The 115,343-nt window shown below is 48.1% G+C and carries 99 protein-coding genes, 1 tRNA gene and 1 pseudogene (1 of these 101 running past the window's edge); 46 read left to right on the top strand and 55 right to left on the bottom strand.

The genetic code is table 11. The features are described 5' to 3' along the window. Together J3L11_RS00505 and J3L11_RS00500 are read left to right on the top strand one after the other, a co-directional pair. Positions 1–439, top strand: partial view of a Glu/Leu/Phe/Val dehydrogenase gene (locus J3L11_RS00505; RefSeq protein ID WP_207569675.1) — the 3' portion only. 599 nt of this gene lie to the left of the window's left edge; 439 of the gene's 1,038 nt are visible here — the last part of the coding sequence; its start codon lies off the left edge, out of view; the stop codon is at positions 437–439. Positions 440–618: 179 nt separating this feature from the next. Further along, positions 619–954 carry a hypothetical protein gene (locus tag J3L11_RS00500; protein ID WP_207569674.1) on the top strand — a complete coding sequence of 112 codons (336 nt, stop codon included), beginning with the start codon at positions 619–621 and terminating at the stop codon, positions 952–954. Positions 955–995: 41 nt separating this feature from the next. On the opposite strand, the gene J3L11_RS00495 is transcribed toward J3L11_RS00500, so the two are convergent. From J3L11_RS00495 to ppsA, 3 genes are all read right to left on the bottom strand, one after another. Then, positions 996–1,412, bottom strand: coding sequence for a MarR family transcriptional regulator (locus tag J3L11_RS00495; RefSeq protein ID WP_133038762.1), 417 nt, complete (start codon positions 1,410–1,412; stop codon positions 996–998). A gap of 206 nt (positions 1,413–1,618) precedes the next feature. Then, positions 1,619–4,663 carry an FAD-binding and (Fe-S)-binding domain-containing protein gene (locus J3L11_RS00490; RefSeq protein ID WP_207569673.1) on the bottom strand — a complete coding sequence of 1,015 codons (3,045 nt, stop codon included), beginning with the start codon at positions 4,661–4,663 and terminating at the stop codon, positions 1,619–1,621. Between the two features lie 98 nt (positions 4,664–4,761). After that, complete coding sequence (gene ppsA, locus J3L11_RS00485) at positions 4,762–7,131, bottom strand: phosphoenolpyruvate synthase (protein WP_207569672.1); 2,370 nt, start codon at positions 7,129–7,131, stop codon at positions 4,762–4,764. Positions 7,132–7,254: 123 nt separating this feature from the next. Between ppsA and J3L11_RS00480 the strand changes: the two genes are divergently transcribed. The 5 genes from J3L11_RS00480 (at position 7,255) to J3L11_RS00460 (ending at position 11,205) form a co-directional block, all read left to right on the top strand. Then, entirely contained in the window at positions 7,255–8,067 is an 813-nt protein-coding gene (locus J3L11_RS00480; protein ID WP_189615374.1) for a pyruvate, water dikinase regulatory protein, read from the top strand. A gap of 169 nt (positions 8,068–8,236) precedes the next feature. Further along, the gene (locus tag J3L11_RS00475; RefSeq protein ID WP_189615376.1) at positions 8,237–9,301 is read left to right on the top strand and encodes a 3-deoxy-7-phosphoheptulonate synthase; all 1,065 of its coding nucleotides are present in this window, start codon (positions 8,237–8,239) and stop codon (positions 9,299–9,301) included. Between the two features lie 274 nt (positions 9,302–9,575). Beyond that, entirely contained in the window at positions 9,576–9,980 is a 405-nt protein-coding gene (locus J3L11_RS00470) for an acyl-CoA thioesterase (protein WP_133038800.1), read from the top strand. 164 nt (positions 9,981–10,144) lie between these two features. After that, positions 10,145–10,810: a response regulator transcription factor gene (locus tag J3L11_RS00465; protein ID WP_133038757.1), complete on the top strand. Its 666-nt coding sequence runs from the start codon at positions 10,145–10,147 to the stop codon at positions 10,808–10,810. Positions 10,811–10,857: 47 nt separating this feature from the next. Next, complete coding sequence (locus tag J3L11_RS00460) at positions 10,858–11,205, top strand: hypothetical protein (RefSeq protein WP_133038799.1); 348 nt, start codon at positions 10,858–10,860, stop codon at positions 11,203–11,205. Between the two features lie 80 nt (positions 11,206–11,285). On the opposite strand, the gene fghA is transcribed toward J3L11_RS00460, so the two are convergent. After that, positions 11,286–12,122 carry an S-formylglutathione hydrolase gene (gene fghA / locus J3L11_RS00455; protein ID WP_278250699.1) on the bottom strand — a complete coding sequence of 279 codons (837 nt, stop codon included), beginning with the start codon at positions 12,120–12,122 and terminating at the stop codon, positions 11,286–11,288. A gap of 11 nt (positions 12,123–12,133) precedes the next feature. Next, on the bottom strand, positions 12,134–13,258 hold the full coding sequence (locus J3L11_RS00450; protein WP_207569671.1) for an S-(hydroxymethyl)glutathione dehydrogenase/class III alcohol dehydrogenase: 1,125 nt from the start codon (positions 13,256–13,258) through the stop codon (positions 12,134–12,136). Between the two features lie 122 nt (positions 13,259–13,380). Between J3L11_RS00450 and J3L11_RS00445 the strand changes: the two genes are divergently transcribed. Both J3L11_RS00445 and J3L11_RS00440 read left to right on the top strand, forming a co-directional pair. Beyond that, positions 13,381–14,274: a LysR family transcriptional regulator gene (locus J3L11_RS00445; protein WP_207569670.1), complete on the top strand. Its 894-nt coding sequence runs from the start codon at positions 13,381–13,383 to the stop codon at positions 14,272–14,274. Between the two features lie 109 nt (positions 14,275–14,383). Continuing rightward, positions 14,384–16,396, top strand: a complete 2,013-nt coding sequence (locus tag J3L11_RS00440) for a methyl-accepting chemotaxis protein (RefSeq protein ID WP_207569669.1) — start codon at positions 14,384–14,386, stop codon at positions 16,394–16,396. A gap of 9 nt (positions 16,397–16,405) precedes the next feature. On the opposite strand, the gene J3L11_RS00435 is transcribed toward J3L11_RS00440, so the two are convergent. Beyond that, a complete protein-coding gene (locus tag J3L11_RS00435; RefSeq protein WP_207569668.1) occupies positions 16,406–18,298 on the bottom strand; it encodes a HAMP domain-containing sensor histidine kinase in 1,893 nt (630 codons plus the stop codon). After that, the gene (locus J3L11_RS00430) at positions 18,295–20,547 is read right to left on the bottom strand and encodes an EAL domain-containing protein (protein ID WP_207569667.1); all 2,253 of its coding nucleotides are present in this window, start codon (positions 20,545–20,547) and stop codon (positions 18,295–18,297) included. The genes J3L11_RS00435 and J3L11_RS00430 overlap by 4 nt, the downstream gene beginning before the upstream one ends. Before the next feature lie 292 nt (positions 20,548–20,839). Between J3L11_RS00430 and J3L11_RS00425 the strand changes: the two genes are divergently transcribed. Continuing rightward, entirely contained in the window at positions 20,840–21,592 is a 753-nt protein-coding gene (locus J3L11_RS00425) for a phosphatase PAP2 family protein (protein ID WP_207569666.1), read from the top strand. Here the strand turns inward: J3L11_RS00425 and J3L11_RS00420 are convergent. After that, complete coding sequence (locus tag J3L11_RS00420; RefSeq protein WP_207569665.1) at positions 21,579–25,007, bottom strand: PAS domain-containing hybrid sensor histidine kinase/response regulator; 3,429 nt, start codon at positions 25,005–25,007, stop codon at positions 21,579–21,581. The genes J3L11_RS00425 and J3L11_RS00420 overlap by 14 nt on opposite strands. Before the next feature lie 301 nt (positions 25,008–25,308). On the opposite strand from J3L11_RS00420, the gene acs reads away from it, so the two are divergent. Continuing rightward, positions 25,309–27,264: an acetate--CoA ligase gene (gene acs, locus J3L11_RS00415; RefSeq protein WP_133038748.1), complete on the top strand. Its 1,956-nt coding sequence runs from the start codon at positions 25,309–25,311 to the stop codon at positions 27,262–27,264. A gap of 138 nt (positions 27,265–27,402) precedes the next feature. Next, positions 27,403–29,991, top strand: coding sequence for a PAS domain-containing protein (locus J3L11_RS00410; RefSeq protein ID WP_207569664.1), 2,589 nt, complete (start codon positions 27,403–27,405; stop codon positions 29,989–29,991). Positions 29,992–29,997: 6 nt separating this feature from the next. On the opposite strand, the gene J3L11_RS00405 is transcribed toward J3L11_RS00410, so the two are convergent. From J3L11_RS00405 to J3L11_RS00380, 6 genes are all read right to left on the bottom strand, one after another. Continuing rightward, on the bottom strand, positions 29,998–30,348 hold the full coding sequence (locus tag J3L11_RS00405) for a DUF3802 family protein (protein ID WP_133038746.1): 351 nt from the start codon (positions 30,346–30,348) through the stop codon (positions 29,998–30,000). Between the two features lie 159 nt (positions 30,349–30,507). Further along, positions 30,508–31,146, bottom strand: coding sequence for a pyridoxamine 5'-phosphate oxidase (pdxH, locus tag J3L11_RS00400; RefSeq protein WP_207569663.1), 639 nt, complete (start codon positions 31,144–31,146; stop codon positions 30,508–30,510). An 11-nt stretch (positions 31,147–31,157) separates the two neighbouring features. Continuing rightward, a complete protein-coding gene (locus J3L11_RS00395) occupies positions 31,158–32,087 on the bottom strand; it encodes an adenosylmethionine decarboxylase (RefSeq protein ID WP_207569792.1) in 930 nt (309 codons plus the stop codon). A 48-nt stretch (positions 32,088–32,135) separates the two neighbouring features. Beyond that, on the bottom strand, positions 32,136–34,046 hold the full coding sequence (gene speA, locus J3L11_RS00390) for a biosynthetic arginine decarboxylase (RefSeq protein ID WP_133038744.1): 1,911 nt from the start codon (positions 34,044–34,046) through the stop codon (positions 32,136–32,138). A 25-nt stretch (positions 34,047–34,071) separates the two neighbouring features. Continuing rightward, positions 34,072–34,947 carry a polyamine aminopropyltransferase gene (gene speE / locus J3L11_RS00385; RefSeq protein ID WP_189615396.1) on the bottom strand — a complete coding sequence of 292 codons (876 nt, stop codon included), beginning with the start codon at positions 34,945–34,947 and terminating at the stop codon, positions 34,072–34,074. 102 nt (positions 34,948–35,049) lie between these two features. Then, positions 35,050–35,196: a hypothetical protein gene (locus J3L11_RS00380; RefSeq protein WP_165900099.1), complete on the bottom strand. Its 147-nt coding sequence runs from the start codon at positions 35,194–35,196 to the stop codon at positions 35,050–35,052. Positions 35,197–35,608: 412 nt separating this feature from the next. Here J3L11_RS00380 and J3L11_RS00375 point away from each other — a divergent pair, with 412 nt between their 5' ends. Genes J3L11_RS00375 through J3L11_RS00360 form a run of 4 tightly spaced genes read left to right on the top strand, consistent with a single transcriptional unit; the run spans position 35,609 to position 38,864 of the window. Beyond that, complete coding sequence (locus J3L11_RS00375) at positions 35,609–36,439, top strand: S1-like domain-containing RNA-binding protein (RefSeq protein ID WP_207569662.1); 831 nt, start codon at positions 35,609–35,611, stop codon at positions 36,437–36,439. A 20-nt stretch (positions 36,440–36,459) separates the two neighbouring features. Next, on the top strand, positions 36,460–37,086 hold the full coding sequence (locus tag J3L11_RS00370; protein WP_207569661.1) for a DUF480 domain-containing protein: 627 nt from the start codon (positions 36,460–36,462) through the stop codon (positions 37,084–37,086). Positions 37,087–37,128: 42 nt separating this feature from the next. After that, positions 37,129–37,968, top strand: coding sequence for an ABC transporter permease subunit (locus J3L11_RS00365; RefSeq protein WP_207569660.1), 840 nt, complete (start codon positions 37,129–37,131; stop codon positions 37,966–37,968). Beyond that, positions 37,965–38,864, top strand: coding sequence for an ABC transporter ATP-binding protein (locus tag J3L11_RS00360; RefSeq protein ID WP_207569659.1), 900 nt, complete (start codon positions 37,965–37,967; stop codon positions 38,862–38,864). The genes J3L11_RS00365 and J3L11_RS00360 overlap by 4 nt, the downstream gene beginning before the upstream one ends. A 4-nt stretch (positions 38,865–38,868) precedes the next feature. Here J3L11_RS00360 and J3L11_RS00355 read toward each other — a convergent pair whose 3' ends face one another. After that, positions 38,869–40,284 (bottom strand): MATE family efflux transporter, encoded by a 1,416-nt coding sequence (locus J3L11_RS00355; protein WP_242695022.1) that lies wholly within the window; start codon positions 40,282–40,284, stop codon positions 38,869–38,871. A gap of 64 nt (positions 40,285–40,348) precedes the next feature. Continuing rightward, on the bottom strand, positions 40,349–41,209 hold the full coding sequence (locus J3L11_RS00350; protein ID WP_133038737.1) for an ion transporter: 861 nt from the start codon (positions 41,207–41,209) through the stop codon (positions 40,349–40,351). A gap of 136 nt (positions 41,210–41,345) precedes the next feature. Here J3L11_RS00350 and J3L11_RS00345 point away from each other — a divergent pair, with 136 nt between their 5' ends. After that, the gene (locus J3L11_RS00345) at positions 41,346–41,840 is read left to right on the top strand and encodes a L,D-transpeptidase family protein (protein WP_207569658.1); all 495 of its coding nucleotides are present in this window, start codon (positions 41,346–41,348) and stop codon (positions 41,838–41,840) included. Continuing rightward, entirely contained in the window at positions 41,837–42,406 is a 570-nt protein-coding gene (locus tag J3L11_RS00340) for a VOC family protein (protein WP_207569657.1), read from the top strand. Before J3L11_RS00345 ends, J3L11_RS00340 begins: the two co-directional genes overlap by 4 nt. 52 nt (positions 42,407–42,458) lie before the next feature. Here J3L11_RS00340 and J3L11_RS00335 read toward each other — a convergent pair whose 3' ends face one another. Continuing rightward, positions 42,459–43,013, bottom strand: a complete 555-nt coding sequence (locus J3L11_RS00335) for a BON domain-containing protein (protein WP_133038734.1) — start codon at positions 43,011–43,013, stop codon at positions 42,459–42,461. A 247-nt stretch (positions 43,014–43,260) separates the two neighbouring features. Then, positions 43,261–43,803 (bottom strand): hypothetical protein, encoded by a 543-nt coding sequence (locus J3L11_RS00330; RefSeq protein ID WP_207569656.1) that lies wholly within the window; start codon positions 43,801–43,803, stop codon positions 43,261–43,263. A gap of 168 nt (positions 43,804–43,971) precedes the next feature. On the opposite strand from J3L11_RS00330, the gene J3L11_RS00325 reads away from it, so the two are divergent. Together J3L11_RS00325 and J3L11_RS00320 are read left to right on the top strand one after the other, a co-directional pair. Next, entirely contained in the window at positions 43,972–45,342 is a 1,371-nt protein-coding gene (locus J3L11_RS00325) for a sigma-54 dependent transcriptional regulator (RefSeq protein ID WP_207569655.1), read from the top strand. Positions 45,343–45,529: 187 nt separating this feature from the next. Continuing rightward, positions 45,530–46,810 (top strand): FAD/NAD(P)-binding oxidoreductase, encoded by a 1,281-nt coding sequence (locus tag J3L11_RS00320; RefSeq protein ID WP_207569654.1) that lies wholly within the window; start codon positions 45,530–45,532, stop codon positions 46,808–46,810. 19 nt (positions 46,811–46,829) lie between these two features. On the opposite strand, the gene J3L11_RS00315 is transcribed toward J3L11_RS00320, so the two are convergent. Genes J3L11_RS00315 through J3L11_RS00305 form a run of 3 tightly spaced genes read right to left on the bottom strand, consistent with a single transcriptional unit; the run spans position 46,830 to position 50,288 of the window. Then, positions 46,830–48,467: a diacylglycerol kinase family protein gene (locus J3L11_RS00315; protein ID WP_207569653.1), complete on the bottom strand. Its 1,638-nt coding sequence runs from the start codon at positions 48,465–48,467 to the stop codon at positions 46,830–46,832. A gap of 44 nt (positions 48,468–48,511) precedes the next feature. Further along, entirely contained in the window at positions 48,512–49,375 is an 864-nt protein-coding gene (locus J3L11_RS00310; RefSeq protein ID WP_189615420.1) for a M23 family metallopeptidase, read from the bottom strand. 31 nt (positions 49,376–49,406) lie between these two features. Beyond that, entirely contained in the window at positions 49,407–50,288 is an 882-nt protein-coding gene (locus J3L11_RS00305) for a 6-carboxytetrahydropterin synthase (RefSeq protein ID WP_189615422.1), read from the bottom strand. Positions 50,289–50,479: 191 nt separating this feature from the next. Between J3L11_RS00305 and J3L11_RS00300 the strand changes: the two genes are divergently transcribed. Beyond that, positions 50,480–51,832 (top strand): dihydroorotase, encoded by a 1,353-nt coding sequence (locus tag J3L11_RS00300; protein ID WP_189615424.1) that lies wholly within the window; start codon positions 50,480–50,482, stop codon positions 51,830–51,832. Between the two features lie 58 nt (positions 51,833–51,890). On the opposite strand, the gene yejK is transcribed toward J3L11_RS00300, so the two are convergent. Continuing rightward, positions 51,891–52,919: a nucleoid-associated protein YejK gene (yejK, locus tag J3L11_RS00295; RefSeq protein ID WP_189615426.1), complete on the bottom strand. Its 1,029-nt coding sequence runs from the start codon at positions 52,917–52,919 to the stop codon at positions 51,891–51,893. A gap of 77 nt (positions 52,920–52,996) precedes the next feature. On the opposite strand from yejK, the gene J3L11_RS00290 reads away from it, so the two are divergent. The 3 genes from J3L11_RS00290 to J3L11_RS00280 all read left to right on the top strand — a co-directional run bounded on the left by J3L11_RS00290 (position 52,997) and on the right by J3L11_RS00280 (position 55,300). Next, positions 52,997–53,209 (top strand): YejL family protein, encoded by a 213-nt coding sequence (locus tag J3L11_RS00290; protein ID WP_189615428.1) that lies wholly within the window; start codon positions 52,997–52,999, stop codon positions 53,207–53,209. A 75-nt stretch (positions 53,210–53,284) separates the two neighbouring features. Next, on the top strand, positions 53,285–55,066 hold the full coding sequence (locus J3L11_RS00285) for a DUF3413 domain-containing protein (RefSeq protein WP_207569652.1): 1,782 nt from the start codon (positions 53,285–53,287) through the stop codon (positions 55,064–55,066). 157 nt (positions 55,067–55,223) lie between these two features. Further along, positions 55,224–55,300 (top strand) — tRNA-Pro (locus tag J3L11_RS00280). Between the two features lie 135 nt (positions 55,301–55,435). Here J3L11_RS00280 and J3L11_RS00275 read toward each other — a convergent pair. Further along, a complete protein-coding gene (locus J3L11_RS00275; RefSeq protein WP_189615432.1) occupies positions 55,436–55,936 on the bottom strand; it encodes a DUF4124 domain-containing protein in 501 nt (166 codons plus the stop codon). 1,055 nt (positions 55,937–56,991) lie between these two features. On the opposite strand from J3L11_RS00275, the gene sbcB reads away from it, so the two are divergent. Both sbcB and cdd read left to right on the top strand, forming a co-directional pair. Then, entirely contained in the window at positions 56,992–58,404 is a 1,413-nt protein-coding gene (sbcB, locus tag J3L11_RS00270; RefSeq protein WP_207569651.1) for an exodeoxyribonuclease I, read from the top strand. A gap of 39 nt (positions 58,405–58,443) precedes the next feature. After that, a complete protein-coding gene (gene cdd, locus J3L11_RS00265) occupies positions 58,444–59,334 on the top strand; it encodes a cytidine deaminase (RefSeq protein ID WP_189615592.1) in 891 nt (296 codons plus the stop codon). A gap of 59 nt (positions 59,335–59,393) precedes the next feature. On the opposite strand, the gene J3L11_RS00260 is transcribed toward cdd, so the two are convergent. The 10 genes from J3L11_RS00260 to yceD all read right to left on the bottom strand — a co-directional run bounded on the left by J3L11_RS00260 (position 59,394) and on the right by yceD (position 67,362). Next, positions 59,394–60,272 (bottom strand): NAD(P)-dependent oxidoreductase, encoded by an 879-nt coding sequence (locus J3L11_RS00260; RefSeq protein ID WP_207569650.1) that lies wholly within the window; start codon positions 60,270–60,272, stop codon positions 59,394–59,396. A gap of 133 nt (positions 60,273–60,405) precedes the next feature. Further along, a complete protein-coding gene (locus J3L11_RS00255) occupies positions 60,406–60,885 on the bottom strand; it encodes an acyl-CoA thioesterase (RefSeq protein WP_133037539.1) in 480 nt (159 codons plus the stop codon). Between the two features lie 176 nt (positions 60,886–61,061). Continuing rightward, entirely contained in the window at positions 61,062–62,300 is a 1,239-nt protein-coding gene (fabF, locus tag J3L11_RS00250) for a beta-ketoacyl-ACP synthase II (protein ID WP_133037540.1), read from the bottom strand. Between the two features lie 167 nt (positions 62,301–62,467). Next, entirely contained in the window at positions 62,468–62,701 is a 234-nt protein-coding gene (gene acpP, locus J3L11_RS00245; protein WP_006081231.1) for an acyl carrier protein, read from the bottom strand. Between the two features lie 161 nt (positions 62,702–62,862). After that, entirely contained in the window at positions 62,863–63,609 is a 747-nt protein-coding gene (gene fabG / locus J3L11_RS00240) for a 3-oxoacyl-ACP reductase FabG (protein WP_189615594.1), read from the bottom strand. Positions 63,610–63,619: 10 nt separating this feature from the next. Continuing rightward, entirely contained in the window at positions 63,620–64,546 is a 927-nt protein-coding gene (gene fabD / locus J3L11_RS00235; RefSeq protein WP_207569649.1) for an ACP S-malonyltransferase, read from the bottom strand. Positions 64,547–64,638: 92 nt separating this feature from the next. Next, a complete protein-coding gene (locus J3L11_RS00230) occupies positions 64,639–65,598 on the bottom strand; it encodes a beta-ketoacyl-ACP synthase III (RefSeq protein WP_189615598.1) in 960 nt (319 codons plus the stop codon). Between the two features lie 8 nt (positions 65,599–65,606). Then, positions 65,607–66,635, bottom strand: a complete 1,029-nt coding sequence (plsX, locus tag J3L11_RS00225; protein WP_189615600.1) for a phosphate acyltransferase PlsX — start codon at positions 66,633–66,635, stop codon at positions 65,607–65,609. A gap of 15 nt (positions 66,636–66,650) precedes the next feature. After that, on the bottom strand, positions 66,651–66,821 hold the full coding sequence (rpmF, locus tag J3L11_RS00220; protein ID WP_189615602.1) for a 50S ribosomal protein L32: 171 nt from the start codon (positions 66,819–66,821) through the stop codon (positions 66,651–66,653). A 16-nt stretch (positions 66,822–66,837) separates the two neighbouring features. Next, positions 66,838–67,362 carry a 23S rRNA accumulation protein YceD gene (gene yceD, locus J3L11_RS00215; RefSeq protein WP_189615604.1) on the bottom strand — a complete coding sequence of 175 codons (525 nt, stop codon included), beginning with the start codon at positions 67,360–67,362 and terminating at the stop codon, positions 66,838–66,840. Positions 67,363–67,645: 283 nt separating this feature from the next. Here yceD and J3L11_RS00210 point away from each other — a divergent pair, with 283 nt between their 5' ends. Continuing rightward, the gene (locus tag J3L11_RS00210; protein ID WP_347566485.1) at positions 67,646–68,254 is read left to right on the top strand and encodes a Maf family protein; all 609 of its coding nucleotides are present in this window, start codon (positions 67,646–67,648) and stop codon (positions 68,252–68,254) included. A gap of 4 nt (positions 68,255–68,258) precedes the next feature. Here the strand turns inward: J3L11_RS00210 and J3L11_RS00205 are convergent, their stop codons facing one another. Continuing rightward, positions 68,259–68,909, bottom strand: coding sequence for an HAD-IA family hydrolase (locus tag J3L11_RS00205; protein WP_207569648.1), 651 nt, complete (start codon positions 68,907–68,909; stop codon positions 68,259–68,261). A gap of 36 nt (positions 68,910–68,945) precedes the next feature. Next, the gene (gene rluC / locus J3L11_RS00200) at positions 68,946–69,908 is read right to left on the bottom strand and encodes a 23S rRNA pseudouridine(955/2504/2580) synthase RluC (protein WP_207569647.1); all 963 of its coding nucleotides are present in this window, start codon (positions 69,906–69,908) and stop codon (positions 68,946–68,948) included. Between the two features lie 585 nt (positions 69,909–70,493). On the opposite strand from rluC, the gene rne reads away from it, so the two are divergent. Next, positions 70,494–73,895: a ribonuclease E gene (rne, locus tag J3L11_RS00195; protein WP_207569646.1), complete on the top strand. Its 3,402-nt coding sequence runs from the start codon at positions 70,494–70,496 to the stop codon at positions 73,893–73,895. A gap of 214 nt (positions 73,896–74,109) precedes the next feature. On the opposite strand, the gene J3L11_RS00190 is transcribed toward rne, so the two are convergent. Further along, the gene (locus J3L11_RS00190) at positions 74,110–75,030 is read right to left on the bottom strand and encodes a bifunctional methionine sulfoxide reductase B/A protein (protein ID WP_207569790.1); all 921 of its coding nucleotides are present in this window, start codon (positions 75,028–75,030) and stop codon (positions 74,110–74,112) included. Positions 75,031–75,265: 235 nt separating this feature from the next. Between J3L11_RS00190 and J3L11_RS00185 the strand changes: the two genes are divergently transcribed. The 3 genes from J3L11_RS00185 (at position 75,266) to J3L11_RS00175 (ending at position 77,517) form a co-directional block, all read left to right on the top strand. After that, positions 75,266–76,105 (top strand): isopenicillin N synthase family oxygenase, encoded by an 840-nt coding sequence (locus J3L11_RS00185; protein ID WP_189615613.1) that lies wholly within the window; start codon positions 75,266–75,268, stop codon positions 76,103–76,105. A gap of 82 nt (positions 76,106–76,187) precedes the next feature. Then, positions 76,188–77,126, top strand: coding sequence for a ribosome biogenesis GTPase YlqF (gene ylqF, locus J3L11_RS00180; RefSeq protein ID WP_189615615.1), 939 nt, complete (start codon positions 76,188–76,190; stop codon positions 77,124–77,126). 175 nt (positions 77,127–77,301) lie between these two features. Continuing rightward, the gene (locus tag J3L11_RS00175) at positions 77,302–77,517 is read left to right on the top strand and encodes a hypothetical protein (protein WP_189615618.1); all 216 of its coding nucleotides are present in this window, start codon (positions 77,302–77,304) and stop codon (positions 77,515–77,517) included. A 352-nt stretch (positions 77,518–77,869) separates the two neighbouring features. Here the strand turns inward: J3L11_RS00175 and J3L11_RS00170 are convergent, their stop codons facing one another. Continuing rightward, entirely contained in the window at positions 77,870–78,805 is a 936-nt protein-coding gene (locus tag J3L11_RS00170) for a DNA ligase (RefSeq protein WP_207569645.1), read from the bottom strand. Positions 78,806–78,989: 184 nt separating this feature from the next. Here J3L11_RS00170 and J3L11_RS00165 point away from each other — a divergent pair, with 184 nt between their 5' ends. Beyond that, entirely contained in the window at positions 78,990–79,370 is a 381-nt protein-coding gene (locus J3L11_RS00165) for a diacylglycerol kinase (protein ID WP_189615622.1), read from the top strand. Positions 79,371–79,382: 12 nt separating this feature from the next. Here J3L11_RS00165 and hdfR read toward each other — a convergent pair whose 3' ends face one another. Next, positions 79,383–80,228, bottom strand: coding sequence for an HTH-type transcriptional regulator HdfR (hdfR, locus tag J3L11_RS00160; RefSeq protein WP_133037554.1), 846 nt, complete (start codon positions 80,226–80,228; stop codon positions 79,383–79,385). Between the two features lie 109 nt (positions 80,229–80,337). Here hdfR and J3L11_RS00155 point away from each other — a divergent pair, with 109 nt between their 5' ends. Continuing rightward, positions 80,338–80,772: a DUF413 domain-containing protein gene (locus J3L11_RS00155; RefSeq protein ID WP_242695007.1), complete on the top strand. Its 435-nt coding sequence runs from the start codon at positions 80,338–80,340 to the stop codon at positions 80,770–80,772. A 66-nt stretch (positions 80,773–80,838) separates the two neighbouring features. On the opposite strand, the gene J3L11_RS00150 is transcribed toward J3L11_RS00155, so the two are convergent. Continuing rightward, on the bottom strand, positions 80,839–82,398 hold the full coding sequence (locus J3L11_RS00150) for a M28 family metallopeptidase (protein WP_242695018.1): 1,560 nt from the start codon (positions 82,396–82,398) through the stop codon (positions 80,839–80,841). Between the two features lie 182 nt (positions 82,399–82,580). On the opposite strand from J3L11_RS00150, the gene J3L11_RS00145 reads away from it, so the two are divergent. Continuing rightward, positions 82,581–83,606 (top strand): diguanylate cyclase, encoded by a 1,026-nt coding sequence (locus tag J3L11_RS00145; protein WP_207569642.1) that lies wholly within the window; start codon positions 82,581–82,583, stop codon positions 83,604–83,606. 19 nt (positions 83,607–83,625) lie between these two features. Here J3L11_RS00145 and J3L11_RS00140 read toward each other — a convergent pair whose 3' ends face one another. From J3L11_RS00140 to pdsO, 4 genes are all read right to left on the bottom strand, one after another. Further along, positions 83,626–84,828, bottom strand: coding sequence for a 1-acyl-sn-glycerol-3-phosphate acyltransferase (locus J3L11_RS00140; RefSeq protein WP_189615628.1), 1,203 nt, complete (start codon positions 84,826–84,828; stop codon positions 83,626–83,628). A 439-nt stretch (positions 84,829–85,267) separates the two neighbouring features. Next, positions 85,268–85,909: a class GN sortase gene (locus J3L11_RS00135; RefSeq protein ID WP_133037558.1), complete on the bottom strand. Its 642-nt coding sequence runs from the start codon at positions 85,907–85,909 to the stop codon at positions 85,268–85,270. Then, a complete protein-coding gene (locus J3L11_RS00130) occupies positions 85,909–88,110 on the bottom strand; it encodes a marine proteobacterial sortase target protein (RefSeq protein WP_207569641.1) in 2,202 nt (733 codons plus the stop codon). The genes J3L11_RS00135 and J3L11_RS00130 overlap by 1 nt, the downstream gene beginning before the upstream one ends. 15 nt (positions 88,111–88,125) lie before the next feature. Then, positions 88,126–88,860, bottom strand: coding sequence for a sortase-associated OmpA-like protein PdsO (pdsO, locus tag J3L11_RS00125; RefSeq protein ID WP_189615632.1), 735 nt, complete (start codon positions 88,858–88,860; stop codon positions 88,126–88,128). A gap of 207 nt (positions 88,861–89,067) precedes the next feature. On the opposite strand from pdsO, the gene pdsR reads away from it, so the two are divergent. The 4 genes from pdsR to J3L11_RS00105 all read left to right on the top strand — a co-directional run bounded on the left by pdsR (position 89,068) and on the right by J3L11_RS00105 (position 93,689). Then, positions 89,068–89,760, top strand: coding sequence for a proteobacterial dedicated sortase system response regulator (pdsR, locus tag J3L11_RS00120; protein WP_189615634.1), 693 nt, complete (start codon positions 89,068–89,070; stop codon positions 89,758–89,760). Beyond that, a complete protein-coding gene (pdsS, locus tag J3L11_RS00115; RefSeq protein ID WP_347566484.1) occupies positions 89,757–91,922 on the top strand; it encodes a proteobacterial dedicated sortase system histidine kinase in 2,166 nt (721 codons plus the stop codon). Before pdsR ends, pdsS begins: the two co-directional genes overlap by 4 nt. Before the next feature lie 123 nt (positions 91,923–92,045). Continuing rightward, a complete protein-coding gene (locus J3L11_RS00110; protein ID WP_207569640.1) occupies positions 92,046–93,224 on the top strand; it encodes a cystathionine beta-lyase in 1,179 nt (392 codons plus the stop codon). Positions 93,225–93,419: 195 nt separating this feature from the next. Then, positions 93,420–93,689: a YihD family protein gene (locus J3L11_RS00105; protein WP_133037563.1), complete on the top strand. Its 270-nt coding sequence runs from the start codon at positions 93,420–93,422 to the stop codon at positions 93,687–93,689. Between the two features lie 172 nt (positions 93,690–93,861). On the opposite strand, the gene J3L11_RS00100 is transcribed toward J3L11_RS00105, so the two are convergent. The 4 genes from J3L11_RS00100 to J3L11_RS00085 are packed head-to-tail and all read right to left on the bottom strand — an operon-like array spanning position 93,862 to position 100,826. After that, positions 93,862–95,502 (bottom strand): type I restriction-modification system subunit M, encoded by a 1,641-nt coding sequence (locus J3L11_RS00100; protein WP_207569639.1) that lies wholly within the window; start codon positions 95,500–95,502, stop codon positions 93,862–93,864. A gap of 11 nt (positions 95,503–95,513) precedes the next feature. Further along, on the bottom strand, positions 95,514–96,584 hold the full coding sequence (locus J3L11_RS00095; protein ID WP_207569638.1) for an AAA family ATPase: 1,071 nt from the start codon (positions 96,582–96,584) through the stop codon (positions 95,514–95,516). Then, positions 96,581–97,744, bottom strand: a complete 1,164-nt coding sequence (locus tag J3L11_RS00090; protein WP_207569637.1) for a restriction endonuclease subunit S — start codon at positions 97,742–97,744, stop codon at positions 96,581–96,583. The genes J3L11_RS00095 and J3L11_RS00090 overlap by 4 nt, the downstream gene beginning before the upstream one ends. Then, a complete protein-coding gene (locus J3L11_RS00085) occupies positions 97,737–100,826 on the bottom strand; it encodes a type I restriction endonuclease subunit R (protein ID WP_207569636.1) in 3,090 nt (1,029 codons plus the stop codon). Before J3L11_RS00085 ends, J3L11_RS00090 begins: the two co-directional genes overlap by 8 nt. A gap of 246 nt (positions 100,827–101,072) precedes the next feature. Here J3L11_RS00085 and J3L11_RS00080 point away from each other — a divergent pair, with 246 nt between their 5' ends. Further along, on the top strand, positions 101,073–101,660 hold the full coding sequence (locus tag J3L11_RS00080) for a DUF6151 family protein (protein ID WP_242695006.1): 588 nt from the start codon (positions 101,073–101,075) through the stop codon (positions 101,658–101,660). Between the two features lie 531 nt (positions 101,661–102,191). After that, a complete protein-coding gene (locus J3L11_RS00075; RefSeq protein ID WP_207569634.1) occupies positions 102,192–102,389 on the top strand; it encodes a hypothetical protein in 198 nt (65 codons plus the stop codon). Here the strand turns inward: J3L11_RS00075 and J3L11_RS00070 are convergent, their stop codons facing one another. Both J3L11_RS00070 and J3L11_RS00065 read right to left on the bottom strand, forming a co-directional pair. Next, the gene (locus tag J3L11_RS00070) at positions 102,390–104,183 is read right to left on the bottom strand and encodes a SulP family inorganic anion transporter (protein WP_189615669.1); all 1,794 of its coding nucleotides are present in this window, start codon (positions 104,181–104,183) and stop codon (positions 102,390–102,392) included. A gap of 179 nt (positions 104,184–104,362) precedes the next feature. Then, complete coding sequence (locus J3L11_RS00065; RefSeq protein ID WP_207569633.1) at positions 104,363–106,234, bottom strand: choice-of-anchor I family protein; 1,872 nt, start codon at positions 106,232–106,234, stop codon at positions 104,363–104,365. 260 nt (positions 106,235–106,494) lie between these two features. On the opposite strand from J3L11_RS00065, the gene J3L11_RS00060 reads away from it, so the two are divergent. Next, a complete protein-coding gene (locus J3L11_RS00060) occupies positions 106,495–107,670 on the top strand; it encodes a multidrug effflux MFS transporter (protein ID WP_242695016.1) in 1,176 nt (391 codons plus the stop codon). Between the two features lie 75 nt (positions 107,671–107,745). Here J3L11_RS00060 and J3L11_RS00055 read toward each other — a convergent pair whose 3' ends face one another. The 3 genes from J3L11_RS00055 to J3L11_RS00045 all read right to left on the bottom strand — a co-directional run bounded on the left by J3L11_RS00055 (position 107,746) and on the right by J3L11_RS00045 (position 110,397). Then, positions 107,746–108,228 (bottom strand): peptidylprolyl isomerase, encoded by a 483-nt coding sequence (locus J3L11_RS00055; RefSeq protein ID WP_207569631.1) that lies wholly within the window; start codon positions 108,226–108,228, stop codon positions 107,746–107,748. A gap of 78 nt (positions 108,229–108,306) precedes the next feature. Beyond that, a complete protein-coding gene (locus J3L11_RS00050; RefSeq protein ID WP_207569630.1) occupies positions 108,307–109,179 on the bottom strand; it encodes a WYL domain-containing protein in 873 nt (290 codons plus the stop codon). A 78-nt stretch (positions 109,180–109,257) separates the two neighbouring features. Then, positions 109,258–110,397: a lytic murein transglycosylase gene (locus tag J3L11_RS00045; RefSeq protein ID WP_347566487.1), complete on the bottom strand. Its 1,140-nt coding sequence runs from the start codon at positions 110,395–110,397 to the stop codon at positions 109,258–109,260. 264 nt (positions 110,398–110,661) lie between these two features. Here J3L11_RS00045 and J3L11_RS00040 point away from each other — a divergent pair, with 264 nt between their 5' ends. Next, the gene (locus J3L11_RS00040; RefSeq protein ID WP_207569629.1) at positions 110,662–111,027 is read left to right on the top strand and encodes a DUF2750 domain-containing protein; all 366 of its coding nucleotides are present in this window, start codon (positions 110,662–110,664) and stop codon (positions 111,025–111,027) included. Continuing rightward, positions 111,024–111,671 carry a hypothetical protein gene (locus J3L11_RS00035; protein WP_207569787.1) on the top strand — a complete coding sequence of 216 codons (648 nt, stop codon included), beginning with the start codon at positions 111,024–111,026 and terminating at the stop codon, positions 111,669–111,671. The genes J3L11_RS00040 and J3L11_RS00035 overlap by 4 nt, the downstream gene beginning before the upstream one ends. Here the strand turns inward: J3L11_RS00035 and J3L11_RS00030 are convergent. Continuing rightward, positions 111,653–112,597, bottom strand: coding sequence for a chemotaxis protein CheV (locus tag J3L11_RS00030; protein WP_189615679.1), 945 nt, complete (start codon positions 112,595–112,597; stop codon positions 111,653–111,655). The genes J3L11_RS00035 and J3L11_RS00030 overlap by 19 nt on opposite strands. Positions 112,598–112,757: 160 nt before the next feature. Here J3L11_RS00030 and J3L11_RS00025 point away from each other — a divergent pair, with 160 nt between their 5' ends. Beyond that, complete coding sequence (locus J3L11_RS00025) at positions 112,758–113,315, top strand: lipocalin family protein (RefSeq protein WP_207569628.1); 558 nt, start codon at positions 112,758–112,760, stop codon at positions 113,313–113,315. Here J3L11_RS00025 and J3L11_RS00020 read toward each other — a convergent pair. Next, positions 113,285–113,929: a class I SAM-dependent methyltransferase gene (locus J3L11_RS00020; protein WP_207569627.1), complete on the bottom strand. Its 645-nt coding sequence runs from the start codon at positions 113,927–113,929 to the stop codon at positions 113,285–113,287. The two genes, J3L11_RS00025 and J3L11_RS00020, sit on opposite strands and share 31 nt — an antisense overlap. 366 nt (positions 113,930–114,295) lie before the next feature. Between J3L11_RS00020 and J3L11_RS00015 the strand changes: the two genes are divergently transcribed. Then, complete coding sequence (locus J3L11_RS00015) at positions 114,296–114,469, top strand: hypothetical protein (protein WP_133037585.1); 174 nt, start codon at positions 114,296–114,298, stop codon at positions 114,467–114,469. 234 nt (positions 114,470–114,703) lie between these two features. Further along, positions 114,704–114,973 carry a hypothetical protein gene (locus tag J3L11_RS00010; protein WP_242695005.1) on the top strand — a complete coding sequence of 90 codons (270 nt, stop codon included), beginning with the start codon at positions 114,704–114,706 and terminating at the stop codon, positions 114,971–114,973. A 2-nt stretch (positions 114,974–114,975) separates the two neighbouring features. Here J3L11_RS00010 and J3L11_RS00005 read toward each other — a convergent pair. Next, positions 114,976–115,343, bottom strand: a pseudogene (locus J3L11_RS00005) (1-aminocyclopropane-1-carboxylate deaminase/D-cysteine desulfhydrase); the annotation flags it as partial.

Below are 115,343 nucleotides of genomic sequence, written 5' to 3'. Positions count from 1 at the left end.
CGATATTCACCCACAATCACTGGCACAGGTCGCAAGCGAGTTTAACGCCATTACAGTAGCACCGCAGGCGATCTATAGTCAGGATGTGGATGTCTACGCCCCATGTGCGTTAGGGGCCACACTTAACGACACCACATTGCCGCTGTTGAAAGCGGCTATTGTTGCGGGTTGCGCGAATAATCAACTGGCAGAAGCTCGCCATGGAGAACAGCTGAAACAGATGGGCGTACTATACGCGCCAGATTATGTGATCAATGCGGGCGGTATCATCAACGTATCATTCGAGACTGATTACGACATGGCGAAAGCGACCGCTAAAGTCGAACAGATCTATCAGACGCTGTTGACAATTTTCCGCGAGGCAGACGCACAGAATCGCCCTACGGCTGAAATAGCTGACGAAATGGCGCGAAAAATTATTAATGGTCAGAAGCGTTAAGCAATCACTTTTGATGACTCAGGTAACTAACCTCTGAATCTCATCGCTGGTTAGACCAGAAAAATTTCCTATCAACGCCAATCAGATAGTCAGATGCAACAGAAAGTTCATCTGACCCTGATGGCGATCGATGTTGGCTTCTGCTTCACTTAAACTTATCGTCCCCTGACGGAGCGCAGATGATGGTACGTTTCAGCTATGATGTGAATCAACATTTGGTGGAACTGCAAGCCAGTGACTGGACCGGCATGGAGCAGTTATACGTCAACGGTCAGGTGGTTTCCCGCAAGTTTAGTTTTTCGCCGCAAAGTGAGCACCGCTTCCGCCTCAGCAACGGCGAATATTGTCGTTGCCAGTTGATTTCTGATGCTACAGGTGGACAGACGTTATGCCGCATTTATCGACAGGACAAACTGATCGCCAGTCTAAAGCATGTTGAAGCCAATAAATTTTACTATGGCTACCAGCTACTGCTGTTGGCAGGCTTATCTTGTTTATTGCTAGCGTATATTTGATTTTTACGAGGTTATACATGCACCGGGTTAATGAACACTGTTCATTCCCGGTGGTTGATTTTATTGAGCAGCGCCATCAACACGTCACGCTCTTGTTCATCCAGTTTACCGAGAAACCCTTCATTGACTCGCTCTGCTTCTCGCACCAAATCCTGTTCCATGGCTTTGGCCTGATCAGTCAGATAGATCAAAAAAGTACGCCGATTATCTTCTTCCTGATGACGCACTATTAGCCCCAAACTCTGCAGTTGATCGAGCAGACGGGTCATAGTGTAATTGGCAACATCGCAGCGGCGCGACAGTTCTGTCTGGCTAACGCCCTCTTCCTGCCACAGCGCAAACAACACAGGCCAGAGCTTAATGTCTATCTGGTAATGTTTCAGGCGGCTATCCAGTTCGTTCTGCAAATCCAGGTTCAGGTGAGATACCAGATAGGCCAGGCTTTCATTGCGGTTCAAACAACACCTCCTGTACTTCGGGGCCGGATTGTTTATTAATACTACCATCCGCACCATATTTCACTAGGGGTGTAGATTAATTCCTGTCAATGAAAGCACAAGCTGCTTGATTTTTAAAACAAAGAAATATCCAGCCATGACCTAGCAGTGATAGCCGAAGCAATAGCGTGTCTCCGTGTTTCATCGGCTTCAACTACATGAGTAACTTAAACTTTCGAGTGGATCACCAATTCCAGCAACGCCTCCACCGGATGTTTTGCACGGAACCCCGATAAGCGCTTTACCTGACTGCGACAGGAGTAACCAGAAATCAGGATCTGTTCCTGAGGAATACGATTAATCGCGTCCTCCCATGACATTTCATAGAGTGCCTTGGAACGTTCAAGGTTTTCGATTTCATGTCCATAGGTGCCCGCCATGCCACAGCATCCTAAATTAATGCTGTCCAGCTTAGCACCGAATTTGGCAAAAATAGTTTGCCAGTCTTTTGGCGTGCCGGGTCTAGCACTAGACTCAGTACAGTGGCTGAACCAGGTATAACTTTTGCCTATATCAGGCAGCGCTGGCAGCTGCGGTAGCTGTTGCAACAACCACTCATTGGATAACAACACCTGAAAATCTCCTCGCTGCTGACCCAATGCCACTTTATATTCGTCACGATAAACCAATACCAACGCCGGATCGACGCCTACCATTGGAATACCCAATGATGCTAATTGGTTTAAAAAATCGGCTGCAGTCTGGGCTGTTTTGGCAAACTTATCAAGGAAGCCTTTGATATGGGCCGGCTTGCCATTCGGTTTGAACGGCAGCAAGACTGGCGTGAACCCCAACAGCTCGACTAAACGAATAAAGTGATAAACCAGCTCGGCATCGTAAAATGAAGTAAAAGGGTCCTGCACCACTAGCAGATATTTCTGCCGTTCATCACGGGCAATGGCTGATAAGGCGTTGAGGTCATAACCACGGCATGAATGAGCATCCAGCAGCTCTTTAAGCGTAGGGACCGACAAAGCAGGCGCATCAACATAGCCCAACGCCTTCTTGATGACCCATTTGCTCAGCGGGTTCTGTGCCGCAAAATTCGCCAGTTTTGGTGCCTTGGCCATTAGCTGCACCGAATCTTCAATGCTGCCGACCAGATAGTCTTTAGCCGGACGCATATAACGCTGATAATAAATGCTAAAAAATTGTGCGCGGAACTTAGGCACGTCGACTTTTACCGGACATTGACCTGAGCAGGCTTTACAAGCCAAGCAGCCCTTCATCGACGCCATCACTTCATGGGAATAATCATATTCACGGTCTTTAGTGAGAGTGTTTTGCAGTCGCTGTAATAGGCTCTGTGGTTTGGCTTTTACCAAGGCCGGAATATCGACACCTTCTGCTTCCAGTAATCTCAGCCACTCACGCATCAGACTGGAGCGGCCTTTAGGTGAATGAATTCGATCTCCGGTCACTTTAAATGACGGGCACATGGGCGAGAAACGACTGTAATTAAAACACAGACCATTACCGTTACAATCCATCACATCGGGAAAGGCATCGCGGACATTGACGGGGATCTGCCGATCAAAACTGCCGCGTTTGGTGCTGTCAACGTTATACAGCATTGGACCGCTGTCTTTGGGGGCCACTAATTTGCCAGGATTTAGGCGATTATGTGGGTCAAACAGCCCTTTTATCTGTTGCAACTCGGCGTACAGCTCTTCGCCAAAGACCGCCGGACCATATTCACCGCGTACGCCTTTACCATGCTCGCCCCACATCAACCCGCCATATTTGCGGGTCAGTGCGGCGACTTCGTCAGATACCTGCCTTAACAGCCGTTCGTCATGAGGATCGCACATATCTAACGCTGGTCGCACGTGCAGTACCCCGGCATCCACGTGACCAAACATGCCGTACTGCAGTTGATGGCTATCGAGCAAGGCGCGAAAGTCCATAATATAATCCGCCAGTTTTTCTGGCGGCACTGCGGTGTCTTCGGCAAAGGCAATAGGCTTACGGCGGCCTTTAGTGGCGCCTAACAAACCCACCGCTTTCTTGCGCATGGCGTAAATCTTATTGATTGACGGCAAATCGGTAGTCAGTTGGAAACCCACCACACCTTTTTCAGATGCGGCTATCTGCTGTTCGAGCACGTTAACCAAGGCGCTGGCCCGTTGCTGCACTTCCGCCTCATCGCCCGCAAATTCCACCATATTGAGGCCATCGATCACCTTGCCCGGCACGTCTTGGATCAGCGCAGAAACCGAGTGCCAGATGATATCCTCACGGGCCAGATTCAACACCTTGGAATCGACAGTTTCTACAACGGTCGCGTTAGCCTTCACCAAATCAGGAGCATGCCGCAATGCAGACTGAAAACTGTCATATTTCACGTTGACCAACAGGCGGCTAGCGGGCAAAGGGGTAACATCCAGCTTGGCCTCAGTGACCACCGCCAAGGTTCCTTCAGCACCGGTAAGAATGCGCGAAAGATTGAACTCTGTTAGGTCATCATTCCACACGTGTTTTAGATCGTACCCTGTCAGGAAACGATTTAATTTAGGAAATTGCGCTTCAATCAACGCGCGTTTGTCGCGGCAACGACGCGCAACTTCCGCAATAATCTTCTGTCCCAACGGCAAACTGTCGTCATAACTTGGCAGCTCGGCTGCAGCAATCACATCGGTTTCCAGCAGGCTACCGTCTATCAGTACACTTTTCAGCGCCAGCACATGATCGGAGGTTTTACCATATATCAAAGAACCTGCGCCGGAAGCATCGGTGTTGATCATCCCGCCCAAGGTTGCGCGGTTTGACGTAGAAAGATCAGGGCTGAAAAATAAGCCGTGGGGCCGCAGTGCGTCATTTAACGCATCTTTAATGACGCCAGCCTCAACCCGCACCCAGCCTTCAGCGGCGTTAATCTCTAGGATACGGTTCATATAGCGTGACAAATCCATCACAATGCCGTGCGTCAACGCCTGGCCGTTGGTGCCGGTGCCACCACCGCGAGCACTGAATACCACCGCTTGAAACTCTGGCCGCGCAGCGATTTTCAGCGCCAACTGCACATCCACGCTATGCCGAGGGTAAATCACTGCCTGCGGTAAAAATTGGTAGACGGAATTATCGGTCGCCTGCGCCAGGCGGGCACTGTAACGTTTATCGATATCACCGGAGAAACCGGCTTGTTCCAGTGCGGCCAGATAATCCAGATAAACCGGTTCCAGTGCTTGCTGGTGGGATAGCAAGGGCAACATTGCTTCACTCACTTCATTGTGTGTTTTGGAGCCATTATAAACAAAAAGAAGCCGCTAAAAAGCGGCTTCTTCCGAGGTGTTAGAGAATTGTGAAGCGCTTAACCCTGTGCTTCCGCCAGATACAGCCAAGTATCAATGACGGTATCAGGGTTCAAGGATACAGAATCAATTCCCTGCTCTACCAACCAGGCGGCAAAATCAGCATGGTCTGAAGGGCCCTGACCACAGATACCAACATAAGCCCCTTTCTTTTTGGCCGCTTTGATAGCCAGCGCCAACAGTGCTTTGACGGCTTCATTACGCTCATCAAACAGGTGGCTGATGATACCGGAATCGCGATCCAGCCCCAGCGTCAACTGAGTCAAGTCGTTAGACCCAATGGAGAAACCATCAAAAATCTCTAGGAATTGATCCGCCAGAATAGCGTTAGACGGCACTTCGCACATCATAATGACGCGCAAGCCATCTTTGCCACGTTCCAAGCCCTGCTCTTTCAGCAATTCCACCACTTTACGGCCTTCTTCCAAGGTACGCACAAAGGGGATCATCACTTCAACGTTCTTCAGCCCCATGTCGTTGCGCACGCGCTTGATTGCATCACATTCCAACGCGAAACAATCACGGAAGGATTCAGACACATAACGGCTGGCACCACGGAAACCCAGCATTGGGTTTTCTTCGTCAGGTTCATAACGATCGCCACCGATCAGATTGGCGTATTCGTTAGACTTAAAGTCAGACATACGCACAATCACTTTCTTCGGATGGAACGCGGCAGCGATAGAAGCGATACCCTCGGTCAGACGCGCTACATAGTATTCAACTGGAGAAGCGTAACCGGCAATCATCTCTTCGATTTCGGCTTTCAGCGCATCGTCCTGTTGGTCAAATTCCAGCAGCGCTTTCGGGTGAATACCAATCATGCGGTTGATGATGAATTCCAAACGCGCCAGACCGACACCCGCGTTTGGCAGGCGGGCAAAGTCAAAGGCACGATCAGGATTACCCACGTTCATCATGATCTTCATCGGCAGTTCTGGCATGGCATCCACGCGGCTGGAGATCATGTCGAACTCCAATTTACCTTTGTAGATATAGCCAGTATCACCTTCAGCACAGGAGACAGTGACTTCTTCACCGTTCTTGATACGGTCAGTCACATCACCACAACCCACCACGGCAGGAACCCCCAGTTCACGGGCAATAATTGCCGCATGACAGGTACGTCCACCGCGATTGGTCACAATAGCGCTGGCACGCTTCATGATAGGTTCCCAATCAGGGTCAGTCATGTCAGTCACTAGGACATCACCGGGTTGGATCTTGTCCATTTCATCCAGAGAATGCAGCACCTTGGCGACACCAGCACCCACTTTGTGACCGATAGCGCGACCTTCACAGATCACTTCACCGCGGGACTTCAGATGATAGCGTTCGATGGTCTGCACGTCTTCGCGTGAGCGTACAGTTTCAGGACGAGCCTGTACAATATACAGTTTGCCATCATTGCCATCTTTGGCCCATTCGATATCCATCGGACGGCCGTAATGTTTTTCAATGATCAGCGCCTGTTTAGCTAGCGACATGACTTCTTCATCGGTGATGGAAAACTGACGACGTTTTTGTTGGACTACGTCTTCAATTTTCACCTGTTTGCCATGTGATTTATCGTCAGAATAAACCATCTGGATCAGCTTGCTGCCAATGTTGCGGCGCACGACAGCCTGATGACCCGCTACGAGGGTGGGTTTATGCACATAAAATTCATCAGGGTTCACAGCGCCCTGCACGACCATTTCGCCCAGTCCGTATGCGGATGTCACAAACACTACGTCATCGTTACCAGATTCAGTATCGATGGTGAACATCACCCCGGAAGCGGCTTTATCTGAACGAACCATCCGCTGTACACCGGCAGACAGCGCCACACCTCGATGGTCATACCCTTGGTGGACACGGTAAGAAATAGCGCGATCGTTAAACAGAGAAGCAAAAACGTGTTTAATTGCCACCAAAACTGCATCAAAACCTTTGACGTTCAGGAAGGTTTCCTGCTGTCCGGCAAAGGAGGCATCTGGCATGTCTTCTGCTGTTGCTGAAGAGCGTACGGCAAAAGAGGCATCGGTCGTTTCTGCAGACAATTTCTCATAGGCGGTACGAATTGCCTGTTCCAGCTCTGGCTGGAATGGCGTTTCTACGACCCATTGTCTTATCTGTGCACCAACTTTTGCCAATGCATTGACATCATCAACGTCCAATGTGTCCAGAATGTCATATATCTTTTGGTTGACTCCGCTTTGCTCGAGAAATTGATTAAAAGCATAGGAAGTGGTCGCAAAGCCGCCGGGTACCTGAACGCCGGCGTTGGCCAGGTTGCTGATCATTTCACCAAGGGAAGCGTTTTTACCGCCAACCTTGCTGACATCCTCCATGCCTAATTCCTGATACCAGAGTACATATTGCTGCACAGTTCTATCTCCGCAAGTTTATTTAAGTGGCCCTTCAAACTGGGGCGCAAGCATTTTACACTTCACAGAAAAGAGCGTAAATGTATAATTTTGTTTGTAATTTAATTACTACATGAGGTTGGTATGGCACCAAAAGTGTTTTATATTTCCGATGGTACAGCGATCACTGCTGAGGTGTTTGGGCACGCGGTGCTTTCTCAATTTCCCCTTAAATTTGATTCAGTTACAATTCCATTCGTGGAAACCATCGCCAAAGCTGAGTCTGTAAAGAAGCTTATAAATGATAGTTTTATTACAACAGGACAGCGGCCTTTGGTGTTTCATTCCATCGTTAAATCCGAGATCCGCGACATCATCTATTCCAGCGAAGGGCTGGATTATGATTTCCTGAACACCTTTGTGGCCCCCCTCGAACAACAATTGGGGGTGCAAGCCATGCCCAGCATGCATCGCACTCACAGTATGCTCAATGCCAGCTATGATGCCCGCATCGAAGCCATTAATTTCGCGATGGAAAACGACGATGGTCAGACGCTGAAGCACATGGATGAAGCCGATATCATTCTGGTGGGCGTTTCCCGCTGTGGCAAAACTCCCTCAAGTTTGTACCTGTCCATGCAGTTCGGAGTGAAGGCTGCTAATTATCCTTTCATTCAAGAGGATATGGATAACCTGAAGCTGCCGGAAGTATTGAAACGCAATAAACATAAATTGTTCGGACTGACAATTGATGCCGCACGCCTACATGAGATTCGTGAAAGCCGCCTGGAAAACAGTCGTTACGCCTCATTACGCCAATGCCGTATGGAAGTAAAAGAGGTAGAAATGTTGTTCAAGAAAGAAAAAATTCCATACATCGACACGACGCACCAATCGGTGGAGGAAATTGCCACCAAAATCCTAGATACCATTGGGCTAGAGCGTCATATGTTTTGAGGTGACTGGGCGCTTTAGTGTTAACTGCACTAAATCGCCTTACCTTAACTGTTATTTAGTTACAACTATGGCTTTATCTGTCATTATCGCTTTGCTGGCTCGCCTGATTAGTTATAATCCCGAGCATGCCAGCTGATTAGCTATGTCTTTTAGTCCTCCGGTAGTATGAATGACCATTAAAACAGACGAATTACGTTCCTCACTATTATGTAAAGTGATCTCACCTGCCCAACTCGCATCTGAGTATCCCCTAACCCAGGAAGCTGCCGACTATTTAGTGCAGCAACGCGATCAAGTGGCCGCCATTATTGAGGGTGAAGATCCGCGTTTGCTGGTAATTATTGGTCCTTGTTCCATCCATGATCCACAAGCTGCCATGGATTATGCCAAGCGTCTGGCCAAACTCCACCATGAATTGAAAGATGAACTGTGCATTCTGATGCGGGTCTATTTTGAAAAACCCCGCACCATTGTCGGCTGGAAAGGACTGATTTCCGATCCAGATCTTGATGGCAGCTTTAGCCCTAATAAAGGTCTGCGTTTAGCGCGGCAACTGTTACAGCAGATCACCGAACTGAAATTACCTATTGCCACTGAATTTCTGGATATGGTGAATGGTCAGTACATTGCCGATTTAATTACTTGGGGCGCTATTGGTGCTCGTACCACAGAAAGTCAGATCCATCGAGAAATGGCCTCAGCGTTATCCTGCCCTGTCGGCTTTAAAAATGGCACTGATGGTAATGTGAAAATTGCGGTGGATGCAGTACGCGCAGCACGTGTTCAACACATTTTTTACTCCCCCGATAAAGACGGCTTTATGTCGGTTTACCGGACGCACGGTAATCCCTATGGTCATCTGATCCTGCGTGGTGGTAAAACACCCAACTACAGCGCTGAGCATATCGCTGAAGCAAAATCACAACTTGAAGCCGTAGGCATCCGCAGTGGCATTGTCATCGATTTTAGTCACGGCAACAGTCAGAAACAGCATCGTAAACAGCTCGAAGTAGCTGACGACATTATCAAGCAGTTATGTTCTGGCTCTAGCGCGATTGCCGGGGTGATGGCAGAAAGCTTTATTGAAGAAGGAAGCCAGCAGGTCATCCCAGGACAGGCACTGGTTTATGGAAAAAGTATTACCGATGCTTGTCTGAACTGGGACGATTCTGAACAGCTACTTCTAGCATTGGCAGAAGCAGCCCGCTCACGCCGTTTACGTCTAGCCAAATAAAACAACATTGCAGTGTATGAAAAGACGCCCGGCAGTCGCTGGGTGTTTTTTATACACGGCAAGATAATACCGATTAAACGATAAAATCCCTGTAATTTACTTTCATCGTGTACTTAAAATTCCCCTAACCCACCATTATTAGACTTTAGTATAATGTCGCGACTAAATTAACAGGATCAACCTTATGTCCGACATCGAACTAAACAATCAACAAACGCTACTGTTTTCCAGTGCCATCACATCAGAGCAAAGACAGCGGATAATAAAGACACGCATGGCAATGGCTGAGTCCAGAGTTATTAAAGCGGTATTTCCCAGTGTCACCAACCACCACAATACCCTGTTTGGTGGCGAGGCATTAGCGTGGATGGATGAAACCGCATTTATTGCCGCCACCCGTTTTTGCCGCAAGCCGATAGTCACCGTGAGTTCGGATCGCATCGACTTTAAAAAGCCAATTCCGGCGGGGACCATGGCGGAATTAATTGCCTCAGTGATCCATGTGGGCAATACCTCATTAAAAGTTGAGGTCAACATCTACATAGAAGCAATGGATAGAGATCAGCGCGAACACGCAATTCGCGGAGTTTTCACTATGGTTGCCATCGACAGCGACCGTAAACCAACTGCTGTACTCACAGAAGATCTGTTCGATCTCTGCCCCGCCTGTCAACTTTGACAATTGTGTTGCCATAAAGAGCTTTCATTGGCTGACAAACTCAACTAAAGTCTAAGTTGTTGTTGCCAAGGATGCTTACTGCTTGATTAAAGCAATAGGATTTAATTTAGGAATTCTGTTACAGTGTGCGCACTTACATGTGCGTACATCGAAGAACAACTGCCATGAAGCCAGAAAATCTCAACATCATTATTGCCGATGATCACCCGCTGTTCCGTAATGCTTTGCGTCAAGCGCTGACACCGGGATTCAGTGAAACTCAGTGGTTTGAAGCCGACAGTGCGGATGCATTGCAACAGCTATTGGATGCCGAACAGCAAAATTACGATTTGGTATTACTAGACTTACAAATGCCCGGTTCTCATGGCTATTCCACGTTAATTCATTTGCGTTCTCATTATCCTGAATTGCCAGTGATCATTATCTCTGCCCATGAAGATGCGGCCACCATCAGCCGAGCATTACATTATGGCAGTGCCGGATTTATTCCTAAGTCCGCATCGATGGAAACCTTCACCCAAGCCATTACGGATGTGATGATGGGCGATATCTGGCTACCTGCAGGTATCGAATTAATGGAAATCAACGATGACAATGACTCGGAAAAAATGGCCGGGAAATTGTCAGAGCTGACGCCACAGCAATATCGTGTGTTACAGATGTTTGCTGAAGGTCTGTTAAATAAGCAGATTGCATATGATTTGGGTGTGTCAGAAGCGACTATTAAGGCTCATGCCACCGCAATTTTCCGTAAGTTAGGCGTTCGTAACCGGACGCAGGCCGTTATCGCCCTGCAGCAACTGGACATGGAAAAAGTCGATTTATCTTAAACTAACATAATAATTGGAGAGCTAGCGTTTTGATTACTCATGCCGAAATGGTTAGCTCGCTATCTGAACTTGAATGCCGCACTAATTTCTGTCAAGGCAAGATTACCGAATACATGTTGTCTGGCAGCAAAGAAGCTTTTTATATGCAGACGGAACAAAAGTCGCCGCAATTGGTGATACGTCCTGCTTATGAGTTGTTTCAGAACGAGTTATCACAACTTGAAGGCACTCATGCCAAGCCAGGTTATTTTCACAGTGCCCAGATGGTGCGTTTCCCCAAGCGCATATACAAAAGCCTTACACCGGTGCACTACGGTTTGGCATTTGGCTTTGACAATCAACAGGCATTGAAAGCGTTTATCCTGTTACTGCAGAAAATCTGTCAGAACAAGTAACACCAATGCCGCTCACTCAAAAGTATTGAAAGTATTGAGTGAGCAACATTGGTATTGTTTTGTAGACGTTTGAATAATGGTTATTGAAAGTGCTGCTGATGAAACCGCAGATGAGTCTCGATGAAACTGGCAATAAAATAGTAGCTGTGATCGTAACCAGCATGAAGCTGATAATCGAGGTCAAACTGCATCTGCTTAGCGGCCGAAATCAATGTCTCAGGCAACAACTGCTCTGCTAAAAACGGATCGCTTTCGCCCTGATCCACTTTCATGGGTAAAGGCGCTGCGCCACTTTTAATAAGCTCCACGGCATCATATTGTTTCCACTGTTCCCGGTCATCACCAAGATACGCGGTAAACGCTTTTTGCCCCCAAGGACATGCTAGCGGATGGCAAATAGGTGAAAATGCACTGGCACTGACATAACGCCCAGGATTTTTTAGCGCAATCGTCAGTGCGCCATGCCCCCCCATTGAATGGCCCGCTATCGCCCGTTGTTCATTCACCGGGAAATGCTGCTCTATTAACGCTGGCAACTCAGATACCACATAATCATACATCCGGTAATGGCTGCTCCAAGGTGCCTGGGTGGCATTGAGATAAAAACCAGCACCTAAACCTAAATCGTAAGCACCATCTTCGGCATCGGCAACACCCTCTCCACGTGGGCTGGTATCGGGACAGACAAGCGCCATTCCCAGTTCCGCCGCTATTCGCAGGGCCCCCGCTTTCTGCATGAAATTCTCATCGGTGCAGGTTAGTCCTGACAGCCAGTACAATACCGGCACCGACTGCGAATTGGCCAATGGCGGCAAGTAGATGGCAAAGCGCATATCACAATTAAGGACTGTTGAGCGATGCCGATATTGCTTATGCCAACCACCAAATACCTTATTACTACTGATATTTTCCAGCATAGTGCCCTCGCTTAGTAGTGGATCACACTGCGAATACTTTTGCCTTCATGCATCAACTCAAACGCATCGTTAATCTGCTCCAGTGGCATGGTATGCGTAATAAAATCGTCGAGCTTAAATTCTCCTGCTAGATAGCGCTCCACAATCCCTGGCAGTTCTGAACGACCTTTTACACCACCAAATGCTGAACCTTTCCAGACACGACCAGTGACTAACTGGAATGGGCGTGTTGAAATTTCCTGACCAGCACCGGCAACGCCAATAATCACCGATTGTCCCCATCCTTTATGACAACATTCTAAAGCAGAGCGCATCACATTCACGTTGCCAATACATTCGAAAGAGTAATCCACACCGCCGTCAGTCAGTTCTACAATCACTTGCTGAATGGGCTTGTCATAATGCTTCGGATTGATGCAGTCGGTTGCTCCCAATTTTTTTGCTAGTTCAAATTTACCTTCATTGATATCGATGCCGATAATTCGACCGGCTTTTGCTATGGTCGCGCCAATGATAGCGGATAAGCCAATGCCCCCCAGACCAAAAATTGCCACCGTTGCCCCCGCTTCGACTTTAGCGGTATTCATCACAGCCCCCATACCAGTGGTGACGCCACAACCAAGCAGACAAATCTCTTCCAAGGGTGCGCTCTTATTGACTTTTGCCAAGGAAATTTCCGGTAGTACGGTGTATTCAGAAAAAGTCGAACATCCCATGTAGTGATATATGGGCTGGCCATCTTTATAGAAACGCGTGGTGCCATCGGGCATCAACCCCTTGCCTTGAGTTTCACGCACCGCCTGACACAGGTTAGTTTTACCCGATTTACAGAACTTACACTCGCCGCACTCTGCCGTATAAAGTGGGATAACGTGATCGCCCACCGCCACACTGGTCACGCCCTCGCCGACCATTTCCACAATCCCACCACCTTCATGCCCCAGAATCGCCGGAAAAACGCCCTCAGGATCATCGCCACTCAACGTAAAAGCATCGGTATGGCAAACGCCGGTTGCGACTATCCGCACCAGAACTTCTCCTTTTCTGGGCAACATGACATCCACTTCTTCAATCGTTAATGGTTTACCAGGCTCCCAGGCTACGGCAGCTTTGGATTTAATAAATTTGTCGCTCATGAAGTTCTCCTTGATTACGCAAAAATCGTTGCGCGGCATAATAGTACAGTTTTAGATTTTATTTATTTCAGATATAGAGATAATCTAAGCCATTAACAAATGACTTTTACATATAGGTAATAATGAATCACTGGGAAGGCATCTGCGAATTCATCGCGGTCGCAGAAAGTCAGAGTTTTACCAAGGCATCTCACCGTCTGAACATCTCCACCGCCCAGGTAAGCCGCCAGATCACCGCACTAGAGCAACGACTGAACACCAAACTGTTTTACCGCACCACACGTAAAGTCACCCTTAGTGACGAAGGATTACTTTATTACCGCCACTGCCGAGCATTGCAAGACGGCATAGAAGAAGCGGAGCGCACGCTTGGCAGCTTAAAACTGGAACCGCAAGGTCTCTTGAGGATCACGGCGCCGGTAACCTATGGAGAACAGTTCATTTTACCATTGTTGAATGATTTTCTATTAACATACAGTAAATTACAGCTTGAACTGGAGCTGACTAATAAAACGTTAGATCTGATTGAAGGGGGTTTTGATCTGGCTATCCGCCTTGGGAAACTGACGGACTCCAGTCTCATGGCCAGAAAACTCGCCACTCGTAGTAATTACGTCTGCGCCAGCCCCTTATACCTGCAACATTACGGTATTCCTCACAGTTTGTCGGAACTCCAGCACCATCAATGTCTTGTCGGAAATCATCCATACTGGCGCTTCAACGAACAAGGTCAGGAACGTACTTGGCGAGTTAACGGACGATTACAGTGCAATTCTGGGATAGGGTTACGTGATGCCGCCAGAAAAGGGCTCGGTTTAGTACAACTACCTGACTATTATGTGCAGCAGGACCTACAACAGGGCACGCTTGTGGCCGTGTTGGAACATTACCGCGCGGCGGCTGAAGGGGTTTGGGGGTTATATCCGCAAAACCGTCATCTTTCACCCAAAGTCAGTTTGCTGCTTGAGTGGCTGCAACAGGGCTTAAACACACCAACTATACGCATATCACTTTAGCCTAACTCCACTTTTGCACTACACTAACTATAGTCATATGGTCGGTTCTGAAGCCATATCTATCAAACAGTTAGAGGCATGCGTCGGTCATGCTATCAGGGGGTCTTTTATGTGGTTTAACCGCTTCTCCGTTGATAAAAAACATGCAGCTAACGATGCACCGCTTTCAGTTACGCAAACTCTCAATGCCAGCAATATCACTGCTGACCAGTGCCATATTTTTGAGTTGCAGGGCGGCACCGCCTTAGTGCTGGCTTATGTGTCCCCCCACTGTGATTTTGCGGCAGTCAATCGCCAGCTCAAACAGGCCATGCCGTTTGCCGAACACATTATTGCGCTGATGACCGCCGGTGAATTAGGTGGTAATCAACAGTTGTATCATGCCACTCCCAGCAGATGGGACGGTATTGTCATCCACGCTTTTTCCAAACGCTTACTCAGTGCCACTTCGGTCCATTGCATTAACCTCTTCAGTGCCGACATTAAAAGCGGTACAGCAAAACAGCAGCCGGAAGACCGCATCAAGCGCATTATGGACGAGATCCAGCGTATTTCCGTACCATTTGATATCGGCAGTAAAAGCACTCTGGCGTTGACTTACTTTGACGGGCTTTCGGCGAGCGAAGATTTTTTTACCCAGGCGTTGTACAAGAGCAGACGTTTTCCTTGTTACTTCGTTGGGGGGAGCGCAGGCGGGAAACTGGATTTTTCCCAGGCCGATATTGCACTTGATGGTGAGATCAAAACCAACAGCGCCGTGATCTGTTTTTGCAAAATCGCCGAAGGCTACCGCTTTGGCATCTTAAAGAGCCACAATTTTGTCAAGACTGGCAATGGCTTTGACATTGTTAACTTCGATCCGCTGACACGTACATTAAAAACCGTGCTGGATGAACAGATGCAGTTACAAACGCCGGTGGCTGTGCTGACCCGCTACTTTAATTGCAGTGAACAACAACTGGAGCAAAAGCTGCAACAGCACTCTTTTGGTATCGAAATCGATGGCAATATTTATGTGCGCTCCGTAGCCGCCATCAATGCTGACGGCAGTATTCGCTTCTTCTGTAATTTAAATTTTGGTGAACACCTGTTACTGGTTAAAGCCAAAAACTTTGCCCAGTCCACTGCCGACGATTTCCAGCGTTTTATGCGCAATAAACCTGGAAAACCCGTGGCCATGATTGCCAATGATTGCATCTTAAGGCGGCTTAACAACGCTGATCAGCTTGATCAAGTCAACGCCTTTGAGGACATCTGCCTCTCTGGATTTTCAACCTTCGGAGAGTTTTTAGGGTTACACCAGAATCAAACGGTCACAGCAGTTGCTTTCTTTAACGTGCCAGCGGGCACTCGGTTCCAGGATGAATATGCCGAAAATTACCCGTTCTACTTAGCCGCATTTTCTAGTCATTATCTGCGTGCAATGACAATCAGCACCAATAAAATTAACACATTACAGGCTGACACCATTCAGCACATGGCGAAGATCCACCCCTTAATCCAGTCATCTGCGCAACAGTTACAACACATTGCCGCAGAAGCTAGTGATTCATCACAACGGCAGGTAACCATTGCTGAACAGTTTGAACTGTTCATGACCCAAATTGCCCGCCAACAAACACAGCGCCACTATCTGACTGATGGGATGACACAATTAAGATCAAGTGCCGACAGGATTGTCAGTATCATTCAGTCCATCAGTGGAATTGCCGAGCAGACGAACCTGCTGGCGTTAAATGCTGCCATTGAAGCGGCCCGCGCAGGCGAAGCGGGCAGAGGTTTTGCCGTCGTCGCGGATGAGGTCCGGGCATTATCACAACGCACGCAGAACAGCGTGAAAGAGACTGGTCAAACGGTAGAGGAAGTTTCCACGGCGATTAACGGCATTGCGGTAGCGATTGACAGCATTAACAAAGTGCTCGGTGATATTGAAGCTGAGTCACAGACGCTCAGCCACGACTTGAAAAATTTGTCCGAAAGTTCCAGAGACGCGGCCGCAATGGCACAACAGGATATTGCCCGAGCAGAAGAAACCCATCAGCAGATCCAGTTCATTGAGCAGGAAATCCAACTTATTGAGACCTTGTCCGAATACGCCAAGGAACACCATTATGATCTGTAATCATCGCGTTCACAGTGAAGCTTCCGGCTCGCTGATGGGCAACTTCACCACAAAAGCAGCACCATCCTGACGGGGCAACGAATAGACTTGCCCCATCAGACACTGAGTGACCCACTGATGCACCAGATGTAACCCCAGACCAGTATGCTGCTTCGCACGGCTGCTGGTGACAAACGGGTCAAAAATAGTGTCCATCAATTCGGGGGCGATGCCTTTGCCATTGTCAGACACCACCAGCTCAATATGCTCCGCATCGGGCCTGCGGCTGCTCACAACAACACGGCCATCCGCGGTATGCTCATCAAACCCATGTTCCACCGCGTTCAGCACTAGATTTTGCAGCACTTGCGATAATATGCCCGGTTGTGTCCAGATTTTTAACTGGGGCTCTACCTGATTAAGTAAACGAATGCCGCGTTTCTTAATGAGCGGCGTTAATCCATTAATCAAATCTGTCACAATTTCTGCTGGGCAACATTCCAAGACCTCATCGCCTGTGCGTGCCAGCGTCAAGCGCCGGAAACTTTTAATGATGACATTGGCCTGTTCAAGATTTTTCTCTGCCAACTGTAATCCCGCCTGAGTATGTTGCAGAAATTGCACCAAGGCCGATTTGGTCAGTCCTCGTTCAAGGGCAGATTGTAGCTGCTGTAATTGCTCTTCGACGCCGGTAACCGCCAACAAGGCACCGCCGATGGGAGTATTCATTTCGTGCGAGACCCCGGCCACCATCATCCCTAACGATGACAACCGCTTAGACTCAGCTAAATCGTCTTTTAGCATCTGCTGCTGCTTTAGGGTGCTATCCAGTAAGCGATTTACCCGCTTAAGTTCCGCCATTTCCTGCTGCAATCGCGCCGCTATGGCATGCACGGAAGCGCGAGATTGATAATCACGTAATACAAACCCTGTTCCTAGAAATACAATCACTATCGCTACGGCAGTGGCCGGGATCATGGCGTCACGGCGCATCATCGACACTATGCTATCTGGTGTAACTGCCAGCATGATAAATTCCCTGTCAGGCACCATATAGCCCGATTTACTTATCTGAATCTGTTGAAAACTAATCAGTTGCCCCTGATATTTCTGACCAATCAGGTTGTGCTGTTGACTGATTGAAGACCACAATGCTGACGCCTGTTTTATCAGATTCATTTGGGGTTTCTGCAAATCCCGTCCCCAACACATTGCTGGGTCAGGGTGAACTATCCAGAACCCCTCTTTGTCAATCAGTTGCAACTGCGCGTTTTCCTTGCTGAGCTTGTTCATTTGCTGTAGCGCTGGACCCAAGTTGTAATTAATAATCAGCAAACCTTTGCGCAACCCATCCTGGTCACCGGTACGAAGGGAGATACGGATGGTAGGTTCATAGGGCACCACGATACGATGATGTTCAATATTGAGATCTAACGGTGAAATATAGAGTTGCGGCGGGGTTACTTGGATACCATCAATGAAATAATAGCGATCACCTTTGAACTGCAGTGTTTCCGAAGGAACGATAAACGGCCTACCGGCCTGCACGTTGACCCTAACTTTTTCAGTACCGCTTTCGTCAAGCCAGCGCAGTTGCAGGATGTTGTTAATCACTTTGCCATAGCGTACAAATACATCAGCAACCATGGCGCTATTAAGGGTTTTATCCTGACGCAGACCTTCAATAAATTGCGCGTTGGACTCAATCAACCGCATAACATCTTCAAGCTCAGCCAGTTCTTGATACAACAGCAGGCTGGCATGATTCAGAAGCTCGCTGTGTTCAGAAACCAACGCCCGGTTTTTTCCTAAAGCTTGCAGATTGTAGGCAATAACACCAGAGAGAAACGCTAGGATCAGCACCATCACGAAGAAAAATACGCTCTTTAAACGCAACTTCATCAGGGTGGCAGCACTGTTCATATCTCTCGCTCGTCCGTTCCTGTTGTCCTACTTTTAAGATATGCCAATAAATCTTTTAATTCCATTGGCTTAGCAAACCAGAAGCCTTGGCCGAATTCACACCCTAATGCCGATAATTTCTGGACTTGCGCTGGTTTTTCAATCCCTTCCGCGATCACTGAATAATTAAAACGTTGGCCAAGTTTAATCACCATGTCAACAATCGCTTCACCCGATTTGTCCCGTTCCATGGCATCAACGAATGTCTTATCAATTTTCAGTTCGGTGGCTGATAGCTCGGTAATATGTTGCAACGACGAGTAACCCGTACCGAAATCGTCAATGCTCACGCCGATTCCTTTATTGATAAGATTCTGTAACAAGGGTCTGACATGTTGGTAGTCCTGCATTGTTTGGGATTCAGTAATTTCGATCTCCAACCACTGCGAAATCTGCGGGTTTTCTTGACAGATCTGATCCAATGACGCCATAAAAAACAGGTCATCCAGGTCACTACTGGTTACATTAAAGGAAACCGGTAACGGAAACCCGGCATCAAGCAACTGTTTAATGGCGGTGACGGTCAGTTGCATCACATATAAGTCCAGCTTGTTTATCAGCCCAGACATCTCCGCTACTGGTACAAACTTGCTAGGAGGAACGTAACTGCCATCAGGCTCACGCCAACGAGCTAACGCCTCAACGCCAACGATACTGCCATCATCCAGCCTCACTTTAGGTTGGAACATCAGTAACACATGACCTTGATCAATAGCGTTATTTAATCCCTGCATCAATTGGTGACGTTCGAGAATACTACTGCGAAACTGCGGGTTGTAACGAATGAGCGGCAAATGCTCCCGCTGCGATTGTAATAAGGTGGAGTCCATCATATGTAGCAGTTCGCGGCCACTGATAGTCGTCAGTTCACACAAGTTCATCAGCGCTACACTGACCTCGACATGTAGCTGCACATTGTCGGTCATCACCTTAAAGTGATTCAGTGCCGCTAATACCTGGGAAGTGGGCAGATCTTCGACGTTCAACAACACGATAAAACAGCTGTCAGTGGTTCTGGCAATCACTCGCTGGGCTTTAAATCGCTGTTGTAACTTGTGATAGAACTGCCGCAAAAATCCACTCAGAAATTCACTATCCACGCTGAGTACCAATTCCGCAAAATCTTTAATATTCAGTGCAACCAAGGCACTCTGACAACGTTCACTTACTGGTAGATTATCCAGAAATCGCGCCAGCCAAGCACGATTGGCAATATTTAGTTGAGGGTCAAAATAAGCCAGCTCAGACAAACGGTTACACAACACGATATTGTTAAAGCCGTTGTTAACGTTCTCGCTGAACACCTGTAAAAGATTAATATGATACTGTGTCAATGGTTTCTCAGACTCAACCACCATGACATATCGATGCTCGCCCTCGCTTGAAGTCTCGAAGTAAAGAGCACTGAAACGGCCAGAAAAATGGTGAGTTTTATTAGCAACAGCTTGGGAAATCAGTGGTATCAACACCGCTTGCAGGTGCTCCGGGAGCTGTTTCAACAATGGCGTAGTATCTGTTTGGGCTAAGGTAAAAATTCCGGCGCTACTGACGATGCGATATTCAGCAGCACTTTCTTCATCACCACTACGAACACAGATAATACCACCTCTGGAAACACCTATGAGTTGCCCTATTTCGCTTAACATGGTTTGGCAGAATTCATCAATATTGGTAATCCGCGACAATTGTCTGGACGCATCCACCAGCACACTTAACCCACGGCGGGCCTTGTCCAACTCGTTGTAAGCATTCCAAGTGCGAATATTGGACGCGACAACCGTGCGCAATCTCTCTGATGACAGATCAGCTTTGTTCCAGTACTCGTCAATATCATAGCGTTTCATCACATCTTTAAACGGTGCCATTCCCGGCTGACCAGTCAGTAATACGATACGCAATGCGCTGTTTCCCAATACCTGCCGAATAGTATCAACAAGACGCAGACCAGCATCATCGTCTTCCATAACAACATCGAGTAATACCACGCTCAGGTCATCGTGGTTTGCCAGTAATTCTGCGGCAGCCGCTGCCGTGGGAGCCGTAAGCATTTCTATCGGACGACTTTTGACGGCATAGCCATGCAGGGCATGAGCCAGACTGGCCTGATAATTGGCGTCATCTTCAACGCTCAATACCTTCCATGACTGAGACTCCATCGCTAAGTCAAGAGGGGACTCGTCGGGTGCAAACAGGAACAGCTCTTCTTCCATGATTATTTTCCAGATCATCCAGCGGGTTTACACCTTTTGCTCAATGGCAATGCAAACCCTGAGTTACATCAGAGGGTTTGCATTAAACATAGTCAAAATATGGCGTTCAGCCAGTGAAAATGTGTATGTAATGACGCATCGCTGCCAGAAACAACTAACCGCGTATGGTTTATGCGCTGTAACGGCAGCACATCAGCCCGATATTGTTCTTTTTATAAGCTACGCTTAAGCGATTGTTAAGTTATCGCAACAATAATTGTCAGCGTCAGATGAACGTCCATTTCGGAAAAATATGTCACAACACCTCTTGTCCTTTAATAGTTGGTTACACCGGCACCTGCTATTGCCGTTGATTACTGGGCTACTATTGCTGATAGTGCTACATCTGACACAAGTCGATCTGATCCTGGCACAGTGGTTATTTCATCAGGAAGGTAACGCGCCAGGTTGGTCACTACGCCATAATTATTTCTTGGAACATATTCTGCACAATGGTGGGCGGCACTTAGTGACACTGCTGTCACTGACATTGCTAGTGACATTAACCCTCAGCTTTTTCAAGCCATCATTAAAGCCCTGGCGTAAAGATCTGCTGTTGTTGCTGGCAAATGTGGCGATATCTATCTTGCTAGTACGTTTTGGCAAAGAGTACACCAATGTAAGCTGTCCTTGGGACGTTATACAATTTGGCGGCAGCAAGCCTTGGATCCCCTTTCCCAACAGTCTGTTTTCTTCAATGGATCTTGGTCAATGTTTTCCTGGTGGCCACAGCAGTGGCGCGTTTGCCTGGGTAGCACTGTATTACTTTGCACTGCCGCATATGCCCACCAGGCGCTTTAAGTTTCTTAGTTTTGCCATCATTTTAGGTTCCGCGTTTGCGGTATGTCAGGAACTGCGCGGTGCCCACTTCCTGACGCACGATCTTACCAGTCTGTTACTCTGTTGGGTGGTAGCGACATTAGGTTATGGCATTGTTTATCGCCCTTGGTGTCAACGCCAGAGCGCGACGATTGATTTGCCAAACGCGGCGTCTATGCGCGTTTAACCAGCCCGGAAATCAACGCCCGCAACGCCGCCGGTTTAATCATCTTTGACATATAGTGATATCCACGGCGTTCCACATCCTCAATCAACGCCTTATTGGTATTGGCAGTGATCAGGATCCCCGGTAATTTATCACCATAAAGCGCGCGGATTTCATCCATTGCATCAACACCATTACGATCATTATCCAGATGATAATCTGCCAGCACGATATCCGGCGCCACGCCTTTTAGACCCAGTTTGATACGAGCATCGTTAATATCGCTGGCACATACCACCTCACATTGCCAACGAGTTAACAAACTCTCCAATCCCGCCAGAATGCTCTCTTCATTGTCGATACACAGCACCTTTACTCCGGTTAAGGTTCTAAAGGTACTGGAGATACTGCGGGGTTTGGGCACTGCGCGACTGTTTCCTAACGGCACAATGATGGAAAATACCGAGCCTTTACCTTGAATAGACGATACTTTGATTTCGTGCTCTAACACCTTACTCATACGATCAGCGATCGCTAACCCCAGTCCCAGACCATTAACACTTTTACTCTGCGGATTATTCAGCCGTTTAAATTCGTGAAATATTTCCCGCAGTTGACTGCTCTCAATGCCACAGCCGGTATCCAGCACTTGGATCTCTAAGTGATGTGGCCGATGACGACACCCCAGCAGCACTTTTCCTCCTTTGGCATAGCGAAAAGCATTGGTCAGAAAGTTCTGAATAATACGTCTTAATAGTGCCGGATCGGAATTCACCGTCATGTTGCAGGCAACCGCCGCAAAGCGGATCTGACTGTCTTTGGACATCGCTTCAAACTCAACCGCTAATCCGTTAAGAATTTCTGAAATAGCGAAATCCCTGCGATTCACATCGACTTTGCCGGAATCCAGCCTTGAGATATCCAAAAGGTCAGTCAGCAACTCGCCAGCAATCTTCAATGAGCTGTTAATATGCTCTAGCGTCAAGCTCACATCCTGCTCCAGTTGTGGATGCTGGCTCAAGGAGGCGGTAAACAGCCTAGCAGCATTTAACGGCTGCATCAGGTCATGCCCCACTGCTGCCAAAAAGCGACTCTTGGAGGCGTTTGCCATCTCTTCATGGGCTTTGGCTTCTAACAACTGGCTATTGAGCAACGCCAGTTCATAGGTGCGCTCTCTGACTCGCGCTTCCAGATTTTCATTGGCTTCCTGCAGTGCCCGCTGTTGCTGGCGATATTGAGTGATATCGGTAAAGGTCATCACAAAACCGCCGTCTGGCATCGGGTTGCCCTGGATCTTGATCACCTTGCCGTCTTTGCGTTGTCGCTCCGAAGAGTGAGCGGTTCCGTTGCGCATATGCTGCATACGCCGATTGACATGGTCATCAATATTACCGGGGCCACAATACCCACGAGCAGCATTAAAGCGGATCACTTTTGCAATAGACATTCCTGGCTGCAAAAAGTCCGGCGGATAACGGTACAGTTCTTCATAGCGGTGATTCCAGGCAACGAGGTTGAGGTCTTTGTCCACTACACTCATACCTTCGTTGGCGTGCTCGATGGCGGCTCGCAACATATCTTGACTCAGCAGCACCTGTGAGGAGGCGTCATCCACCAGACTGAATACTTCGTCAAGGGCCAGATCTCGCCCCTCCAGCACCGAATCCATCACCACCGCGGCACTGGACGCACCGAGCACACCGGCAAGTAGATGTTCCGTATGGTTAATCAGAGCCGTAGATGCCGATTTATTCCAGCTGTCGGAACGTACGGCGTCGGGCGAGAAGCGCGAGAAACTTTCATACGCCCGCGTTGGGCTGACAAAACGGCTAGCGAGGATCAGCAAATCTTGCTGGCTGATCTGCACCGCCCGCCGATTACCGCTACTACGCATCAAACCAGGAGTGACAAACATACTGGCCTGGATGCGTTCCACCACCCCGGCGCGGAACCACATGGAGCCCAGAATATAACCCGCCAAGTTGGCCGAAAGTGCCGTCAGAATATCCACCACATCCGGCGATACATCGGTAAACGCATGCATGCCGGTGGTAAACAGATCGCCAGTAATGGCCGCATCACGGAATAACAATACCGCCCAAACCGCAAATCCTATTGCTAACCCCAACATCACCCCGGCGCGATTACCGCGTTTCCAGTAAAGTCCACCCACCAACGCAGGCGCTAATTGGGCAAAGGCCCCAAAAGCCAGCATTCCCATATGTGACAAGGATTCATTATCTGAAAAGCTGAGATAGGCGGTGTAACCAAAAGCCACAATCATTACGATTGCGATGCGCCGGACATACAATAGTTGCGTAGAAAACTGACTAAAATTACTTCGCTTAATCTGGCCGGTACGCAATAGTACTGGCACCAGCCATTCGTTGGAAATCATCACACTTATCGTTACGACCGCCACAATCACCATGCCGGTGGCGGCAGACATGGTTCCCAACATGGCGATAACCGCTAACCAGTCGCTTCCCATAGATAAAGGCAGATTAATCACATAAGTATCGGGAGCAACAGAATCTCCGAGCAGTAATTTTCCGGCCAAAGCCATTGGTCCAACAAACAGGCCAAACAGCAACAGATAAAGTGGAAATAACCAACGGGCACGGCGCAGGCTTTTATCACCATGCGCTTCGACAACCATGACGTGAAACTGCCGTGGCATGCACAAAAATGCCGCCATACCGACCAGCAACTCCGGCACGATGTACTCAAGACGCATGTTGGGTTCGTGGATCACACCTGCAAGGTTGGCCTGATGCCATAAAGGACCAAATCCCCCAAAAATCCCAAAGACCACCACGACACCAATAATCAGAAATGCCGAGAGCTTTACCAAGGACTCGAATGCAATCGCCAGCATCATGCCGGGATTATGCTCAGTTGCATCCAACTTGCGGGTACCAAATAAAATGGCAAACAATGCTAGCCACGCACTAATTAATAACGCCAACCAGCTACCATCAAAAGCCGCCTGTTTGGGTTGGAATAAATTAAGCCCGTACACCATAGCCTTAAGCTGCAGCGCGATATAAGGCATGATGCCAAACAGTGCGATTAACGTGACCAGCACCGCCAGCGGTTGCGACTTACCATAGCGTGCGGCAATAAAGTCAGCGACAGAGGTGATATTCTGCTCTTTGGAAACCATCACCATTTTGCGCAGCAGCCCAAACCCCAGCACAAACACCAAGACGGGACCGAGAAAGATGGGTAAAAATGACCAGAAATCTTTAGCCGACTGCCCGACTGTTCCCAGAAAACTCCAAGAAGAGCAATATACCGCTAGGCTCAGGGCATAGATCCAGTTTTGTAACTTCTTGGTGAGATTACCAAACCAACGTTCAGCACCCCATGCCAGCACGCACAGCAAACACACATAACAGATGGCGATCACCGCCACTAACACTGTCAGATTCATCGTGACTCTCTTGCAGTCGGACAACAGACCTCAATGTCTGCAACCAGCATAAGCCTACCCCAGTCACTCCAAAACACCAAGATTGCAACAACTGCTTGTTTATTTTTGTATTTAACCGGCCATCATAGGTCGATCATCAGATGATTTAAAAACATTCAAAGTGGTATTGCCTACGTTTTAATTGCAAGTATAACTACATGATTAATAATAATTAATTCTATCTAGACCAATGTCTAATAGAGGCCAAACAAGGTTGCATCCCATACTTTGCGTCAAGTCACAAAAATAACGGGAAGTATCCATGAGCAATCAACAAGCAATTTATAAAGTGCCCGCAGCTATTGCTTCCAGTGCGCTGGTCAACGACGAGAAATATCGCAAGATGTATCAAGAATCTGTCGTTAATCCTGAAGGATTCTGGCGCGAACACGGTAAACGCATCGACTGGATCAAACCCTACAGCAAAATTAAACAAACCTCTTTTGATGATCATAACCTATCCATTAACTGGTTTTATGACGGCACATTGAATGCCTGCGTTAACTGTGTCGATCGCCATTTAGCGCAAAATGCTGATCGTACCGCCATTATCTGGGAAGGTGACGACGCCAAAGAACAAAGAACACTCAGCTACGGTCAACTACATGTTGAAGTGTGTAAATTTGCCAATGCTCTGCGCAGCCAAGGGGTGCGTCGTGGCGATGTCGTCACCATGTATATGCCTATGGTGCCAGAAGCAGCCATTGCCATGTTAGCCTGTGCCCGAATTGGCGCGGTGCACTCCGTGGTGTTTGGCGGTTTCTCTCCAGACTCTATCGCATCACGCATCAAAGATGGCCGTTCCAAAGTCGTACTGACTGCCGATGAAGGAGTGCGTGCCGGACGCACCATTCCATTGAAACGTAACATTGATGAAGCTCTGTCTAAGCCAGATGTTACCACCGTCGAAAAAGTGATTGTGCTGAAACGCACTGGCGGCAAAATTGACTGGCAGGACGGCCGCGATGTCTGGTGGCATTCACTCACTGAAACCGCCTCAGAATTCTGTGAAGCCGAAGAGATGGGCGCAGAGGACCCATTATTCTTGCTTTACACCTCCGGTTCCACCGGCAATCCCAAAGGGGTGCTGCATACCACAGGTGGTTATCTGGTGTATGCGTCGATGACCCACGAATATGTGTTTGACTATAAACCCGGGGAAATTTATTGGTGTACCGCCGATGTGGGCTGGATCACCGGCCACAGTTATATGGTGTATGGGCCGCTGGCTAACTGTGCCACGGTTCTGATCCATGAAGGCGTCCCCAACTGGCCGTCGCCAGCCCGCCTCGGTGAGATTGTTGACCGTCATCAGGTCAACATTCTCTATACTGCCCCGACACTGATCCGCGCCTTGATGGCGGAAGGTAAAGAACAGTTTGATAATTTCAAGGGCGATTCATTACGCATCATGGGTTCTGTCGGCGAACCCATCAATCCAGAAGCTTGGCGCTGGTATCATGAGGTCATTGGTCATGAACATTGCCCAATTGTAGACACTTGGTGGCAGACAGAAACCGGCGGCATTCTGATCACCCCCTTACCCGGCGCGACTGATACCAAACCTGGCTCCGCCACGCGACCATTTTTTGGGGTGCAACCCGCCTTGGTTGACAATAATGGCACCATCTTAGAAGGTGCGACTGAAGGTAACTTAGTGATATTGGATTCTTGGCCGGGACAGATGCGTACTGTGTATGGCGACCATGAACGATTTGTGCTGACCTATTTTAAAACCTTCCGCGGTATGTACTTTACTGGCGATGGTGCCCGTCGTGATGAAGATGGTTACTACTGGATCACCGGCCGTGTAGACGATGTGATTAACGTATCTGGCCACCGCTTGGGCACCGCCGAAATTGAAAGCGCCCTAGTAGCACACGATTTAGTTGCTGAGGCGGCCGTGGTGGGCTATCCCCATGATATCAAAGGCCAAGGTATTTACGCTTATGTCACCCTGACCAAGGATACTGAGCCATCGGAAGCGCTGCGCCAAGAGTTGCGGCAGTGGGTTCGCAAGGAGATTGGGGCCTTGGCGACACCCGATCTAATCCAGTGGGCCAGCGGTTTGCCCAAGACTCGCTCAGGTAAGATCATGCGGCGATTCCTGCGCAAGATTGCCGCTAATGAAATCACGAACCTGGGTGATTCTTCAACACTGGCGGACCCAGCAGTTATTGATACTTTGATTGAAACGCGGCTCAACCGCCCAGAATAATTCACCTCCTGTCATTGCCCCTCATAATTGAGGGGCTCTTTTTGCAAGCAAGTGAATTTGTTCAAATAATGACAAGTCCTACATCTCAGCGCTATGATGTAAAAGCCGGTTGTTGCTGCCGCTAAAACGGACTTTCCCATGACTCAGCTGCGCTTACCTCACGTTTCTCCGCTTTCCAGACCCTCCTGGCGTAATAGCTTGTCGGCAAAATTTATTTGGGTGCAGTTATTTGTTGCTTTCATCATTATCGCCAGCACCATCGGGGTCTTGTGGATTATCCAGCGAGATCAGCTATTACGGCAACAGCAGGAACTTAACTATACTTACGGACAAGTAGTGATTTCCCGACTTAAGGAGATCACCGGACAATACGAGTCATTGGTGATAGCCATGGCAAGTGTTGCAGGCTTATATCAGCAACAACCACAAAAGTTGCAGCAGTTAATTCCGACAATGCTGGACAGCAAGCGACAAGACGATCTTATCAGTGGTGGTGGTATCTGGCCCGAGCCAGGAGAACACCCCGCGGCGCCGATGCCCAGTTTGTTCTGGTACCGCGATGCGACTAATACCTTGGTGCAACTCTCCGATTACAATCGTAATGCGGCAATGCCATATCATACCGAGGAATGGTACCGCCCCACCCGTCTATACCCGGCAGACGTAGCATTCTGGTCACCGGCCTACCGCGACCCTACCACTGGCATCACCATGGTTACAGCATCGGTGCCCGTGCGGGTCGAACATAAATTCGTTGGTGCGGCCACCCTCGATATTGGTGTCAATGGCATCAATGGGCTGTTTCACGATTTATCTCGGGATCTCAGCGGTTATATCATTGCGCTAGACTATCGTAACCGCTTATTGTCATTGCCTCAGGGACTACAACAGCATCTTCCCACCAACCCTAGCCAGGTGGAAGATATCCAATGGCTCAGCGGTAAAATGCCAGTATTTTCAGCATTACGCCCAGCACTGCAGAATGTTGATGATGCCATCATCCGTCAGGCGCAACGACAGCCGCAGTTTACAGATGCGCAACTACAGACACTGCCTTCGCTGGTCAACAACCACAATGATTTGTTAAAAGCGATTGTAGAAAATACACCGCAAAATTGGCCGCCAACAGCAGAATTGATCGATACCATAGAGTTGCCGCAGGATCCGTTATTAGCAGAGGATGCTATGGTCTCTGTCTTTCTGATGCCGGGCACTTTCTGGAAAATACTGGTGGTAACGCCTTTGTCTCAACTGCACCACAACGCCTACATGCTTGCTGGCAAAGTAGGCTTTTTTCTGGTGATTATCCAGTTATTGGCAATGTTGCTGCTGTATCTGTTACAACGGCGCATATTTATCAGCCCGATCACCCAGATAGCGGCGACATTACAAAATCAGGATCTGGCGGCACTGGAGATATTGCAGCGGGAACGACAGGATGAATTTGCGGGTCTTGCTAATAGTTTTCTCAATAGGGTTCAACAGCTGGAAGCGGAGATGGCGAGCCTCTATGCCACCAATCTAGCGCAGGAGCAGCAGTTGCAAGTGCAAGAGTCATTTCAGCAGGAGCTGCGTAACCGTACAGAGCAGCTAAACTCGTTGCTTAAATTTTCCCAGCACATCATTCATATTAAAGATCTCAATGGTTGCTACACCCTGGTGAATGATAAATACTGCGAGCTGCTTGGACGTGAACGCGAACAACTGCTCGGCCATAGCGATCAACAGCTATTTCCCAACATTGAGCAGCCTCTGACAGCTCAGCATGAACAGCGGGTTTTACAAACGCGGGCCCCTTTTAGTGCAGAAGAACCTCTGCATATTCATCAAGGTGGCGTGCGGCCGTTTTTCGTCACTCGTTTTGCCATACGTGACGAGTTAGGCGAACTCAATGGTGTAGGTGCTATAGGTTTTGATCTCAGTGGCGTAAAACGTAACGAGGTAACACTTCAAGCTGAAATCAAGCAACAACAACAGCAATTGCAACAGCTACAGCAACTGGTGCAACAGCAGAAACAGCAGAAGCTATTGGTCATTCAGCAACAACAACGGGAAAGTCGCTATCAACAGCAGCTATTAGAGAAAATCAACCAGTTGCAACAGCAAGAACAGCCTCTCCCCAGATTATTGAGCATGTTGGTTGGCAGATTAAGCCAGCAGTTGGATCAATTATCCGCCGCCATCTACCAACAACCTGCCACAGTAATTGACCATCAGATCCTCCAACAGGCTGAAGGTATGCGTCACTTGCAGGCGTTGGTGAACTATCAGCACAATGAGATCCAGCCGTTGGAACTGTCGCAATTTTTCAATCATTTACTGATATTTATGGCGCCAGAACTGGCAGCAAAGCAGGTACAAGTGAACTTCAATAACGGTCAGCGCCTGATAGCTGTGGGGAAAAGCTGGCAGCATCTGTTGTTGTTCTACCGCCTGTTGCAAAACACTATCAACGATGCTTATCTAATTGATCAACCAGAGAAATTACTAACAATTAGTATCAACAATTCGGATCAGAATGTCTCTGTGGAGCTAGTAGATAATGGTAGAGGGATGGATATGACGCAGCAAGAACGACTCAAACAGCAGTGGCATCAACAAACCACCGATAGCACCTTAACAGCGGTACATTATTACCTAAAAACCCAGTTACACGGAAACATGACGCTAGTTTCAGCGCCGGGGAAAGGCTGCAAAATTACCCTATCAATCCCAGCGCTGGTATAAACTTGGCTACTGTCGCAACGCCTTTTCAATTTCTTGATCAAACAGATTTTTTACCAAACCAGTAAATTCAGTAATGAAGTAACTCTGCTCGCGGTTCACCGGTTGCCGACCACATCCGGCGAGAATTTCCTCCAAGTCGTACATGATGGCATCCACTTCGCGAATAATGGTATTTCGCTGAGCGAAAGAGAGTTCCGGGTTCTGCCCACAAACGACAATAATCTGCGCCGCCAGCAGATCTTCAAACACTTCCATCACGGTACTACCATCGACACCGGTACCCGCATTTTCGAACAATCCGAGATGCTCAGTCAGATACTGGATGAGATGGGCATAGCCTTCTTTGTCGGTTACCATTGCACTTCCCGCTGCTAACAAAACACGGTTGTTGGTTTGATGCTTTAGATTAACCGCAGTGAAATAATTAAGAAACTATCAGCTAATCGAATTTTGCACCCGCTACTATTTCAGAGAGATTATAACCACTTTTTGCAACAGTTTTACTGACAGTTTTGCTTAAGGTGCTAAACGATCGATCTGCCAGCCATCACCACTGCGACTATATAAAAATCTGTCATGTAACCGATGCTCGCCCCCCTGCCAAAACTCGATACTATCCGGTACCACTCGGTACCCGCCCCAAAATTTTGGTAGTGGTACTTCTCCTCGAGAAAATTTTGCTTTCATTTCCGCAAATTTCGACTCGAGTGCTTGTCTGGCAGAGATTTTACTGGATTGTTGTGACACCCAGGCGGCTATCTGACTGTCTTTCGGACGCGTCAGAAAGTACTTCAATACTTCAGCTGTAGATAAGGCTTCAGCTTTCCCTGTCACCGCTACTTGCCGCTCCAACGGATGCCAAGGGAACAACAAACTGATATGGGCATTTCCTGCTAGTTGTGTGGCTTTACGACTTTCAAGATTGGTGAAAAAAACAAAGCCATGCTCATCAAAACGTTTCAACAGCACAATCCGTTGAAAAGGTTGACCACTGGCATCCACAGTGGCAACCACCATTGCCGTAGGATCTGTTAGCGGCGCATCTTTAGCCTGCTGCATCCATAATTCAAATTGCGCCATCGGTTCGACCGCCAGATCGGCACGACGCAACCCACCCAGCGTATACTCGCGGCGAATATCACTTAAATCAGACATCGACATACTCCTCAGATAGCTTCCGGTAGCAGTTTCTCATGACAAAGCTGCTGATAATGACTGAAATGTAGCTGGTAACCATGTTCCAAGGCGATATTAGCGCTGCCGAGGCAAATGTGTGCCGGAAACCCGTACGAGGCATGAGGGGCATTAAAGCGGATCACATCCCAACTCCCAGGATCCAGCACCCCGAGCAAGCGGGCAAAAATGTCCAGTGGTTGCACCGCCAGATCCAAGTTGGTTTCAAAACTCACGTAAGAGCTGTTTTCCTGGGGCGTGACATGAATAGTGATATATTCGCGTCCGCGAATACCATTTACAGAATAACCAAAGGGCTCAAACAGAAAATCATCGAAACTGAATCCCGGCAGCATCTCCTCTAACGCCAATGTGGCGCGCACGCCCGCTGTCGTCTGTTTATTGCTGCGCAGATATTCAGCCGCATCACCGCCGATATGGTACATCAATAATTCATTGGTAATATCAGACACCTCTGCCTGATACGGTTTATCTGTATAGAAAATGTAATGGTGGTGCGAATCAAGATGACCTATTCGAAACGCTTTACCACTGATTTTCTTACGCAACAGTTGCAGATCATCGGTAAAACTGCTGGCCTGCAGATGTGACAGGTACTCATTCTTCCGCTGATAGCTGAGGAAAGCTATCGCTGCCTCTCCCAACTGCTCAACAAAATGGGTTGCGGCATGTACCAATGTGGTAGTGCCGCAAGTCAGCATCAAAAAGCGGTTGTCCCAGACAAATAGACTGGACTCACTCAACAGGTAAGCATCGCAAAAATCGTTGCTCACCGATGACAGAATTTCCGCATGAGCCTTGGCAACCATTCCTTCCCAGAAGGGCTTGCCCAGTGCGCGCAGCGAAGGCGTAGCTGGCGTCACTATGACTTCAATTTTTTTTTCAGAACCTTCAAAAAACATCTTTTCTAACCTGATGCAGGCACGCAGGCCTGCTGTCATCCATCCTGCTTATGAGAAATCTTCTAGGTAGGTGTAACCTTTGATCCCCAATTGCAGCTCTTCCAGAATCGAAGCGCGCTCATCTTCGACAATATGAGTGTTGACCAACTCTTCATAAGTGCGCATAAACGATACCGCATCTAAGTTTACATAACGTAAAACGTCCGCCACGGTATCACCGGCCAGCACAGTTTCAATATTGGGTAAACCATTTTCGTCTACACGAACCACTGCGGAGTTGGTATCGCCAAATAGATTGTGCAGATCGCCAAGGATCTCCTGATAAGCCCCCACCAAGAAAAAGCCTATCAAATAAGGGCTTTCTGCACTCCAGGCGGGAACTGGCAAGGTTGTTTCAATCCCTTGCCCATCCACGTATTGGTCAACGGTGCCATCTGAATCGCACGTAATATCCAGCATCACCGCCCTGCGTTCCGGCTGTTTATCCAGACCACTCAAAGGCAGTACTGGGAACACCTGGTCAATCCCCCAGGCATCGGGCAGCGATTGAAACAACGAAAAGTTAACGAAAAATTTGTCGGCTAGCTTTTCATTGAGTTCATCAATAATCGGCCGATGATAGCGATTTTTAGCACTCATCATGCCCTGTAATTCATGGCAGACACGCAGATTGGTCTGTTCCGCCCAGGCGCGCTGTTGCAGTGTCAATTGCCCCAAGGCAAACAACGAATGTGCTTCAGCAAGGTCTGACTGGGTATCGTGGAAAATCTCAATCAGCGCCCTAGAATCGCCACGTTCACTAATCTCACACCAAGACTGCCACATGTTATGCAACAACTGCGGCGCTTCTTCATCTGGTGCGGTTATCACTTCAGGAGAATAGGCTTCAGTACCGATAACATCGGCAATCAATACCGCATGATGTGCTGTCAGATAACGACCGGACTCAGAGATAATCTGCGGCACTGGCTGTTCATATTCCTGACAGACGTCGTTCAAGGCACTGACAATGTTGTTGGCATATTCGGTTAGACCATAGTTCATGGAGTTATTACTCTGGCTGCGGGTGCCATCGTAATCCACCGCTAGACCACCGCCGACGTCAAAGCAGTTGATGCCACAGCCCAGTTGTCGTAATTCGCAGTAGAAACGCGCCGCTTCACCTACGCCATGGCGAATATCACGGATATTGGCTATCTGCGATCCCAAGTGGAAATGCAGCAGTTGCAAGGAGTCAAGCATGTCGTTTTCCTGCAACTCATCGACTACTTTCAACACCTGTGCGGCTGACAAGCCAAACTTAGACTTTTCTCCACCGCTGGCCTGCCACTTGCCTTTGCCCTGCGACGCCAACCGCGCCCGCAGACCAAGTCTGGGCTTCACCCCCAGTTCACGGGATTCACGCAGCACTATTTTCAGCTCGGACATTTTTTCCAGCACGATATACACTTTATGGCCGAGCTTCTCGCCTATCAGTGCTAGACGGATATATTCCTTGTCTTTATAGCCGTTACAGATGATCACTGAACTGGCTTTCTGCGCCATGGCCAGCACCGCCATCAGCTCTGGCTTACTGCCCGCTTCAAGACCAAGTTGCGGTACCGTTTTGCTGATCTGGCTGGCCAGGATCTCTTCTACCACGGCTTGTTGTTGGTTCACCTTGATGGGGTAAACCAATAAATAATCGGCGCCGTATTCATATCTGTCTATGGCATGGTTAAACGCCTGACACAAGCTGTCTACTCGATGGCATAAGATCTGTGGAAAACGCACCAGCACTGGCAAACTCACACCGGCTTTTACCATGTCCTTTGCCAATTCACTTAAACTGATACGGTTGCCACTGGCAGGATCAGGTGAAACGGTAACTTCGCCCTGATCATTCACACCGTAAAAACCCTGGCTCCAGTAAGCAACGTTGTAACCGTTGCGAGCATCATCAATGGACCAATCACTCATTCTATTATCAGCCTGTCAAAATGGGTTATCGGGTAACCGTCATCGCTGACGCCACCGCTTGTTCAACATAAGCAGGCAAGGCAAAACTCGCCTGATGCACTGCTGGTGTGTAGTAACGAGTGCTGATTGCCGCCCGTTGAAAACGCTCCTGCAACACCGCCAAGGGTAATTGGCGGGCGTTCTGATCATCTGTGGCCCAAGCAAACACCATACAGCCACCAACATAGGTGGGCACTGCTGCCTGATAAAACCAACAGTCTTGCACATATGAACTGATGCGCCGCACGGTATTTTGTACTTCATCCAATTGCATAAATGGCACACCATTTTGCGCCACAAAAATACCGTTAGCAGTAAGACAACGCTTACAGTTCTGATAAAACTCAGAGCTGAACAACACTTCACCGGGACCACATGGATCGGTGCAATCCGAAATAATCACATCAAACTGCTGTTGGCATTCACGCACAAACGCTAAGCCATCGGCAATCACTAACCGCACCCTAGGGTCGTCAAATGCCCCAGCAGAATGGTGCGGCAAATATTCCCGACACATCTCCACCACGGCACCGTCTATCTCAACCATGGTGATGTCCGTTAGTTGCCGATGTTTGACAACCTCTCTGAGCATGCCACCATCGCCGCCACCGATGATCAAAACCTTGCGGGCATGACCATGTGCCAGTATAGGGACATGCGTTAACATCTCATGGTAGACGAATTCATCCCGCTCTGTGGTTTGAATCACACCATTAAGCGCCATCACTCGTCCCATCTGACGATTTTCAAAAATGCTCAGATGCCACTGTGGCGTCTTTTGCTCATACAGCATGGCGTCAACTTCAAAATATTGACCGTAGGCGCTATGAAGTGTTTCTAAATATTGTGGTTTCCCTTGCATCTAATCTAATCCAGAACAACGGGTAAAACGGGACAAAGACACTTGCCCGGCCACTTCCCTAGGGGAATGCCGGGTAACTCAGGTCGCGATTAGCGCGACAGATCAATGGGAATTATTGGCCTCTTCGCGGCCAGAATTGATGCGGATAAGCGTGAGGTGTTTCAGTCCCAGATCGTCATAATTGAAACTGATCGGAAACAGGTTCTCTGGCACCTTACGAAAAGATGCGGCAAGTAAATGGTTGTGCATTAGCTAAAGACCCTCTTAACCCCGAGCCAGTATCAAGACCAAGCAACGGTTAATGACTCATAAACCATAAAACCCAACTACCCACGCTATGCATCAGCATGAATGGTTCATACCTGCAAAACGGCGCAATTAAACCCTGCTATGAGTGATAATGCAAGCAGGAATATCAGTTTATTGCATGGTTTTTGACACAGTAACAATTTGCCATAGCGGATTCAACCTTTAACATATTGAATTTCGATTTAAATTCATAGCGTTATACTATTTACTCATGAACGTACATCAAGCTTTTTTACGTGTCATCAGCGGCTTACCAGTTAACGCCGCCCCAGATTAACAATCCATCTAAGCATCTACCGCCAGCTTACGGTATAATCCGCCCGTTTATTGCCAACACGATGACAGAGATAATATGGCCGAACTAGGTAAACGTTGTACGCTGGAAGTAATCAAGCAAGTGGACTTTGGCGTATATTTAAATGCTGGTGAACTCGGACAAGTGCTGCTTCCCAAAAAGTATGTTCCCAAAGAGTGTCAACCGGGTGACCAGGTAGACGTTTTTCTATATCTGGATTCTGACGACACACCGATTGCGACAACGCAAAAGCCATTGGCACAAGTGGGCGAGTTTGCCTACCTCAAAACCGTCGCTACCGGCCGTTACGGAGCCTTCCTTGACTGGGGCTTAGATAAAGATCTGTTATTGCCGTTTGGTGAGCAGCGCAAACCCGCAGAAGAAGGCCACAGTTATTTGGTCTATGTCCATCTGAATCGCGCTGATGAGCGCATCGTCGCTTCCGCTAAAATTGATAAATTTATCGATCAGTCGCCAGCGCGATATAAAGAGGGGCAACAAGTCGAACTAATCATCGCTGGCACCTCAGATTTAGGGTACAAAGCCATCGTCAATAACCGCCATTGGGGCGTTATCTACCAGAATGAAGTTTTCCGAAAATTGCGCTTCGGGCAACGGCTACCAGGCTATATCAAACGAGTTCGCGCCGATAACAAACTGGATCTGACACTGCAAAAAGGTGACCGACAAGAGCTGGACCAACAATCACAGCAGATCCTGCAAAAACTGCAACTGGCGGGAGGCTATCTACCCTTTGGCGATAAAACCGCACCAGAAGTGATTTATGCCGAGCTTGGCATGAGTAAAAAGGCCTTCAAAAAATCTATCGGTGGACTGTTCAAGGCTGGGAAACTGGCCATTGAGGATGATGGTATCCGCCTACTCTGAACGAACAACAAGGACACGCCATGACACTGGACAGTATTGAAACTCGCATTATTGGTTGCCTGCTGGAAAAAGAGGTTACCACTCCAGAACAGTATCCCCTGTCACTCAATGCCCTGACACTAGCCTGCAACCAGAAAACATCCCGCGACCCCGTGATGAATCTCAGTGACAGTGAAGTGCTGGATGGATTGATGCGCCTGCAGCAACAGCGATTAGTCACCGAGGAAAGCGGATTTGGTAGCAGGGTCAGTAAATATCGCCACCGTTTTTGTAATACCGAATTTTCCGATCTGCAGTTCCCTGCGCCACAAGTAGCCATTATCTGTCTGCTACTGCTGCGAGGGCCACAAACAGCAGGAGAGTTAAGAGCTAGGGCACAGCGGCTTTATGAATTTCGCGATATTGACGAAGTGGAACACCATCTGCAGGCATTGCTGGATAAATCGTTACTGCAACAGCTACCACGGGAGGCTGGCAAACGTGAAGTCCGTTTTACCGAACTGTTCAGCAACGTTGCTGAAACCATACCGCAAGCGGTCAGCAGTGCTAGCAGTGGCGAACCGTTAGCAGCACGGGTTCAGCAATTGGAACAGCAGGTGGCAGTGCTCGAACAGCTGGTCGCTGAGCTACAACAAGCCATACGCTGATTTATCACGCCGATCTTTAACACCAAAATTGCAGGGGATCCCATGGGGCTAACTTCTAAAAAAACGCACCCAGGCAGCTGGCATAATATCCGGCAACTGGCGTTGTTTGAGCTGCAACGCTTGTTGTTGCAACGCCGAGGACTACTGGCATTACTGACGTTTGCCTTATTATGGTTATTGTTTTTGGCTTATCCCATCAAAAGTGCCGCTGAACTAATGACAGATCCGAGTATGCGGGATCTAGCCGCCGCCATTGATAATAAAATACTAGCCCAATTGTTCAGTTGGCCTGTTGCTGAGTTGGCAGTGTATTGGGCCATATCCCTTTACCTGTTCCCGATGTTCTGCATCATGTTGGCCGCAGGCCAATTTGCCGCAGACAAGCAACGCGGGACCTTACGTTTTCTGACACTGCATTGCGGTCGTGAGGCATTGTTTTTCGGCCGTTTTCTGGGCATGATGCTGATCCAGCTGTTGTTGCTGATACTGACCGTTGCCGCCACCATAGCGCTGGCAATGATAAGAGAGCCCTCCCTTAGCGGTGTGGCGATTACCGATGCCTTCTGGCTCACCCTTAATCTGTTGATTGTGCTATTGCCCTATACGGCGCTGATGTCAGTGCTGTCACTGGTGGCAACCTCTAACCGACAGGCCACCATTTATGCGGTGTTATTCTTTACCGTGTCGGCCATTTTACTGCCGCTGTTGGATTATGCCCTGCCACTGCTGGGATTCCTGAATTATCTGGTCCCCGGCATGCAAACCGATGGTTTGCTCGCCATCAGTCCCAAAGCGGCGCTCAGCAGCGCCCCGTTGCCAATTATCCAAAGTATTTCCTATCTGGCGCTGGGACTGCAGCTAATAAAACGGGGTGATCTATGAATCTGTTGCGATGCCATGGTTTGAGTAAACGTTACGGCAATAAGCTGGCGCTTGATAATGTCGATCTGACCCTAGAAACTGGCAGCCCAATTGCGCTGGTAGGGCCTAACGGTGCAGGTAAAACAACACTGTTGAGTCTGATGCTGGGTTTTATTAAACCCAGTGCTGGTGATATCAAAGTGTTGGGTAAGCAACCAGGCAGCGCAGCGTTGCTGGGCAAAGTGGCAGCACTCCCCCAAGACGCCGCATTAGATCCAGATTTCAGTCTGCTAACCCAGTTGGCGTTATATGCACGCCTGCATGGTTTTAACGGCAAAGCGGCAGAAAACGAAGCATTGCGGGTACTGGAGTTGGTAGGATTAGTCGATGCTGCGCGTTCATTACCCAAAGCGTTGAGCCATGGCATGGGCAAGCGCGCCGCCATTGCGCAAGCGCTGATCGGCGCTCCCAAACTGGTATTGCTGGATGAACCCACTGCCGGACTGGACCCTGTCAACGCGCGCAACATCCGTGACCTAGTGAGTAACCTGGCCGCTGATATTACTTTTCTCATCAGCTCTCATAACCTTGAAGAACTGGAAAAACTCTGTGGCAAGGTGTTGTATCTGGACCACGGCAAACTCAGCCAAGCTGTTGATTTGACGACCCAAGATAGCCAGACCTATCTCACATTGCAGATGCAACCTTGCGACATGGCAGCACTGCAAACACAATTACAAGTTTTGCCGGGGATTGAAGCGATTCAACCAAGTGGCAAACATACGCTGATACTTAAGTATCAACCGGCACTCGGTGAACAGTTGGACATTCAACTGCTGCAGTTACTGCACCAGCTGCAGCTGCAGTACCGAATGTTAATAAAAGGCAGAACGCTAGAAGATCAGCTGTTTTCCTGAGGTTTTATTGGCTGTCAGGTCGCCGCTCGTCGGCGACTTCAGCCTCTTCGGCCAACAGTGCCATTGGTACACGAGAAGATGACATAGGCGCACAGGCTACCGGAGCCAGTCCAGCTTCATCTAACAGAGAATCCGACCGCTCGCGTCCGGCGGCAGTCACTTGGGTCACCAGTCGATAGGCCGTCACAACCCCCAGGACCGCAAATAGCACAGATCCCAAAGCTTGGCCGACCAACACTCCATAAACCCCGCCCAGTTGTCCACCTAACCAGACAAATGGCATAGTGCCAATGGTAGCTTTACCAATATTAAAAAAGGTGGAGTATTTGGCTTTTCCCAGATTATTAAATGAAGCATTGGCGATAAACAGCGCGCCATTAAACAGGAAAAACACGGCCATAAACTCACAGAAGAAATGGATCAATTCCGCTGCCTGCCCTTGCATGGCAAAAACGGTGACTATCCAGTCTTTAAGTAGTAATAACAACAAAGACATACAGACCACGTAACAAGTGCAAAACTGCAATGCCCGGGTGAGGCTCTCCCGCAAACGCTCATATGCACAAGCACCATAATTTTGGCCAACAATTGGCCCGATGGCACCGCTGAGCGCAAAAATCATCCCAAACGTCACCGGGATCAGTCGGCCAATTACCGCCCAGCCGGCCACATAACTATCGCCGAAATCCGCCACGGCGCGAGTCACAAAGGCATTACCGATGGGAGTTGCCACATTAGTCAGCATTGCTGGCCCCGCAATGGCAAAGATAACCGGTAAATCCTGCCGTAATGCCTGCCACTGAAAACCACCCCATAACTGATGTTTCACAAAGACCCCGCGAGCCGCGATCAACAATGCCGTCAACCGCGCCAATACCGAAGCCATTGCTGCCCCTTCAATACCTAAACCCAACACAAAGATAAATAAGGGATCCAACGCCGCATTGACTGCACCACCCGCAAGTGTCGACCACATCGACAATTTGGCATCACCTACTGCGCGCAAAGCACCGCCCAACGCCATTGCCAGACAGATTATCGGCAACGAAGGGACTAGAATGTGCAGATAACTGGTCGCCAACTCAGCAGTACGACCAGAGGCACCCACCAGTGACAACAACTCTGGAATAAACGCGGTCACCAAAGCCGAAGTCAACACCGCCACAACAAAAGTGACCGTGGCGGCGTTTATCAAAAGTCGCTTCGCCTTTGCTATTTCCCTTGCACCAATTGCACGAGATACCAAGGCGCCAAGGGCAATTGACAATCCAATACCAATAGAGGTGGTGAAAAATGAAATCGTGCCAGCATAACCAACAGCGGCAGCCAACTCCTGTTCCCCCAACATGCTCAGAAAAAACATGTCCAGCAGATCGACTAAGAACAGTGCCGACACACCGATAGCGGCAGTAGAACTCATCACCAGAATATGTTTGAGGATGCTACCTTCAACAAACTTCGCATGACTTGCTGTAGCAGAGATGTTACTCACGAGACTCCTTTTCCGGCGATAGCGCGGCTTCCAGTTCGCTACCACAACGGCTGCAGTATTTGGCCTGATGTTCATGACCGGTTTTGAGGCAGTTGGCACAACGGCGCAAGTCGCGTACGCGCCCCATCTCTTGGCCAATTTCTGCGGTCAGAATACCGGTGGGGATGGCAATAATGGAATAACCCAGCAACATAGTAAAGGCGGCAATGGTCTGCCCCAGCCCGGTTTTTGGGGTAATATCACCATAACCTACAGTAGTAATGGTGACTATGGTCCAGTACACCGATTTAGGGATAGAACTGAACCCGTTCTCCGGCCCTTCTACGACATACATCACCGCCCCTAGCACCATGATGATCAGGCTGACGGAGAAGAAAAAAATGAAAACTTTACGGCTTGACAGCAACATAGCGCGCAACAGCATATTACCTTCGCTAAGGTAACGCAGCAGCTTCAGCACCCGAAAAATGCGGAACAGTCGCAACACCCGAATCACCAAGGTGAGATTGGCACCTGGCACAAACAGCGCCAGATAGCTGGGCAAGACGCTGAGCAAATCCACCAATCCGTAGAAACTACGGGCATACTTCCAGGAATTCGTAGAGCTGTATAAACGTAACCCATATTCCACCGTAAACACTACGGTAAAAAACCATTCGAGACCAAGAATTAAACTGCCAAAACGCTGATTTACCGATTGCACCGTATTCAAAAATACCAACGCCACACTGCAAATGATGCAGACGATTAAGGCGATATCAAATGTTCGCCCTGCAACCGTATCAGTGCCAAAAATAATTGTGCGCAACCGCTGCTGCAGTGGTGAATCATGCTGCTGTTGATGCTTTGTCATGCGTTTTGTTTCCTGGGTTAGCATGCTGAGTTGGCCTGCGGATCATACATTCTTCAGCGAGTGCTTCAATAGCAGATAACTTTTCGGTTATGATGCCGTCATTATCCGGCGTCAATCCACAATAACAAGAAAGTCCATGTTCAAGTGTACACACCTGCTATTATTCGCAGCACTCAGTTTGCTGAGCCAACCGCTGTTAGCACAGCCTCAAGTTGACTTAGTCGTTGTTAAGAAATCACTGTCACAGTTACGGTTGATGAGCAACGGCAAAATCCTACACGAATACCATATTGCCATGGGGGACATGCCTCGGGGCCACAAGTTGAAAGAAGGCGACCAACGCACACCTGAAGGCCGCTATGTCCTCGATTACAAGAAACCCAACAGTACCTATTATCGCGCTATCCATATCTCCTATCCCAACGATGAAGATATTTTCCGGGCGCGGGCACTGGGTATTAATCCCGGCGGGCAAATTATGATCCACGGACAGAATCCGCATACCGCTTTGCCTCCAGAAGAAGCACAACAGTACAACTGGACCAATGGCTGTATCGCTGTCACCAATAAAGAAATGGACGAAATCTGGAAATTGGTGGAACCCGGAACCCCCATCGAGATTTGGCCATGAGTCAGGTGGTCGACTACCAGACGCTAATGGCATCGTTTGCCGACTTCGCCACTAGGATGCAAAAGTTTGTGCATCGGCTAGGCTTGCAGGTGCTGCCCCAATGTGATCATGCCGCTATACGGGTCAACAGCCGGCAATTGGCCGACAAGCTGCGACAGCAGTTTTTAATCGACGGCGAGCTCTTGTCTGACAAACAGATCAACGGCCGCCCAATACTGATTATTAAACTGCCGCAAGCACTGCGTTTGGAGCAATACCGCATTCCCTGTATCGAATTGCCCTACCCCAAGGATAAGCATTATGACAGTGAGGGTTGGGAACATATTGAATTAGTGCTGCCGTGTGAAGCCACTGACTGTGGGCAGTTACGCCAAGCACTGCTGAACAGAATACCGACGCTCGCCACAGTCTTCGACGGTGATGACGCTATCAGTATCAAATACAGCAGTCCGGCAGGAGCGGATGAACGTTTGCCTAATCCTACAATTGCTTTTTACTGTGAAGAATTATGCATCAAAGTGCACCCACACAGCATCGAAGCCATTATTGCTAGTGAAGCGACATAATCATAAAGAAGCCCGGAAATATCCGGGCTTTTTCTAAATAACACGCAAACGGTTAATCCAGCACTCTAAGATTGTCTACGACGTTTTTGACATCATCAGTATTACGGGCAATATTCAACGCGAGATCTTTTTCAGCCGATGAGTGCAGCTCACCATCTAGCGAAACGACGCCATTTTCTGTCGTGACATTAATAGCAGTGCCGCTCACTTCCGGCTCAAACAACAACCGTGTTTTCACCACAGTGGTGATTTTAGTATCGGTGAGCACCTGCGAGGCATCATCCGCATTATCGCCATTTTTGGTTGGCGAAGCAGGCATGACCGTCAGTTTGTTATCAACCGATTTCACACCTTCCAGACCTTCCACCAACTCGCCGGCTAAGGCTTTATCAACATCACTGTCAACTTCGCCGGTCAACGTGACTTTGCCCTGATGTACATCGGTGTTAATGTCGAAATTGTTGAGATTGGTGTTCAGTAACAATACGCTTTCTGCTTTACCATCAATCCAAGCATCATGGGCCTCATTCTTCCAAGTCTGGGCGTAGCTGTAAGCCGGGATCAGTAAACCCAGGGCAACAGTGGCAGATATCAGCTTGTTATTCATAACGACCTCCTTCTTGTGATTGAAAAACCGAGTTTTTATGCCAAATTTTCAATTGGTGATTGGCGCAACGGACAAAAGCCCGGGTAACTCGTTTGTCGTTTTAGCTAATACCAGAATGATGCCAACTTTACTAAATTGATTTATTTCATATATTTACAATATAAATCACATCTACAGCATGCGATGCTAATCGTCATTAAGGTAAAATATTCACGCCCGCAGGTAACTTTTACTGCACCAACCGTTGCTAAGACCCCTGCTCATTGCCGGGAAAAACACTATCGAGACTTAACTGTCGCGCCGCGGCCATATCCGCCAGCAGCACGGATACAGATTCTGACTCGCAATAGGCAACACTGCGGCGATGCCAACTCGCAACATTTTGCTCCAACTGCCACAGTGCCAAACGGAAAGCATGACTACTGGGTGGTGGCATCGACAGTGGCTGCTGTTTTAATGCCCGATAACGATGTGCCAGCAGTGGCGGGATCCAAACCAATGCATGTTGCAACGATGGCCAACGACGCCCTTGTTGCTCTGCCAATCCGGTAAAACGCAACAGACTCCCGGCAATTCCGGAATGTAGTCGTTGTAAGCGTGTTAACGTCCGACGCAAACGGTAGCTATCGGTCAACTGTAACCAACGTTGCCGCAACGGCAATGGGTCCAGTTCTAGCCGCAGATTGAGGTATAACAACGCAACATCGGTGTTGCTGAAATGCTGGCAATTGCCATCATGTGTAAGCAGGCTCAACTCAGAGTGCTGATGAGTCACATTTCGCATCATCATCTCCTGTTAATTCATCATAAGACAGCATCATCCTGCACAAAACTATACAAACACCGTACCAAGCAGCCGTACGGCAAGGCTGAACATAGCCTTGCTTAGGCTCAGATTGTCATTGTTCACACGCAATATCTGTCTTAAAGTGGCATAACACTGTTGCAGGAAGCTTCTATGTCTCGTCCCAAAATCTTTATCCATATCAAAGACAAAAACCTACTACAGCAATTGTCTGACTTGCCACAGCTACAACAGTGTGAGTGGGTTATCCCTTCAAGCGACTGGCTAGAGACACTGCAGCAAGCAGATGCCGATCTGGTACTGTTACAATCAAGCGCAGTGATCAATAGCGAAGTACAACAGCTCAGCATCAGCAATCTATTACTCCAGCAAGAATGGCTGTTTTTCAGCGATGGTGCACCAGATCCAGCATTGGATCAGCTCATTCATAAAAGTGCGGGCTATCACTTTCGTCCACCAATCGATGACAAACTGCTGGCAGACGTGTTGGATGATTTTCTAGCAGACTATGCGCAACAGCAGCGACAAACTGCACTGAAGGCACGTTGCACTAGCAGCGCATTGGATCAATTTGGGTTATTGGTGGGCTCATCCCGCGCCATGCACAAGCTGTATCGTACGCTGAGAAAAGTCGCCAACAGCGAGGCCCAGGTATTGATCATGGGCGAAAGCGGCACCGGCAAGGAACTGGTGGCTAACACCCTGCATCTTGCCAGCAATCGCAATCAGGGGCCGTTTGTGGCGATCAATTGTGGCGCACTCAGCCCAGAGTTAGTTGACAGTGAGTTATTTGGCCACATCAAAGGTGCCTTTACCGGAGCGGTCAAAGATCATAAAGGCGTATTTGAACAAGCTGAGGGTGGCACGCTGTTTCTGGATGAGATCACTGAAATGCCGCTGCCCCATCAGGTGAAACTATTGCGAGTGCTGGAAAATCGAGAATATCGCCCAGTAGGCAGTCAACAGTTAAAAACCGCCAATGTCAGGATCATTGCCGCGACCAACCGCGACCCGCAGCAAGCTATTGCCGCAGAGTTGTTTCGGGAGGATCTATATTTTCGCTTGGCGCAATTCCCGTTACTGGTGCCGCCATTACGCGAACGTGAACAGGACATCATCGGCCTAGCGCAACATTTTCTAGCATATCGCAATGTAGCGGAAAATACTCAAGTGGCCATTGCCGACGACGCTCTAGCCAAAATCGCAGCGCACAACTGGCCTGGCAATGTCCGAGAATTAAAATACACCGTTGAACGTGCTTATATTCTTGCCGATGAAGTGGTACTGCCTCAGCATATACAACTCGCTGAAAACATTTCGCTTGCAGAGGCGCCGCTGGATGCCAGTATCGATAACATCCCGGCGGGGATGCCCTTGGAAACGTTGACCCGGGCGGCGATAGAAGCCACATTGGCAGAGAATAATGGCAACCGTACAGCCACCGCAGCGCAATTGGGGATTAGTATTAAAACGTTGTACAATAAATTAGAAAAATATCAAGAAGATCAAAACGAAAGCACTTAGTTTTAGCTAATTTTCACACATTCCTCTGCCCTCCCTATCTACGACTTTGGTGTAATTACGTTATAAAAAAACTTGCATAGCGTCAGCCATCCGCTAATCTGTACACAATCCATTAGATTTTTCTTATGGATAAGTCATCCAGCCCTGTCGCTCACATCTCAGGGCCTATAAAAAAGAGAGGAAAAGAATGACCAAAGTCGTGGTAATAGGTGCCGGACTCGGGGGCGTGTCTGCAGCATTTGAACTGAAACAACGGTTACCCGCTGACAGTGAAGTGATGGTGATTAATGAACGGCCTGATTTTCAGTTTGTACCCTCGAACCCCTGGGTTGCCCTAGGTGAACGCAAGACCAAAGATATCTGCCTGCCGCTGGATACTTATCTGAGCAAACGGAAAATTGCGTTTTCTGCTGCCGGCGTCAGTGCCATTGATCCCGACAACAAATTGTTAACACTCGGTGATGGAACGCAGCAATCCTATGACTACTTAGTTATATGTACGGGTCCTAAGCTGAACTTCGATGCAATTCCAGGCAGTGGTCCCCACCATTTCACTCAGTCTATCTGTACCGCAGAACATGCTGAAAAAGCCTTTGAGGCCTATCAGCAACTGCAACAATCACCTGGTCCGGTGATTGTTGGTGCATTTCAAGGTGCCAGTTGCTTTGGCCCGGCCTACGAATATCTCTTCTCACTGGACAGCGCTCTACGTGCGGCCAAAATCCGCCAGAAAGTGCCGTTACTGTTTGTGACTAGCGAACCTTATATTGGTCACATGGGATTAGGTGGTGTTGGCGATTCAAAAGGTCTGATGGAACACGAATGCCGCAAACGCGATATCAAATGGATCTGCAATGCCAAAACCGTCAAGGTGGATGATGGTGTTATGCATGTAGAAGAGCTCAATCGCAAAGGTGAAGTCGAATTTACGCATGAGCTACCGTTCAAAATGTCGATGATGCTGCCGCCATTCAAAGGCAGCCCAGCGATTGCTGCGGTTCCTAAGCTCTGTAACGATAAGGGCTTTGTTCTGACCGATACCTACCAGCGTTCAGTGGCTTATCCCGACATCTATGCCGCAGGTGTGTGTGTCGCGCTGCCACCGATGGAAGCCACTCCAGTACCGGTCGGCGTCCCCAAGACCGGTTTTATGATCGAATCCATGACCACCGCCATCGTTGACAACATGTTGTCGGCCATCAAGGGCGAAGCGCCTAAGACGATCCCAACACTCAACGCTATCTGTCTAGCGGATATGGGCGATAAAGGTGCGGCATTTGTGGCCCTACCACAAAACCCACCACGCAATGCTAACTGGACTTCCATGGGGAAATGGGTTCATCTGGCAAAAATAGCTTTTGAAAAATACTTTATGTACAAGGTTCGTCGCGGCACCAGTGAACCCATATATGAAAAATATGTATTGGGCGCTGTGGGCATCCATCGTACTGAAAAAGGTGATGACTAACCTTGTGGATGGGCGTTGGTTAATCTTCTGTAGCCGAAGGTAACAACACATTAAGCGATGCGGGCCGTACCTGAATATTTAAGGTACGGCCGCGGAAATACTCACCATCTATGACGTAATCCATACGTTTAGCCGACGAAATCTTGATCTTGGCGACTTTTTGATGATGTGCATTAATCTCTAGCGACTGTTTGGTTAAGCCGTTCACCGTCAGTTCCGCAATGGTCAGCAGCGATTCGCCCAGCCCATCCGTCGGCGTCAACCAGGTGACATCCAATAAACCATCACACAGATCCGTATGACCAGCGCCCTGAGCTAAAATGGTGGTTACAGGGGCACTGTTTGCCACTGTAACCGAGCCAGTATGCAGCGTAAATGGCGCAGATTTGTCCAGACGAACGTTCAATGACATCTCTCGATTTTGACTAAATGCCTGCCAGAAGCCCTGTAAGTAGGCCAGTTCACCTAACGCATTTTTACGTTCACGGTTAGCCGTTTTAATCATTTGCGCCTCAAACCCTACCCCGACCAACAGCAATACTGGACGTCCATTACATCGGGCAGTATCAATTCGCTGTTGTTCGCCGTTGATGATAGCCTCTAACGCAGTGCCAAGTGGCTCCAACTTGGCGCCTAAGCCCCACAGCACCTGACTGAGCGCATTTGTGGTACCAAGCGGAATAATGCCTAAAGGTAAATCTGTACCAATAACCGCCGAGGCCACCTCATTCACTGTGCCATCGCCGCCTCCGGCGACCAAAATGTCTGCACCGCTTCGAATCGCTTTACGTGCCAGTACGGCGGCGGGCCGCTGCGGTGTCGTTTCCAGCACCTGCACCTCATAATATTGCTGTAAGCGCTGACAAATTTCCTCACGATATTTAGGCCACTTGCCACCGCCAGAAACCGGGTTAACGATTAACCACAACCGATGTTTTAACGACAGTTCTTGCGATTGCCAAAGCCGCTTTAAAAATTTAAGTTGCCGTCGATTTAAACGAATGCTGGTACGATGTTGGCGAATATCAGTCAGCACCTGCGTCACCGAATCAAACGATTCCCGACACAATAACCACGCCGCAACCATCAACACTGAACGCCCTCGCCCTAGCGCACAATGCACCAACAATTTGCGACCATGACGTTGCTGTCGCGACATCCATTGCAGCGCTCGCCGCATGGCGACTTTAGATGGTATTGAGTGATCCAGTACCGGTAGATTCAGGTAGTTAATTCCAGCCTGTTGCAAATCGGCCACCGCAATCGCATCAAATTCAGAGGTAACATCCAGTATTGCGCCAATTTGCAATCGTTGTAATTCGTCAATATCAACACTAAACAGACGACTCCCTAAATAGAGATCATCACGGATTTTACTGAAGCGTGGCACGGTGTCATAACGTCGAAATAAGGCATTAAAACTGCCAACAAACCAGAGAAAAGGCAGTAATACCCAACGCATCAGCATAGATAACTGTCCGTTGCTTCGTTTGCGAAAAATACCCGGACGGTTAACAGCGTAGGCACTGGCGACTAATGTGAATGCCAGCGCTGTCCAGCATAGCGGTAGCCACAGCCACCACCACGAAGACGGTAACAACCACATTAGGAATACCGCCGACAAGGCGATCAGTATGTACAGTGCACTTAACGGCATATAGCTCCCTGCGCTTATCCGTTCAGGCTCAGACCAACCTGATATTATTGAACAGTTTTTTTCAGTACTTTATCCATGCTAGGGACGACTGTTGCAGCATCAAGACGCATCTGATACCAGTTAATGCGCCAGTCTAAATGGGGGCCACTGGCACGACCGGTAGCACCGACTTCCGCCACCGCTTGTCCCTGTTTAACTCTATCCCCCGGCTGCAGGTAGAGTTTGCTCAGGTGTAGAAATGTCGAACTGACACCATAACCATGATCGATGATGACCGTGCCACCAGAATAGAACATATCTGGCACCGCCAAAGTGATAACGCCATCAGCAGGGGCGACCACCACTGTGCCAGTTTTAGCCGCCACATCCACACCATAATGGGGATTTCCTGGCTTGCCGTTATAAACCCGTTGGCTACCATAAACGCCGGAAATTCTGCCCGTTAGCGGCCAAATAAAGTCTTCTGCAAAGCCAGATTCGTCTGAAGATATCGCTCTGGCCTGTTTCACCATCGCGCTATCTTTGGCTGCTCTAGCAACATCCTGAGGATCTGGCTGCATGATTTTTTGACTGATGCCGTTCACCTTGGCAATACGATACTGGCGCTCAGCAATTTTAAGCTCACGGGTCTCTGAGCGACCATCGGGATATGACATAGTCAAGGTATGCTGCAATGGGGCTTCCCGCTCAAAACCAAAAGCAAAATCCCCTTGGGAATTGACCTTTAACGGCTCACCATTCAGCAATACTTTCGTTCCCGGGGTTACATGACCGCGCAGCAGTGCGCCTTGTTCGAGTGTGCCTTTAAGCTGTATTCCATCCTTAAGTGCGGTTGCGGCCAGTCCCCACTGTGGGCTACTGACCCACAATAAACTGGCCAATAAAGCGTACGACTTGGTAAACGACATAAACGACGCGAGTGCCTCCAACCTCAAAGGGTTACAATAACTGACCAGCTACGGCGATGGCGCCTTTTCCTATCCCTTCAAACGCCATCACCCGATAGCGACGGCCCGGCATTTTTGCCGCCAGGGTATCTGCCATAAATTGTGCTAATAGCTCTATGGTAGTGTCATCTGGTAGCAGATCACAACAACCTTTAGGCATTGCCAATTGAAACTCACCTTGGGGCGCGGTGTAACGAAAGCCGTAGTGACTGTCATCGCTGATACGGCATTGGGGAGACATAGTCAGTTGGGTAACAGGGACTCTGTCAGCTTCGCTCCCCAGATAGACATCTTGCCAGCGTTCAGCCCAGTATCGATCCCACTCAGGTGCCGCCACACCATTTTCAAACACGTTAACCGGACTACGATGTCCATGAGCAATACGCTGACAGTTACCATCATGTTTTTTCAATCCATGACTGTAGTGGTAGAAAGGTCCATCAAGCAGCTCATTGCGCAGTGTCAGGCTGATGTTGTCGACGTTGTCTGGCAACGCATCCCGCAACGCGTTGATGAGAAAATCGGTCACACTATCAAAATCAATAAGTTCACAGGGTACCAACGCAAAAGCCTGTGCTGGACAACCTAAATGAATCGACCCTTTACGGCTGGCAAAGTCAATCCACACCGTATCGCTTTGTTGCTGCCAACGCAGGTCGCCGCAGGCCGTTGGCACCAGCAAACGATGATCCGCCACATCATCAATAACGCGCTTGACGGTGCGTTTAACTTTGCCAAAATCCAGCACCATGTTTTGCTGATCCAGCCCGCCGTCCAACAGCACATCAACAATCCAGCTTTCCCCTACCATGCCCCGAAACGGACACAGATAGGAAAAATCGATCACCGTCAAATCCTTTACAAACAGTTGCATGTTTTCTCCTGGGCAGAAATACAGTCCACCCTGATTTCATCGACATTGAATAAAACAGATGCCAACACCAGCCCATTGGTTAGTGACATTTTTTTGTGCTGCTTTTTCAAAGAGCCACAGCATTTCAATTTATATTCCGTTATTATACCTGTGTCACTGACAAACTTAAGAATACGTAAGACAGGTACCCTATGAAAACCCTTATATGCAACGCGCAACTGGTGAATGAAGGTGTCATCACCAGCCAGGATCTGTTGATTGAAGATGGTCGGATCAGCAAGATCGCCGCACAAATCACGGCTCCAGCGGGCGCGACGGTTGTCGATGCTACAGGCAAATATCTGTTGCCTGGCATGATTGATGACCAAGTGCATTTTCGTGAACCCGGATTTCCTAACAAAGGCACTATCGCGAGTGAATCACGTGCAGCTGTGGCTGGCGGGATCACCAGTTTTATGGAAATGCCCAATGTCAATCCGCAGACCACCAATCTTCAAGCACTGGAAGACAAATATACCCGAGCCTCCCAAAGCTCCTTGGCAAACTTTGCGTTCTATCTTGGTGCCACCAATAACAACCTCGAAGAGATCAAACGCCTCGACCCCAATCAGGCCTGCGGTGTGAAAATTTTCATGGGAGCGTCTACCGGCAACATGTTGGTAGACAATCAAGCAACGTTGGAAGGTATTTTTGCCAATTCGCCGGTGGTGATTGCCACTCACTGTGAAGACAGCCCAACGATCGCCATTAACGAAGAGAAAATGCGGCAGCAATATGGTGAACACGTCCCTGTTTCGCTGCACGGCGAAATCCGTTCGCGCGAGGCCTGTTTAAAGTCGTCCCAACTGGCGACAGATCTGGCAATTCGCAATAAAGCCAGATTACATGTGCTGCACCTGACAACCGCTGACGAACTGCACCTATTCCTGCCCGCGAAAAAACTGGCGGACCTAAAAGGGGCTAACATCACTGCCGAGGTCTGCGTACATCACCTGTTCTTTAATGACAGCGATTACGAGCGGTTGGGTAGCCAGATTAAATGTAATCCGGCCATCAAAACTCGTGCTGATCAGTTAGCGTTACAGCAAGCGGTTAATGATGACATTCTCGATATCATTGCCACTGACCACGCGCCACACACTTGGGAAGAAAAACAGGCCGACAGCTATTTTAAGATGCCGTCGGGTTTGCCATTGGTGCAACATGCTCTGCTGAGTCTGCTAGATTTGCACGCGCAGGGGATTTTCTCACTGGAAAAAATTGTCCAAAAAACCAGCCATGCCGTTGCCGAGCGTTTTGAACTGAAAGATCGTGGTTACTTGCGTGAAGGCTATGTTGCCGATTTGGCCTTGGTCGATCTTGGCTCGCCGTTTACGGTAACCAAAGAAAATACCCGCTATCACTGTGGCTGGACCCCGTTTATGGGGCATCAGTTTGCAGCCAGTATTGCGGGAACCTGGGTTAATGGCATCCATAAATTTGATGGTAATCGCTTTATTGATAACACCGTAGGTGAACGCCTGCAATTTAACCGCAGCCGCTGATTTTCCGCCTCAACTAAAAAAACAGGCACATCAAAGTGCCTGTTTTTTTAGGTTACGATTAATTACTTTTCAAGCGGCGGTCTAACTGGTCTTTGAGATTGGCCGGAACACCTTTAATCACAATAGTATCTGAGATAGGGTCATAGATCACCCGTTCACCAAGATGTGTACTGTCAAAACTCAAAGACACGCCGCCGCCAGTGCCGGAAAACTTCTTCAGTTGTCGCAGCGTAGATTTATCGGCGGGGAAATTGTCTTCCAAGTCATATTCGCCCTGTTTAGCAAAGTCATAGAATGACTCCATCCCTGATTCCGCCAATTCATCGGCTAAGTCCTTCAGTTGCACATCGATGCCAGTTTCAACCTGTTCTTGGCAATATTCGAACACCCGGTTGCGGCATTGCTGGCGTTCATCTTTGGTTAAATCGCCTTCCGCAACATAATCTTCTACCACCTGCATCAACTGCTTACTTTGCTGTTTGGCATTGACGCCTTCAACACATCCCATAAAATCGAGGAAAAAATCCGCCACTTTACGGCCAGCTCGGCCACGCACGAAAGAGATATACTTGCGGGATTCGCTATCGCGTTGCCACTCGGTAAGATCGATGCGGGCAGCCAACTGCAAGTTGGTAAGATCCAGATGATCATTCTGCGTCAGTTCCATATCGTCCAGCACCGTCATGGAAGACTTGGCATTCAATAACGCTACAAACAGGTAATCTGTTGCCATATGTTGGTACAGCGCTAACAACAGGAAGCCGCCCTGGCTAAAATCGTACTTTGACAACTCTTCTTGCAGCAGCTTGCCAGCAGCAGCAGAGAGCTCAACAAAACCTAACGCATTTTCAAGATAAGACTGCAAGGCATTTTTAAATGCCGGATTGGCTTCGCCATCGTCACCATGAACCCCAAAAAAACCAAATCCCTTACCGGCTTTTGATGAGTAAGTCTGGTGTAATTCTTCCACCATTGCTTCCACAGCTGCGCCGTTAAGCAACGGTTGTGGCCGTAAACGGCAACCTAACTTACCTTCACTGTTCAAAGTGATAGCGTGAATAATCGCTTGTTCAACGTGAATACTCATAGGGCTTCGTAGTGCTACTCTGTGGTAAATCCGGTATTATATGCCGCTATTCTAGTCACGAGTGAAAATTTTTTGATATGCCGATTCAATCCAAATACAGCAACGCCGAAGTTGAAACCCTGATTACTGAACTGTTGAACGTGCTGGAAAAACACCAGGCCCCGACCGATCTGAGTCTGATGGCCTTAGGTAATACGGTTTCTTACCTGCTGACAACAAAGGTCAGTAAAGAGTCCAGAGAGGCACTAGCCGAGCAATTTGCTAAAGCGCTGACACAATCGCTGCGCTAACTGGCGCTAATTACTGGTATCTTTTACCGAAAAAACCGTAAGATACACAAGCAACTCGAAATACGCGGAAGCTGAATGGTGGAGCAAATAAAACAACGAGGAAGAGACAGAGTGTCGCGCCTGATCAACTGGGGGCACTGGTTTGCTTTTTTCAATGGCATTCTGGCCATGCTGATCGGTATTCGCTACCTGCAATCACCAGGGCTACCGGACTCGCTGATCGGTTGGGGTTACCTCACGGTCAGCACTATTGGTCATTTCAGCTTCCTGTCGTTTATTGTGTACTTGGTGTTGTTGTTCCCAATCACACTGCTATTACCTTATTCCCGTATTTTGCGTGGTTATGCCGCCATTATTGCTTGTATCGGTTTATGTACCTTGCTTTACGATACGGTGGTCTATCAAGACTACGGCATGCACCTCACCCCTTTTGCCTTTGATCTGGCGTGGGCTGACCTGAATGGGTTAATGCAGGGGCCGTCATTTATCATCATACCGGTGGTCATACTGACCATAGAATTAGTGGCCGCCAATTGGCTATGGAAGCGTATTGAACGCATTCAACGCCGCAATTTGGGCAATAAATTAGTTGTTTTTATTGGCATCTGTTTTGTGAGCAGCCATCTGGTACATATATGGGCTGATGCGGCAGATGTGACCGAAATTACCCGATTTGATGACACCTACCCTATCTCTTACCCAGCAACTGCCAAAACCTTTATGGAAAACCATGGCATTGATGGCAGTAATAACCCAGATATCAAAGTCGAACGCAGCCTCCGCTATCCTCAAGCGCCATTACAATGTCATGCAGATGCACAACCAAATGTCTTAGTGATCGCCGTTGATAGTTTTCGGGCTGATCTGGTCGATAGTCAAACCATGCCATTTCTGCAGCATTACAGTCAGCAAAACCAGTTATTCACCCATCATCTGAGTGGAGGAAACCAGTACAGTAGCGGCATGTTTTCGCTACTTTACGGATTACAGGGTAGCTATATGGATGCAGTGGACCTTAATTACACCGCACCGTTGCTAACTCAAACGCTGAAACAACAGGGGTATCAACTTGGGCTATTCACTACCGATGATGGTGTAAATGAAGCCAAGCCCAAAGCAATTTTCAAGGATTTCGCACCAGTATTGGCGTCAGAAAAAGGCGGCAGTGCATTGAGTGATATTGCCAGCGTTGATGCTTTTCAGCAGTGGCGACATCAACAGCGTGGGCCGTGGTTTGCCCTACTAAATCTTAAATCTCCCGAAGATTATGATACGCCTGTTGGTTTTTTAGGCGTCCAAACGGTAAAACCTGCGAAACCGCTGAAACCCGCCGAAAAAGTGCTGTTCAACCAATACCGGCAATCGCTTAACTTCATTGACCAGCAATTGCAGCGATTACTGGAAGCATTACCGCAAGATACTATTGTGCTGATAACCGGTGTTAACGGAAAGCTATTCACTAGTAATACCGATGAAGCCCGTCACAACCTATCACCAGATAATATACAGGTACCGTTGATCATCCACTGGCCTGGCAGCGTGAGCGGCAAAGTAAATTACCGTACCAGCCATTACGGTGTAGTGCCAAAGCTCATGACTCAAGTGCTCGGATGCACGAATCCGGCATCTGACTACAGTGCAGGACGCCATCTGATGCAACCGGATGATCAAACCTGGCTATATATTGGCGACAATCGTGTCTTCGCTATTTATCAACAAAATGAAATTACCGTAATTGATCGACACGGGAAATACCGGATTTACGATGAAGATTATTCCCATAGATTACACAAAAAAATGAGTGCTCCGGAAATGATCGAAGTCATGCGCGAAGGTCGGCGACTTTACAGCCATTAAACGCAATTAAAGCGTTAGCAGTATTTTAGGTAGCGCGCACAAACTAGGCAGTTGAATCCGTTCAGCTAATTTGCCGCTTGCACTGCATCTTGGCTCTTGGTAAAGTTCTGCCTCGTTGAAACAGACCTCTGCGCGGTTTGTTTGCTCACAACACATTCGGTATGTAGCGCAGCCCGGTAGCGCACTGTCATGGGGTGTCAGGGGTCGGAGGTTCGAATCCTCTCATACCGACCAAATAAGTTACTGAAAAGCCTAGCAATTATTGCTGGGCTTTTTTGTTATCTGCTGTTTTTGGTGCTTACCTGTTAGGTGGCAAAACTGTGGCAAAACGAAATCGCGTTAGTAAAAAATTTTCCTGAATTTCACTAACTATCGAAGACCATTCAACTGCTGTTGCAGCGATGCTATTTGCCGATCAATTGACACCACTTGAGAATCGGCAGCACTGGTTATTGACTGCATTTCTTGGGAGATGCTTTGCTCCCACGTGGCCCCTGCCAGGTTGTTGCTTGCGTAGTTCTTTTGGTGCCGGAGCTTATCTAGCTTTGCATCACGCGCCTTGAATACCTGCTGCCGCTGGTACTCAAGTTTGCTGATTTGGCGATTGAGATCTTGTGCTTTGATGTAGTTTGCAATTTCAGTGTGATTGTCACCTGTTGCCGCAGTCGTGACGGAAGACTGAGCAGCATCAGTTTGACGTTGTGCTCCCACTACACTGCCGACTTTAGATAAATCGACAGGCGTTGCATTATCAGCGCATGGCTCCTGCGAGAATATTACCTTTCCATCTACTATGCATTTGTAGACATTTGCTTGGCAGATTGGGGTTGCGACAAGTATCACAAAAGCGATTAGTTTTATACCGTCCATAGTATTTACCGGTTGAGTTTTAACGGTGTTATCATAGCTGATGCATTGCAAGGCACAATAATTCAACAATCGTGTAGCGCGCTGACCAAAAAATGGATTCGCCTAAATGAGAAAAGCGGGCGACGATATTGGGGCCATTTTGGCCTACTCGATTGTATCTTCTGCTGATCTACCAATGCTCAATATCGTTGGCAAATTGTATTGATCGGAAAGGACGTTAAGTAATTTATAGGCGGTATAAGGAGCTTACTTGGTTGCCTTTCCTCACTTACACCTGATTTTTCTACACGCTTTTAAATAAGGTTTAAACTTGCATCAAATCTTTGTTAACTCTGGATTCGCCTGCTAAATTTTATCCACTTCCCGCTAATGCCGGATTTCTCATATCGATGGGTCGGTTACACATCTACCCGACTAACGATAGCTTTTTATCAAATGAAGCTATCCAGGCGCCAAGCGTGATATCCTCTACAGGTATGTTCTCAAACGCTTTAAACAAGTGAAGGTTGAACACTGAGCGATAGATTACCACTGCGTCAGCTTTTAATGCTTCAGGGCTGGTATCTATAAATAGCTCACAGCAGTCCCTGACGGTGACGCTCCCGGTACGGCACTTGCGTTGTTGCCAGTACGCACGAAACTCAATGCCATTGGCGATTGTGTTACGCAGTGCGGGGATAAGAACTCTTGCTGCAGATAATTTATGATCGGGACAATGGCCCAAGGTTAGACGGGCTGGACATCCTTCAATACGAAATCGGGACTACCATGTGATGGTGTCAGATGGAGTAACAGGGGCCGACCAGACAGCTCAGAGTTGCCGATATAGGGTTCAGCACTTATATCCCCGTACTTTGTACCAGATAAGGACAGTTAAATTGGCTGTGTACTAATTCATAAGAAGATTTACGCCCCTAGCGCGTACATATACACATAAAGGTACACACCACTTGGGAATGCAGGCTAAAATGGCAAAATGCTTGGAAATACTAGTATCGAAATAAAATTAATAAATACATAGTGATAGTTGATAAAATTAAAGGATTTGAATAGCAATGAAAGATAACGAACCAGCCACAATTTACTGGCACGATTATGAAACGTTCGGTGCCAATCCCTCTCGTGACAGACCTGCACAATTTGCCGGCATCCGAACCGATCTGGAACTCAATATAGTGGGAGAGCCAGATACATTTTATTGTCGTCTGGCCGAAGATTATTTACCCGCACCAGAAGCTGTTCTTATTACCGGTATAACGCCGCAACTTGTTAACAGTAAAGGGTTGTTAGAAACCGAGTTTATGGCACGCATCAATAATATTTTTAGCGTTGCGAATACTTGTGTTGCCGGCTACAACTCCTTACGGTTTGATGACGAAGTTACCCGCTATGGCTTTTATCGCAACTTTATCGATCCCTATGCCCGTGAATGGCGTAACGGTAACTCTCGTTGGGATATCATTGACTTAGTTCGTGCCTGCTACGCATTGCGGCCTGAGGGTATCAACTGGCCAGAGCGAGAAGATGGTAGTCCCAGTTTCAAACTGGAGCATCTAACACTAGCTAATGGTCTGGGACACGAAAAAGCCCATGATGCCATGTCAGATGTGTACGCCACTATCGCCCTAGCGAGATTAATCCGCGAACATCAGCCCCGACTGTTTGATTACTATTTCGGTCTACGAAAAAAAACTGCGGTAGCAGATCAGCTAGATGTGCTGAATATGACGCCACTCGTACATGTCAGCTCCAAAATCCCCGCCACTCAGGGCTGTACTACGCTAATAGCGCCGGTAACTTACCATCCGGTCAACCGAAATGCGGTGATCTGCGTTAACCTTAATATGGATATCAGTCCACTGCTGGAGCTTGAGGTTAACGATATTCATCGGCGCATGTACACTGCCAGAGAAGATCTGAGCGAAGATGAATTGCCCATTCCGGTTAAGCTAGTCCACCTAAATAAGTGCCCTTTTATTGCGCCCACCAAAACCCTCAGCGATGACCGTGCAGCAACATTGGGTATCGATAAAGCCTTTGCCCGTGAACAGTTCCGCAAGCTGCGGCAATCATCAGAATTACGCCAAAAACTGGTGGCGCTATATGAAATTGAACATGAGGCGTCCATCACCGACCCCGATCGCATGTTATATAGTGGCGGATTTTTCTCCGATGCAGACCGCAATAAGATGGAGATAATTCGCAATACCGCACCGCAGAATTTGGCGGCACTTGACCTACAATTCGACGATGCAAGATTACCGGAAATGCTATTCCGATATCGGGCACGTAACTACCCTGCACTGTTGAACTATCAGGAGAGTTTGCGTTGGCGGGAATTTTGTAAACAGCGACTGAGCGATCCTGACTATGTGCTCAGGCTAGAAAATCTAATGGAAGAAACTGCTGCAAATGAAAGCAAACAGCAGTTACTAAAGGCCTTGGTACTTTACCTGCAGGCACTTTAGCTGCATGATTCGATATCCGCTCACCTATAGGAAAGACGGATGCAAAACAGATTTATCCGCGGCATAAACCGTTTGCCGCAATCTTTGAGCAGCGTGCTGGTACCTATGCTGGGAGAAGCGTTTGCTGGTCATTTTGATGCGCAGCAGCTAGCCCATCTACAACACGCCAGCGGTCTGAATGAATCCCAGTTGCTTAATGCTTTGCTTCCCATTGCAGCAGCCATGTCAGTCGCGCCTATCAGTGACTTTTATGTGGGAGCAATTGCTAAAGGCCAGAGTGGCGCAGTATACATGGGCGCTAATCTGGAGTTGGCAGGGGAAGCTTTATGCCACTCAGTTCATGCCGAGCAGAATGCCATCAGCCACGCGTGGTTAAGTGGTGAAACCCAAATCACCGATATTTGGGTCAATGCCAGCCCTTGCGGCCACTGTCGCCAGTTCATGAACGAGTTGGTCGCCGGTGCCAGCATTCGCATTCATTTACCGGAACAACAAACTGCGCCATTGGCGCATTACTTACCTTACGGTTTTGGGCCTAAAGACTTAGGGATCAACTTCCCCCTACTGACCAAACAACAAATAGAATTGGCTTTCGAGAGTAGTGATCCGATGGTGATTGAAGCTTTGGATCATGCCAGCTTGAGTTATGCGCCCTACAGTCTCAGTCACAGTGCGGTTGTTCTAGAAATGACCGATGGGGTGACTTTTTGCGGTCGTTATGCCGAAAATGCCGCATTTAACCCTTCCATGATGCCAATGCAGATGGCTCTTGCTAATTTGATCCGCCACAATCGCGATTTTGCCGATATCAAGCGGGCGATGTTGCTGGAATCATCGGCAGGCAAGCTGTCCTTGGTGGATATGAGTATGGATGCATTACATGCGGTAGCCAATGTTGAACTAGAGCACGTGGTGGTATCACCGCTGTAAATACAAATGGGCTACAGTAATGTAGCCCAGTGTCATCCCAATTAGGTTACAGTAACTATTTATTTATCTTGGCATTTCTGCAAACGAGCCATCAAGCTAGAAGTATCCCAGCGGCTACCGCCCATGGCCTGCACTTCTGCGTAAAACTGATCAACTAGAGCCGTCAGTGGCAGCGTCGAACCGTTGCGACGAGCCTCATTAAGGGCAATGCCAAGATCTTTACGCATCCAATCAACCGCAAAACCAAAGTCATACTCACCTTTGAGCATGGTTTTGTAGCGGTTCTCCATTTGCCAACTTTGAGCAGCGCCTTTACTGATCACCTCAACCACTTTCTCACCATCCAGCCCCGCATTCTTGGCAAAACTCAACGCCTCTGCCAAACCTTGAACGACTCCAGCGATACAGATTTGGTTTACCATTTTAGCTAACTGCCCCGAACCAGTATCGCCGAGCAACTCTGCACTGCGAGCGTATGCGGTCATCACAGGTTTCACTGCGGCGAAAACGTTAGCATCACCACCAACCATCACCGTCAGCACACCTTTCTCTGCACCAGCCTGCCCACCGGAAACCGGTGCATCCAGAAACGCGATACCTTTTGCCGCCAACAATGCTGCCAACTCCCGAGCAACATCGGCTGATGCAGTGGTATGATCAACAAACACCGCACCAGCAGCCATGCCGTGAATCGCCCCATCTTCACCGGCAACGACCTGACGTAAATCATCGTCATTACCCACACAGGTAAAGACAATATCTTGCCCTTCCGCCGCTGCTTTTGGCGTTGCACAACAACGTCCGCCATACTCACTCACCCAAGCTTGAGCCTTAGTCATTGTTCTGTTGTAAACAGTGACCTCATGCCCATGCTTGAGCAGATGCCCCGCCATGGGATATCCCATAACGCCCATACCTAAAAATGCAACCTTGGCCATTAGACTTCCTTAACTAAATGAATGATAAGCAATAAATGGACAATAACAGAGTTATTGTCCGACATGAGTTTTTAGTGACGGACTGGCATTGTGCCATGGTCATCTAAGTAGTTAAAGGCACAGGCCCACAGATTCAGGGGTGGATATGCGCTTCCATCTCCGCACCAATCTTTTTACGCATCTCCATCAGTTTCATCGCAGAGTCGCGTAATTCAATATCCCGCTGTGTTACTGGCACCCATTCAGGAACAGGCGTCGGCTGTCCATCTTCATCGACAGCAACCATGATAACGATACAATGCGTGGTGGTCTCACGCTGGCAGAATTTGGGATCACAGGCTTTGACTTCCAGACCAATATGCATCGAGGTGCGGCCGGTATAAATGACCTTAGCGCAGACTTCGACCATGTTACCCACCAGAATTGGCCGCACAAAACGAATACCGCCAGCATAAGCCGTAATACAGTATTTACCGCTCCACCCGGCGGCACAGGCGTAAGCGGCAAGGTCAATCCACTTCATCACGGCCCCACCGTGCACCTTTCCACCAAAATTCACATCTGTTGGCTCTGCCAGAAATCGCAGGGTAATCTCTCTATCTAAACCCGCCATTATGATCCTCTCACGGCTATCACAGCTTCCGATTAACATCTGCAACTGAGTGTATTCGAAAAATACATTTTAGAAAATTGTTAGCGCCAACAAGCTGGTTTATTGCATTAGCAAACATCAAATTAATAAGAATGTGATAAAAAAAGCGCCACTCAGGCGCTTCCTTTCAAAACTTATCATATTCGTTTCAATAGCAACGAGCCGTTGGTACCACCGAAACCAAAAGAGTTACACAACGCATATTCCAATTTCGTTTGGCGCGCTGTGTGCGGTACAAAGTCTAAGTCACAACCTTCATCTGGGTTATCCAGATTGATGGTGGGTGGCACAACTTGATCTTTGAGCGCTAACGCAGTGAAAATCGCTTCTACTGCACCCGCGGCACCGAGCAGATGGCCCGTCATTGACTTGGTAGAGCTGACCATAACATTGTAGGCCGACGCGCCAAATACCGACTTAACCGCCGCAGCCTCGGCCTTATCACCCGCAGGCGTCGAAGTACCGTGAGCATTGATATAGCCGATCACATCTAGAGCAACACCCGCATCTTTAATGGCATTAACCATTGCCAGCGCCGCCCCTGCACCATCAGCTGGAGGAGAAGTCATGTGGAACGCATCGCCACTCATACCAAAACCATTGATTTCCGCGTATATTTTTGCGCCTCGGGCCTTAGCATGTTCATACTCTTCCAGCACCATAATGCCAGCACCATCGCCAATGACAAAGCCATCGCGGTCTTTATCCCAAGGACGACTAGCCGCTGTAGGATCGTCATTTCGAGTAGAGAGTGCTTTAGCTGCCGAAAAACCACCGACTCCCAAAGGACTCGTCACATCTTCAGCCCCGCCAGCCACCATCACATCAGCATCCCCGTATGCAATGGTACGTGCCGCAAAACCAATATTGTGCACGCCCGTAGTACAGGCCGTAGTGATGGCAAAATTAGGTCCGGTCATACCGTATCGGATGGACAGATGACCCGCAATCATGTTGATGATGGTACTGGGCACAAAAAATGGTGAGATCTTTCGCGGACCACCTTCCATCAAGGCAGTGTGGTTCTGTTCAATGAGCCACATCCCGCCCATACCAGCACCAATCGCCGTGCCGACACGGGTTGGATCTTCTTTTTCCATATCCAAACCAGCATCTTCAACCGCCTGGATACCGGCAGCCATGCCATACTGTATGAACAGATCCATCTTACGGGCGTCTTTTTTGGAGACATACTGTTCGACATCAAAATCTTTGACAGAACCACTGATGCGGGTTGCAAATGCGCTTGCATCGAACTTGGTGATGGGGGCGATGCCGCTTTTTCCGGCCAGCAATGCCTGCCAACTGCTTTCTACAGTATTACCCACAGGTGTAACCAGCCCTAGGCCGGTAATGACGACTCGACGTTTTGTCACGGTAGTCACCTTTCTTTAGTGAACGAATTGGAGAAAGAGGTGTAATTTTACCCCTTAGAACCGGGTTTTACAGAAAAAGCCCTGTTTTGTCATAGGACAAGTTCACGGGATAAAGCTATAAACAAAAACAGGCGGCATATTAGCCGCCTGTTTTCAGGAATTCAGTATTACTGATTCTTGGAAACGTAATCAATCGCTGCCTGAACAGTGGTGATTTTCTCAGCTTCCTCATCAGGAATTTCGGTATCAAACTCTTCTTCCAGAGCCATAACCAATTCGACGGTGTCCAGAGAATCTGCACCGAGATCGTCAACAAAAGAAGCTGCTGGCTTAACGTCTTCTTCTTTAACGCCCAGTTGCTCTACAATGATTTTCTTTACACGTTCTTCGATGTTGCTCATTAGTTTTCTTTCCTATTCAAATTACGCACTTGCGTAAGATTGCGAGTAGTTTATTAGATTTGACCAACATTGCAAGCCCCGTTTTCGTGGTCTAACCACGATTTAAGGCCCCAATTACTGCAGATCACCACCCAATTTGCGACAGTTCCTTGCAATCGCCATTAAACCATATACATCCCGCCATTTACATGCAAGGTTTCCCCAGTAATGTAAGCAGCAGCATCAGAGGCCAAGAATAATACGGCATTGGCAATTTCTTGGGCCTGCCCCAAACGCTCCATCGGAACTTGGGACATGATGGCTTTTTGCTGTTCTTCTGTCAGTTCATCCGTCATGTCAGTCTGGATAAAACCAGGAGCAATAGCATTAACGGTAATTTGACGGGACGCAACCTCTTTCGCAAGAGATTTGGTAAACCCGATCAAACCGGCTTTCGCTGCAGCATAATTTACCTGACCAGCGTTACCCATTGTCCCAACCACAGAACCAATACTGATAATGCGCCCATGGCGTTTTTTCATCATTGCCCGCAAAACAGGCTTAGATAACCGGAAAAGTGATGTCAGGTTGGTATCAATAATAGACTGCCACTCTTCATCTTTCATCCGCATCAACAAGTTGTCGCGAGTGATACCGGCGTTGTTCACCAGAATATCAATATCACCCACTTTTTCTTTGATCGATGCAAATAAATCTTCAATAGATTGCGGATCTGTGACATTCAGCACTAATCCAAAGCCACTATCGCCAAGATAAGCACTAATAGCTGCCGCGCCACCCTCACTGGTGGCAGTGCCGATGACAGTGGCACCAGCTTGCGCCAATGTTGTGGCTATCGCCTTGCCGATACCGCGACTAGCACCGGTAACCAATGCGACTTTTCCAGATAAATCAATGGCAATACTCATGAACGACTCCTTATTCCGTCAGGGCGGCAATTGACGCTGCAGTATTAACCGCCTGCGCTGCCAATGACTTATTGATACGCTTGGTAAGACCCGTCAACACTTTTCCCGGTCCCATTTCCACCAGTTCAGAAATACCGTCAGCCGCCATTTTCTCAACCGTTTCAGTCCAGCGTACCGGATTATACAATTGGCGAACCAAGGCATCTTTGATGGCACTGGCATCGTGTGGACAAGCCACATCAACGTTATTGATGACCTTAACGGTGGGTAGCGAAAAGGTCACGTTGGCTAGTGCGTCAGCGAGTTTCTCGGCCGCAGGTTTCATTAGTGCACAATGAGACGGCACACTCACGGGCAAAGCAACTGCCATTTTAGCCCCTGCTTCTTTACAAGCGGCGGCGGCACGTTCAACAGCTGCCTTTTCACCTGCAATCACCACTTGACCAGGGCTATTAAAGTTGACCGGACTGACCACGGCACCTTGTGCACAATCAGCACAAATACTGGCGATGGAGTCATTAGCTAAACCAATGATGGCATACATGGCACCAGTTCCGGCAGGCACCGCCTGTTGCATTAATTGGCCGCGTAACTCTACCAGTTTTACCGCATCCTGAAACGGGATGACACCAGCACAAACCAGTGCAGAATATTCACCAAGACTGTGGCCCGCCATCACTTGTGGCAGCGCTTTACCACTCGCCAGATAGACACGATACAACGCCACGGAAGCGGTCAGCAGTGCTGGCTGAGTTTTATCAGTCTCGTTCAGTGTTTCAGCTGGACCTTGCTGTACCAGCTGCCATAAATCATAACCCAGCACTTCGCTGGCTTCGGCAAAGGTGTCTGCCACTACTGGGTATTGCTCTGGCAAATCGGCCAGCATTCCCACGGTTTGAGAACCTTGACCGGGGAAAACAAAGGCAACGCTGTTCATATTTATTGACCTTTTGAATTGAAAACAGGTTGATTATAGATGGCAACCGCCAATGTAAGCAGATTGCCCTATTGCGGTATTGATACCTGCAACTAAAAACGGATCAGCGCACTGCCCCATGCGAAACCGGCACCGAAGGCTTCCAACAGCAACAACTGACCAGGTTGAATACGGCCATCCCGCACCGCCTCATCCAAGGCTATAGGCACCGAAGCTGCAGAAGTATTGCCGTGTTTGTTAAGGGTTATCACTACTTTATCCATCGCCATATCTAACTTACGGGCAGTAGCGGTAATGATGCGCAGGTTAGCCTGATGCGGCACTAACCAGTCAATTTCTGATTTATCGACGTTGTTAAGACGTAAGGTCTCGGTCACGACATGCGATAACTGAGTCACAGCCACTTTAAATACATCGTTGCCTTTCATGGTCATAAAGCCAACAGCTTCCGACGATTCACCGGCACGAGGAGGAAATGAGCATTTAAGCAAATCGCCCTGACTACCATCAGCAAACAAATGCGTAGCAATCACCCCCGGTTGCTCGCTGGCACCAACCACCACTGCTCCAGCGCCATCACCAAACAGGATAATCGTACTACGATCTTCCGGTTGGCATAAGCGTGATAGCACGTCTGAGCCAATGACCAACACTTTGCGTGCAGTACCGGCTTTGATGAATTGATCAGCAATCGATAAAGCGTAGATAAAACCAGAGCAAGCAGCGGCAACGTCAAAAGCCGGCACCGGCGCTATACCCAGCATGGCCTGAATTTCACAGGCGGCAGCAGGAAAAGCATTAGAGGCACTGGTAGTGCCACAAATAATCAAATCGATTTCACTGGCGTCAATACCAGCCATGTCAATGGCCATGACCGCAGCGTTATAGCCCATGGTCGCCACGGTTTCGTCACCGGCAGCTATACGGCGCTCAGAAATACCTGTGCGTTCAACAATCCACTGGTCACTGGTTTCCACCATTTTTTCCAGATCTTGATTGCTACGCACCTGCGCCGGCAGATAACTGCCAGTCCCAAGAATTTTTGTATGCATAGGAGAAATCAGCTATTGATGTCTAAAAGTATCGACTCGAGACGTTGTTCAATCATCTCAGGGAGTCGACGCGTAGCTTCGGTTACTGCCAGGCAAATCGCTTGAAGAAAGGCTGTTTCATCCGCATTGCCATGACTCTTAACCACTATTCCGCGTAATCCTATCAGACTTGCACCATTATAGTGGTCGGGGTTCATTTGGCGTAGCACCGATTGGATACTTGGTGCCAACATTTTGGCCAGCAGTCGAACGAAAAACCCTTGAGTCAACCCCTGCCTCAGTTGATGCAATAGCAAACGGGCAATACCTTCTGACGTTTTTAGGGTGATATTTCCCACGAAACCATCACAAACAATGACATCAACATTGCCACAGTAGATTTCATTACCTTCAATAAAACCTTGGTAATTGATTTGTGGTGTATGCGTCAGCAATTGCGCTGTCTGTTGTACCTGACCATTACCTTTTATTTCTTCACTGCCCACATTGAGCAAGGCAACAGAGGGATGCTGCTTTTTGGTCACAGCCTCACACAATACAGACCCCATTACCGCAAACTGAAACAAGGTTTCGGCATCACAGGAAACATTGGCACCCAGATCAAGCAGATAAACGGGCTGATGATTAATGGTCGGTAAACAACTAACTAACGCGGGACGATCGATTCCAGGCAAGGTTTTTAGCACCACTTTTGCCATGGCCATCAATGCCCCAGTATTACCAGCGCTGACACAGGCATCCGCTTGATGCTCTTTAACTAAGTCAAGCGCATAGCGCATCGAACTTTGCTTACGACAACGCAAAGCAAACGCTGGCTTATCCCCCATTTCCACTTCTTCTGGTGCATGGCGAATATCAATTCTTGATGTGATGCTTGTCTCGACTTGAGACAACAAGGGGGTTATCTGGTTTTCATCGCCAACCAGAATCAACTTGAGATGTGGATATATTCTAAGTGCCTGCACAGCTGCAGGCACCGTGATACGGGGGCCATGATCGCCACCCATCGCATCCAACGCAAGCGTCAGATCTGTCATAGGACAATCAACAAATTATTTGTTGATTACCTTTTTGCCACGGTAAAAACCGTCAGCAGTGACATTATGACGAAGATGAACTTCGCCAGTGGTTGCATCTACTGCCAGCTGAGCAGTGCTCAGAGCGTCATGTGAACGACGCATACCACGTTTTGAACGGGATTTTTTATTCTGTTGAACAGCCATTGATCTGTCTCCTGGATTACTTGCTCTTCAGTTTTTCTAACACTGCAAATGGATTCGGACGTTCTTGTTGAGCGTCTGCAATCTCGCCAACGGCCATATCGTTGGAACCCGCATGACATGTTGCCACATCATGGGACGGTACCAATGGCACAGCCAGGATTAACTCATCTTCAATCAGTGAATGAAGACGAACTTCGCCAATTTCATCACACTCAATAGGATCGTACGTTTCCGGGAGCTCATCGACTTCTGCCTGTGTCCGACACGGACTAAAGCAAAATTCGACCGTAACCTCCGTGGTAAACAGCGTCATGCAACGTTGACATAACAGAGTGAGCTCCGTCACAGCCTTCCCTTTCAGGTAGACTATCCCCTGTAAATCTACACCACACTCAAGCGACACTGCCACATCGGAACAGTCGCCGGCACATAATTCGTTTAATCTTTTTAACACTTTCCCAGAAACAATCCCCTGATAACTCAGACGACTGCTGGCAGCGCGAATAGGATCAATTGAAACCGGTATTTTTACTGTTTGCATAAGCAGGCGCGCATCTTATAGTTTGGAGCCTACGGAGTCAAAGAAAATATAGTGTTAACGCGAATAAAATACACGCTAACGGGGCTTGGCTTCCGCATACTCGAAATTGACGGAGGCAAATTTTACTCAAGCAGCCGCAGCTGTACAAGCAGCACACGCATAAAATAGAAGCAAACAAGGTAAGAAACCGCTAAATCTTTACTTGCTAAGCTCGCACAGAAATACCGACAATACCGCCGACGTATTAAGTACCAACACAATATAACTAACGACTGGAGAAAATGTGTCAACCACTAGCGTAATATCTCCCGCAAGACCATTGGTGTTAGCGTCTACCTCTAGTTTTCGTAAGACGCTGTTACAAAAACTGGGACTGGAATTCATTAGCTGTGCACCATTAGTCGATGAAACGCCATTAGCAGAAGAATCTGCGCCAATGCTGGTGCAACGTCTCGCGCTGGCTAAAGCAACTGCCGGTGGCAAACTGCACCCAGGGGCGCTCTGTATAGGTTCTGATCAGGTCGCCGTCATTGACGGGAAAATTATCGGCAAACCACATACAGAGGCGAAAGCCTGCGAGCAATTGGCACAGGCATCAGGCAAAGCTATCACCTTTTATACTGGGCTGGCGCTATATGATGATCGAACAGGCGATGCCGAAGTGATACTCGAACCCTTTACCGTACACTTTCGCCAATTGACGACACAGCAAATTGCCAACTATGTTAAGCGCGAACAACCCCTATCTTGCGCGGGCAGTTTTATGTGTGAAGGCCTAGGGATAGCCTTGTTTGAACGCTTACAGGGGGACGATCCCAATAGTTTAATTGGCTTGCCCTTGATTGCCCTCACTCGGCTGCTAGCCAATAAAGGTATAGATGTACTCGGCTAGCCGCTCAGGCGGTTAACACCGATAACAGTGCTAATGGCTCACTGATAATGGCTTTGGGATTTTGTAACTGCAATTTTTCGCAACTATGGGCGCCGTAACTAACACCAACCGCAGCCACACCTGCAGCATTTGCCATCTGCAGATCCAATATAGAATCGCCCACCATCAACGCCCGTGATGCTGGCACTCCGGTATGGGCCAGCAGTTGCTGCAACATATCAGGATGCGGCTTGCTGTGGGCTTCATCGGCACAGCGGCTGAGGTGAAAAAACTGATCCAATCCTGTCTGTTGCAAAGAACGATCCAGTCCTGGACGTGATTTACCGGTGGCAACCGCCAATTGGTATTGCTGCTGTTGTAACTGCGTTAATAGTTCCGTGATACCGTGATAAAGCGGCGTGGCAACATGCGCTTGGCGCTGGTAATTATCTCGGTAACTCTGCTGCATTAACGGATATTCCTGGGAAGGTCTCCCAGGAAATAGCGTCTGCATCGCTTGCGCCAGTGACATGCCGATAATGTCCCGCTGCGCGGCTTCTGGCGGCTCGATAAACCCCATATCACGAGCCACGTTGCGCAGGCATGTAAGAATACGGCCGATGGAATCCATCAAGGTGCCGTCCCAGTCAAAAATAATCAGATCGTAATGTTTCATCAATACCGCTCAAAAATCGCTAAAACGCACCACTGGCTACACCCGCGAGAGTTTATTCAGCAGCTGTTGCAATTCATCGTCCAGAGGCGCCTGGACTTCGGTTACCACGTCGGTTTCTGGATGAATGAAACGCAGTTGTGCCGCATGTAGAAACAGGCGACTCAGCCCCAGAGCTCGCATACTGTCATCAAATTTCTGCTCGCTGTATTTTTCATCACAAGCAATCGGGTGCCCAACATACTGACAATGAACGCGGATCTGATGGGTACGGCCGGTGACAGGACTGGCTTTAATGAGCGTTGCCCCCTCGTAACGCTGCATGATACGAAAATGGGTTTCCGACGGTTTGCCTTCACTATTCACCCGTACGATACGTTCGCCGGAGGGTAGCGTAATTTTCAACAAAGGTGCTTTTATTACTCGGTCATGGCTTTGCCACTCACCACGAACTAATGCCAGATAGTCCTTCTGCATCTGCTTATTGCGTAACTGATCATGCAGATGCCTTAAGGCGCTGCGCTTTTTAGCCACCAATAACACACCTGAGGTTTCTTTATCTATCCGGTGTACCAACTCCAGAAACTTCTGTTGCGGACGTAAAGCGCGCAAGGCTTCAATCACACCGTAGTCGACTCCACTACCGCCATGCACGGCAATCCCAGCAGGTTTATTCAGCACCAGAATATGCTTATCTTCATACAGAATTCTGGGTTCTAATTGCGATACCCGATGCAAATTCGCAGAGGGTGCCTGGCGCGGGTTATCTTCGCTGACTCTAACTGGCGGAATGCGCACTTCATCGCCAATCGCTAATTTGAATTCCGGCTTGATACGTTTTTTATTGACCCGCACTTCGCCTTTGCGAACGATGCGGTAAATCATACTTTTGGGCACACCTTTTAATTTTGACAGCAGAAAATTATCAATGCGCTGACCGACATTGTCTTCATCAATAGTCAGCAATTGTACCTGTCTGGCGGTAGATTCTTGGTTATTCATAACTCATGCGCGAAAAAAGAAAGCGTCTCATTGTACATGATGTACCGCTATTTGATTGCTCTAATTTTTCATTTCGGCTATATTTCAGCAGCGAACATTGGCTTAGCCTAGCCTAGAAGTTAGTAATTCCACTGTTCACTTTCTGGTCAGATAGAAGTTAACCTTACAAATTTTGGTAGCATCTCATTGATTTGCAGGCTGTTGTTAAAAGCTTATAAGATAAATGGCGCTTTTACAGTCAAACCAACAAAGAACAAGTATTTTGGGTTCTCTTCACACAAAAACCAGGCCATTTAAAAGAATTTTATTATTAACCAGTTATCAAACGACTACGTGCGAAATTGGCATTACTGGACAGAATGTAAAGAATTTATGGGGTTGGTTGATGTTTTACAACGAATTCCTTGTTTTTGTAATCATTGAAAAATAAGCCATAAATAGGATGCGACACGCAGTGACTGCGTCTAACAGCTAATGCGCACCTTCGCCTGGGACGCTGCCGTGAGGCACTAGTAATAATACCCGAGGCCCGTAATGCAGCGACACTGAGATGTTTGATGACCCATTGAGAAGAATGACGTCATCATGAAAAGGATGCTAATTAATGCAACTCAATCTGAAGAGTTGCGTGTTGCCCTCGTAGATGGGCAGCAGTTGTACGATCTGGATATTGAAAGCCCCGGTCACGAACAGAAAAAAGCCAATATTTACAAAGGCAAAATTACCCGCGTAGAACCCTCTCTCGAAGCCGCATTTGTCGATTACGGTGCTGAGCGTCATGGCTTTCTGCCATTGAAAGAGATTGCCCGCGAATATTTCCCCAAAGGTTATTCATTCCAGGGCCGCCCTAGCATTAAAGAAGTGGTCAGTGAAGGCCAAGAAGTGATTGTTCAAATTGATAAAGAAGAACGTGGCAACAAAGGTGCCGCGCTTACGACCTTTATCAGCTTGGCCGGTTCTTATCTGGTATTGATGCCCAACAATCCTCGTGCTGGCGGTATCTCTCGTCGCATAGAAGGTGATGAGCGCACCGAACTGAAAGAAGCCATGTCAGAACTGGAAGTCCCCAATGGCATGGGCCTTATTATTCGTACGGCGGGTGTTGGCAAAGCCGCGGCAGAGTTGCAGTGGGATTTAAAAATCCTGTTGCAGCACTGGGCCGCCATTCAAGATGCCGCTGCCAGTCGCCCAGCACCGTTTCTTATTCACCAGGAAAGTAACGTCATTGTACGCGCTATCCGTGATTATCTGCGGCGCGAAGTCGGTGAAATTCTGATTGATCATCCTAAAGTGTTTGAACGTGCGAAAGAGCATGTCGCACTGGTACGTCCCGACTTTGTTGAACGAGTCAAACTCTACAAAGCAGAAGTGCCGCTGTTCACTCACTACCAGATTGAGTCACAGATTGAATCCGCCTTCCAACGTGAAGTGCGACTGCCCTCCGGCGGGTCTATCGTTATCGACCCAACTGAAGCCTTAACCTCTATCGATATCAACTCTGCCCGCGCTACCAAAGGGGGAGATATTGAAGAAACGGCACTGAACACCAACCTAGAAGCGGCCGATGAGATTGCCCGGCAATTACGGTTGCGTGACCTAGGTGGCCTGATCGTTATCGACTTTATCGATATGACACCGGTACGCCATCAGCGCGAAGTAGAAAATCGCCTACGTGACGCCGTACAGCATGATCGTGCACGCATTCAGTTGGGGCGCATCAGTCGTTTTGGCCTGATGGAAATGTCCCGCCAGCGTCTGCGTCCATCATTGGAAGAATCTGCGGCCCATATCTGTCCTCGTTGTCATGGACAGGGCACTATCCGCGGCACCGAGTCATTGGCATTGTCCATTCTGCGCCTGATTGAAGAAGAAGCGATTAAGGACAACACCACTCAAATTGAAGCCATTGTGCCGGTCGATGTAGCCGCCTTCTTACTGAACGAAAAGCGTAAAGCTATTCGTATCACAGAAGAACGTCACGATGTTGAAGTCTATATCATCCCAGATCCTAACATGACCACACCAGATTACCGGGTGGTACGTCATCGTGACGATGATGAAATTGATGAGGCCAGCTATAAACGCGTTGAAACGCCGCAGTCTCAGTTATATGAACCACGCAAGCTGGAACGAGCCGCAACCCCACAACCCGTCCTTAGTGGTTTTGCGACACCTGCCGCCCCGGTGGTAACAACCCCAGCGCCTAAAGCAGCACCGGTTAAAGCTAGCAAAACGACAGTGGAACAAGTCAAACCTGGTTTACTGAGCCGTTTATTCAAAACACTGGCGGCCATGTTTGCATCCTCTGAAGCAGAACCCCGTCAAACAAGTGAAAAAACGACCAGCGAAAAACGACCTGATGGTGACAATAAACGTCGTCAATCTCGTGGCAATGATCGCAATGACCGTAACAATCGCCGTCGCCGACCTGCACAGATTAAAGACAAAGAGACGGAAGAAGTCAGCGCGGTTACCTCGGCAGTGGTGGAAGATAATAAAACAGCCGATAAACCAGCACGCAAACGTCCGGCAAAAAACAGCCGCAACACCGACAAAGTTGATGCAGGTAAAGCCAAAGAAACCAAGGACAAAGAAGATAATACTCGCAACAAATCGGCTAAAGCAGACATCGTCGAAGAGCCGATCCAAGAAGTTGTTCGTGAGCGGCGTCAGCGCCGGGATCTGCGCCGCAAAGTGCGTATTGAGAAACAACCAACGGAAGACGTTGCAATTGCACAGCCAGATGCTGAAGTGGTAGCAAACACCGCTCAAGCAAGCGCTGCGGTTGAAGAAAAACCCGCACGTCGCAGCCGCAAGCCCGAAGCAAAAGCTGTCACTAATGAACTTGTAGATAGTGTTGAAGTAGATAAGACAGCAAACCGTACTGAAACAGCACAGCCTGTTGTTATAGAAACCGCTGATTCAGTAATCGTAGAATCCGAAGTAGCAGAAGTTGCTGAAGTGCAAGTCGCTACGCCGGAAGCTGACGCTGACATGACTGTTACCGAAACCGAAGGTGCTAGTGATACTGACGCTCAAGACAATAATAGCAAGCGTGAAGGTCAGCGCCGCAATCGTCGCAGTCCGCGTCACTTGCGAGCTGCCGGACAGCGCCGCCGTCGTGATGAGCAGAAAGACACCGCAAATACCGAAACTACAGTAAACGCTGAAGCCGAAGAGTCTGCCGCCGCAACTGCACCTGTACAACAACAGATTGCGTTGGAACTGGGTAGCGAGCAAACGGCGTCAACGATAGCGGAAGTCACAGCTGCCGATGAGGGTGCTACCCGCAAGGTTGAAGCGGAGCCCGCCCCGGTAGCTGATGATGTACAACCGCAGGTTTCTGCGGCGCAAGACTCGCCAGTCGCAGGCACAGAAACAACGGTGAGCAACGTTGCCGAACCTGAAAATACTGCATCTGCAGCCCCTGCTGAAGTTGTCGAAACACCCGCAGTAGTTGCTAAGACTGAGTCGCCAGAAGTTCAAAAAGAAGCAACGCCCCCAACAACGACACCACAGGCCGAGCCCAAGAGTGATGTCACTGCAGAGGCGAAAGTTGAAGAAGTGGCAGTCACCGTGGAAACACCAACGGTAACAACGGTAACGGACAGCTCGGCAGAGGCGGAAGACACTGTCACAGTTGAAGAGACTCAGCTTGCTGAGGCTGCCGCTGTGGTTCACGCCAGCAGTGCGGCATCAGCCCCAATGGCAAAACCAAGTGCTGCGGCGCCTAAATCCGTAAAAGTTGCGATGCCAGCAGCCGCAGAGGAGGCACAGCTAGCAACTCCGGCTCAGATAACAGAGCCTGTGGCGACAGTGAGTCGCTTCAGCGCGATGGTGGGAGCCAGCATGTCCAAACCGCAGGTTGAAGTCAGAGCTAAGGTGGAGGTACCTCACGGCCACGAATATCAAGCCGAAGATATGCCAGTAACACCTAAGCACAATGCAGGCAATGCTGCGACGTCGGATATGGCAAAGCCTGAGTAATTCTCGAAACTGAGTAAAAGCCATGCCTTAGTGCATGGCTTTTCTTTTGGATGTACCGCATAGTTTCCGTTACCGCTTCTCTGTCAGCCATTACCGCTTATTTTTAACCAGTTGAAGAAACGCCAACACACGTTGGGCCAGATACCTGCCAACAACAACCAACCATCATGCAAAACTGGGAATAATCATCCCCGCTTAGAAACCAACGGTCCGGCTATTTTTGCTCATCCTTGTTTTGCCAATCAGCAAAATAGTGACGAAGTTTCGCCAGTTTGGGGCCAATCACCAACGAGCAGTAAGGTTGTTGCTGATGACCGGCATAATAGTCAAGGTGTTCGGCTTCTGCCGGGAAAAACCCTTGATAGGCACTGAGTTCAGTTACAATACCCGCGCGATATTCACCGCTTTGCGCCAACACTTTAATATAGGCATCTGCAATCGCAAGCTGCTGCGCATCATGGGCAAAAATCACCGAGCGGTACTGCGTGCCCACATCGTTACCTTGACGATTCAGCGTGGTCGGATCATGGGCGGCAAAAAATACTTCCAGTAATTGCTCATAGCTGATCTGTGTGGGATCAAATACCAGTTGCACCACTTCAGCATGACCGGTATCTCCGCTACACACTTGGCGATAATGGGCGGTACTCTGCTCGCCTCCGGCATAACCAGGAGTCACTTGCAAAACACCGTGCAACGATTTGAATACCGCTTCTGTGCACCAGAAGCAACCACCGCCAAAGGTTGCCAATGCAGTGGAAGACTCTGCCGCCTCAGCAGCGTCTGCAGCTTCAAACACCATCGATACCGAATTGACGCAGTGTCGCAGATTTTTCGGCGTCAGATATTCACCGGTAAACACATGACCAAGATGACCGCCACAGTGAGCGCACAGGATTTCGGTGCGTTGGCCATCGGCATCCGTTTTTCTGGTGACCGCCCCTGGAATTTCGTCATCAAAAGCTGGCCAGCCACAGTGTGCCTCAAACTTGTGTTCAGAGAGATACAAAGGTGCCCCACACTTACGGCACAAATAACGCCCGTTCGCCGTATGGCGATAGTACTTGCCGCTAAAGGGTCGCTCGGTGCCCTTCCCTTCAATGACATAACGTTCCAAGTCATCTAGTGGTGGCATGGTTTTCATGGGATTACTCCTGCATTGATCAGCGCTATTCTCAATACCGCACTGCTGCCGCCTAAGTGACGGCGTTACACTTGTGATCGTGATCACTTTACGTTGCCGCTGTTACAACATCAAGGTAGACTTGCGACCGAACCAACGCCGGACTAAAACTTCTACAATAATCTTTTGTACCGCAGCCTCTTCAGGTACACCGGCAGCCATTTTATATGACAAACGCAGGGTAAACATGAAATTAGAAACCATAGACTTTCGTGCGGCAGATGCACCACAACGTTTTGTTGAGTCGCTGCACCACACCGGTTTTGGCGTGTTGAGCAACCATCCTATTGCACAACAACTGGTACAAGAAATTTATCAAGAATGGCAGGCTTTTTTCCTTTCGGAAGCCAAAGAACAATACCTGTTTAATCCTAGCACCCAAGACGGATTTTTCCCGTCACGCGTTTCGGAAACCGCCAAGGGTTATAGTGTTAAAGATATCAAAGAGTACTTCCATGTTTATCCTTGGGGACAGATCCCGCCTGAGCTAAAAACCAAGATTCTGGATTACTACCAGCAAGCCAATGCCTTTGCCGCACAGCTATTAGATTGGGTCGAACGTTACTCTCCGACAGCAGTTGCCGCCAACTACAGTGAACCACTGTCGCAGATGATTAAAGACAGCCAGAAAACGCTGCTACGAGTGCTGCATTACCCGCCAATGACGGGTAATGAAACGCCGGGCGCTATCCGCGCTGCGGCCCATGAAGACATCAACCTGCTCACCGTACTGCCCGCCGCAAATGAGCCGGGATTACAGGTTAAATCGCTGGAAGGCGAATGGCTGGATGTGCCCAGTGATTTTGGCAATATCATCATCAATATCGGCGATATGTTACAGGAAGCGTCCGGCGGTTATTTTCCGTCTACCACTCATAGAGTGATAAATCCTAAAGGTGCTGACATGGCCAAATCGCGGATTTCGCTGCCATTGTTTCTGCACCCTCGGCCAGAAGTTGTGTTATCGGAACGGTATACAGCAGACAGCTACCTGCTAGAACGCCTCCGAGAGCTTGGCGTTATCTGAGACTACGCTTAGCGCCTGCGGGCGCTTTTTGCTAAATGGGATGGTACAATACGCGACTTTTCAGATTCAGCAGGAACAAGCGATGGCGGTTCAATGGTATCCGGGGCATATGCACAAGGCCCGCAAAGAGATTGAAGAGGCAATGCCACAAATCGATCTAGTGATCGAGGTGCTGGATGCCCGCATTCCCTACAGCAGCGAAAACCCTATGGTGGCCAAGCTGCGTGGTGACCGACCTTGTATAAAATTGCTGAATAAAGCCGATTTGGCCGATCCGCAAGTGACCGCCCAATGGATTGAATATTTAGAGCGAGAACAAGGGGTTAAAGCTCAAGCCATCTCAACCACCTTGCAGCCAGGGGCCTTAAAGGCGCTACCAGATCTGTGCCGTAAACTAGTGCCACAAGCCGAAGGTAATGTACGCGACATCCGCACCATGATCATGGGCATCCCCAATGTAGGCAAATCCACCATCATCAATACGCTGGCGGGTCGGGTCGTGGCAAAAACCGGTAATGAACCGGCGGTGACTAAAGGCCAGCAACGTATCAATCTGAAAAACGGTATTGTACTGTCTGATACCCCAGGCATCCTGTGGCCCAAAGTGGATAACGAGGCATCAGGTTATCGTTTGGCAGTGACTGGTGCCATCAAAGATACTGCGATTGAATATGACGATGTTGCCATGTTTGCCGCTGGTTATTTCCTGGCAGCCTATCCAGAACAGATCAAAGAACGTTATAAGCTGGATGAATTGCCGCAAACCGATATTGAACTGCTAGAAGAGATTGGTCGCCGCCGTGGCGCATTGCGCTCTGGTGGTTATCTGGATCTGCATAAAGCATCAGAATTGTTATTGCATGAATACCGCGCCGGGAAAATTGGCTTACTGTCGCTGGAAACGCCAGCCATGGCCGAAAAAGAGAAGGTCGAAGTTGCTGAAATGCTGGCGCTGAAAGAAGCTGAAAAAGAAGCTCGCCGCGCTGAACTAAAACGTAAGCATTCCGGTAAACGCCATTAATCAACATTATTTCCCAATCATCCCAATAAATCACCACCTGCCACGGCAGGTGGTTGGTCGCTAATCAGTAAGTCCGACGTCCCAGCACAGTTTTGGCCACTGGTCGAATGAGATAACCAGTGACCTCACCTGATCTATACTCATATTAACGTTTACTGCGTGCTTGGATCCAACGATGACTTATGAATTACAGTTGAGATATCCGCAGGATGCACCGGAACGCTTGGAAGCACTGTTTTCTTACCTGAATGACTGGCATGAATATGAGCATAACGCCGAGGCTCATGCTATCGAGATCACCCTTTCTGAAGAAATAGTAGACAGCGAGCTACACATTCTGCAAAAGCACTTCCCTTGGGTTGATGTTCAGCAGTTTGTCTCTATCAATTAACGGATTTTCTGTAGTGGTGTCAGTAATAGCGTCATTGCTCACAGCAACTCTAGGTCGCGCCAGAGGATCCCCACAAGACGCGGGGGTATCTGGCGGTCACTGAGGTAATCTCAAACTAAAGCTCGTCAGCCAGCCGGCCTAAAATGTGCCATGGCATCCTTCACATCATCACACACTCGCCACGCCATGTTTTAGTTCGTGACAAAATCAAAGAGTGGCTAAATGCAAACGATCATTGCCACTTTTTGTCATGACGCGATTTTCGATGATAAATCGAGTGCTCATGCTGCCAGCAATGACGGTTGTCTGTATTCACCTTGCCGCTCCAATCATTGATCAAAGAGCAAACCTTTCACCAAGGTTTTATTTCAGTGGTCGGATTGGTTGACGGCGTAACAGTATTGGCTGCAGGAACAGTCGCTGTTTCATGGGTTAATTGATAGTCAGATCTCAGTCGAAGGAATCTGGCAAACCTGGGTTTACCTTTACTGGTTAACCCCGAGTACGCAAAAGTGACCCAACTACCGATGGCCGGAGGATTAGCGCGTTCAGCATCGCTAAAGCCGCTGCCGAGACGAAATTGCACACCAGTTGCTGTCTCCACCAGTAATGCCCCCATCATGCCTTGGTATTTGCCCTTACCTGGCAGCACCGCCAGCACCTGCGCCTCATCATCCAGCACCGCTTTGAGTTTAAACAGATTATCACTGCGACCACTGGTATACAGCGCATTGCGGCGATGCAGCATCAAACCTTCGCCACCGCGGGCCAGAACCTCTTTCAACCAACGCTGTAACTCAGCATTATCCGCAATGTCACGCTGCGGGATCACCGTAAGGTAAGGTGTAAACTCAGAAAATGCGACAAACTGCTGGTAACGCTCTGAAAAACCGCCAGCAATGGTGGGCGCATCAAACAGATACAGTTTGATGGCACGCCAAGCTTCATCGTTGCCCTTGCTTCTAGCGGCGGCAGAGACCGCCTCAAAACTGCCGTAACCACCCCATAATTCGCCTTCTAACGGCTGTGGTGGAAATCCTTGGGTAAACCATTCTGGTGCATTAATCACCAATCCCGAACGACTCAGCAGCCGCGAGCCGTCCCAGCGCGCCCTGACGCCATCCAATTTTTCACTGACTAAAAAAGCACGGATATCGTCCTGCGACTGCCAGACTTTAGCAAGTTCCGGCGCAGGCATAGTGGCGGCCACAACCAGAGGTATCACTAGCCATCCGGCTATTATGCCAAGCAGTATTGCGAATTTTGTTGCTGAGATAATTAAGCGCATTGTCGGCCTCCATGCCTGAATGGGTATTGTGACAGTCTAGCGTATCACCCCGCAGAGAGGTAAATCATCGCTGACACTTTCCCTAGCGGCAACAGATGGTATACTGTCGCGGTTTTTTCGCCGCAACCCAGTAGATGACTGTGATTGTGGGGTATTTCCTCTAGTTTGGGCCCATATCGAGATTATGAAACCAGCCAATAACCACGGGATTAAGCGAATTTTTCGTGCAACCGGTTTTTCCATGCAGGGACTTAAATCAGCTTGGGTGCATGAAGCCGCATTCCGTCAGGAAGCAATCCTGGCGCTGCTCATGCTGCCATTTGCCTTATGGGTAAACGTACCTACTGTTGAAAAGCTTTGGCTGATCCTAACAGTATTTATTGTGCTGATCGTCGAATTGCTGAACTCCGCCGTGGAAGCGGTGGTGGATCGCATCGGCGATGAATATCATCCGCTCAGCGGCCAAGCCAAAGACATTGCCTCAGCCGCGGTCTTTATGAGTCTGTGCCTATGTGGTGTCACTTGGTTGGTTATCTTGTGGCCTTTGCTAAAGGCCGCAATGTAAAGGCGTTCCGCATCATATCTGCGCTTTCAAATAATTGACTGCCTGTATAATCTGCGGCAGACGATCGTTGCCGGTCAGATAAGAGACATAAACATTACGACGGATAGTGTCAGTAGCTGGCACCCAATGCAGTTGTCCTTTATCAATATAAGGTTGCACCATTTTCTGAGGCAGAAAAGCACTGCCGCCATTATTCAATAGGAAGTCCAGTGCAATTCTAGCTGAGCCGGTATGCAGCACTGGCAACGGCAGCTCAGTAAAATCACGCGCATGTTGAATATTAAAGGCGGTGCCCCAGTCAACTTTGATGTATTGCTGTTGCAGCACTTCCGCTAATGAGTTGATGGCAATATTACTCACCAGCCCCAACACCACTTCGCCCACCTGCAGTAACTCAAACTCTTCCAGTTTGGGGGGATCAAATGAAATCGCCAGATCTAAGGTACGTTCCATCAGTTGCCGAGTCATCACCGACTGATTTTGCACTTCGGTGCGTAATGCTACTCCGGAAAGTCCCTTATGCAGCCCCTGCAGATAGTCTTGCAGGTAAGCGTCCCAAATATTAGGGGCCGCACCAATTGCCAGTTGTACAGATTGTACCTGGCTCAACGACACATCTTGCTTGGCGCGCTCCCACGCCAGCAACACCGCTTCTGCATGCACCAGCATACGTTCACCAGCAGGCGTGGGCTGAATGTTATTCCGCTGCCGTTCAAACAGCTCCACCCCCAGAATCATCTCCAGTTGTTTAACGCGAAAGGAAACAGCACTCCGAGTCAGGTAGAGATTTTCAGCGGCTTTGCCAAAATGACGCGTGTGTGAGACTTCCAGAAAAGTCTTAAGCAGATCGGTATCCATAAAAATTCTTTATCAAACAAGACAAATTTTTTTGATTTATAAATCAATCATACTAGCCAATACTCTGCTTGCAAATCTCTGTCACCGGTAATTTTGCAAGGATATGACCATGTTAACTACGACTTCTTCATCATCGTCAGTGCCACAGAACAACGCCGTGAACTTTTCCTCGACACGCCGTTTCTATGATGATGCTAACTTTCCCAAAGGTTTCCGTCGTTGTGGGGATTTTACCCAAAAAGAAGCCGAGCTGCTTGAGGCACATGGCGTTGCCATGAAATCACTGGCAGATGGCAGTCTATTGCCCCGCACCATTGATGAACAACGTTTTGTTGATGTCGTCAAGGGATTGCAGGCAGCATCCAGCCCGATGGAAAAACTCTGGATAAAATACACCACGTTGGCGCAAGGACGGCCGTTTTATGCGGTTGTTGGCACCAATCTGGTTCGGCCATCTGAAGCCGACGTATATCTGGATTTGTTGGACACCGATTCCGATGTTGCTGACGAAGATGAGGAACCCCAAGCGGAAGAGAAGGCCTGATCTTTGCGCTTAGCTCACTCAGAATAAGGGAGGAGTTAAGCCTCCCTTATGTTATTACCGCAAGCGTTACAGCCCATCCTGAGCGCGGCGCTTTTTAAAATCTGACGCTTCTAGCCATTTAGGCCAGTCATCGCTATTGGCCAGTTTGTCGAGGATATCACTCATTAAATCCAGATCCTGCGCTACACCGCCTAAGTTCCAGTTAGGGTCGTAACGGTCTGCGGGCTGGTGATATTTATGGGCAATATAATCTGGGTCAGTATCACCAAGACTGAGAAACAGCAATCCCGGCACCCCTTCTTTTGCTAATGCAAAATGATCCGAGCGGAACATCAGACCATTCTGCGGTCTGGGATCAGCTTTGACTTCACGCCCCTGCGCTTTGGCGGCATCGGCAAGATAACCTTCCAACTCAGAAACGCCCTCGCCGTAGCGCAAAACGTAGTGGGTGGGCTTGCCAACATTCATGCCATCGATATTGAGAAATGCCACCAATTGTTTAGTAGGAACTGGTGGATGCTCCGCAAAATACTGCGCGCCCAATAAACCGTTTTCCTCTGCAGTAAAATTGGCAAACAGTATAGAGCGTTTAGGCGCAGCCTTACCTTGTAAGCCTTTAAAGTGACGCGCTAACGCCAACACGCCAGCGACTCCCGAAGCGTTATCAACCGCACCGTGGTAGATGGCTTCTTTGCCATCAACTATGGCCTTGCCCAGATGATCCCAATGGGCATGCATCACCAGCCATTCATCTGGCTGCGTTGTGCCTGGCAATAATCCAGCAACGTTATGGGAAGTGGCCAATTCGATGTGATTGTTGATAGTCAGATTAGCCTGCAACGGCAACGTAACCGCTTTAAAACCCTTTTTTACGGTAGTCAGCTTTAACTGGTCGTAGTCCAATCCTGCCGCCTTAAAAATCTGCTGCGCCACATTGTGCTGGATCCAGCCCATGACGCCGATATGCGAAAGATTTTTATGGTCATCGACCAAGGTGTATTTGCTGTTGGTGTTGCTGCTCTCTACCACATTCCAGCCATAGGCGGCAGGCGCAGTTTCATGCACGATAAACACCGCCTTAGCCCCCTGCCGCGCGGCCTCCTCATATTTATATGTCCAGCGGCCATAATAGGTCATGGCGTTGCCTTTAAACACCTGCGGGTCTTGAGTAGCAAAGCCAGGGTCATTCACCAGCACAATAACGGTTTTGCCTTTGACATCAACACCGGCATAGTCATTCCAGCCGTATTCCGGCGCGTTAATCCCATAGCCGACGAAGACCACATCGCTGTTAGCCAACTGCACCTGCGGCACTACCTGCTCGGTACGTGCGGTAAAATCACGACCATTGGTAAACGTCAGACCACCGACCCGCAATTGCATCTGCTGATCCGCCGTGATTTTGGCCATCGGCACATCCTGTACGTAACTGTCACCGAATCCGGGCTTCAACCCTATTTCGCGAAACGATTTTTCCAGATAACTGATGGTGAGCTTTTCGCCTTCAGACAAGGGGCCACGCCCTTCAAACTTATCACTGGCAAGCGTTTTAACATCCTGCCGATAGGTGGGTGCATCAAAGTGAAAAGTGGCGGCATTGACAGCTGGCAAGCATAAGATGCCCAGCAAACCGACCAGATGTGAGGGTTTCACTACTTATTCCTTACTTTCGATATTTTTCCGTTGGATTTTCATTGTAACAGCGAATAAGCTGCCGACAATCTTAACCTCGGGCAACCTACTGTAAAATTGTAATAAGTTGCTCGCAACGTGTTAACATGTCGGCATAACCATCGGCGGCAACATCAATGACCCAGTCACTACTGCAGCAAGCGGCAAAATATCTGAAAAAAGCACTACCGTTGATGCTTAAATATCAGATACCGACTACGCCCACCAACTATACGTTGTGGTACACCTATGTCAGTGAACAGAACTCACAACTCAATTCACAGCTTGATGAAGTGATAGCGCAATACCAAACCTGTCCGCCCACCACCGCAGAAGTGCTGTACCAGCAGCATATCGGCGATCCGAAAGACCTTGACGTACATAATCTACGACAGAATATGGAAGCGATGACCACGGAACTGTCGCAATCGCTACGTGATACCAGTATCGATACTGATTCGTTCCGCAACAAACTGGAAGCAAACTTTGGTAAGCTGAGTCTGTTAGAGCAAGAGGCCATCAGTCTGGAGCAGGTGATGGACATGGTGCGGAATCTGGTACAAGACTCGGATGACATTATCAACAGTACCGCCTACTTTACCCATCAGTTGGATAAAGCCCAGCAAGAAATCGAAGCATTGCGGCAACGGCTGTCAGCGGCAGAACACGACGTCATGTATGATGCCCTAACCGGTTGTTTTAACCGTCGCGCCTTTAATCTGGATCTGAATGCGCTGCTGCAACAATCGCCGGAAGGCACCTGTTTAATCCTCAGCGATATCGATCATTTCAAAGAGTTTAACGATACCTACGGCCATGTGTTGGGCGATCAAGTATTAAAAGCGGTATCCAAGCGAATGCAAGATAGTTGTCGTGACGGTATCAAACTGTACCGTTTTGGCGGTGAGGAATTTGCCGTTATTGTGCCGAAAAGTCGGCAGCGCATTGCCAGACAGCTCGCTGAATCGATGCGACGCTCTCTGGAAAAAGTAACCGTGCGGGATAGAAAGCAACACGCCAGTGTGGGTAATATCAGTGCCAGTTTCGGTGTCAGTGAGTGGCAGCCCAAAGATTCAACTGCCAGTCTGATTGAACGTACTGATCAACTTTTGTATGAAGCCAAACGTCTGGGACGTAACCGGGTGATGCCCATAAACGGCTGACCTGACGCAAGTCCCAAGTTTAATTTACTGCATTGGCCGATGACAATGGCGCTTCCTGTTCACTCGGTATGGCCTGTGGCACTTCACGTTGTTTGTTCAAAACCGGGTTAGCATACATCGCCAGAAAAATTTGTTGTTGGTCACTGGCAATCGACTGCAGCCGCCGCTGAAATTGCGCGGTCTGTTGCTGGCAATCCGTTAAAGCAACCATATCCTTTGCCGTATAGTCTTTGCCTGTCATTTGCTGATACGCCAGCAGATTACTGGGATACAAGCGGTAATTTTGCCAGATCTGGCGGTCTATCTCGGCCGCTACCGCCTCAGCGTTGGCGTAATCGCCCTGTAAAGGCTCGCCAAAAGCCAGATGTACATGCCCTTTGAAACCAGCAATCCCGGCGGCGATGCTGGCAATATCCTCATGGGCCTGTTTGCGATATTCCCCCGTCTGACACAAGCTGAACAACTCTTGGGTTTTAGCGGCATCACAAGGATCCCACTCATAGGAGATAGCCACCGGCACAATGTTAAGCTCGCGGATATAGTCGGCATATTCCTGTGTTTTAGGGCGATTTAACGTCAACATCGAGATAATCGCGGCATTAGTGCAGTCGTTACCATCTTTTGCCCGCCCTTCTCTTTGCGCTAACCACACATGGCTATGCTCCTGCTGCAACGAATGCTGAATAAAAGCCGATAATTGCTTTGATGCTTTGAGTTTTTCCCTTGGGCTAGTTGCTGAACGTTTCACAATAAAGCTCTTGTTCAAGCGCATCAAATCCGCCACATACGGCTTGGTGAGCAGATTATCCCCAATAGCAATCCGCACGGTTTGTTGGCCGTACTGATACAACGCCATATTCACGAATGCCGGATCTAGCGCAATATCTCGATGATTGCTGATAAAAAGGTACGCCTTATCCGTTGGTAATCGGTCAAACCCTGAAACCGATAGTTCGGTGACAGTGGCATCCATCATTCGCTGCATGTAGCGGGCAACCACCAATTGCACCTCTGTCACAGAGGTTAATTGTCCTAGCTGCCGCCGCAGATGGCGGCGCACCGCCCAAGCCATTACAGCGGGTAGCCAGCGGGATAATCGAGGGAAACGCCAACGAGCCAGAACTAGGCTCAGATCGGGACTGTCCATGATTCGCGCCAGAACCTCAGACACCTCGCCATCATGGTACGGGCGAATGTCATCAAAGCAGCAGTTGTCAGTCATTGCAGAAGTTACGCCTAAGCCTTTGTTCGTGAAGGTAATGCCAAAACAGTGGCGACCAGAATAAAACCGCCAAGATACCGGAAAGTATCTCCAAATTCTATATCACCGGCCACAAAGCATTAGGAACGAACGGTCACCTATGGGCTCACTGCAGCTATATTGGTATTCCAAAGCTCTTGCAACTAAATAAGTAGCGTTGACACGCATAACACCATCCATGAGGCTCCACCACGTCATCCCTGACGCGGAGGGTAGACTTATCAGATAACCTCTATTCCTCGGGTGACACGCAATTAGGAACAGCTATTTAGGTGGCTATCATCAGCCAGAGCGTTAACGTTTTAGCCGCTGGTATATTGAGATTCACCACGACAAGGAACACGCCCGTAGCATCAACAGCTACAGCGACTCTTTTTGATTTTCCCGACAAAACGCTATGTCAGGCAGAATGCTGCAAAGGTATGAATTCTTCCGCTTCCACTAAAAAACGTAATTCCGCACCGCCCGTTAAGGCATTAAAGGGGTAACAGGTCACCAACGTCAACAGCGATTCGTCGCCATTGGCCAACCACTGGGTTTGTGACTCATGGACGATACGGGTAGCTCGGATTCGGTAAAAATGTGTGTCACCGTTCATCGTCTGCAACCGCACTATCTGTCCGCGCCGAGCATAAGCTAACACCGCAAAATGGGTATCTCGATGCCCAGCAATCACGGTATTTCCCAGTTCCCCAGGCTTCGCGCCGCCCATCATCTGCGCTGGGCCAAAAGCCAGATTGCGACCACTGGCCCCCGCCAATACATATAACGGCGGATTGTCACCAATCCATAATTTGGCCACAGGGTGAGTATCAGCCCAGAACCAGGGTTTGTGTGATTGCCCATCCTGCAAACTTTTATTCCAGGCATCCTCAATCAGGTACTGGGCAAACATTGCCTTAGCCTGCATATATCCTCCTTTTGCTACCAACACCAGTCCCGACAATAACAGCAGTATCATTGCCAGACTGACGCACAACGGCTTAATCTCGGCTGACCAATCACACACAAATAATGGGCGACAAATATTGGTAAATGACATCAGCAACTCCTTGTCGCTGCAAACTGCCGTTTCCAGATCCCCAGCAACATTGCGACAATAAGCAACAATGTTCCCATCAGTAGCAGTAGACGGCTGTTGGTGGCGGTTTGTGGCATGTTGCCCGGCGCTTGCCAACCGGCGGGATTCATATTGGCTACTTCGCCTACAGCATTGTGCTGAGGATCGGTATTGACTGGCGTGATGTCCACCGCCACCAAGCTGGTATAACTACTCACCAGATGGTAGGTCAGTGCCAATGCTGTGACTTGTTTAGCGGTGCGCTCAGCATTGTCACTGCTGCGGGCTAATTCCAGCGAAGCTATCTGTTGCCTTGCCCACAATAGATCCAGTCCGCGCTTATCAGTGTCAGCTTGCAACAACACCTGTTGCTGCCAAAACTGGCCTTGCAAATTGCCCGAAACAATCAACGCCTTTTGCTCAGCACTGCGCTCACGCAAACTGAGTAACATCGGCTCGCCCATATACAGATCGGGAATATGCGCCGGCCAATAGTCTGGCACCGTACCATCGGCATAATGCAACTGCACATCGGTGAGCACCGGCGCGGCAATTTTGTTGAGCAACGATACCGTCTGCTGTTCCACTTGCTGCATGTTGCCGATATAGGTGAAAGTGCCCCGCCCCAATTCCGCCGCGCGTCGCATAAAATGACTGTTGGGAGCGCTGCCAATACCGATGGTAAACAGTCGATTATTTCCCAAGCGGTCACGGATCAGCGTAAACAGCTGATCTTCATTACCCACGGCGCCATCGGTCATGAAGATCACTTGTCGCAATGCGGCTTCGGACTCATTCGCCACGGTATCACCTGTGAATGGCAACGCCAGTTGCAGTGCTTTGGCCATCTCGGTACCGCCATTAGCCTCCAAACTGCGCACAAACTGCTGCGCTAGGCCAATATTGTGTGCGGTCACCGGTAACGCCTGCGGGGCTAATGGCTGCACATCTGAGCTAAATGCCAGAATGTTGAAACTGTCCTGAGGCTTAAGACCTGACAGCGCATAAAGCACGGCACTTTTGGCTTGAGCCATCGCGTCGCCAGCCATCGAACCCGAAGTGTCGATCACTAAAATCAGTTCTCTGGGGTTGTCTGTCTGCGGTTTGACGGCCGGAGGCATCATCATAAGCAGACTGTAACGGCTGGTGTCAGGCGTATCATGATTGTCAGTGCTGTGGTTGTAGGTCTGCCCTAACTGGCTGTATAGCGCCGCTGCGGGTGCATTAGCGGCCTGCGGTTGCCAGTCCAGTACAAAGTCCCGATCTGGCAAAGCGTTCAACAGTGTAATGACCATGCTGCCATCATCCTGAGGCTGCTGTTGGATCTGATGGCTGGCAGAACTCACCGAAGCCAACGGCAGACCGGCATCCAGTACGATGTTAATGCTGGTACGGTTGGCACTGGCCTGTTCTTGTCGCAATGCCGTGTTATCCACCATGAGTGTTTGCAGCGATAACACCTCTGGCAATTTTGCTGCGGATGTCAGCATAGCTGCCGGAATATAGCGTGGCGTTAGCGTCATCGGGAATCGCAGGTTAAACTGACCATCCCGATAATCCAGCGCCTGCTGATAACTAAAACGGATCTCCAGCGTTTGTCCCGGTCCCAGATTTGCTACTTCGGCGGTAAACAGATTTGGCCGCTGCTGACTCAGCAAGCTAGCGCGCTTGCCGTCAGCTTTCGCCTGTTCATAGATCTGCCGCGCCTCTTTTCTGGGTTTGATCTGCCCTGCTATCAGCCGCTCGCCTATTTTCATCTGCAAGCTGTCCACCGCCGCATTTTCGGGCAATGGGAATAGATAGCGGCCATTGAGCCACTGCTCACTATGATTGGTGTAATGCTGGGTAACGGTAACCCGGTTGGTCAGCCCAGACACCTGCATATTCACATCGGTTTTCAAACCCGGCGCAATATTATTGTTGGTGTTATCCCCTTGCCACTCCAGCGTCCCCGCCCCCGGCCATTCGGGATTAAGCACCATATCTTCAGGGCTCTGTGTAGATGCAATAGCAGATACCGATGTCAACAAATTAAACAGCAACACCGCTAACAGCAACAGACCGCAGCCTTGCAGCAGGTCGAATAGCCAATCAGGCCACCACTGATGATTGGGCGCTAATGCCACCGCACAATCATCGCCCGTGGTCGTTGCCGCCAAAGAGGCGGAAAATTCCTTTTTCATTGGCGCATCCTCGGCTTATTGCTGATTATTGGCAGCTAATGCCGCATCGGGATTTTGCAGGCGCAGTGTCACCCGACGGTCAAAGAAATCGCCTTCCAGACTTTCTTTTTGACTCAGTGGGGCACTGGCACCATAAGCACTCGCGGTTAGACGCTCACCATCTACACCTTGCTGAATAAGAAAATCACGTACCGCTTGTACTCGCTGTTCCGATAACTGTTGGTTGAATTCTGCAGAACCTCGGCGATCGGCATAGCCAGAAAGATCCAATGTCAGTTCCGGTGCCAGGCTCATGGCATAAGCAATGTCTTTCAACTGCGCGGCAAAATGTGGTTCAATTTCTGCGGTGCCAGTGCGAAACTGCACGTTCATACCAACGGTCAACTCTTCCAGTTTGGAGACCCTTGCCGCCTGCAATGTTTTCAGTTGCCGCTGTGCTTCGGTGTATTGTGCTTGTAACTGTTCCAGTGACTGTTGTTTTTGAGTAAGCGCGGTGATTTGTATTGCCTGAGTCTCTAACGTTTGTTGCTGCGCTTGGATGTATTTGTCATCGCCAACACTTTTTCCCACCAAACTGCCACTGAACGCACCAACTATCGCGCCCACTGGTCCACCAATCACCGCGCCCAAAACCATACCGCCGCCAAAACCAACGGCGGCTTCGGTTTGATTGTCCTGACGTTCCTGAGCCATCGCGGGCAGCGTCATGAGTGAAGAGATCACTAAAGCAGAGATAATGTGCTGTTTCATTTCACGGTTTCCTTGTTGTAAACGTTAATGTGTTGAGGTGTCGATGGAGTCATTAAACCGGAGTGAAATGGCAGTGAAAGGGAGCAAAAGTGGCAGTTCGGCGATCAATTGTGGCAACAAAATGGCATTTGCCTACAGGCGCTTTTTTATCAGGCAATTTGTTGTATAGTCACGGCTAATCACTCAGAACAAGAGATTTCCGCGCATATGAAACGCATCGCTATCGTGGAGGATGAAGCCGCCATTCGTGAGAACTATAAGGACGTATTACAGAATCAGGGCTATAACGTGCAAGGTTATGCGAACCGCGCTGAGGCGATGTTAGCGTTCAATACTCGGTTGCCAGATCTGGCCATTATTGATATTGGGCTGGAGCATGAAATTGATGGTGGTTTTACCCTGTGTCAGGCGTTGCGGGCCATGTCCGGGACTCTGCCAATTATCTTCCTGACGGCGCGCGACAGCGATTTTGATACGGTATGTGGGCTGCGACTCGGAGCCGATGACTACCTCAGCAAAGATGTGAGTTTTCCCCACTTGCTAGCACGGTTAGCAGCGCTATTCCGCCGTAGCGATTTGGCTGACAACAGCAATTCCAGCGAATCATTAATGGAACGTGGGCATCTGTCCATTGATGCCAACCGCATTCAGGTGTGTTGGAAAAACACGCCGATTGAACTCACGGTTACCGAATTCTGGATGGTGCATGCCTTAGCCAAACATCCCGGCCATGTACGCAGTCGTGGCGATCTAATGCAGGAAGCCAAGATCTATGTAGATGACAGTACCATCACCTCTCACGTTAAACGTATCCGCAAAAAGTTTCTGGCACTGGACCCAGAATTTGATTGTATCGATACGGTATATGGCATGGGTTATCGTTGGGATAGTCACGCGTGAAGATACCGGTTTATCATCCGCCCATTGGGCTACGCAGCAAAACCTTGGTGCTGTCGCTATTTCTGTTAGGCTTGCCTTGGCTCGGTTATCAGTACGTCTGGGAGATGGAAAAGTACTTGCGCCACGGCCAAGAAAAGACCCTCGAAGGCACCACACAGGCATTAGCTACCGCATTACACGAACGGCCAAAGCTGTTTGATTCCCAAGCAAGTTTCCTCAAACAAGTGGAAAAAGGTCGCGATCTTTACGCGTATCCGCTGCAAGGCCCCATTCAACTGGACGGTAAGCTGGATGACTGGGAGCAATACCGCAGTAAGTCTATGGAATATGGCGATGGTTACCGCCTATTTCTGGCACAGAACAGCGACTCCAAGCTGTCTTTCCGTCATATGGTCGGTAAATACAGCGGCTATCTTTATGGCTTTTTTGAAGTCACCGATCCGCATGTAGTTTACCGTGGCCGTAATAGCTTAGCCGTTGATCGTAATGATTATCTGGATATTGCCACCCAAGCCCAGGATGGCAGCTTTCACCGCTATGTGGTGGCCAACATGAAAGACGGCTGGCTCAGCAGTTATGAACTGCCTGCCGATGCCAGCCTCAGTTCTCCCGCCACGCCAGAAAATCGCATTCAGGGACAATGGAGCAAGACCGAACAAGGTTACAACATTGAACTGCGTATGCCGCTGGAGATGGTGGGCAGCAAACTGGGATTTGCCATTCACGATGTCAATGACAGCAAAAGCCGACGGTTAGAGGCCATTGTGGGCACATCCGCCACCGATAGCGTCGATCGGCTCGGTACCGTGTTAGTTCCGTCACCTGAAATTGAAAACATCATTAAAGGCATGAGCCATAACAGCTCGCGCATCTGGGTCGTTGATACCCATGGGCGGGTGTTGGCAAAATCTGGTGACATTCGCAATAGTAATGGTGTTTGGGGCGAAGTGGACGATGAACCCGAAACCTTTTGGAGCCGTCTACAAAAACAGTATCTCAACCCCATCTACTACAAAATATTGACCCGGCCACCCAACGATTTCATTGACGCCTTGCAGGATTCAACCGAACTGCAAGGCAGTCAAATTCAGCAAGCGTTGGCGGGCAAGTTAGCCTCCACTTGGCGTTTGACGCCCGACAGCAAAGCGGTGGTGTTATCCGCCGCCAGCCCAATCTGGATAGACAACAAGGTAATGGGTGCGGTAGTGGCCGAAGAAACCACCCACGGCATTCGTACCTTGCGTAACCGGGCACTGGAAAAACTGTTCAATATCATTCTGATCGTGATGAGTGTCGGCACTCTGTCATTGTTCTTTTTTGCCTCCAGCATCTCCAGCCGCATCCGTAAACTTAGGGATCAGGCCGAAAAAGCCATTGATAGCCAGGGGCGCGTACGCGATACCATTCCGTCTTCAGCGGTCCGCGATGAAATTGGCGATTTGTCACGCAGCTTTGCCAATATCGTGTCACGGCTCGGACAATATACGCACTATTTGGAAAACATGTCGTCACGGTTATCCCATGAGCTGCGCACGCCGGTTGCAGTGGTACGTAGCTCGCTGGAGCATCTCAGCCTGCAACCCATCGACAACGATGCCATGAAATATGTTGACCGGGCACAGGAAGGGGTAAAACGGTTGTCGTTGATCCTTGCCAATATGAGTGAAGCCACGCGCCTGGAAGAATCACTTAACAATAGCGACGCCGACCAATTTCCGTTGACTAAAGTGGTCAGTGGCTGTGTGGCGGGTTATCAAATGACCTATCCGCAGCAACATTTCACTTTAAAACAACCAGATGAACCGCTAATGATGCTCGGCGTGCCAGAATATATTGCCCAGTTACTGGATAAACTTATCAGCAACGCGTTGGAATTTCATAGTCCAGAAACCCCCATCAATCTGGTGCTGCGTACTCAGGCAAAACAGGCCATTCTCACCGTGGAAAACAAAGGACCACTGCTACCAGAAAACATGAGTGAGCAGATTTTCGAGTCCATGGTATCCGTGCGCCCAGCCGGGGCTCAGGAAAAACCCCATCTGGGGCTGGGGTTGTATATTGCGCGGCTGATTGCGGCGTTTCATGGTGGCACCATAAAAGCCGCCAACTTGGGCGATGGTTCCGGCGTAATGTTTACCCTGACCCTGCCCTTACCGGGCTAACATGAACAACTCTCAGCCACGCGGTGCTTCTCAACAGCGATTTCAGTGTTAAGATGCCTACTTCCCTAAATATTGGGGAAACTGTTGACCATTCAGAATGCTAAGCCGTGCAAGAGCCCAATAATGAAAAGAGCGACAAAAATTGTTTCCCTCGGACGGGATAAAAAATGGACCAAAGGTGTTATTAATCCGCCGGTCGTCCGCGCCTCAACCGTTGTGTTTGAAAGTCTGGAACATCTCGCCAAAGCCGCCGCGGGTCGTGGCAAAGGTGAACTGTTTTATGGCCGTCGAGGCACCGACACCCACTTCGCCCTGCAAGCCGCAATCGCTGAACTTGAAGGCGGTGTGGGTACCGCGCTCTACCCTTCCGGTGCTGCCGCCATTAGCGGCGCGCTGTTATCTTTTCTAAAAAGTGGTGACCATCTGCTGATGGTTGACAGCGTCTATGAACCTACCCGCGACCTCTGTGACAAACTGCTGGCCGGGCTGGGCATTACGACCACCTACTACGACCCGATGATAGGCGCTGGCATTGCTGAGCTGATACAGCCGAACACTAAAGTGCTGTATTTGGAATCTCCCGGTTCTATCACCATGGAAGTTCAGGATGTGCCAACACTATGCCAAATAGCCCATCAACATGGGCTGGTTGCAATGCTGGACAACACGTGGTCATCGCCCATCAATTGCCGTCCATTTGAATTAGGCGTTGATATCTCGATTCAAGCTGCCACCAAATATATTGTTGGCCATTCCGATGTAATGATGGGGACCGCCACCGCTAATGAACAGCATTGGGAACAGCTACGGGAAAACAGCTATCTGCTTGGCCAGTGTGTTTCAGCCGACGATGCCTACCTAGCACTGCGCGGTCTACGGACATTGGGCGTACGCATGGCGCAGCAAGAGAAAAATGCGTTAACGATTGCCCATTGGCTAGAAACTCGTCCAGAAGTAGATCATATCCGCCACCCCGCTTTTCCCTCCTGCCCCGGTCATGAGTTTTTCAAACGTGACTATCTCGGCAGTAACGGCCTGTTTTCGTTTGTATTGAAAACCGGCGATCGCCAAGCGATGAAGGCTTTTGTCGAAGGCATGGAACATTTCAAGATGGGCTTTTCTTGGGGCGGCTATGAAAGCCTAATTGTTGCTGAATTTGGCATCGATAAAATTCGCACAGTGACCCAGTGGGACAGCAGTAAACCGATGTTCCGGCTACATATTGGTCTGGAAGACACCGAGGATCTGATTGCTGATCTACAAGCCGCGTTTACTCGCTATCACGCAGCGCTGGGCGCATGAGCGCAATCATCTTATAAATACACAGTAGAATTAACCAATGGGTACCCCTTCGTGTTGCTCATTGGTTATTAGCGCTAAACCTTATTGGCTTAATCCTTAATTCTGAGTCACATCACTCCACACTCACCCATTCCGCTTTGCAGACGCGAGTATCACTGCTATGTTGATGGTCATGCCGCCACCAAGGAGAATGTCATGAATTGCCATCGTATCAACGAATTATTGGAACTGCTGACCCCAGTCTGGCAAAAATCGCCAGACCTGAGTTTACTGCAATTATTGGCACAGCTGGCGCAAGAAGCGGGTTATAAAGGCGAGCTTCAGGATTTATCCGATGATGTATTGATTTATCACCTCAAAATGCGTGAAACCGATAAAAATCAGCCAATCCCCGGATTGCAGAAAGACTATGTGGAGGACTTTAAAACTGCGATTCTGCGTGCCAGAGGTATGCTTGATGAGTAGATCCAGATGACCGTGGTATGTATGGAGCAAATTAAAACGAAGACAAAACAAATTAGAGCGAAGACAAACGATTTTCGGCTGCACAACTAAGAAGGCTTAACATATTGAGAGTTAAGCCTTAAAGATTGTCTTCGTTTTTATTGTGTATGAAAGTCAATATTACAATTTATTGCTATCTAGGCAACGGAGGCAAACCAAGTTCTTTGAGGAAGCTATTATGTTTGTCTAAAGCTTCATTGATATCTTTTTCAATATCAACGAGCTTCTTATGCTCTGCGTGTAAATCCACTTTAGCTTCAGCTTTAGCTGTACTTACGTATCGAGAGATATTCAAGTTGAAATCATTCTTCTCGATCTCTTCCATTGAGACTCGGCGAGAATAGCGCTCCTCTTGATCTCTAAACTTATAGGTATCGACTATCTTTTGAATGTCCTCTGGGCGAAGCTTATTCTGGCGTTTACCCTTTTCGAAGTTCTCTTCATCACTAGCATTGATAAACAAAACATCATCGTACTTCTTACATTTTTTTAGTACGAGAATACAAACAGGGATACCTGTTGAGAAAAACAGATTAGAAGGTAAACCGATAACAGTATCAATGTGACCATCTTTCAATAACTTGCTGCGTATGCGTTGTTCTGCTCCACCTCTAAACAAGACACCATGAGGCAAAATAATAGCCATAGTGCCTTCATCACTTAAAAAGTGGAAACCATGTAAAAGAAAAGCAAAATCAGCAGCAGATTTAGGAGCTATACCGTGATTTTTGAAACGAAAATCTTCTTTAAACTCAGCTCTATCTGACTCCCATCGATAACTAAATGGAGGGTTAGCAACTACAGCATCGAACTTAAGCTTTTTCGCTGGGTTCTTTTCATTCAGTAGATCCCAATCATTTAATAGTGTATCCCCATGGAAAATATCAAATTCAGTATCTTTTACTCCATGAAGTAACATGTTCATACGGGCTAAGTTATAGGTAGTAATATTTTTTTCTTGTCCGTAAATCTTACCGATGCTACCACCAGCAGCCGTGATATGTTTACGCACATTCAATAGCAAAGAACCCGAACCACAAGTAAAGTCCAAAACTCGGTTTAAGTTCTTCTTTTTACCCATCTTTGGTTCTTGGCTGTCTAATGTGACAATTTCAGAAAGGATGGTTGAAATTGGTTGCGGCGTATAAAACTCCCCAGCTTTCTTACCACCGTTGGCAGCAAACTCACCAATCAGGTATTCGTAAGCATCCCCCAAAATATCAGTATCCGTAGAGAACTGAGCAATACCTTCAGAAACCTTTTGAATAATTTTACATAGCTTTGCATTACGATCTGATGGCTTTTTCCCTAACTTTTCTGAATTTAAGTTGATTTCAGAGAACAAGCCTTGAAAGCTACTATTAAAGCTTTCATTTTCAATGTACTTAAATCCTTCTTCTAACGTCTTGAGCAACTCATCATCTTGCACTCTCGCCAGTTCCGCAATACTTGACCACAGATGCTTAGGCTTAATAATGTAATGCAACTTACGGCGCATTTGCGTTTCAAAAAACGAGATGTCATCAGGGTTTTCGTCATACCACACTTCCAATGGGTTAGACATTTTTAGATCCCTAAGAACATCTTTAGGCAAATCAAGGTAGTCTTTTCCTAACTCTTTCTTAGCTGCGGCTTCAAAGTTATCAGACAAGTAACGTAAAAACAGGAATGAAAGCATATAGTCACGGAAATCATCAGCATTCATTGCACCACGCAGAGTGTCCGCGATATCCCACAGAGTTTTACCTAACTTGTTTAATTGTTCTTGAGTCATAGCTTTCCCGTTTAAAATTTGAAATGATACATTTCAATTAACTTATTAAATATTTTTTTAAATTCAGACTGTTCAGTCTCATTCATCATTTCAGTTTGATAATAATATGGTGTTTTGTGTGAGTGTGTATTAACAAGTTCCATTAATGATTCAACACCTTCAAACCCTAACTTTCCGAGGACTCGCCCTGAACTACCACTACCCTGAAATGACGAAATATTTTCCAAAAGCTGCCTAAGTAACGCAAAATGATAGGTATAAAGCTGCTCATTTATAGCTTTACTAAGAACTTGAATTAAATGTAAATGATAAAGGAAAACATTTCTTTTTGTTTCTTCCAACACAATACCATCACCTGAACGTTTTAATATTCGACATGTCGTCAAATTTTTGTAACGCCCGCTATTTTCACTGTTAAACAAACGATTAGCTAAAATAGAAAATAAACCTATATGATGAGTAGTTATTATTATTTTTTTCTTTTCATAGTGAGATTCTATTTGACCAAAAATAGTATCAGCCGTAATAAATATGTTGTTCTCATCTAAACTAGACACAGGGTCATCAATAAAAAGATGAGCATCCTGTTCATTAGCCCAACCATCAACATCAAGCAACGCCAGATAAAAACACCATATAAAAATACTTTCCTCTCCTCTAGAGATTTTTATAGGGTTATTTTTATCATCATCATCCAAAGCATAGAAACTTATAGACTCAATACCTTTTTCAATATCTTCGAACAAGTTCAATTCAAACTTAAATCGAGCATTATATAATGCCAACTTACTTTCTATAACTTGAGGGTCATCTGAAAGAAAACTATGAAATTGATTAAGGTTGCTTGGTAATAATGAGAGTTTTACATTAACCCCATCATTGTCTTCATCATTATCCCAGCGAAATAAATCTTCACTATAGGCGTTATAATACACACCTACATGTTGACCCTTATTTTTTTCCTTGGTTACATTTTTATAAGCTACTGACAACTGAGTTTTACCAGTCCCATTAAAAGCATAAATAAGAACTATTGGCTTATCTATTTCATTCAATTGATTTGCTACATCAATTAGCCTCATACTATGACTCCTTCAACAGATGGAAACAAACGCTGCATAAGACCTTTTTTATACTCTTTTAGTACATCTACTTTCTTAGACTGATTCTTGATCAATTTATCAAGAGTATATAAGCAATCTGCTATTTTTTGTTGTTCTTTTTTTAATTTAGGAATACATGTATCGACTCGATTTAAGTTATCAACAGATAAACCTGGCTGTGCTTGCCCTGTCGCAAAGCGATTTAAATTTAAACGACATAAATCGTAATAGAGCCATAAGTTGTCTATATTTTCTTTAGGTTCAACAACCACAGCATGTTCAGTTGCATAGAATCTTCCAGAAACAAAATTAACATTCCCACACAGCGCCCCTTGGCGACCGATAAGAGAGTAGGATCCCTCATGGGTAAAAGATTCCGTGAAACCTCGCAGACCATTGCCACCATAGCAAGGATAAAGCCTATCGTTTTTTTTACTTTTAATATTCACAGCTTTAACAAATTTTCCGGCTTGTAGATAACAGACACTTCCCACATTTTTCTCTTTCCAGCCTTCATTAAAATCACTGAACCTCAATTCAGGTACATTTTTTCCCTCTTCTGGAAAGAGTTTCTGCATTAAGCCTTTTTTGTGTAATTTTAACGAATCTAATTTTTTAGTATTTTTTTTAATCAAATCATCCATCGAAGAAAGACAATCGGCTATTTTTTGTTGTTCTTTTCCAACTACTGGTACACACGCATCAACTTTGTACAAATTATCTACAGATAGCCCCGGTTGAGCTTGTCCTGTTGCAAACCGATTTAAATTTAATCTACATAATTCGTAATAGAGCCATAAATTATCAATACCGCGTTTAGGCTCGACAACTACAGCATGCTCGGTCGCATGAAATTTTCCAGATACAAAATTAATGTTTCCGCACAGCGCCCCTTGGCGACCTATAAGAGAATAGTTGCCATTATGTGTAAATGATTCAGTGAAACCACGTAAACCGTTACCACCATAACAAGGATATAAACTATCGTCCTTTTCACTCTTGATATTGGCAGCTTTAACAAATTTTCCAGCTTGCAGATCACAGACTTCTTCCAATATCTTAGGCTTCCATCCATCTTGTTCTACAAATTCAGGGAACCTTAGTTCAGGTACTAAAGTTGGATACTCAATCTTACTCATACGCAGCTAACCCCGAAATTTCATCACGTCCTTGAGTCAATTTATGCAAGTATGGAATTAAATCTTCCATTAACGCTAACTCTTTCTTCGTACGTTCTTTCCAGCCAAGATCTAGTGGCTCCAACAGCTCCCCTAGCTTCTCGCCATCAAAAATCATTCGTCCCATAATTCCATCAACAAATGCCTGCAAACTCTCAGTAGTTAAACCGTGCTTTATAGCCATGTCATTGAGTTCGCTGGTAGCCTTTTTCATTTTAAATGCTTGATAACCAGCATGGATTTGTGACACATTCAATGCTTCACCAGAAGGTAAACTATGTATATAAGCAATTAATTCGTCACGTTCAGACATCAGATTCGATTGCGAACAAATCAAATCGATGAGTTGCTGACGCGTCATGCTTTGTTTACTTGTTCCCTGAGTCGATTTAGCAATTAATCCCATGATGTAGTCATAATCGATTAAAGCGGATGCAAACAACACAAACTCAAACTCTAGCTGTTCGACCTCTTCAGGCAAGTCTCCTACCCCTTTATTCGTATCTAGCTTGCGTTTCAAGTCTTTGGCTGTTTCTAAATATGCTCCTTTAAAGCCACGTAAGGTATCAATAGGTAATGTCTCTGCTACTTGTGCTTTCTGTTCGTCATCCAGTTCTGTGTACTGCTCTAGTTGGTTCTTAAATTTTTGTACTTCTTTGAAGTGATTAATAAAAGAAGCTCTTTGCGCGTCACCTTGAATATTGGTCACTTCTGAAGGCTCACATGCTAAGCCTTGCTTTTGCATAAAGGCTTCTAGCTTATCGACAGCTGCTTTATATTTTTCAACGACAACAGGCGCAGGATCTACCAACCAAATCTGCTCAGCACCTTCTTCTTTTTTACCAGAAAAAAGTTTAATCGCTTCATTGACTTCTTTTTCTTGGCCTCGAAAATCTAAAATATTCCCCCAAGGCTTACTATCATTTAATACACGGTTAGTACGTGAAAATGCTTGTATAAGACCATGGTGTTTTAGATTCTTGTCCACGTATAAAGTGTTCAGGTATTTGGAGTCAAAACCTGTCAATAACATATCAACGACGATGACAATATCGATCTTGTTTTTATGTGGATAATCAGCATTGTCATATTGCTGATCTTTAATCCGCTGCTGAACGTCTTGGTAATAAAGGTCAAACTCATTAATAGTATGATTCGTTGAATACTGGTGGTTGTAGCTACTAATAATATCGATTAGTGCTTGCTTCTTACGCTCAGGCTCAACTTCGTTATCGGCCTTTTCTTGTGGTAGATCTTCCTGTAATTGCTGGATATCTTTCACATTTCGAGCGAGTGTATTTAAATCTGAATCTTCTTTATCCTTATCACTTAGCTGTGCTGGCGGCGAAAACACACAAGCAATATTTAACGGAATATAGTCTTCAGATTCTGACGCTTTAAGCTCTTGCTGGCTCTTAAACTCTTCAAAGTATTCAATCGCATGATTGATAGAAGCCGTTGCTAGAATGGCATTGAATCGACGGTGATTCGTCACAGCATCATGCTTCTCTAATATCTCTTGAACGACAGCCCGTGGTGGAGGTGTAACTCTTGTCACCGTGGCTTCAGCTTCATCATTGCTAGCGTCTGCTAGTTGTTTGCTCGCAGAATGTTTGCCAAAAAAGTCAATATGGAAGCTTAGAACGTTCTTGTCTTCAATTGCATGAGTAATCGTATAGTGGTGTAGCTCTTGTTCAAAGATACTCTCTGTGGTTTTAAAGGAACCCACATTGCCATCAATTTGAGTATACGTTGAGTTTTTTTCGAAGATAGGAGTACCTGTAAAGCCAAACAATTGTGCTTCAGGGAAAAACTCTTTAATCGCTTTATGGTTTTCACCAAACTGAGAGCGGTGACATTCATCAAAGATAAAAACAATACGCTTATATCGTAATGGCTCTAATCGCTCTTTGAAGGTTTTCTTACCCTCTTTCAGTTTACTCTGGTTGCGCTTGCTGTTTTCGTCTAGCGCTAACCCAAGTTTCTGGATCGTTGTAACGATAACTTTATCAGCATAGTCTTCTGACAACATACGACGAACTAACGTTTCTGTATTGGTGTTCTCTTCCACACAGCCATCTTGAAACTTGTTAAATTCTTCTCGGGTTTGACGATCCAAGTCTTTTCTATCGACTACGAACAAGCACTTTTCAATATCAGGATTATCTTTCAGTAACGTTGACGCTTTAAAAGACGTTAGGGTTTTGCCTGATCCTGTTGTATGCCAAATGTAACCATTTCCTCGCCCATCACTGATACAGTCAACAATAGCTTCCACCGCATAGATTTGATACGGACGCATAACAAGAAGCTTCTGTTCCGATTGAACTAGTACCATATAGCGGCTAATCATTTGACCGAGAGTACACTTCGCTAAGAAGGCATCTGCAAAGTCATGTAAGTGCGATATTTTACGGTTATTTTCATTAGCTAGTTGATAAACAGGTAAAAAACGCTCATCAGCATTGAAGCTAAAATGCTCACTACGGTTGTTAGCAAAATAATAAGTATGGTGTTCATTGCTGACAATAAACATTTGAATAAAGCACATCAGCGTATTGGTGTAGCCATTGCCAATATCGTTTTTGTAATCAACGATTTGTTCCATAGCTCGTCGAGTCACAATGTCGTAAGCCTTCAGCTCAATCTGAACCGTAGGTACGCCATTAATCAATAAAATTACATCGTAACGGTGATTGCTTTCATCCGTGTTTATGCGCAATTGGTTGATGACTTCAAACTCATTTTTACACCAGTCTTTGATATTCACTAAGGTGTAATGCAGCGGTGTGCCATCCTCACGCTGAAAGTAGCCGCGTTCACGCAGCGTTTTAGCTGCTTCAAAGACATCAGCCGTAATGATGTCTTGATACAAGCGCTCAAATTCATTGTCAGTAAGGTTGACGAAGTTTAACGCCTCAAATTTTTCACGAAAGTTCTGCTTCAAGGCTCGCTCTGTTCGGATATCCTTACGATATGAATACTTGAGATCGCCTAGCTTATCTATGAGCGCTTGTTCAATTTGTGCTTCTTTCGTTATCATTTTTAGCTACCGAATACTTAAATGAATAAATGCGTCATTACAACGACTTGTCTCGACGCTTTAGCATTGTACCCTAACGGCTCTTATCTATGAATCGAATGGGACGACAAAAAGCTCGTACTAATGAATTTGGACCATTCCACGCAAAACGCTTGGCTTGTGCTCCTTCGTCGCTACAGATTGGCCCCTGTTGTGGGCGTTATACATCACATATAGACTGGCACCTTTCACAAACGGATGATTATTATGCACCGAATTCAATGCAAATGCGGCACCATAAGCGGACAGCTAAGCGGTAAAGGAACCAGCAATCGCGTCGTGTGTTATTGCACCGACTGTCGCGCCTTCGCACATTTTCTTGGGCGGCCTAGCGAAGTGCTGGATGCCCACGGCGGAACCGAGATTGTCCAGGTAGCCCTGCCACGCCTGACGTTCTCCCAGGGGAAAGAACATCTCGCAGCAGTGCGGCTCAGCGAGAAGGGCTTGGTTCGGTGGTATGCGGCATGTTGCAATACTCCTATTGGGAACACCCTGCTCAACTCCAAAGTGCCCTTCATTGGTCTTGTTCACTCATCGCTCGATCATTCTCGGATGGACGCCGACTTCGGGAAAAGCGTTGCCAAAGTGAATACTGATACAGCGACAGGAAAACCGAAACCGGAGCCGAATGGATATTTTGTTTCCATCCTGCGATTTCTCTGGATCGTTCTCTCAACGTGTATCAGCGGTCGGCATAGGAAATCAGCGCTATTTAATGAATCTGGTTCCCCCATAGTACGTCCAAAGGTACTTACTGCCGAAGAAATCAGGCAATTGAAGATCGGTGCCGCTTAGTATCAAGTCTGAAGTGCAACCTTGATCATTGGTATTCGTTCTTCATCTCCCATGGTGATTTAAAGTCATAGCGTTTTCGAGGACGGCTGTTTAGCCGTCTTTGAATGGCTTCGCATTCGGCCTGAGTAAGCTGGGCCATCGATTAGTGTCGCCATTGGTGTTCAGCCACAACACATTTTCCCCTGATGAGCCCGTTCATTGTTGTAATTAGGAGCCATTCCATACTTTCGCTGACGTAGCCGATAAAAAGCTCACGGTCTAAGTTTTATGGAAGGCGACACCTTAATGAATACTGCGGCCAAGGAGTTGTCACATCCACTTCGACATATTGATATATAAGGGAAACCTGTGTCACAGTCTGAGACGAAAAATTGACAAATTTGTTTTAAATCAAATTCATCTTTTCTAAAGTGTGGCAAAACCTAGATTGTCGTTATCAGTACAAGTTGTACCGATACCAAGGAAGTTGTAAATGGAGCGCTGTTGTAACGGGAGTTCTCTCGTCTGCGTTTAATAAAAAGGAACGCATTTATGGATATCGCCATTTTAGTGGGAGCCGCAATACTGGTAGCACTCAATCTTCTATTTGCCTGGCGCGCGTACACTAGCCGCCTGCGGTTGAGTTTCAGTCGGCGTTATCACTGGCTGATGGCCAGCCTGATATTCGGCCCGATTGGCTATTATGCTGTGCAAGGATTCCTCCCTAGTGAACTGTTTTGCGAGGAATAACTATAGGATGGCATGAGTAAGTGCCTGATCTGGGTCTTCAGACCTCCGCAATTGCGGTGCAATCCCCTGCTGCAATGCCTGTTTATAGTTCTGGTGCATACGCACTGCCATCGTGAGATCTGAGCGGATAGTTAACCGCCCTTCCCCGCCCGTTTTAATGCCAGCCATTTCGCACCATTTGATTAACTCACGTTTGCGGCCGGCAAGAATCAAATTAACACCTTGTTTGCGCAACTGTTTTTGCAGTTCATCAATCATTGACATCACGCTGATATCCATATGGCTGAAACAGCTCACGGCATCTACGACCACACATTCCACCGGAGTTTCCTGTTCGGTAATACGGTGTAATAGCTGGCGCTTGAAGTAGACCGCGTTGAAATAGGTCAAGGGTGAGTTAAAACGATAGATCAGGATCCCGGGGATAGGTTTAGCTTTGTCCGTTTTGTCTAGGCTGCGCAGGATCCCCTTCTGACTGATACCCAGCAGTTGGTCGGAAGGACGCATCACCAACCGAATAAACTGAAATAGTCCGAGCAAAACTGCCAGCGTAATGCCGGGAATGATCCCAATAAATAGCACCGCGAACAAGGTTATCGTGGCCAGCGTAAAAGCGCCATTATCCCGTTTTCGGAGGCTCCAAACCGCATGAAAGTCAATCAACGACAATGAGGCTATCACCAACACAATCCCCAAGGCTGGTGCAGGGATAAATTGCAACGGGGCGGTAAAAAACAGCACCACCAGCAAGATCATCAAGGCGCTGAATACCGATACCAACTGACTTTTGCCGCCGTTGGCATCGTTCACTGCAGTACGCGAATCGGCACCACTGATCGCAAATCCTTGCGAGATAGCGGCTGCAATATTGGCAATACCAAGCGCCCTGAATTCTTTATCCGCATCAATATCATAGCCGTTTTTAGCTGCAAAACTGCGAGCGGTCAGCATCATGCTAATAAAGCTGACCATGGCTAAGTTAAGCGCTGGCATGACTAATTCACGAATGAGCCCCAAATCAAACACCGGACTTTGAAACTCTGGAATACCACTTTTGGTTTCACCCACCACATCAACACCATAGTGCGCCACATTCAACAACCACGACAACAAGGTTGCGCCTGCGATGGCAACCATGGCGGCAGGCCATTGTGGACTTAACCAGCGACAGAGCAAAAAAATCCCTAACGTCACCAAGGCCACGCCTAGCGTTGGCAAGTGGGTTAACTGCAAATATTCAACGCTGTGATACAAACGTTCCAACAAGTAACGGTCGGTATAGGTAAAGCCACAAATATTCGCCACCTGCCCAACAATGATGGTAATTGCCACCCCGTTGAGCAGCCCGATAAGAATTGGTTTTGAAAGAAATTCCGCTAATACCCCAAAGCTGAAACGTGACGCCAGCAAACACCAAAATCCGGTTAATAACGTCATGGTCATCACCAACTGCCATTGCCGTACAGCATCGCCACCCGCAAGCGGTGTGACGACCGCCGCAATCACGGCGCAGGTAGCGGCATCGGGTCCGACGATCAACTGTTTTGAGGTGCCAAATATCGCATAGGCGAGCATAGGCAAAATACAGGCGTATAGCCCAGCTACCGCATTGACACCGGTCAGTTGGGCATAAGCGATAGCCACTGGCAAGGCGACTGCAGTTACCGACAGTGCAGCGCGCAAGTCATCTTTCAGCCAGTCACGCTGATACTGCAGTAATCCAGCCAAGCCGGGAAACCACTGGGAAAATCTGGAATTTTGAGTGATGGCGGAAAAGGTGACTTTGCTATCCATGTCGCTCCCGTCAACAAATATGGAAAACTGTCTTTCCACAAGTTATGACATGGAAATTGTGCAGTTGCGAGCCCCTTGAATGTATTTGATGAAAATTACAACGATTTAAAACAAACAGGGCCAGCAATGCCAGCCCTGATGATTATTACATGTCGCGTGCACATCATATGCGCACGCCTTTAGCGCAAACGGTAAACCACTGTAGTACCGCTGACTTCATTACCAATCACCAGCATAGGTGTACCAAATGGACTCTTGTCGGCAGGCACAAACTTCATGCCTTCAGGCCCCAGGTCGCCAGCCAGTTGAATATTCCCCTGATATTCACCAGTGTCGGTATCGACTGAAAAGTCGGTACTGAAGTCACGGTTTACAACGTAATCGACAAAGCTAACATCAAATGGATTGGTGATGTCATAAATCATGATGCCACCGGTGCGCTCCAGTCCGACGAATGCATACATTTTATCGCCAACCTGACCAACTGCCAGCGCTTCTGGCTCTGGGCCTTTATCGTCACTGCGGCTGTCGCCCTTGTTTTCATCATTATTGTTGTTGAAGTCATTCCCCAGCACTGCGGCCGTAATGCGCTCAAAGTCGCTGGCAGAATCAAACACCATACGCCCGTCTGCATCGCGAATAGAGAATGAACGACCACCAAATGAATAGAGCTTGTCGTAATCACCATCACCGTCTTCATCCCCCATTGAGGTAGTCACTTTCAGACGCCCCAACAAGGTTTTGTCAGCAGCAGCGGCCACTTCAGGATTATTCGGGTCGAGCACGAGATCAGCGGCGCGAGCTTCTTCCGAGAACGCCGTATAATCACGAGCATCACCTTCGTTAGCCATCACCACAAAATTGGCGCCGTGCCATTGATAGCTGGCAACGGTGTCGGGTTGATACAGGCCATAAACCCCGGCATAACTGCGAATATTAACGCCGTCGTCTTTATCGCTAGCGTCAAGGGCATTTTCCGCGAGCCCATAATCTTTGGCTCCCAGTGCAATCAGTTTCTCGACGGTTGCAGATGCAATATCTATTCGAGCTAACGCATTGTTTTCCTGTAGGCTTACCCAAGCGGTTTTTGAATCGGCACTGACGGTGATATATTCCGGCTCCAGATCTTGTGCAACAGACGCACCAGGACCGTTGATTTTAATCTCTGGGCTGACTTCTGCCGCGCGGCTGCCGCCTACGTTAAAATCAGTAAAGGAGACTAACGTTGCACTGCTTGCCGGAACACCACCGGTGATCTTGATAATGGCGACAGAACCTTCTGGATCGACGCTGTAATCGGTAGCAGGCTCACCTTCATCGGCAACCAATACCCAATTACCATCAGGGCTGAAGACCACGTTATCAGGCAAAGCGCCGACTTCTACAGCGCTAAGGTAGCTGTAACCACTATCACCGCGACGATAAAAGGCGATAAAGCCTTTATCCTGTGTTTTATTGCCGTTGATATCCGCGCGCTCAATAGCAACCGCTAACAAATCGCCATGCAGTGCCAGACTGTTAACTCCGCCTAAGCGTTCCAGTCCTATATCCGCAGCCACATCCAATTCATTCAGCAATGGCATGTTATTCAGTGCCAAAGCCGCGTCACCGCTAACGGCGGTGGTGTTCGCTAGTCCAGAAGCCTCTAGAATATCGACTTTGCCACTGCGGGCATTTACCACCAAAACCTTGGCAGCCACGGAGTCATAATCAACAATTTCGGCGGCACTCAGCCCGTAAACACCACTGACATGGCGCGCCATCAGCTCCATTTTCAAGGTGTCGCCACTATTTTTGCATAACTGCTGGGTAGCCGTAATTTCATCGGTTTCTAAGGTGCCATTGCCATTGCTATCCAGCCCGGTGTCAATCTGCTGTCCGCCATAAGGACAGGCGACATTACCGGCGGCAAGTTCGGTGACGTTCACCAAACTGTTCAGACCATTACTGCCATTGGCACCATTATTACCATCTTTACCGTCATCACCACTGCCACAGGCCGTCAGTGCCAGTGTCAATGATAAGCAAATCACAGAGAGTTGCAGTTTCATTTTGTCATCCATGTTTATTACAAATCAGCAACACGCTAAAGTGCTTTGATGACAGTCAGAAGGCAGAAATATTAACAGGCGATGACAGGGCTGATGGTAGTGCTCAGAGAAGTAGTTTGTAACACTCTTACTGGTTGGCAGACCCATACAGACGCTTTACTATGTCGGTCCCGCAAACCCACATCGGGTTGAGAGTTATTCCTGAGGTTTCTTTGAGCGCAACAGTTTCGACACCGTCAACAACACCCGGCTTGCCGCTGATGTTAATTTTGCCAATGCTGGCGGCGATTATGGCCATCACGCCGCTTACCATTGATATGTACCTGCCAGCAATGTCAATTATTGCAGCAAGCTTTCATTCGGATGTCACAACGGTACAACAATCACTGAGTGTTTATCTGGCGGGATATTCCATCGGTATGTTGACCTTTGGCCCGCTGGCAGATCGCATTGGTCGTCGCCCACTGGTGATCGTTGGCCTCAGCGGTTTTTTGTTGTGCTGTATTGGGTTAGCGCTGTCACCGTCACTCAAGCTGTTCATGGTGCTGCGTTTTGTGCAGGCATTTATCGGTGCAGCCGCTACGGTTGTGGTTCCCGGTTATATCAAAGAGCTGTACGGTGACAACACCGCCAAAGGCATGTCTTATGTCAGTCTGATCATGATGCTGGCGCCATTGCTGGCACCCGGCATCGGCAGTTTTATTCTGGGATTTGGTCAATGGCCTTTAATATTTTTCATCCTAGCGGTTTATGCCGGACTGCTACTGCTATTGGTCAGCCTTAAACTTAGACTGCCGTCAGACGCAAAAGGTGCACCGCACAGTACTCGCTCATTTTTTGGCAACTATGCAGTGGTGCTGACCCGCGCCGGGGTAAAACCCTACCTTGGCAGCGGTCTGTTGTGTGCCTTGGCATTTTTCTGTTATCTCACAGCATCGCCATTTGTCTATATGGAGGTGTTTCATCTGGATAAGTCGCTGTTTGCGATTTTGTTCAGCTGCAATGTGGGAGCGCTGGCGCTGGCCAATATTATTAACTCACGGGTGGTCGGTCGTTATGGCTCCAAACGTATGCTGGCGGTGGCAACGCTCACGGGGACTATCTCCGCCAGCGCCTTAGTATTGGTTAATCTGCTGGGGCTCGAATATTACTGGACCGTAATTACCCTGGCACCGCTGATGGGGTCGCTAGGAATTATGTCCGTCAATTCCGATGCCATTGTGCTGATGAAATTCAAGCAGGAAACCGGTACAGCAACGGCTGTTATCGGCACGCTGCGTTTTGGCATTGGCGCAATGGCTGGCCCAATTCTGGCCTTCTTTTATACAGGCACAGCGGTTCCCTTTGCTGCCATCATGTTGGTGGCCATCATGCTGGTTGGAGTCTGTCAGTTGTTTACCCGACCAGGGACGCTTAATCCTCAAAACGCCTCTTGATGTACTTGATATTTCCGCTGATTTGGTTACGGCCTCCATATTGAGGCCGTTTTGTTATCGGCAAAACCGCAGGATTTAATGGTGATGACCACCATCCCCATGCGCGTGGCCATGTGCCACTTCTTCAGCACTCGCGTCACGCACATCGATCACTTCCAGATCGAATGTTAACTCGCGGCCAGCCAGCGGGTGGTTAGTATCAACGGTTACCATGAATTTGCCAACCTTGAGTACGGTTACTTGCCGTTGTCCGTGATCGGTGTTAATCACCGCAATCATACCTGGCTTCCATACTTTAGCACCTTGTAGGTGTTTGACGGCAACCCGCTGCTCAGCATCAGCAAGCCGTTCACCATAAGTTTCGACCGCGGGCAGTGTCACGGTAAATTTATCGCCGGTTTCTTTGCCTTCTAAGGCTTTTTCCACCCCTGGCATCATATTCTTGTGCCCGTGCAGATAAGCAATTGGTGCCTGCCCTTCATTGCTTTCAATCACGTTACCCTGTTCATCCTTCAGGGTGTAATTTAACTGCACAACTTTGTCTTTGGTAATACTCATAAATCATCCTCAAGACCGCAAAAAATTTCGCCGCAGCTTAGCAGAAGCTACCCGCCTTCACCACTACTTGGCGGCAGCTTAGTGTCCGGCTCCGGGCACAATCGCCAGATGTTCAATGCTGGACAATACGTCCAAATTTTTCAGCGCCAATTGACACACCCCGGAACTAAGTTGATGTCTGGCCGAACAATCAACACTCCAAGCGCGCAGCAAGTATCCGGCCAAGGCGGCGTTACTGCTAAGATGTAGTTCACCGTCTTGCATCCGATAATCCAACATGATCGCTTCCGGATGTTTTAATCCTGGATGGGGGATTAACACTAATGTTATCGGCTGTAACCAGGCGCTATCAGCTGCGGGTTGCTCGGCCGTTTTCGGCGATTCAGCACAAGGCTGCAACGCTTTGATACGGGTCACGACAAAATCGGTAAACTGCCGAGACTGCCGATCATATGCCCGCACATGCCAACGCTGGCCGTTATTCACCAAGGCATGGGGCACAATCTGCCGTTGGCTTTCCCCCGAAGACGTTGAGACATACTGCATATCCAGCGCTTCGCCCTGCTGAATTGCCCGCATCAATGCTGCGATGATCTCAGTATCTGGGTGAATTAAACGCACCGCATCGATACACACCTGACTTGGCACCAGCGGCTGAGATAGACCATCGCCAAAACCACGCGCTAGGCCGCTCAATACAGCTTCGGCATCGTGTTGAAATAGCGCTTTAAATCCGGGTTGCCGTTGATAATGGCGCGAAGGATGCACCAGTCTCATATTCTCTGGAGCCAATTCTCGATAAAGACTGAAGTCGCGGGTAGCCGCCGCCAGTCCTGTCGCAAATTTACCGATCAAATCCTGACGGCTAATCTGTCCGAAATACTGCAGGCAGAAGTCTATAAAGGCCAGCCGCTGGCGCTGACCATGATTCAACGCTTGTAATGGCTCCATGATGCTCTCTTTATGAACCTAAAGATAAACACCACGTTAACCAAAAGACAACTTTCAAGCAATCATTTTGATTAGCAATTAATTAAGCCCCAGCGCCTTAAAAGTCTGCTTATCGGGAAAGCCATCAGCCACCAACCCTTTGCTTACTTGAAACGCCTGCAAACTGTTGCGCGAATTACTGCCGAGAATACCGTCGGGTGTCCCGGTATCGAACCCCAGTTCATTAAGGCGTTGCTGCAACGCCTTAATCTGCTGATGGCTCAAACGCGGTTGTTGAGGTGGCGCCTTGACCAGTTTGCTGGCACCGACAATACGATCCGCCAGATGACCGACACTGATCGCGTAAAAATCAGAACGATTCCAACGTTTAATGACATCAAAATTGTCATAACCCAGAAATGCCGGACCAGAGTGGCCGGCTGGCAGATACAAGGTCGCCAACATCTCTGTCTGCGGCAACGGCTGTCCATTTGCATCCGTCACGCCCAGTTGTTGCCATTGAGCTAACGATTGTTTGTCACCCAATAGCCGGTAATCAAACCCAGCAGGTAGCCGAACTTCTCGGCCCCAGCGCTCGTTACGTTGCCAGCCGAGATGATGTAAGAAATTCGCCGCGGAGGCCAACGCATCCTCAACGCTATTCCACAAATCAGCTTTGCCGTCACCATCGGCATCCACTGCATAACTGGCATACGCACTCGGCATAAACTGGGTATGCCCCATGGCACCAGCCCAAGAGCCCTGCATCTCTGATGCGGGGAAACCATAACGCTGACTGAGTTTTAAGGCGGTGATCAGTTCTTGGGTAAAAAATTCACTGCGGCGATGATCGCAGGCCAGTGTGGCCAATGAATCCAGCACGGGCATCTTGCCTTTGTAACCCCCGAAATTGGTTTCCATCCCCCAGAACGCCAGCAGATACTGCGGTGGAACACCATATTTTTGCAGCAGTTCCTGCAAAAACTGTCGATGTTCTGTCAGTAATTGCCGCCCCTTCATCACTCGCCAATCCGTTACTCGCTGATTGAAGTAACCTGCGAAGGTTTGGGTAAATTCAGGTTGCTGACGATCAAGTTCGATAACCCGCCGAACAAACTGCAGATTCTGCAGATGCGTTTTGATGGTCTCTTCGGAAACCCCCTCACTACGGGCCTTATCGGCAAATGTCACGATACATTGGGGAAAATCCGCCTCGACCTTGGCGGCGGCCGAATCAATATCCGCAGCGGAAGAGCTGGCACAGGCCTGCACGACCCACACCAAGGGTAACCATGTAATCACTTTCACCACAAACAGACTCCTTGCTGCCGTTGGGTACTGCTACACATCCTACCCACAGGTTCGGTGTTTTTTAAGCCCCCTAACGCAGATCCCGTACCAATCAGCTGAATTTTGAACGATTGCGCATCAACACCAAGAACTCCTTGGATGGCGCTGTCGATAACGTATAATGGCACGATAACCTTTTAGGGAACCTTAACCATGAATGATGTAAGTCCGGTTGTACAACGCTTTATCGCTACCATTAGTGAATCTCAACAGCTCTGGGGATTGCAAGATCCCACCAATGAAGAGTGGTTGGTGTGCGATTCCGGCGAATATGAAGATGCTGATGTGATGCCCTTGTGGTCGGAAGCGGCGCTGGCGCAGACTCATTGTACGGAAGACTGGAGTGGATTTGTGCCAGTTGCTATCAGTGTCGATGATTTCTTGGAGTTTTGGGTTGAAGATCTGAACCAGGATGATGTGCTGGTTGGTATTGACTGGCGCAGCGATGACGACTGCGAAGAAATAGAAGCATTTGACCTTGGGCAACTGTTGGCGGATGTAGAAGCCGACGAAGACTGATGTCTCTGCCGCTTGTCGATATCCCCTTTGAGGTTCGTCACCACTGCTGGTTCTGTGGCGAACCTTGTAATTTGCAGTTTGATTACCATGCGCCCACGCATGCCGGCCATCCATCGCTGTCCGTTCCTGCATGTAAAGAATGCCGTGATCTGGCAAAGATTCAGCCACTGACCTCCCTCTATGAATGCCGCACTGCGGTAAAAGATGCCCTGATGCGCCGCTATGTTAAACATTTAGCTATTGGCCTTAACTGGACTAAGGAGGAGTTAGAACAGGCTGACTTCACCTGTAAAACCCTGCAGAGTTTTCAGCGTAGCGCTTGGTTCATGTACGAAGTTGCAAAAGACCGGATTAACTTTGCAGGATGGCCGCTGGTACTTGATGGCGTTCCGTTAGCGCAGACTTTGCCTGATACACGTTTTAGCTTCGATGGCATAAACTTTAGTTCCGTTTTTGCCGCCATTGAGCATTACGGTAAAGCCATGGCGCTGGATAAGAGTTTTCTCAGCGGTATTGTGGCTATCATCGGCAAACAACGATTTGGTTACGCTATTCGTTTAGCACGCTTGCATCTTGTGTCCGATGCTGCCACAAAACGCCAAGTTATCAGAGAGTTGTTGCAGGATCAGTCAACCGCAAGCTGACGCATGCGTTCCTGTACCGTTTCCACTAACAAATCTGGCTGGAACTTAGAGATAAAGCGGTCACATCCCACCTTCTCCACCATTGCATGATTAAAACTGCCGCTTAATGACGTATTGAGGACAATAAATAATCCAGCCATTCGTTTATCGGAACGGATCTCATGGGTAAGGCGATAACCGTCCATCTTCGGCATCTCTGCATCGGTGATCATCATCAGGATTTCGTCCGTCGGCTTCAGTCCTTTATCACACCAGCCTTGCAGCATATCCAACGCTTGCTGCCCATCACACGCCTCTATGACCTCCAATCCTATCTGTCCCAAAGTGTCACGAACCTGATGCCGCGCAGTGGGCGAATCATCCACTATCAGCACTTTACGCCCGAGCATCTGCTGCAACAGCGCTTCATCCAGCGTTGATTCGTCCAAGCGCACGTTATAGTGGATAATTTCCGCCAGCACTTTCTCGACATCAATAATCGACACCAGTTCGGTACGTTCCTGATGCTGCACTTTGGTAATAGCGGTCAGATAATGGTTGTGACCGGCATTCTGTGGTGGTGGCATCACCTCGTTCCAGTTCATGTTAACGATATGCTCGACTTTCCCCACCAGAAATCCCTGCACGCTGCGGTTATATTCAGTGATGATCAGATTGGTATCAGCATCCAGCGGCATCGGCTTAAAACCAATCGCTTGACGCAAGTTGATAACCGGAATAGAAGTCCCCCGGATATTGGCCACCCCACAAATACAGGGATGACTGCCTGGCATCTGCGACAATCGCGGTAATTTCACCACTTCTTTAACTTTAAACACGTTAATGGCAAAAAGCTGGGTTGAATTGATACGGAATAACAGCAGCTCTAGACGGTTTTCACCCACCAGTTGCGTATGTTGGTCCACTGATTCCAAAATATTTGCCATAACTGAAGTTTCCCACTCGACTGCATTGAATGTACAGAATAGGCGACTATTATAACGACATAATGAAATGCTCTGCATGAGCCAGAGCAAATTTTCTTATGCAACATAATGTTGTAGGTACACGATAAAAAGAGCATAACCACGCTGGAGCCATTTGCATATGACCAAACGTACATTGTTGCTGCTGTTACTGACGCCCTTGCTAATCATAGCCTGCACCGTTATCGATCGACAGATCCCTGTTGTCAGTCATTTTCAAGCAAATGCCTATCTAGGCACCTGGTATGAAATCGCCCGGCTTGATCACGGCTTTGAACGAGGATTAACCCACGTACAAGCAAGCTATCGGGAACAGGGAGATGCACTTCTGGTACTGAATCAGGGCTATGATCCACAAACCCAAAAGTGGCAAAGTGCCAATGGTATCGCCTACTTCATTGACGGACGTGATAAAGGACTGCTAAGAGTCAGCTTTTTCCGTCCCTTTTACGGTGCCTACCAGATACATGCATTGTTACCATCACAGCCACAAAATGGTCAGTACCAAAATGCAATTATCATGGGACCTAACAACAGTTATTTGTGGCTATTGTCACGCCAGCGGCAAGTCAGCGACGATGTCAAACAAACCTTTATGGAACAAGCGGCGGCTTTAGGCGTTAACCCTCAACAGCTTATTTGGGTACCTCAGACACCGGCGCTGACACCGGCAGAATAATCCCGCTGACAGATGCCACTGGGCTTGATGGCCAGTGTAACGCCAGCAAGCCCCCACAAATGGCGACTGTTCATGATATCAAACCCGTTAGCACGCAAGCAGTCATGCAATTCTGTATGATTGAAGCGATTTTGCTGCGGGTGTTCAAATAAACGGCGACTCAGCGGGTTACAAATAGCGGCGCGGTACAACTCTTCGATGACAAATGCACCACCAGGGCGCAGCACTCTGAAGACTTCTGCCACTGCAGCCTGCCAGTCTGGGACATGATGAAACACCGCAAAATCACACACCAGTTCAAAACTATTAGCGGCAAAAGGCAAGCGTGTGGCATCGGCTTGAAACAAGCTTAACCAGGACTTCTGCTGATAACGAGCCCCACAGTATTTGAGCATTTCGTCATCCAGATCAACTGCAGTAACCGTCCCCGCACCAAAACCCTCACGGATCAGTGAAATCCCCTGACCAAAGCCGCAACCAATCTCCAACGCATGTTCTACTGAGGGTAGATTATGGTTAAACAATCCCAACAACAGAGGCTGCTCCAGCTGCTTTTGCAACCATAACCTTGCAGGATGACGGACGATATAACGTTCCAGCTTATTAAGTTTCATAAACTTCCTCTGATAGCCATACTTGAATTTATTTGCCCCAATCCTTATATATCCTACGCTGCCGTGACATCTCAATTAAAGAAAGTAAGTTTTTTGTCGATAATATCAAGTGGAAATCGCTTATCAGGGCATAGTTATCATATGGCTGTCATAAAGATATGATGGAGTATGGGTTGTTTTAGCAAACCTGAAATGTTGCGGTAAAATCATTAAGCACAAGATTGGTATGCAGGTGCTTGAATTTTTTTAAAAAGGCGATTACAGTGTTTTGTCAGGCAATGAGTTCTTTCGCTAAAAAAGCTAAGGATATTCTATAGTTAAATTTAAAAAGCCAGCGTGGCTTCAAGTAAAAAAGGAGTGTGGCCTATGTCATACAAAGTAGACGGACATGAAATTACAGTTAATTTCCCTGTAGATTCTATTTCCATAAATAAAAATTCAATCGCCTTCACCGACAGGAAAGGCAAGAAAAAACAAACCTTCTCAAAACGCAGCGATGTCATCTCTTTTATGAAATGGCTGGTAAGCGCTAACAAGTAAACCTGCTTTATCGCCTGTTCGGTAAATAATCCTCTCAAACTACCGAATGCCTTGTGCAGATGGGACTGATGTAACAGATCAGCAATCGGGCAATATCACATTTGGTTCAGGCTGGATCCGTTCACGGATGACTGCCTGACCAAATGGGAATATTCTGCAAGTTCTATAATCATCATCTAAATTACCCATCGAAAGCGTTATAATGCGCTAAGTACTAGCGATAGTTGTTAGGAAATGCCCTTGACTAAACCTAATTGTCACGATGCGATGTTACTGATGCTGCATGAAATCAGGACAAAGATCCCTTTTGATCTACCTGAAACCACAATTTGCGGTGGTGATTGTCGCGGCTGCTCTAAGAAAATGCTGGAGTTACTGGATACCGAAGTAGGTTATTGGGAATCTGTTATTGAATGGCAGCAACCCTCATTGGCAGATTTAAAAAACCTGCAACAACTGGCGCAGCGAACTTTCAAAATATTGCAACGTAACAAATTGGTATAAATTTACTTTTTATCAAACTTTCGCATATATCTTGGCAACATGGATTCGTTGCCCAATAATCCCCCTTGATGAATATACATGATGGGCTGTTGAGGATGCTGTTGTTTGTAATTCAGCATCAATAACCACGCTAATGGATCGTATAATAATTCAAACATCACCCCTGCCTGAGCCAACTGCTGCCATATTTGATAAAACTCAGGGTAGAGCTTGCCGAAATGATATTTTTTGGGGGAACTTATTATCCTGGGATGACAACGGTCATCTGGGCAAAGCGTTGCAAACTGTTGTCGCAGATAATTGTCTCCGCCCACCACAGCACAGGTGATGACTTCAATATTAATTTTATTGTCATAAAAATATTTGCTTA

This window comes from Shewanella sp. 4t3-1-2LB (genome assembly GCF_017368415.1).
GTDB lineage: Bacteria > Pseudomonadota > Gammaproteobacteria > Enterobacterales > Shewanellaceae > Shewanella > Shewanella fodinae.
The sequence above is the reverse complement of the archived record's forward strand: the minus strand, read 5'-3'. Positions and strand labels throughout refer to the sequence as shown.

What these genes read in the sequence shown, in the direction of transcription:
- J3L11_RS00500 (WP_207569674.1), top strand. Translation starts at nt 619, where the DNA reads ATGATGGTACGTTTCAGCTATGATGTGAATCAACATTTGGTGGAACTG.
- J3L11_RS00490 (WP_207569673.1), bottom strand. Translation starts at nt 4,663, where the DNA reads ATGTTGCCCTTGCTATCCCACCAGCAAGCACTGGAACCGGTTTATCTG.
- J3L11_RS00480 (WP_189615374.1), top strand. Translation starts at nt 7,255, where the DNA reads ATGGCACCAAAAGTGTTTTATATTTCCGATGGTACAGCGATCACTGCT.
- J3L11_RS00475 (WP_189615376.1), top strand. Translation starts at nt 8,237, where the DNA reads ATGACCATTAAAACAGACGAATTACGTTCCTCACTATTATGTAAAGTG.
- J3L11_RS00470 (WP_133038800.1), top strand. Translation starts at nt 9,576, where the DNA reads ATGGCAATGGCTGAGTCCAGAGTTATTAAAGCGGTATTTCCCAGTGTC.
- J3L11_RS00465 (WP_133038757.1), top strand. Translation starts at nt 10,145, where the DNA reads ATGAAGCCAGAAAATCTCAACATCATTATTGCCGATGATCACCCGCTG.
- J3L11_RS00460 (WP_133038799.1), top strand. Translation starts at nt 10,858, where the DNA reads ATGGTTAGCTCGCTATCTGAACTTGAATGCCGCACTAATTTCTGTCAA.
- fghA (WP_278250699.1), bottom strand. Translation starts at nt 12,122, where the DNA reads ATGCTGGAAAATATCAGTAGTAATAAGGTATTTGGTGGTTGGCATAAG.
- J3L11_RS00450 (WP_207569671.1), bottom strand. Translation starts at nt 13,258, where the DNA reads ATGAGCGACAAATTTATTAAATCCAAAGCTGCCGTAGCCTGGGAGCCT.
- J3L11_RS00445 (WP_207569670.1), top strand. Translation starts at nt 13,381, where the DNA reads ATGAATCACTGGGAAGGCATCTGCGAATTCATCGCGGTCGCAGAAAGT.
- J3L11_RS00440 (WP_207569669.1), top strand. Translation starts at nt 14,384, where the DNA reads ATGTGGTTTAACCGCTTCTCCGTTGATAAAAAACATGCAGCTAACGAT.
- J3L11_RS00435 (WP_207569668.1), bottom strand. Translation starts at nt 18,298, where the DNA reads ATGAACAGTGCTGCCACCCTGATGAAGTTGCGTTTAAAGAGCGTATTT.
- J3L11_RS00430 (WP_207569667.1), bottom strand. Translation starts at nt 20,547, where the DNA reads ATGGAAGAAGAGCTGTTCCTGTTTGCACCCGACGAGTCCCCTCTTGAC.
- J3L11_RS00425 (WP_207569666.1), top strand. Translation starts at nt 20,840, where the DNA reads ATGTCACAACACCTCTTGTCCTTTAATAGTTGGTTACACCGGCACCTG.
- J3L11_RS00420 (WP_207569665.1), bottom strand. Translation starts at nt 25,007, where the DNA reads ATGAATCTGACAGTGTTAGTGGCGGTGATCGCCATCTGTTATGTGTGT.
- acs (WP_133038748.1), top strand. Translation starts at nt 25,309, where the DNA reads ATGAGCAATCAACAAGCAATTTATAAAGTGCCCGCAGCTATTGCTTCC.
- J3L11_RS00410 (WP_207569664.1), top strand. Translation starts at nt 27,403, where the DNA reads ATGACTCAGCTGCGCTTACCTCACGTTTCTCCGCTTTCCAGACCCTCC.
- J3L11_RS00405 (WP_133038746.1), bottom strand. Translation starts at nt 30,348, where the DNA reads ATGGTAACCGACAAAGAAGGCTATGCCCATCTCATCCAGTATCTGACT.
- pdxH (WP_207569663.1), bottom strand. Translation starts at nt 31,146, where the DNA reads ATGTCTGATTTAAGTGATATTCGCCGCGAGTATACGCTGGGTGGGTTG.
- J3L11_RS00395 (WP_207569792.1), bottom strand. Translation starts at nt 32,087, where the DNA reads ATGTTTTTTGAAGGTTCTGAAAAAAAAATTGAAGTCATAGTGACGCCA.
- speA (WP_133038744.1), bottom strand. Translation starts at nt 34,046, where the DNA reads ATGAGTGATTGGTCCATTGATGATGCTCGCAACGGTTACAACGTTGCT.
- speE (WP_189615396.1), bottom strand. Translation starts at nt 34,947, where the DNA reads ATGCAAGGGAAACCACAATATTTAGAAACACTTCATAGCGCCTACGGT.
- J3L11_RS00380 (WP_165900099.1), bottom strand. Translation starts at nt 35,196, where the DNA reads ATGCACAACCATTTACTTGCCGCATCTTTTCGTAAGGTGCCAGAGAAC.
- J3L11_RS00375 (WP_207569662.1), top strand. Translation starts at nt 35,609, where the DNA reads ATGGCCGAACTAGGTAAACGTTGTACGCTGGAAGTAATCAAGCAAGTG.
- J3L11_RS00370 (WP_207569661.1), top strand. Translation starts at nt 36,460, where the DNA reads ATGACACTGGACAGTATTGAAACTCGCATTATTGGTTGCCTGCTGGAA.
- J3L11_RS00365 (WP_207569660.1), top strand. Translation starts at nt 37,129, where the DNA reads ATGGGGCTAACTTCTAAAAAAACGCACCCAGGCAGCTGGCATAATATC.
- J3L11_RS00360 (WP_207569659.1), top strand. Translation starts at nt 37,965, where the DNA reads ATGAATCTGTTGCGATGCCATGGTTTGAGTAAACGTTACGGCAATAAG.
- J3L11_RS00355 (WP_242695022.1), bottom strand. Translation starts at nt 40,284, where the DNA reads ATGAGTTCTACTGCCGCTATCGGTGTGTCGGCACTGTTCTTAGTCGAT.
- J3L11_RS00350 (WP_133038737.1), bottom strand. Translation starts at nt 41,209, where the DNA reads ATGACAAAGCATCAACAGCAGCATGATTCACCACTGCAGCAGCGGTTG.
- J3L11_RS00345 (WP_207569658.1), top strand. Translation starts at nt 41,346, where the DNA reads ATGTTCAAGTGTACACACCTGCTATTATTCGCAGCACTCAGTTTGCTG.
- J3L11_RS00340 (WP_207569657.1), top strand. Translation starts at nt 41,837, where the DNA reads ATGAGTCAGGTGGTCGACTACCAGACGCTAATGGCATCGTTTGCCGAC.
- J3L11_RS00335 (WP_133038734.1), bottom strand. Translation starts at nt 43,013, where the DNA reads ATGAATAACAAGCTGATATCTGCCACTGTTGCCCTGGGTTTACTGATC.
- J3L11_RS00330 (WP_207569656.1), bottom strand. Translation starts at nt 43,803, where the DNA reads ATGATGATGCGAAATGTGACTCATCAGCACTCTGAGTTGAGCCTGCTT.
- J3L11_RS00325 (WP_207569655.1), top strand. Translation starts at nt 43,972, where the DNA reads ATGTCTCGTCCCAAAATCTTTATCCATATCAAAGACAAAAACCTACTA.
- J3L11_RS00320 (WP_207569654.1), top strand. Translation starts at nt 45,530, where the DNA reads ATGACCAAAGTCGTGGTAATAGGTGCCGGACTCGGGGGCGTGTCTGCA.
- J3L11_RS00315 (WP_207569653.1), bottom strand. Translation starts at nt 48,467, where the DNA reads ATGCCGTTAAGTGCACTGTACATACTGATCGCCTTGTCGGCGGTATTC.
- J3L11_RS00310 (WP_189615420.1), bottom strand. Translation starts at nt 49,375, where the DNA reads ATGTCGTTTACCAAGTCGTACGCTTTATTGGCCAGTTTATTGTGGGTC.
- J3L11_RS00305 (WP_189615422.1), bottom strand. Translation starts at nt 50,288, where the DNA reads ATGCAACTGTTTGTAAAGGATTTGACGGTGATCGATTTTTCCTATCTG.
- J3L11_RS00300 (WP_189615424.1), top strand. Translation starts at nt 50,480, where the DNA reads ATGAAAACCCTTATATGCAACGCGCAACTGGTGAATGAAGGTGTCATC.
- yejK (WP_189615426.1), bottom strand. Translation starts at nt 52,919, where the DNA reads ATGAGTATTCACGTTGAACAAGCGATTATTCACGCTATCACTTTGAAC.
- J3L11_RS00290 (WP_189615428.1), top strand. Translation starts at nt 52,997, where the DNA reads ATGCCGATTCAATCCAAATACAGCAACGCCGAAGTTGAAACCCTGATT.
- J3L11_RS00285 (WP_207569652.1), top strand. Translation starts at nt 53,285, where the DNA reads ATGGTGGAGCAAATAAAACAACGAGGAAGAGACAGAGTGTCGCGCCTG.
- J3L11_RS00275 (WP_189615432.1), bottom strand. Translation starts at nt 55,936, where the DNA reads ATGGACGGTATAAAACTAATCGCTTTTGTGATACTTGTCGCAACCCCA.
- sbcB (WP_207569651.1), top strand. Translation starts at nt 56,992, where the DNA reads ATGAAAGATAACGAACCAGCCACAATTTACTGGCACGATTATGAAACG.
- cdd (WP_189615592.1), top strand. Translation starts at nt 58,444, where the DNA reads ATGCAAAACAGATTTATCCGCGGCATAAACCGTTTGCCGCAATCTTTG.
- J3L11_RS00260 (WP_207569650.1), bottom strand. Translation starts at nt 60,272, where the DNA reads ATGGCCAAGGTTGCATTTTTAGGTATGGGCGTTATGGGATATCCCATG.
- J3L11_RS00255 (WP_133037539.1), bottom strand. Translation starts at nt 60,885, where the DNA reads ATGGCGGGTTTAGATAGAGAGATTACCCTGCGATTTCTGGCAGAGCCA.
- acpP (WP_006081231.1), bottom strand. Translation starts at nt 62,701, where the DNA reads ATGAGCAACATCGAAGAACGTGTAAAGAAAATCATTGTAGAGCAACTG.
- fabG (WP_189615594.1), bottom strand. Translation starts at nt 63,609, where the DNA reads ATGAGTATTGCCATTGATTTATCTGGAAAAGTCGCATTGGTTACCGGT.
- fabD (WP_207569649.1), bottom strand. Translation starts at nt 64,546, where the DNA reads ATGAACAGCGTTGCCTTTGTTTTCCCCGGTCAAGGTTCTCAAACCGTG.
- J3L11_RS00230 (WP_189615598.1), bottom strand. Translation starts at nt 65,598, where the DNA reads ATGCATACAAAAATTCTTGGGACTGGCAGTTATCTGCCGGCGCAGGTG.
- plsX (WP_189615600.1), bottom strand. Translation starts at nt 66,635, where the DNA reads ATGACAGATCTGACGCTTGCGTTGGATGCGATGGGTGGCGATCATGGC.
- rpmF (WP_189615602.1), bottom strand. Translation starts at nt 66,821, where the DNA reads ATGGCTGTTCAACAGAATAAAAAATCCCGTTCAAAACGTGGTATGCGT.
- yceD (WP_189615604.1), bottom strand. Translation starts at nt 67,362, where the DNA reads ATGCAAACAGTAAAAATACCGGTTTCAATTGATCCTATTCGCGCTGCC.
- J3L11_RS00205 (WP_207569648.1), bottom strand. Translation starts at nt 68,909, where the DNA reads ATGAAACATTACGATCTGATTATTTTTGACTGGGACGGCACCTTGATG.
- rluC (WP_207569647.1), bottom strand. Translation starts at nt 69,908, where the DNA reads ATGAATAACCAAGAATCTACCGCCAGACAGGTACAATTGCTGACTATT.
- rne (WP_207569646.1), top strand. Translation starts at nt 70,494, where the DNA reads ATGAAAAGGATGCTAATTAATGCAACTCAATCTGAAGAGTTGCGTGTT.
- J3L11_RS00190 (WP_207569790.1), bottom strand. Translation starts at nt 75,030, where the DNA reads ATGCCACCACTAGATGACTTGGAACGTTATGTCATTGAAGGGAAGGGC.
- J3L11_RS00185 (WP_189615613.1), top strand. Translation starts at nt 75,266, where the DNA reads ATGAAATTAGAAACCATAGACTTTCGTGCGGCAGATGCACCACAACGT.
- ylqF (WP_189615615.1), top strand. Translation starts at nt 76,188, where the DNA reads ATGGCGGTTCAATGGTATCCGGGGCATATGCACAAGGCCCGCAAAGAG.
- J3L11_RS00175 (WP_189615618.1), top strand. Translation starts at nt 77,302, where the DNA reads ATGACTTATGAATTACAGTTGAGATATCCGCAGGATGCACCGGAACGC.
- J3L11_RS00170 (WP_207569645.1), bottom strand. Translation starts at nt 78,805, where the DNA reads ATGCGCTTAATTATCTCAGCAACAAAATTCGCAATACTGCTTGGCATA.
- J3L11_RS00165 (WP_189615622.1), top strand. Translation starts at nt 78,990, where the DNA reads ATGAAACCAGCCAATAACCACGGGATTAAGCGAATTTTTCGTGCAACC.
- hdfR (WP_133037554.1), bottom strand. Translation starts at nt 80,228, where the DNA reads ATGGATACCGATCTGCTTAAGACTTTTCTGGAAGTCTCACACACGCGT.
- J3L11_RS00155 (WP_242695007.1), top strand. Translation starts at nt 80,338, where the DNA reads ATGTTAACTACGACTTCTTCATCATCGTCAGTGCCACAGAACAACGCC.
- J3L11_RS00145 (WP_207569642.1), top strand. Translation starts at nt 82,581, where the DNA reads ATGACCCAGTCACTACTGCAGCAAGCGGCAAAATATCTGAAAAAAGCA.
- J3L11_RS00140 (WP_189615628.1), bottom strand. Translation starts at nt 84,828, where the DNA reads ATGACTGACAACTGCTGCTTTGATGACATTCGCCCGTACCATGATGGC.
- J3L11_RS00135 (WP_133037558.1), bottom strand. Translation starts at nt 85,909, where the DNA reads ATGTCATTTACCAATATTTGTCGCCCATTATTTGTGTGTGATTGGTCA.
- J3L11_RS00130 (WP_207569641.1), bottom strand. Translation starts at nt 88,110, where the DNA reads ATGAAAAAGGAATTTTCCGCCTCTTTGGCGGCAACGACCACGGGCGAT.
- pdsO (WP_189615632.1), bottom strand. Translation starts at nt 88,860, where the DNA reads ATGAAACAGCACATTATCTCTGCTTTAGTGATCTCTTCACTCATGACG.
- pdsR (WP_189615634.1), top strand. Translation starts at nt 89,068, where the DNA reads ATGAAACGCATCGCTATCGTGGAGGATGAAGCCGCCATTCGTGAGAAC.
- J3L11_RS00110 (WP_207569640.1), top strand. Translation starts at nt 92,046, where the DNA reads ATGAAAAGAGCGACAAAAATTGTTTCCCTCGGACGGGATAAAAAATGG.
- J3L11_RS00105 (WP_133037563.1), top strand. Translation starts at nt 93,420, where the DNA reads ATGAATTGCCATCGTATCAACGAATTATTGGAACTGCTGACCCCAGTC.
- J3L11_RS00100 (WP_207569639.1), bottom strand. Translation starts at nt 95,502, where the DNA reads ATGACTCAAGAACAATTAAACAAGTTAGGTAAAACTCTGTGGGATATC.
- J3L11_RS00095 (WP_207569638.1), bottom strand. Translation starts at nt 96,584, where the DNA reads ATGAGGCTAATTGATGTAGCAAATCAATTGAATGAAATAGATAAGCCA.
- J3L11_RS00090 (WP_207569637.1), bottom strand. Translation starts at nt 97,744, where the DNA reads ATGAGTAAGATTGAGTATCCAACTTTAGTACCTGAACTAAGGTTCCCT.
- J3L11_RS00085 (WP_207569636.1), bottom strand. Translation starts at nt 100,826, where the DNA reads ATGATAACGAAAGAAGCACAAATTGAACAAGCGCTCATAGATAAGCTA.
- J3L11_RS00080 (WP_242695006.1), top strand. Translation starts at nt 101,073, where the DNA reads ATGCACCGAATTCAATGCAAATGCGGCACCATAAGCGGACAGCTAAGC.
- J3L11_RS00075 (WP_207569634.1), top strand. Translation starts at nt 102,192, where the DNA reads ATGGATATCGCCATTTTAGTGGGAGCCGCAATACTGGTAGCACTCAAT.
- J3L11_RS00070 (WP_189615669.1), bottom strand. Translation starts at nt 104,183, where the DNA reads ATGGATAGCAAAGTCACCTTTTCCGCCATCACTCAAAATTCCAGATTT.
- J3L11_RS00065 (WP_207569633.1), bottom strand. Translation starts at nt 106,234, where the DNA reads ATGAAACTGCAACTCTCTGTGATTTGCTTATCATTGACACTGGCACTG.
- J3L11_RS00060 (WP_242695016.1), top strand. Translation starts at nt 106,495, where the DNA reads ATGTTAATTTTGCCAATGCTGGCGGCGATTATGGCCATCACGCCGCTT.
- J3L11_RS00055 (WP_207569631.1), bottom strand. Translation starts at nt 108,228, where the DNA reads ATGAGTATTACCAAAGACAAAGTTGTGCAGTTAAATTACACCCTGAAG.
- J3L11_RS00050 (WP_207569630.1), bottom strand. Translation starts at nt 109,179, where the DNA reads ATGGAGCCATTACAAGCGTTGAATCATGGTCAGCGCCAGCGGCTGGCC.
- J3L11_RS00040 (WP_207569629.1), top strand. Translation starts at nt 110,662, where the DNA reads ATGAATGATGTAAGTCCGGTTGTACAACGCTTTATCGCTACCATTAGT.
- J3L11_RS00030 (WP_189615679.1), bottom strand. Translation starts at nt 112,597, where the DNA reads ATGGCAAATATTTTGGAATCAGTGGACCAACATACGCAACTGGTGGGT.
- J3L11_RS00025 (WP_207569628.1), top strand. Translation starts at nt 112,758, where the DNA reads ATGACCAAACGTACATTGTTGCTGCTGTTACTGACGCCCTTGCTAATC.
- J3L11_RS00020 (WP_207569627.1), bottom strand. Translation starts at nt 113,929, where the DNA reads ATGAAACTTAATAAGCTGGAACGTTATATCGTCCGTCATCCTGCAAGG.
- J3L11_RS00015 (WP_133037585.1), top strand. Translation starts at nt 114,296, where the DNA reads ATGTCATACAAAGTAGACGGACATGAAATTACAGTTAATTTCCCTGTA.
- J3L11_RS00010 (WP_242695005.1), top strand. Translation starts at nt 114,704, where the DNA reads ATGCCCTTGACTAAACCTAATTGTCACGATGCGATGTTACTGATGCTG.